Raw genomic sequence first — 115,343 nt, 5'->3', positions numbered from 1 at the left:
CAAGTTAATCTCTTTTAAAATAAGATTTTTACGTTCTTCCTTGCTATAATTTACCACTTCATTATCGTTATTCATGCGAATTCTTTTTTTGAACAAATGTAAACAATAAATGCAATATTCTTGCGAATCAAATTATAACACAACGTAATAAAAAAGTTAACACACCTAATTTAAAGACTTTTATAACAAATTAAGTATTGCAAAAAAAATGCAACTTTATGTGACAAAACCTAAATTTGTTTAACAAACCAAAAAAGCAACCATGCAAAAAAGTATATTTCTCTTTTTGATATTCTGTTATTCGTTCGGAAATGCTCAAATTGCTTCTAATAACAATTCGATAATTCCTGCTCCAAATTTCTATAAAGCAACCGGAGATAGTATTTTTTTAAACGGACAAATAAAAGTTGTTTTTGAAAAGAATAAGTTTAGTGCGAAAGAATTAAAAACAGCACAGATTTTTGAATCGGCCATCAACAAAAATGTGTCCTCGAAAAAGAGCAATATTGACGTTTTGTTTATTACTCAAAATCCGTCTTCATCTTTAAAAAAAGAGGCTTATAAAATCAATATTTCGGCTAAAAAGATCATCGTTACCGGAAGTGAAGAAGGATTATTTTATGCTGTTCAGAGTTTAATGCAGCTTTTGCCCAACAAATTTAAAAATCAGGAAATAAAATTGCCTTGCATTACTATCGAAGACGAGCCGAGATACAGCTACCGCGGGCTTCATCTTGATGTTTGCCGTCATTTTTTTACTACTGATGTTATAAAAGATTTTATTGCACAAATGTCCAGTTATAAACTAAATAACTTTCATTGGCATTTAACCGACGATCAGGGCTGGCGAATTGAGATCAAAAAGTATCCAAAATTAACCGAAGTCGGATCTAAAAGAGCACAGACTTTAGTTGGAAATAAATTTGAAAGATCACCCTATTTTTTTGACGGAAATCCGTACGGAGGATTTTATACTCAGGAAGAAATTAAGGACGTTGTAAAGTTTGCCGAAGAACATTATGTAAACATTATTCCGGAAATCGAAATGCCCGGTCATGCAACTGCCGCTGTAACGGCTTATCCAAATTTATCATGTTTTCCAGACAGAAATTATAAAGTTGTAGAATATTGGGGTGTTTTTGAAGATATTTTCTGTGCGGGAAAAGAGGAAACTTTTATTTTTCTGGAAGATGTTTTGACAGAAGTTATGGCTTTGTTTCCGAGTAAATATATTCATATCGGTGGAGACGAATGTCCAAAAACAAGATGGAAAGAATGTCCGAATTGCCAAAAGCGAATCAAAGATTTAGGTTTGAAAAACGAACATGAATTACAAAGCTATTTAACCACACGAATTGAAAAATTCCTAAACGCAAACGGAAGACAAATTCTGGGTTGGGATGAAATGCTCGAAGGCGGACTCACTCCAAACGCGGCCGTAATGTCCTGGCGAGGAGAAGCGGGCGGAATTAGCGCCGCAAGACAAAAACACAACGTAATTATGAATCCGGAACAGGTTTTATATCTGGATTATAATCAAGGATATTCACCTAACGAACCTTTAACAATTGGAAGATTAACGACTGTTGAAAAAATATACAATTACAATCCAACTCCGATTGATAGTTTAACTGTTGAGGAACAAAAATATATTATGGGCGTTCAGTCTAATCTTTGGTCGGAATATTTGACGAGTCCGGCGAAATTAAATTATATGCTTTATCCGAGAATGTTTGCTTTATCAGAAATTGCGTGGACTGAACCTCAAAACAAAAACTATAATAATTTTGTTTTAGATAGAATTCCGCATCATTTAGAAAAATTAGATGCGCAAAAAAGATTGTATAAAGTTCCAACGCCTTTTGGAGCTAATGAAACGGCATTAATTGCATCAGAATATGTTTTAGACCTGAAACCAACCATCAAAAATGGACAGATTTTCTATACAATCGACGGTTATAATCCGGATGAAACCGCAGAACTTTACACAAAACCCTTAACGATAAATATTCCGAAAGGAGAATATCGAATTATAAAAATTGTTCAGATTAATTCGGGTGGACGAAGAAGTTCTATCAATAAAATAGTAGTTCGAAATCCGGATCTGAAATCGGCTTTAAAAATAAAACCAACGAAGAAGGGTTTAAAATACGATTATTTTACCGGAACTTTATTTCAGCAGGTTCAGGATTTAGAATTGGCAAAACCTGTTAATTCAGGCATTTTTGAAGGCGCAATAAGCAGCGAAAAATGGAAGTCAAAAACAGAGCGTTATATCGGCTTAAAATTCGACGGATATATCTATATTCCGGAAACGGCAAATTATACAATTTCAACGCTTTCAGATGACGGATCGAAGCTTTTTGTCGACAATGAATTAGTTGTCAATAATGATGGCATTCATTGGTTGAATGAAGCTTACGGAGCAGTGAAACTCGAAAAAGGGTTTCACAAAATTAATATCAGCTATTTTGATCAAATTGGAGGAACTACTTTAAGCTGTTTTATGCAGCAGGAAGGAAAAGAAAAACAGGAAATTAGTGCTTCGCAATTGTATTATGAATAAGAGTATAAAAAAACGCATTCAACTTAATGAATGCGTTTTTTATTATTTAAAAACTATTTCTTAAAATTATCCTTTTAAGCTTGCAGATAAATATTCACGGTTCATACGTGCGATATTTTCAAGAGAAATTCCTTTCGGACATTCTACTTCGCAAGCTCCGGTGTTGGTACAGTTACCAAAACCTTCGTGATCCATTTGGTGTACCATGTTTAATACACGATCAACAGCTTCAATTTTACCTTGTGGTAATAAAGCATATTGAGATACTTTTGCAGCAACAAACAACATTGCCGATGAGTTTTTACAAGTTGCAACACAAGCTCCACAACCAATACAAGCAGCAGCATCAAATGATTTATCTGCATCATGTTTGTTAATCGGAATTGTATTTGCATCGATTGTATTTCCTGAAGTGTTTACCGAGATAAATCCACCAGCGTGCTGAATTCTGTCGAAAGAACTTCTGTCAACAACTAAATCTTTAATTACCGGAAAAGCTTTTGCTCTAAATGGCTCGATAAAAATCGTGTCGCCATCTTTAAACATACGCATGTGCAATTGACAAGTTGTAACTCCTCTGTCTGGTCCGTGTGCTTCTCCATTGATGAATAAAGAACACATTCCGCAAATTCCTTCACGACAATCGTGGTCAAATGCTACTGGCTCTTCTCCTTTGTTGATTAATTGTTCGTTAAGAACGTCAAGCATTTCAAGGAAAGACATATCTGGTTCGATTCCGTCGATTGGATATTCAACGATTCCTCCTTTATCCTGGGCGTTTTTCTGACGCCATATTTTTAATGTAAGTTTCATTTTCTATAAGTATTAAGTATTAAGAAATAAGTATTTAGACTTTTTCAGAATACTATTTATAACTACGCTGTACTAATTTAATATTTTCGTAAACCAGAGGTTCTTTGTGTAATACGGCATCGCTTGGTTTTCCTTTGTATTCCCAGGCTGCAACGTATGCAAAGTTTTCGTCATCACGAAGTGCTTCTCCTTCTTCTGTTTGGTATTCTTCACGGAAGTGACCTCCACAAGATTCATTACGGTGCAATGCATCTTTTGCGAACAATTCTCCTAACTCTAAGAAATCGGCAACACGTGTTGCTTTCTCTAATTCCTGATTAAATTCGTTAGCGCTTCCAGGAACTTTTACATCTTTATAAAACTCTTCACGTAAAGCGGCAATTTCTTCGATAGCTTCGGCTAAACCTTTAGCATTACGAGCCATACCTACTTTATCCCACATGATTTTTCCTAATTTCTTGTGGAAATAATCTACAGAATGAGTTCCTTTATTATTGATAAATCTGTCGATTTGATCTTTTACTTCTTTTTCTGCTGCTACGAATTCTGGTAAATCTGTAGAAATTTCTCCCATTTTAATATCCGGAGCTAAATAATCTCCAATAGTATAAGGAAGAACAAAATATCCATCAGCTAAACCTTGCATCAAAGCAGAGGCTCCAAGTCTGTTTGCTCCGTGATCAGAGAAGTTAGATTCTCCAATTGAGAAACATCCCGGAATTGTAGTCATTAAGTTATAATCAACCCAAGTTCCACCCATTGTGTAGTGAACCGCAGGGTAAATCATCATTGGCGTTGTATAAGGATCTTCGTCAACGATTTTGTAATACATCTGGAACAAGTTTCCGTATTTACTTTTTACGATTTCAGCTCCTAATTTAGTTACCAATGTAGCATCATTAGCATCTAAACCTTTTACAAAAGCTTCTTCAGTTCCGTAACGTTTGATCGCCGCAGCGAAGTCTAAGTAAACAGCTTCTCCTGTTTTGTTAACTCCAAAACCGGCATCACATCTTTCTTTTGCAGCACGAGATGCCACATCACGAGGTACTAAGTTACCAAAAGCAGGATATCTTCTTTCTAAGAAATAATCTCTTTCAGCTTCAGATAAATCAGTTGCTTTTTTCTTTCCTTCACGGATAGCTTTTGCATCTTCTAGTTTTGCAGGAACCCAAATACGACCGTCATTACGTAACGATTCAGACATCAAAGTCAATTTTGACTGGTGATCTCCCGAAACCGGAATACATGTTGGGTGAATTTGTGTGTAACAAGGATTTGCGAAAAACGCTCCTTTTTTATGAATTTTCCAAGCTGCTGTTGCGTTACTTCCCATAGCATTTGTTGACAAGAAAAATACGTTTCCGTATCCTCCAGAACCAACTACTACTGCGTGAGCAGAATGTCTTTCTATTTCTCCTGTAATTAAGTTACGAGCGATAATACCTCTCGCTTTTCCGTTCACGATTACTATGTCCAGCATTTCGTGACGGTTGTACATTTTTATTTTTCCACGACCAATCTGACGGTTCATTGCAGAATAAGCTCCTAACAATAATTGTTGTCCGGTTTGTCCTTGTGCATAAAAAGTACGGGAAACCAAAGTTCCTCCAAAAGAACGGTTATCTAAAAGTCCGCCATATTCACGAGCCAATGGAACTCCTTGAGCCACACACTGGTCAATAATATTAGCAGAAACTTCAGCCAAACGGTGAACATTTGCTTCACGCGCACGGTAGTCACCCCCTTTTACAGTATCGTAGAACAATCTGTAAACAGAGTCACCATCCCCTTTATAATTTTTTGCTGCATTGATTCCCCCTTGTGCTGCAATAGAGTGCGCACGTCTTGGTGAATCCTGAAAGCAGAAAGCTTTTACGTTATATCCCTGCTCAGCCAAAGTAGCCGCAGCCGAACCTCCAGCCAAACCTGTACCAACAATGATAATATCTAAATTACGTTTGTTAGCAGGATTTACTAAATTAATATGATCTTTATAATCTGTCCATTTGTCCGATATTGGGCCGTGTGGAATTTTTGAATCTAATGCCATTATAATTTATATTAATTATTGAAATGATGAAATAATGCGATAATTACGAAAGCAGCCGGTACTACAACAGCGAACCAGTAACCTACTTTTGCTAAAAATCTTGAGTATTTGTTGTGCATTCCCACTGATTGAAGAGAAGATGCAAATCCATGCCAAAGGTGAAAACCTAATAACACAAAAGAAATACAATACAATCCTGTGCGAATTGGATCGTGAAATTTATGAACTAACTCCCCATAATATCTTGTAGCATCAGGTGCCGTTCCGTTTACATATTTATAAGCAACTTCAGGAAACCAAAAATCATAAAAGTGCAATCCTAAGAAAGCTAAAATAACCAATCCGGAAATAATCATATTTCTAGAACTCCATGAAGCATTTGCAGCTCCGTTGTAATTTGCGTAAGCAATTGGTCTAGCAGCTCTATTTTGAGCAGTAAGTACAAATCCCATAACAAAATGGAAAATTACTCCGAATGCCAAAACAGGTTGCATTACATATTGAATTAGCGGATTGTAACCCATAAAATGAGAAGCTTCGTTAAAAACATCTTCACTAAGAATAGAAATGAAATTTAAGGTAACATGCAGCGCTAAAAACGTGATTAAGAATATTCCCGAAAGAGCCATAGCCACTTTCTTTAAGATGGAAGCATTCAATAGTGCAGATTGTGCCATAAGTGTTTAAGTAGTTTGTTTTAAAAAATTAGACAAAAATAAGTCAATTAACAAAGAACTACAACCATTTCGTTGTTATTTATAATGATTTTAAAATAGACTACGTAATACGTATTTTTACGTATATAAAATACTTAATATCAAATAATTTTATTATAAAAATCTAAAAACGCACGCTTTACAGAAATTATTTAACAGTAATAGCCGCTATCTGACTCTCACAAAACTTTATGAAATTACTATTTTAATCAAACATTTAATTTATTTTCTTCAAAAGTGCTCGCTCATCGCAATTTTATAGCCGAAAAAAATGGTCATTCCATTACATAATTTTACCTTTATCAGCTTCAAAAAAAATCAGAATGAAAACAGGAATAGACGCTATATCATTTGATGTAGCCAACATACATTTACCCATAAAAACTTTGGCTGTTGCCAGAAATATTGAACCCGAAAAACTAGAAAAAGGTCTTGGATTAATTAAAATGACTTTACCGGACGTCCATCAGGATGCGGTTGTTTTTGGAGCAAATGCTTTAACTAAACTTATTTTTGAACACAAAATAAACCTTAACGAGATTAGCCGGATTTATGTTGGTACCGAAAGCGCCATCGATAGTTCAAAACCTATCAGTTCTTATTTAATTAATTTAATGGAACAAAAATTTGGCGAAGATTCTCTTGCAGAATGTGATGTTGTCGATTTTACTTTTGCCTGCATTGGCGGTGTTGACGCTTTGCAAAACTGCATTGATTTTGTAAAACTGAATCCGACAAAAAAAGCAATTGTAGTTACGACTGATTTTGCAAAATACGATTTAAACTCAACCGGAGAATATACTCAAGGCGCCGGAGCATTGGCAATGCTAGTAACTTCGAACCCAAGGATTATTGCTTTTGATGAAAATTGGGCAACAAGTACAAAAGGAGTTTTTGACTTTTTTAAACCTTACAGAACTATATCAAAGGAAACGATTACAAAAAACAGAAATAACGATCCGTGGTTTGATAATTTAGAAGCTGAAATTGAAGTTCATAAAGACCAGCCTGTTTTTGATGGTCAATATTCGAATCAATGTTATATGGACCGTACGCGAAATGCTTACTTCTCTTTCAAGAAATTAAAAAACACAACCGAAACTTTATACAATACCTGGAATAGTATTATCATGCACTTGCCATATTCATTTCAGGGACGCAGAATGTTGTCTGAAATTTACGCTTTAGACAGTGCAGATAAAATCATTGCAGAAAATATTGATCCCGCAGATTATCAGAATAAAATTAAAGAAGTGGGAAAATCGGATGAATACAAAAAATTTGTAACCGAGAAATTACAACCTGCAGAATTGGCTTCATCGCTAATTGGCAATCTTTATACTGGTTCCATTTTCATGGGATTATTATCGACTCTGGCACATTATTATGACACTAAAAAAGAAGTTGCCGGAACAAAATTCGGATTTCTGGCTTATGGAAGCGGATCAAAATCAAAAGTTTTTGAAGGAACAATTCAGCCAAATTGGCAATCAGCTTTAGCCAAAACCAAACTTTTTGAAAACTTAGAAGAAAGCACCGAAATTGGTTTTGAAACTTATGAAAGTCTTCATAAAAAAGAACAAAAACAAAGTGTTCGAATTCCTAAAAACGAATGGGTTTTGGATCGTATCGAAAAAGAAATTCCTAATTTAATTGGGGCGAGATATTATAAATGGGTTGATTAAGAAATTTCAATTTTTTAATCCCGATAGCTATCGGGACCAAATTCCAATTTAATAAATGCGCAAAACCTTTGTCAAAGTTTAAAACTTTGACAAAGGTTTTTTTATGCGCAATATAATTACGCACAAGCTTGTCATTTCGACCGAAGGGAGAAATCACACAAGTAATTCCGCAAACAAAGTCGCCAATCTTTATCGAGTTTCTAGTGCGATTTCTCCCTTCGGTCGAAATGACAGAAATGCGTTAGAACCTCAAAGAAGACTAATCCTTCTTATGCTGTTCGGTATAATTTTGATTTCCTTTAGTTGCCTCTTCATGAACATTCATTCCGTTTGACATTCCGAGCATAAAAGCGGTTATTATAACAATAAATTTTCTTTTTATCCAATGAAGCGGTCGCTTAGATTGCTCTAAACGTGTTTTATTTTTGTGTTTATACATTTTGAAAATGATAAATGATTAGACATTATTTTATCATCACATGCTTTGAAGCGCATGAATACTTAGAAAACTAAGCGCTGTATAAACTTTTATATAAATTATTGCAAGTAATAAGTTCGTTTACAAAAACGGATTGTCTTATAAATGAACTTATATTTTGATGAAGAAGACTTTGAGTTTTTTGGATAATCCCAACTTGAAAACTACTAAGTTGTTTGAATTCCAGATACGTTACAGGAATCGAAAACGCGATTTTTATTCGGGAAACAAATTTATTGAATACGTATAAACGAGATTTTTTACAATCTAATTCTTCTCTTAAAACAACAAACGAAGATTGATAATAATCCGCCGATTTTGACTGAGAAATTAAAGTACCATCGCTCACAGTCACGACGAAAGCCAGAAAGATTGAGATTAGGTATTTTAGATATTTATTCAATTTATTTAAATTCAGTTATTCCCTTCAAACAAAAATACAAATTAAAAATAGAGATTCTGTTTTGAGTTTATTATTTATCAAATTGTTCGTTTTGGTTTTCTTTTCTATTAAGTAAAAAAGCCAATCCTAAAACAAAAACCACACAACCCGAAAACATATAAACTCCATTTTTTAATATAAAAAAAGAGAAACCTATTGCTAACGAAGAAAGAAAAACCATTAAAAAACTTATCACATTAGTTTTTATAAAGTTCAACGCGTGAAGAGACAGACCAATAAAAAGCAAAGATGGACCAACAATTACAAAAGGGTACAAAATTGATGGTACATTACTAATATGCCGGCTTAATTCTTCTTTCGCGAGATCATTTGTTCCATAACTCGACATTATGAAATCGATTGTACAAAGTCCGATATGCGCAACAACTCCTAAAGTTGTTACAAAAGAAGCAAAAGAATTTAATCTGTTTTTAGGAAATACATCATTAAAGGAGAACAAAAAACAGGCCCCAATTAAATTGAACCAATGTGCAAAATCAATTGGACTTTGAAAATCAGGCAAAACTTTAGAAAATAGCAAATAACTTATTACAAAAAATAGTAATCCTAGCATACAAAAGTGTTTTGTTTTCATAATTTATTTTAAAATTGATGAAACAAAACTAGGATGAAAAACTTCTTCAAATACCAACATCATTGACTTTGGTACAAAACGTATTGTTTTAGGTACGAAATTACAAAGTCAACAAACTTTCTTTATAATTTTTAGAAACCGGAAGTTCCATTTGAGTCAGAATAACAGTATTTGAATTTCTCCAGGACTTAAAATGAATCGGATTTATTAAATGAGAACGATGGATTTGGATTAAAAAAGTAAAATCTTCGAGAATTTTTTTGAGTGAAGAACGAATTAGTTTTGAATGCAGCTTCCCATTTTCCAGATAAAAAATCTCCACATAATTTTGGGCATTAGAAATACAAACCAAATCAACTTTTTGGACTTTTAAAATGTCTAATTTGTTTTCCCCAATAAAAGTGAGGACATCATCTTTTACAGGAATGAGTTTGATTAGATATCTTCTTGCCAGAATAACTACGGGAGTTAAAATCAAAGCAACTTTAATAAAAATGATAGAGAAAAAATCATAAAAACTATAACCTCCTTTTAAAATCGGGCTTTTGTAAAAGGCATAAATTCCAAACAGATAAATAAGAAAAAACAAAACAATACTTCCAATTTCTAAACTAAGATTCCATTTTGAGATTTTCTTGTAAATCCCATTTTGAAGAACAGCAAGAATACCATAACATAAAAACGCCATTATACTAAAACCAAAACTTATTAGAAACCAAGCTCTTAGATTTATAGTTCCATCGTCAAAAGGTTTTATGATGAAAGCAAAAACAAATAACCAGAGACCAATTAGCGAACCAACTATTAAATGATGTTTTATTTTCGGATTTAATTCTTTCATCTTTTCCTGAAGCAATTATTAGTTTACAATATTAAACTTTAATCCAATTTGCTTCAAGTAAGATTCACAAGTTTTTTTACTTATTTTCAAAATCAACAATTGCATTAAAAACACAAAAAAGAAAGAATTTACTGTTATTTTAAGTTAAAAAAAGAAAAATATTAAAGATTTTTGAAAAATCAATCAGAATCTACATGTTTCTTTTTGTAAGTATTTATTTAGAAAAAATAATTAGTATTTTTATCAAGTAGTATCCAAAAACTTACAGAACAGAAAAATCCAAAAAACCTTATTTATGAAAAACTTACAAAAATTGTCGACACAAAAATTATCAAAAGAAGAATTGAAATCAATTAACGCCGGTAATAATGCACCTTGTATACCATGGCCACTATGTAACGGTCAGGAAGCCACTTTTTATGTAATAAACTCATGTGGCTGGTATTTATACAAAACATCAACAGGTAGTACGTGTATGGAATATGGAGCAGTATAACAACATAATTATCCATTTTCATCCAAATAATATCTAGAACAGAAAAATCCAAAAAACCTTGTTTATGAAAAACTTACAAAAATTGTCGACACAAAAATTATCAAAAGAAGAACTGAAATCAATTAATGGCGGAGTTGTAAACTGCGTGCCATATCCGTTATGCAACGGTGACGAAGTTTCTTATTATGGAAGAAACATATGTGGCTGGTATTTGTACAGAACAGCAACAAATAGTATCTGTATGGAATACCTACCATGATAACAACATAATTATCTATTTATTAAAACTGCTACCAACAAAATAGCAGTTTTTTTTATGTTCAAACTTTCATAGCTGGAAAGCTATTTATAAATCGTAAACTTATTATGCGATAAGGTAAAACCAAGATTTTCATAAATCAACACGTTCTCAACTCTTCGGCGATTTGTGGTAACTTCGATACTTTTCAGGTTATTTTGATTTGCATATTGCATGATCTTCTCTATCAATTGTCTTCCAATTCCTTTTCCACGATGGTTTTGATCAATAAAAAATTCCTGGATTTCTCCTACTCGCCCGCCGTGATGCAAAAGATTTTGTGTATGAAAACTAATAAAACCCAAACCTTCATTCTCATTTTCTGCTATCAAATAGAGATTTTTTGAATTTGAAATATTTTCATTGAATATTTCTTTGAAGACTTTGAAATCTAATTCTTCATTTTCAAGTTCGCAGATTGCTTTGTAAATAAAATCCAGATCTTGTTTTTCGACTTTTCTGATTTCAACTTTTTGTTTCATAATTTAGTACTGGACAATTAATTGCAAATCTTGCGTGTCATTTTCTACAAGTTACCGTAAACAACTATATAATCAGCATACGTTAATTTATCTTCTAGCCAGTTTGTTACTTCTTTCAAGAAAAACTGAACTTTTTCATCATTATTTTTTATATGAGATATCTTTTCTACGATAATTCTACAGGTTTTATTATCGAAAAAATTATTACCAACAGGATCAAATTCATCCTCAATATCATTATTCCAAGGATTTTTTAATGGAAAAACAGATTGAAACTCTTTTAGGATAATGTCAAAATCTTTTGTACGAATAAAGACATCATTTCTTTTGGCTGTTTTATAGAATTCTCCTGCAGCGTTTTCGGGCCATAAAACAAACCCAATTTTAGAATCTGTTGTATATCCGGTTGTAATTATTACTTGTTTTTGATTAATCCTTTCAATCGCTTTTACTATATCGTAATTGCACAACGCATAACTTTCGTTCGCCGTTTTGTAATCACATTCTGCTTTCTGAGAAATTGTTTGGATATTAATATCATGAAATTCCTGCTCACATAATAAAACATCATTATTATTCTTTTTAAGAAGCTCAACAGCGACATTTAAAGGAACTGCAATTTTACTTCTTAGTATTTTTATCTTTTCGTTATCCATTTTTCAAATAATATCATTACAAACCAATGCGTTCAAGCTTATGTTTGTACTTTTCAACATATTTATTCCACTCTGCTTCATTTTGAACATTATCATAAACAGATGCCGCGTATTCAAAAACTTCTTTGCTAAAATGATTTCCAAAAACCGCGTCAAGATTTATTATTTCAGAGTCAATAACACGTTTTAAAATCGATATTTTATCTTTTCCATTTTCTTTGCAAGCTTTATCGAGCCATAATCCTTTTCCAATTTTTACATATTCTTCCAGCAAACTTTCAGTAATAAATTCAGAAGGAACATCGTTAATATCAGGTTGGTGTTTACCATTTTTGAAAGTCGTCAGAATTAGTTCTTCCGAATAAAAATCATGCGGAATCAACGAAATCAATGTTCCGCTTTCTGCCGCTTTCAAACAAAGTTCCTGGGTTATAAACTGACTTGGTATTTTCTGAATTGCAAAACCATCTTTCTCTACTAATTTTTCACAAACTTCAGCCGTAATAAATTCCTCATTTACAAATGGTAAAGCATGAAATGTATTATTCAAAGCCAACTCACATAATTCTTTAGTTTTAAATTGAGGCGGAACCACTTTTAAATCTCTGTAATTTGACTTTACTCTATTTTGCCAATATTCATAAGTTTTCGGCTGCGGATTACTTTGCCTTAAAACCAATTCACCTCTTTCTAATTCCCGCTTTAATTCTTCAAAAGTTGCGATTAAAGGATTTTCAAGATGTTTGCGCAATTCAATTGAGATACTATCTTCATCAAATTCTTCATCGTATTCACAATCGTTTTTAGAATCATAATCATTTGCTTTGTCGTTGTAATAAAACAAATCATTTTTTCGTTCTCCGAAAGTTGTATAATGATCTTCGACTATAAAAACCGGAGCTTCAATAATACCCGAACATTTAAAATTACCATGATTATACGAAGTCATTACCATTTCTTTGGCCTTGACATTGCCCATTATTTCAACATACGAACCTCCTAACAGCAAACTTTGACAAGTAACATTTCCATTAATAAAAATGTATGGCCCATAATCGCCTTCAGCATTTATGATTGTTCCGTTTACAGAGAAATTTCCGTTTATTAAAACACCTTCAATTCGTGTTTTTTCAATTTCTTTTAATGGAAGATTTAACAAATTCGAAAGCCATTTTTTCTCTTTGTCTTCATAAAGATCTAAATAGAAATCACCTTCATAAATCACATCTTCATTTGAAACTAAAAAGAAATCCTGATCTTCCCATTCTTCAAAATAATCAAAACCTTCATGATCCAATAAAAATGGATATTGCGATTTGACTTCTTTAATTGTTATTAATTTAAAAGCTGAATTATGCATTTTCTATTTCTCCTATTCTATTAATTTTTAACTCCATTATCGGCAAATATCGATCTTTAATGGAAGTTTCCATTTCCCCTACTTTTACAAATCCGAATTTAATATAAAAATCCTCAGCGTTTGGTTCTGAATTTAAAATTACTTTCTGAGCATTGCTGTTTTTCATTCGATCAAGAAAATCATTCATTAAAATTTTTCCAAATCCTTTACCAATAAAATCAGGCAAAACAAATAAGTTATCCAGTTTTATAGTGTTTTCACTTTCGTGGAAGAATGAATAATAACCAATAATCTTGCCCTCAACAATTAAATTATATACCGATTTAGTTTCGATATATTCTTTTGAAACTGTTAAGAATTGAGACCAGATTTCGATTTGCTCATCAGAATATCCCCAATGTGCTTTTGATTTTTTGGTTATTTCTGTGAGGATTTTGTGATCGTTGGGGATTGCTTTTTTTATGGTCATTTTTTTGTGTAATAATTTACTAAACCAGACAGGTTTTTAAAACCTGTCTGGTTTATCGAATAGTCAGAAAAATTGTATTTTTACGATTCGCAAAACAATTTACAAAATGTATCGCACAAACACGTACTTGTTTTCTACCGAAACCGAAAATGTAAAAGAATTTTAAATATCTTTGAACTATGAGCACAGCACCAAAACCTAGACACATCGGGCGAAACATAAGCCGAATCAGAGAGCTTAGAGATATGAAACAAGAAGCACTTGCGATTGCGATTGGCACGACGCAACAATCTATTTCTATTATTGAAGGAAGCGAAAGCGTTGACGACGAAAAACTAAAAGCAATTGCCGAAGCTTTGGGTGTTCCTGCTGATGTAATAAAGAATTTTTCTGAAGAAGCTGTTTTTAATATTATTGGGAATACTATTGATATAGAAAACAACAACGGCTCTTCTGTAATAAGTTATGGATGTACATTTAATCCTTTTGACAAACTTCTTGAAGCTACTGAACAGAATACAAAACTTTATGAAAGATTACTTCAAGCTGAAAAAGATAAAGTTGTTTTTTTAGAGAAGTTGTTGAGCGAGAAAAAATAATTTCTACGAAAGATATATCTATAGAAAAACCGAAGTTTTAATTGCTTCGGTTTTTTTATGGATTTGATTTTGTTGCAGACACAGATTATAAATCCGCTCTATATGGATTCATCAATCTCTTGTCCAATGACTTAACAATACCTCTCCTTCTACTAAATTTGAATTATATTTCATAATTAATTTATCTAATATGCCTTGATCCATCTCAAAATTCTTTTTTGTAAAGTCATTTGTGTCTACTCCAATATGAACTATGAGATTTATTTTAAATTTTTTATTTATTTTATTTATACAGTCCATTACAAACATTTGTTCTCCCTCAGTGCAAAATATAAATGGATGATACCTCATATTTGCAAAATCTTCTATTACTAAATTCATTTTTTATTTATTTGTTTTCAAATTACTAAAATTTGATATTGGTTTTGCTTTTATTTCAATAAATTATTTAAAGAAGGTTTAATTAAACTTATTAAATCTTTAGAAACTGTTTCACTAATTACACCACCAACGGTCATCTCAACAACTTTTCCTGTTAGTAGTTGGTGCCATTTCTTTTTCCCTAAAAAATACAAACTCTTCAATTCTTCAAATTCTTTTAAAAGATCATCATAAATGATCTGATTACCCAGTTTGACATCTTCTAGTTTCTCTAGAATTTCTTGAAGCTGATAGTTTGTATCAATTTTTTCTTCATTTGTAAAAGTATCTCCATTTAATTCAACACCTAAACTTTTTAATTCTTGTTGTAGATAGAAAATTAACGTTTCAGCATCCTCATTTATTTGACAGCTATTAGGATTTGAACAAGTCTTCAAATGTTTTTGATACTCTTCATTAACCCAATCGATATGAAAGTTAAGAAACTTTATTTTATCCAGTTTAGAATCTAAATCATAAACTAATAACTTAATATTATTTACAGAATCTCTATTATTACCTCTACTAAATTCTATATTGTCCCGATAAGATCTCTTTGCCAATTTCTCAACTATATCCATACATTTAATTTTATCCTTGCTAAAATAAAGATTTAATTAATATGCCTAACATTTAAATATTTTATGAAACCAAGTTCGCGTGAGGGATAGAGGCGGTATCCTTTTATACAGCGGAGCGAAATAAAAGATATAGCCGAAAGCCCGACCCGGAGGGACACGCCCATATTAAGATTATAAGGTTCTGAGAGGCTAAGTTGCTGAGTTTTTTTTCACTCGCGAATCGGCAAAGATTGGCTATATTGTTTGCGGAGTTTCTAGTGTGATTTCTCCTCCGTCGAAATGACAAGACTTTGCGCTTATAAATTTTTGTTTAAAAAATTATTAAAAACTTTGTGCCTTAGCGCCTTAGTGGCAAAACCAAAAACAAATAAGAAAACTTTAATAATTCAATTTTGCTATACATCTTCAAAAATCACTAATTTTGAAAATCGAAGTTCAAAAATCAATTTTTATGAAATATCATCAAATAAACAGCGCTCTTTTTGTAAAAAATCGCAGAAAATTCACGGCAGAAATGAAACCTAACAGTGTTGCCGTTTTCAATTCAAATGACATTTATCCAATTAGTGCAGATAGTACTTTGCCATTTGCACAACACAGAGATATTTTTTATCTGAGCGGTGTAGATCAGGAAGAAAGTATTTTGCTTTTGTTTCCGGATGCGCCGTATGAAAATCAAAAAGAGATTCTTTTCCTGAAAGAAACCAGCGAACATATCGCAATTTGGGAAGGTGAAAAACTGACTAAGGAACGTGCTTTTCAGGTTTCTGGAATCAGAACTGTTTATTGGTTACAGGATTTTCATAAAGTTTTGAACGAAATGATGACGTATGCCGACACAATGTACATTAACACAAACGAACATTACCGCGCAACTGTTGAAACAGAAACACGCGAAGCTCGTTTTGTAAAATGGTGGAAAGAACGTTATCCTGCACATAATGTTGCAAAAAGCAACCCAATTTTGCAGCGTATTCGTTCTGTAAAAGAAAGCGAGGAAATCGATTTGATTCAGCAAGCTTGTGATATTACCGAGAAAGGTTTCCGCAGATTGCTTTCGTTTGTGAAACCAAATGTTACAGAATATGAAATTGAAGCTGAATTGGCTCACGAATTCATCCGCAACCGTTCTAAAGGTTTTGCTTATACGCCAATTATTGCTTCAGGAAACAATGCAAATGTTTTGCATTACATCGAAAACAATCAGCAATGCAAAGCTGGGGATTTAATTTTATTGGATGTTGCTGCAGAATATGCAAATTATTCTAGCGACATGACGAGAACAATTCCGGTTTCGGGAAGATTTTCTGATCGTCAAAAAGCAGTTTACAATGCGGTTTTGAGAGTTAAAAATGAAGCTACAAAAATGCTGGCTCCAGGAACACTTTGGAAACAATATCATATTGAAGTGGGTAAAATCATGACTTCAGAATTATTAGGTTTAGGTTTAATTGACAAAGCCGATGTTCAGAACGAAAACCCTGATTGGCCAGCTTACAAAAAATATTTCATGCACGGAACTTCTCATCACATGGGTCTTGACACGCACGATTACGGATTACTTCATGAACCAATGAAAGCAAATATGGTTTTTACAGTTGAACCGGGAATTTATATTCCGGCTGAAGGTTTCGGAATTCGTTTGGAAGATAATCTTGTGGTTCAGGAAAAAGGAGAACCTTTTAACCTTATGCGTAATATTCCGATTGAAGTGGATGAAATCGAGAGCTTGATGAATTCTTAATTCACAATGAAAAAGATTTTTTTACTTGGTTTTTTATTCTTTTTGGGAAACATTTTTTCTCAAACAGAAGGCTATGCAGTTAACGCTGATGGAACCAAAACCTTTTACAAAACTTTCGGGAAAGGCGAACCGCTTTTAATTATAAACGGCGGTCCGGGAATGAACAGCAATGGTTTTGAAGATATGGCGAAAACTTTGGGCGAAAATCAGCAAACAATTATTTACGATCAAAGGGGTACCGGAAAATCGAAACTTTCAAAATTAGATTCTAAAAGTATTTCGATGAAAATAATGGCTGATGATGTTGAGTCGTTAAGAAAGCATCTTAAAATTAAAAAATGGAATATTCTGGGGCATTCTTTCGGCGGAATGTTAGGTTCTTATTATGCTACTGTTTACCCAAATAGTATCGATAAATTGATTTTATCATCATCTGGTGGCGTAGATTTGACTTTATTAAAAAGTCCGAATTTAATTGAAGCCGGTTTAAGTAAAGCTGAAAAGGATTCTCTGGATTACTGGAATGATAAAATCGAAAAAGGCGACACATCTTACAAAGCAAGACTCGGCCGCGGAAAAGCGATGGCTCCGGCTTATGTTTACGATCGGAAATTTGTTCCCATAATTGCCGAAAGGTTAACACAAGGAAATTCTACAATAAATGGCTTGTTATGGTCTGATATGCAGAAAATGAATTTTGACTGCAAAGACAAGCTAAAAAGCTTCAAAAATCCGGTTTTAATTATTCAGGGAAAAGAAGATATCATTAGCAATGAAATTGGAGAAATTGGTCATAAAGCGTATCCAAATTCGAAACTTATTTTATTGGAGCATTCTAAACATTACGGATGGCTCGATGCAAGAGATAAATATTTCTCGGATATTAATTCATTTTTAAAATCATAAAAATCAAAAAGCCCTTAATAAATATTAAGGGCTTTTTGATTTTATAACTGTTTATTTATCCGATTTTTGAAATTTGAAGATCCAATTGAAATTTGCCGTCAGCTTCGTTTCCGTTGATCAATTCAAAAAGCTCTAAAGCTCTTCTTGCGTTCTTCTCTTCTTCTCTTTGTTCAGCTACATACCACATCATAAAATCTTCTGTAGCATAATCATTCTCAGCTCTACATTTTGCAATTACTTTATTGATTGCCTGAGTAACTGCAATTTCGTTTTGCAAAGCAATTTCAAATACTTCCCTAAAAGAAGCAAATTCTTGCTGTACTTCTGGAACAGATGGTGTAATTGCAATCCCTCCCATATCTGTAATGAATTTAAAAATTTTTAGAAAATGTTCTCTCTCTTCTTCAGCCTGCTTATACAAGTACGATGCTGTATTGGCATAACCATTTCTATCCAGCCATGCAGCCATAGCTAAATATTTATTAGAAGCGTCACTTTCTATTTTTGCTTGTAAATTCAATATATTTTCTATTCCTTCAACTAATGAAGTACTTGTTCTTAGTAAATCTTTCATAATCTTCAATTTTTATAAATGTAAAATTACAAAATTAAAGACGACAACTGTAAATACCTGAAAATTTGGATTTAATCTAAGTAAGAATCTAAATAAGCTCGACGTTGACAGTATTACAAAGCAACGAATGTAAAGTAAGGGTAAATTTAGTTCCGTTTAATAAATCTCTTAACTGCACTATTTCGCAGATCGTAAGATTTCTGGAAAAATTTCTTTTAGTAGTTTCAATCAATTGTGCATCTGACTGATCAGACAAGTCATAAAGCATATTGAGAATGTCAACGCTATTAACCTTTCTTTGAAAAATCAAAAAATCATGAATTTTATAGCTTGACACTGTATCAACAAAATTGATAATTATACTATTAGTCAAATCACATTGATAACTGTATCCTTTTTCGGTTTCAAATAATACTTTGGTGGTCAAATCACTAACTAATGCCATTCTGATAAAATATAATAATGGTGCAAAAATATAGAATTTAAAGCAATAAAAAATATAATTAAGACTAATTTAAAATAACAAAATCATTTATTGTACTTAAAAACAGCTGAAGTCTCTCAAATATTGTAACATTCTACAGTATTATTAGTCTAATTTTAAAAACAAAAAATTAGAAATTATGCAAGCGCACGAAATAGATTATCAGATTTTTGGAGAAGAAATGCAGTACGTTGAAATTGAACTAGACCCGCAGGAAATTGTAATTGCCGAGGCTGGGAGCTTTATGATGATGGAAAACAACATCCAGATGGAAACTATATTTGGAGACGGTTCTCAACAACAAGGTTCAGGTTTGTTTGGCAAACTTTTAAACGCAGGTAAAAGAGTTCTTACTGGTGAAAGTTTGTTTATGACGGCTTTTTTAAATCAAGGAAATAGCAAAAGCAAAGTTTCGTTTGCATCCCCATATCCCGGAAAAATCCTTCCGATTGATTTAACTCAATTTCAAGGTAAATTTATCTGTCAAAAAAGTTCCTTTTTATGTGCTGCCAAAGGTGTTTCTGTCGGAATAGAATTCTCTCAGAAATTAGGACGCGGATTATTTGGTGGAGAAGGTTTCATTATGCAAAAAATAGAAGGAGATGGAATGGCTTTTGTCCATTCTGGCGGAACAATGGCAAAAAAAGAACTAGCGGCAGGTGAGGTCTTAAAAGTGGATACGGGTTGTATTATTGGTTTTACCAAAGATGTCGATTATGACATTGAATTTATAGGCGGAATCAAAAACTCTATCTTTGGAGGAGAAGGTTTGTTTTATGCAACCTTAAAAGGCCCTGGTGTTGTTTACATCCAATCTTTACCATTTAGCAGATTAGCTGACAGAATCATTGCATCGGCACCGAGATCAGGTGGAAATGACCGTGACGAAGGAAGCTTGCTAGGCGGACTCGGAAATCTTTTGGATGGCGATAATCGCTTTTAAATTAATACGATTTACAAACGGCTTTCATTTCTGAAAGCCGTTTTTTTATTTCAAACAATTTATACTATGATAAAAATGATATCACTATCGAATAAATATTAACTCAATAGCATATATGTTTCTTACACAGCCTGTGCTTTCTTATATTTGTACTTTAAAATTTAAATTATCATTTTGAAAAATATCCTATATAAAAATACCAAAATATCCTTTACTGATTCTGGCGAAGGGACAGCAATTATATTTCTTCATGGCTTTTTGGAAAACAAAAAAATGTGGAAGGATTATGTTGCACTTTTCTCAAAAAAATATCGTGTAATTACCATCGATTTATTAGGTCACGGCGAAACAGAGTGTCTGGGTTATGTACATGAAATGGAAGAAAATGCAAATGCTGTTAACCAGGTATTAGAACATTTAAATCTTGAAAAAGCTATTATTGTTGGTCATTCTATGGGCGGCTATGTTGGTTTGGCTTTCGCCGAATTATACCCGGAAAAGATCCAGAAATTGGTTTTATTGAATTCTACTTCGAAAGAAGACAGCGCCGAGAAAAAATTAAACAGAACCCGGGCCATTAAGGCGGTAAAACAGAATTATGTAAATTTTGTTAGCCTTGCAATTGCAAATTTATTCAGTGAAAACAACAGAACGCGTTTTGCTTCTGAAATTGAAAAAGTAAAAGTACAAGCTTTAAAAACACCTTTGCAAGGAATTGTAGCTTCGCTTGAAGGAATGAAAGTAAGAAAAGACAGAGAGACACTTTTACAAAAAAATCTTTTTCCGGTTTTACTTGTTTTAGGCAAGAAAGATCCCGTTTTAAATTATGAAGAAAGCCTTGCCCAAATCGAGGATACAACCGTAGAACTTGTTTCATTTGAAGACGGACACATGAGTCATATTGAAAACAAAGAAGAACTGGAAATTAAATTGACTGAGTTTTTTCAATAATTCTAAACAATTAATAATCAAAAAAGGCTGTTCAAATACTATTGAAACAGCCTTTTTCTATTGTTGGGGGCAAAAAATTACACTTTAATAATAGTTTTTTTTGAACTTAGCAATGCAAATTAATTACTGAAAACGGTATCCATTTTGCGTAATAAAAGTCCCATTTTGCTTATATCTTTAGAAAGTAATGCAACACAATTATCATCCTGATCTTTATTTGCAACGACAATTCCGTCATTGTTTTTAATCATGATTTGTTTAAGATCTCCATTATTAAGATCTTCCGACATTTCCAAACTCATTTTCAATATCATACCGATCATTGCTGCTACATTTCCATCATATTCTAAATTAACAGACTTAAGCAAAATCCCATCTATGTTAAAAATTAATCCAGATTCAGCGCCAGTCTCTTCTACAAGTGTATTTATATCAACCATGTTGTTTATTATATTGTTTATCAATTACCAAAGATATTTCAACTAAACCTAATTTTTCGATAAACACTTGTTAAAAAAAACACCTTCTATAATATTCAAACTTAGTTTTATTTATCCCTTAGTTTTTAGCTTTTTTTTAAATAAGATGCGCAAAAAAAATTAACAGAAAAAAGGAATTCATTCATAAATATAACATTTTGTTCAGTAAAATTTAATTATAAAATTAAGCTGTATTCTAAAGAATGATTGAGAGAAGTTTTTCATAAATTTGCAAAAATTTTATAAAGATGAAAACTGTAGAAGAATTAAGATTTGATCTGAATGTGAAACTAATGAAGTTCAGAAGATTTCGCTTTGAAAACGGAAGTATAAATAACATTACCGCAGAAGAAACCACAAAAAAAGGGTTCTTTAAAAAAATATTCAGCTAAAAACTACTTACAAAAAAGCTGAAATTTTTAATGATCATTTTTACTAAAATTTCAGCTTTATCTTTTTAAATCAACAATTGTATTCGGATCTTAAAATTAGATTTAAAAATTTAGGATTACATTTTGGATTGATAACTTCTCTGTTTAAGCTTCCTGTTTTAAATCATAATTTCGATTTACCAAATTATTATTTAGTATAGAAGAATTCAATAAAAAATTATTCAGCAAAACATCTTTTCCAAAAATTAGACAACTTTTATTTTTATTCAGAAATAATAAATTTCACACTCCTCAATTTTTCTTTATTACATTCAAAATAAAACAAATACCACAATAATTTTAAATATTGTTTATACTTCCATTTTCCGCATTGGCAAAAACCGTCTCACTTTGAACTGTTTAAAGAATTTTTTCTTCGAAAGGAATATCAATATCAAAAATCTCGTTTAAAAGCAAAGCTATTTCTTCTAAATAATTATTGAGAATTTCCGGAGTTATTGTAATAGTAAGTTCCTTATCTTCCTTAAAACCAAAAGGAAGAAAACCCGATCTTAGATTTTTAAACGAAATAATTCCAACTTCAATCGGAATATCTTTCATTTCATTTTCAAACATAAACGCATAAGCCAAAACCTGAATAATTTTGTCGTTTTTAAGCTCCTGTGTCAATCCATTCCATGATTTCAGTATAACGTTTGTTTTTTCTACTTTTCCGGTCTTATAATCAATAATCCGTATTTTTCCGTTACGCAATTCAATTCTATCGACATTTCCTTTAATTAAAACCGGGAAAGGCAAACTCGGATGATTGAATTCACGACCAAAAGTTTGTTCTAAAGCAATAATCTGAACTGCATCTCCATTTTGAATTGATTCTAATTCCATTCTCAGAAAATTTGAAACATTTCGTTTTGCAACTTCAAAAGCCAGAAGATTACGACCTTTTTTAATTTCACCTTCTTTATAAACTAATTTGAACTGCTTTAAAACTTCATTATCCAATAATTTAAAGCAATTTGAAATATCTGTCTCTGAAATAAATTTACCAATAAATGGCTCATACAATGTTTTTAAAGTCTCGTGAATTATAGTTCCAAGGGTATTTAGCGCAATATTTTCTTCAACTTCTTCGACTTCCCGAATCCGCAGAATTTTTTGAAAGTAAAAATCAATCGGATTTCGAATATAACTTGTTAAAGCCGAAGGAGAAAAACCCGTCAAAGCAATTTCTTTTAAACGCTCCATCACTGCCTCAGACTTCGGAACCACCATCGGTTGATATGCCGTTGTAGGCAAAGCCGGATTATAAATATCAAAAGTAAGATTGTGCTTCGATTGTTTTTCAACCTCTAGTTGCGTGATAAAACGACTGCGCTCACCGGCATCCAAACCATCATTTTCGGTATTATATATAAGATAAATATTTTTGGCTCTTTGCAATAAATGGTAAAAATGATAGGTATAAATAGCGTCTTTTTCTTTAAATGTTGGCAGACCTAACTCTTTCTTGACATCATAAGGAATAAATGAATTCTGGGATTTCCCGGCAGGAAATTTCCCTTCGTTCATAGAAGTTACGATAACTGTATCGAAATCTAAAACACGACTTTCCAGAACCCCCATAATCTGCAGTCCTCGAAGCGGTTCGCCTTCAAAAGAAACTTCGGCAACGTCTATAACTTGTTTGTAAATCGCATACAAAGTGTCAATATTATCAATATGCTGATGTTTAGAATAATAATTAATCAATTTGTTAATTACCTTAAAGATTGCATAAACAAAAGCTTTAGCAATTTTTTCTTCTTCATTATCGTTGCTAAAATTTTCTTTTATCAAAAGCAAAAGTGCCGAAATATTCTCCAGAACTGCAACTGCACCACTTTCCCATTTTTGAAACAATAGCTGAAATAAAGTTGTAGAATTAGATCCAAGCTCAATAAGTCTGTTATGGGTAATAAAAGTATAATTATTTTCTTTAATAATCTTTACTAAATTGTTTGCATTCGCATAAGGCTCAACTAATGGATGTGTTAAAACATCAAGCACATCCTTATAATAAAACACATAGCTCTCCCCTTTTCTGGAAAGCGCATTAGTATGCATCTTAAACAATTTTGCAATTAATATTTGTGATGGATTATTTTTACCCGAATAACCCATTGTTATATTTAATGCTCCAACCGAAGATGGCAAAGCATACAAAACCGGCATTAATAAATTTTCTTCACCTAAAACAATTGCAACTTTATCCAGAGATGTTTCCGGCATCTCCTTTATTATAGTATCTATAATATTACCCGCCAATTTAGCCTGCCCAATAGTCTTGGGAGTTCCAATTACCTGAATGTTTTTAGATTGAGAAAAATCATCTACAATCCACTCAAAAAGATTTGATTTATAATGCTTCCAGTTCTCTTTAAAACGTCTTACAAATAAACCCGCATCATGGTATGGATCATTTAAAAAAGTTTGATCCGCATCCCAATAAATTTTAGCCTGATCAAGAGCCAAAAGGTGCTGCACAATTTTTTCTTCAGCTGCATTTAAAGCATTAAAACCTGCAAATACAAAAATACGATTTGAAATAGTATTCGAAAAATGATTTAGGTTATTAACCGCTTCTCGGTAAATTAAACCTTGATAACCAATTGCTTTATTTAATAAATGATCATAAAGTGAATTATAATAAAGTGGAAGAAGTTTCCAGAAATCAATATAATTTTCAAGAAGTTTTGTTTTGTTTTCCACTTCGATTCCCCATTTTTTAATGTCTTCAATGTCTTTCAAATAAGACAGAACATGAGAGGGCTCTAATAAATAGCGATCGATTTCATTAAAATCCTGCAAAAGAGTTTTTGCCCAATTAGCAAACAATTCAAACGACTGTTGATTTTGTTTTTCTGTTACCGAAAGATAAACTTCATAAAACTCAAACAAAAGCTCAATAGAGTCAACAGATCTGATTGATGCCACATCCTGAACAAATTCTTCAATACTAATAATTTCAGGAGAAAGAATGGTGTGTTTAGTTTCTTTTTTGAGAGCTTCTATTAAAAAAACTTTTGCTCTTTTATTTGGGAGAATAACAGTAGTTTCCGCCAATTTAGCCGAATAATTCTGAATTATAACATTAGCTATTTTTTCGAGAAAAGAAGAATTTATCATTTGATAAAAATAAAAAAAGCCATTCAATTAAGAATGGCTTTTCTGCATTATTTACAAAGTAAATTATAGTTTACCTTGGTATTTAGAACCAATGTGTCTAATTTCAGTTCTTCTGTTTTGTGCTTTACCTGCAGCAGTTTTGTTACTTGCAACTGGTTGAGACTCACCGAAACCTTTAGATACTAAGTTATCAACATTTACTCCTCTTTCGATCAAAGCGTTCATAACAGCAGCAGCTCTCTCTTCAGAAAGTTTTTGGTTCAATTTATCAGAACCATCGCTATCTGTGTGACCTTCAATAGAGAATTTCGCGTTTGGATAGTTTTTAAGGATTTCTTTGATAGCATCTAATCTAGCTGGAGTTTCTTTGTCTCCTGTTTTGAAAGTAGCTTTACCTGAGTTGAAGTAGATTGCTCTAGCTTGAACTTTAAGATCTTCTAAAGCTTCAGAAGTAACTTCTGGACAACCTCTGTTAGAAGCAGGACCGTAAACTGTAGGACAATCATCATCTTTGTCTAAAACACCATCTTTATCAGCGTCTAAGAAAGGACAACCACCATTTTCTTTAGGACCAGCAACTGTAGGACATTTGTCATCTTTGTCAGCGATACCATCACCGTCAGCATCTGGACAACCTTTTAAAGCAGCTAAACCAGCAACATCTGGACAAGCATCATCTTTATCAGCAATTCCGTCTCCGTCAGTATCAGGACATCCGTTTAATGCAGCTAAACCAAATACATCTGGACAAGCATCACTAGCGTCAACGATTCCGTCTCCATCAGTATCAGGACATCCGTTGAATTGTTTTAAACCTGCAACATCTGGACAAGCATCATCTTTATCGTAGATTCCGTCTCCGTCAGTATCTTTACCTCCGAATTTGAAGATAAGACCTGCAGTGTGTTGGAAATGAGATGGAGTGTCAATTTCTCCATTATAGTCATTTCTTCCTGGAGGATCACTTGGAGAAACTGCCCATTTATATTTAGTAGCAAGCTCTAAACCAATAGCGTCAGTAAACCAAAAAGTAATTCCAGCACCTGGATTTACAGTTCCAAAACTATCATCTCCTAAGAAAGTATAACCTCCACCAATAGATAACGAAGGATCGATTACTTTAGATTTGATTAATTCCTGGAAGCTATATTTGATAGTAGCATCAATTCCATAATACATTAAATCACCAGGATTAGTAACAACATTACCTCTTCCATCATGCCCAGGAGCAGTTGGTCTAAAGTAAACTGCTTTATCAATTTTGTTTACTGATCCTTGTAAACCTACAGAGAAACCACTTCCTACGTATCTAGACACACCAATGTAAGATAAAGAAGGAAGGATATTCCAGTTGTCTTTTACAGCAAATGGCTGCGAAAAATGTTGATCAAAGAATCCACTTCCACCACCAGCACTGGTTCTAGTGTCTACGGCATTAACTCCAAAAGAGATAGCCCATGGATTGTTACTGTCTTGCGCGTGAGAAGCTAGCCCCATCACCATCATCACAGCAACTAAAAGTTTGTTAAGATGTTTCATACTTAATTTTTTTAATTACAATTTAGTTAATTACAGACAAAAGTAACACCAAATTTTTTAAATACAAAATGAAATGTTAAAAAAAACCTACAAAAATTATTTAAAATGGGAATTATATAACTTTTAACATTTTTCCTACTGATATAAAAGCATTTATTGCTTTATCCAAATGTTCTTTAGTATGAGCGGCCGATAATTGAACTCTAATTCTCGCTTTATCTTTAGGAACAACCGGAAAGAAAAACCCAATTACATAAATTCCTTCCTTCAAAAGCTCATTAGCCATTGTCTGTGACAACTTTGCATCATATAACATAACAGGTACTATGGCAGAATCACCATCTATAATATCAAAACCGGCTTTCTTCATACCTTCTTTGAAATAATTGGTATTCCATTCTAATTTATCTCTTAAGGAAGTATCTTTCTCTAGTAACTCAAAAACTTTAATGGAAGCTCCAACAATTGCCGGAGCAAGTGAATTTGAAAACAAATAAGGACGTGAGCGCTGACGTAGCAATTCGATAATTTCTTTTTTCGCAGTAGTGTATCCTCCCATCGCACCACCTAATGCTTTACCCAGAGTTCCTGTGATAATATCGACTCTGCCCATTACACCTTTTGCTTCAAGAGTTCCTTTTCCTGTTGCTCCGATAAATCCGGCAGCGTGGCATTCGTCAACCATTACCATTGCATCATATTTATCTGCCAAATCGCAAATTTTATCCAAAGGCGCCACAAGACCATCCATTGAGAAAACACCGTCGGTAACAATTAATTTAAAACGGGCACCAGCTTCATTGGCTTTAATTAATTGTTGTTCCAAATCTTCCATATTGCTATTTTCATAACGATATCGGGCTGCTTTACACAAGCGTACACCATCTATAATAGAAGCATGATTTAAACTATCTGAAATAATGGCGTCATTTTCTCCCAATAAAGGTTCAAAAACCCCACCGTTAGCATCAAATGCTGCTGCATAAAGAATCGTATCTTCGGTACCATAAAATTCTGCAATCTTTTTTTCCAATGTTTTATGAATATCCTGTGTACCGCATATAAAACGTACAGACGACATTCCGAAACCATGTGTATCCATCGCGTCTTTTGCAGCCTGAACAACATCCGGATGCGAAGAAAGTCCTAAATAATTATTGGCACAAAAATTCAAAACTTTTTCTCCTGTCGAAATTGTAATTTCTGCATCTTGTGCAGATGTTATAATTCTTTCTTTTTTGAAAATCCCGTTTTCTTCAATTGTCTGCAGCTCACTTTGCAGATACTCTTTAATTTTACCGTACATTTTAATATATTTAATATGTTAAAAATTAACAAGTTAACCTCATTAACCTCTTAACACCTGATTAATTTTATCACAAATTTACCACATCGATTTCGGTTCCGATGTACACTAATGCCCTTTTTAACACTTTGTATCCTAAATCCTCAATTGCATCCTGATATTCTTGAATTTGCTGTGTGTATTTTGAATTTATTGCTCCGGTTTTATAATCCAACAAATATGCTTCTTTGTTTTGGGTTAAAACGATTCGGTCCGGCTTTAAAATCTTCCCTTCTTTTTGTACGATTGTCTGTTCGTTCAGAATGTTATTTTTTCCATCAAAACAAATATTCAATTCAGGGTGATTTACTATTTCCAGAAGTGTCTGCAAAACCTTTTCGGCCTGATCAAAATTTATCAAACCATTCTCTAATGCTTTTGTCACTGCCAAATCAACATCTGATTTATCTTTTATAAAAGCTAAAATCTCATGAACTATATTTCCATAAGATATAGCTTCCTGCTGATGCGTTCCCCACATTAACGATTCTCTTTGCGCAATTTTTATATTTTTCGGATTTAAAACTTCTGAAACAACAGGAATAGTTTTAACCAAATTCAATACTTCACCTGAAATAGAAAGTCTTTTTCTATCTCCAAATTTGTATTCTAATTTTTCTGAGTCATAAATTCCTTTATGCATCAAATATTTAATAAAGAAAGAAGCCATATTATTTGGAAATTCTCCATCTTTTTTCTCGTTTAAGGATTGGGATATTACATATAGTTGCTCCTCGGCACGAGTTAATGCTACATACAAGACATTAATATTATCCAGTAATTCTTCTTGTTTTTTTAGATTAAAAACTGCCGAAGCACTTTCGCCAAAACCTTCAACCGCACTGCTATTGTCGATCAAAGCTTTTGGAACGCCTAAATCAGCATCTTCGGCATCAAGCCATAATTTATCTTTGGGTTTTCTACTATAATCTTCTTCTGCAAAGGGCATAATTACGACAGGAAACTCCAAACCTTTTGATTTATGGATAGTCATAATTCGAACAGCGTTATTTCCTTCCGGAGATGGGATACTGAATTTATGCGCATTTTTATCCCAATAACTCAGAAAATCAGCAATTCCGGCTTGGTTTCGAATATCACGTTCCAAAACAATATCCAGAAAATATTGCACATAAGCATTTCCTTCTGAAGGAAGAACAAATTTAGAAATGATAATCTCTACAGCTTCGTACAGTGATTTTTTTCGAATATCTTCAAATGAAAGCGAAACATCAAATGACAAAAGCCATTTTTCGAAATCATTTTCAAATCTTTGAGCCATTCCCTGTGCGATAAAATCATGAATTGGCATTTCAATTTCTTTTGTATTTCCTAAAAAATGCAGGAAGTTAGCTTTTGCCTCCAGATCGATACTATTGTTAAGATATTTTAGCAGATGAACAATCAAACGAACTTCTGTCGCATTTTGAATCATCAACGTTTCTGATGACAAAAGCGGAATATTTTGTTCTGTTAAATAATTTGCAATCGCAATTCCCTGATCTCTTTTTCGGGTCAAAATCACAATATCCCGATATTCAAAACCTTCACGAAGAACATTCTGAATTGTGTTTAAAGTTGCCAGAACATACAGATCTGATTTTTCAACAACATCTTCCTCATCTGCAAAATCACTTTTTTCAATTATTGGAAGGAAAGAAATATTCACATAACCGCCTTTTTTAGAATTTGAATTCTGAAAACTATGATTCTCGTACAAATCCTTATAATCTTCATTAGAAAATTCAGTCGAAATCAATTTAAAAAAAGCATTATTAAAATCAATTACTTCACTATAACTTCGGTAATTTGTATCTAAATGCTTGATTAACTTATCCGGGTTATTGAAGGGATTTACATCTTTACTTAATTCAATAAACTGCTCTGCTTTTCCTCCGCGCCAGCGATAAATGGATTGTTTAGGGTCTCCAACAATCATTAGCGTTCCCTTATTTCCTAAATCATCCTGGCCAGAAAGTGCATTGTCAATTAACGGAATTAAATTTTGCCATTGCATCTCTGAAGTATCCTGAAATTCATCTATAAAAAAATGACGATAACGCTCCCCCAAACGCTCATAAATAAAAGGCGCTGGCTGATTTTGGATTTCGCGATGAATTATGGCATTGAATTCTGAAATTGATAAAATATTTTGTTCTGATTGTATTTTGGCCAGTTCATTACTAACGGTATTTAGCAATGAAAGTGGCGTAATATTTTTTAAGAATGCTTTATAAAAATCTCTTTTTTCAAAGTTTTTATAAACCTTATCCAGAGATTGAAGCAACTCAGGAATTATATTTTCAATTAATGTTCTGTCTTTAGCTGTTTTATTAATGGCAATATCATCAAACTCATGAAATGTTTTATTTCTCGGATTGAATTTTCCATCGCGAATACTTTCTAAATGATTTGGAAAAGTTCCTCTCGAAAATGATTTCAAATCAATTCCGTTTTTTTCAATTAACAAAAGAAGTTCTAAAGCATAATCAGCATTTTCTTTTTCTAAATCGCCACATAAAATCGACATTTTCTTTTTGATGGCAACAAATTCTTCAATTGAAGTATCATGAAAATGCGAAATTTCATTTCGATTATTTTCATTGAGAACTAATCTTCCTGTTTCAAGAATTTCACGCGAAACATCCCAACTTTTATCATCATCGGTTTTTTCCATCGTAAAATCGATCAATAATTTTGTCAGTGTTTCATCCTGGCCGGCTTGAGCAATAATTGCATCTACAGCTTCAACCAATAAATTTTCGGTATCCAAAGTGACCTCAAATGTCATTGGCAAATTAAGATCATGCGCAAAAGCACGAATTACTTTGTGCGTAAATTTATCTATGGTAGAAATATCAAAAGCAGCATAATTATGAATTAAGTGCTTTATAATATTTTGAGATTTTGTTTTGATTTTAATTATAGAAAGTCCTGTTTCACGAGACAAATCTTCCATTAAATCCATGGCTTTCGCCGAAGGTGTATCTTTTGTAAATTCAGACAAACTGCCAACAATACGGCTTTTCATTTCGTGAACCGCCTTATTCGTAAAAGTTATTGCCAGAATATTACGATAAGCGTCATTTTTTGGGGATGAAAGGATAATTTTCAGATATTCTCTAACCAAAGTATAGGTCTTTCCCGAACCGGCAGATGCATCATATATAGAGAAAGACGGACTTTGCATAAGTTTGGTTTTAATATTGTAAAAATAGGATATTAATATTAAAAACAAATCCCAAAAAAATCAAATTCCAACAACTATGTAGTAAACACAAAATCCAATAATAAAAATTCCAAATCCCAATATCTGTATGTAATTAATACTTCAAATTTTGGAATTTGGAATTTGATTTTTTTGAAATTTAATTTTTTGGAAATGCTCTTTTATTGAAAACAAGCAAAATACCTACTCCTGTAGAAATCGCCATATCGGCAACATTAAAAATAGCATTAAAAAACATAAAGTGTTTACCTCCAAAAAATGGCAGCCAGGCTGGAAGATTTCCTTCCCAGATAGGAAAATAAAACATGTCGACTACTAAACCATGAAACCATGTTCCATATGGTTCTGGTGAAAAAAGTGTTGCTAAATTATTTGTGCTGTCATCAAAAATAACTCCGTAAAAAACAGAATCTAAAATGTTTCCGGCAGCTCCGGCAAAAATCAATGCGATGGAAACGATCAAATAAGTTGAGTGACGTTTTTTAATAGAATCTGCCAGCCAATACCCGATTCCAAAAACTGCAAAAATTCTGAAAACAGTTAAAATTAGTTTTCCGTATTCGCCAGGAATTTTTGTTCCCCATGCCATTCCTTCGTTTTCAATGAAATGGATTCTAAACCAATTAAAAACTTCAACTTCTTCGCCTAAAATAAAATTGGTTTTTACATAGATTTTCGAGATCTGATCAACAAGTAAAACTAAAAATATGAGGAAATACGCTTTTCGTAATGACATTTTATGATTTTTTGATGCGCAAAAGTAACAATTTAATCAAAAAAAACCCTCATTACGAAACGTTAATTCTTTCATATTAAAACGAATTAAACAAAGTCTGATCTCTTTTTTCAAGGCAGACTTCTCCCAAAAGCAATTTTACTTTATATAATAACAAAAAACGCCCCTAAAAGGAGCGTTCTTATATATTATCGTTGTAGATTTTTTGCTTCGATACTCATTGTTGCATGAGGTACGATTTTCAGCCTTTCTTTGCTGATCAGTTTACCTGTTACTTTACAAATACCGTATGTTTTATTTTCTACACGGAATAAAGCATTTTTAAGGTCACGGATGAATTTTTCCTGTCTGATAGCCAACTGCGAGTTCGCTTCTTTGGACATTGTTTCACTTCCTTCTTCAAATGCTTTAAAAGTTGGTGAAGTATCATCTGTTCCGTTATTCAAATCATTCATGTAAGCACTTTTTATTAAATCCAGATCGGCTTGTGCTTTTTGTATTTTATTTTGAATTATTTCTTTGAACTCTGCTAAATCAGCGTCAGAGTATCTTGTAATTTCATCTATCATGGTATTTCTATTATTTTGAAATTAATATCACTGTTTTAATATCATCAAACTCAATTTCTGTGCCGTTTTCTAAAGCGTCTACAAAAACCAAATCGTCTGTTAATGTCTCAGACTTAATATAGTCTTCATTTTTCAAAATTGCTTCTTCTAAAAGACCGCTTCTTTGTATTTGAACTTTAATTTTATCAGTAACTTCAAATCCTGAATCTTTACGGATATTCTGAATTCTGTTTACTAATTCTCTCGCGATTCCTTCATTTTTCAATTCTTCAGAGATTGTAATATCAAGCGCAACTGTAATTCCGTTTGAATTTGCAACCAGCCAACCTTCAATATCCTGAGATGTTATTTCGACATCTTCTAATGATAAAGTTACGTTATTTCCAGCAATAACAATATCTAGCGTTCCCTGCTTGTCCAATTCATTGATCTGATCTGCAGAAAAAGCCTGTATCTCCTTAGAAATCAATCCCATATCTTTTCCAAAACGGGGTCCTAAAGCTTTAAAATTAGGTTTAATCTGTTTTACTAAAATTCCTGAATCATCATCTAAAAGCAGGATTTCTTTTACATTTACCTCTGCCTTGACTAAGTCAGAAATAGCTAGAATTTCAGCTCTTTGATTCTCGTCAAGTACCGGAATCATTACCTTTTGCAAAGGTTGACGCACTTTTATCATTTCCTTTTTACGCAGTGAAAGAACCAAAGATGAGATAGTTTGCGCTTTCTGCATTTTGCTTTCCAACGTTTTATTAACAAAGTTTTCGACAAATTTTGGGAATTCAGCCAAGTGAACACTGCTATATTGCTCAGTTTGTGTCGAACTTGTTAAATCGCGGTACAATTTATCCATGAAAAAAGGAGCGATTGGAGCGCTTAATTTACTGATCGTTAACAAACAAGTATAAAGCGTTTGATAAGCTGCAATTTTATCGTGAGCATATTCGCCTTTCCAGAAGCGACGACGACATAAACGAACGTACCAGTTACTTAAGTTTTCCTGAACAAAGTCAGAAATCGCTCTTGCTGCTTTTGTTGGCTCATAATCTTCATAACATTCGTCAACAAATTTTATTAACGTGTGTAATTCAGATATAATCCATTGATCGATTTCAGGTCTTTCGTTTAACGGAATTTCCGCCTCTGCGTATTTAAAACCATCGATATTGGCATATAACGAAAAGAATGAATAAGTGTTGTATAATGTTCCGAAGAATTTACGACGCACCTCAGCAATTCCCTCAATATCAAATTTTAAGTTATCCCACGGATTTGCGTTTGAGATCATGTACCAACGTGTGGCATCAGGACCATATTCTGCAATTGTTTCAAAAGGATCTGTCGCGTTTCCTAAACGTTTCGACATTTTTTGTCCGTTTTTATCCAGAACCAAACCATTCGAAACTACATTTTTATAAGCTACTTTATCAAAAACTAAAGTTCCGATTGCGTGCAGCGTGTAAAACCATCCACGAGTCTGATCGACACCTTCTGCAATGAAATTTGCAGGAAAATCTTTGTTCTCGTCGATTTTGTCTTTGTTTTCAAAAGGATAATGCCATTGTGCATACGGCATTGCTCCAGAATCGAACCAAACATCAATTAAATCACTTTCGCGTTTCATTGGTTTTCCTGAAGCCGAAACTAACGTAATTTCATCAACTACATTTTTATGTAAATCGATTAAATCATAGTTTGACTCAGACATGTTTCCGATTTCAAAACCTTTAAACGGATTTTCTGTTTGAAAACCTGCTTCGATAGATTTCTCGATCGCATTGTATAATTCTTCAACAGAACCAATAAGAACTTCTTCTTTTTTATCTTCAGTTCTCCAAATTGGCAACGGAATTCCCCAATATCTAGAACGAGATAAGTTCCAGTCATTGGCATTTTTCAGCCAATTTCCAAAACGTCCTTCACCAGTAGACTTAGGTTTCCAGTTGATAGTTTCGTTCAGGTCGAACATTCTATCTTTTACATCGGTTACTTTAATAAACCATGAATCTAGTGGATAATATAACAACGGTTCATCAGTTCTCCAACTGTGTGGATAACTATGTACGTATTTTTCAACCTTAAAGGCTTTATTTTCTTCTTTTAATCGAATCGCAATTTCAACATCAACAGAACGCTCTGGCGCCTGACCTGCATCATAATATTCGTTTTTCACATATTTACCGGCCAATTCTCCTAAATGCGAAGTAAATTTTCCTTGTAAATCTACTAGAGGAACTGCTGTTCCGTTTTCGTCTAAAACCAACATTGGCGGCACTTCAGGAGTTGCTTCTTTAGCAACTTTAGCATCATCAGCACCAAAAGTTGGAGCGGTATGTACAATTCCTGTTCCGTCTTCTGTAGTTACGAAATCACCTGCAATTACTCTAAAAGCATTTTCAGCATTTTGATAAGGTAATACGTATGGCAACAATTGCTCGTAACGAATTTCAACTAAATCAATTCCTTTCGCTTCCGCTAAAATCTTATACGGAAGTTGTTTGTCGCCATTTTTTACTTTTTCGAAATCAGCATCGTCTTCGCTTGCAAAAAATCCTTTCGCAAATTGTTTTCCAACTAAGTTTTTAGCTAGAACAACGTTTATTGGCTCAAAAGTATATTGATTGAAAGTTTTTACTAAAACATAATCGATTTTTGGACCAACTGTTAAAGCGGTATTCGAAGGCAATGTCCATGGAGTTGTCGTCCAGGCCAAGATGTGAATATCTCCAAAACCTTGTAAAAAGCTCGGAAGTGTTTCCTGTAAAGTTTTAAATTGCGCTACAATCGTAGTGTCTGTAACGTCTCTGTAAGCTCCCGGCTGGTTTACTTCGTGAGAAGACAATCCTGTTCCTGCTTTTGGAGAATATGGCTGAATAGTATAACCTTTGTACAACAAACCTTTATCGTAGATTTGTTTTAAAAGCCACCAAACCGATTCCATGTATTTTGGTTTATAAGTAACATATGGATCTTCCATATCAACCCAATATCCCATTTTTTCGGTCAAATCATTCCATACGTCGGTATAACGCATTACGGTTTTTTTACACGCTTCGTTATATTCTTCGATAGAAATTGTTTTACCAATATCTTCTTTTGTAATTCCTAATTCTTTCTCGGTACCCAATTCTACAGGTAATCCGTGTGTATCCCAACCTGCTTTTCTTTTTACCTGAAAACCTTTTTGAGTTTTATATCTGCAAAAAATATCCTTAATTGCACGTGCCATCACGTGGTGAATTCCCGGTAATCCGTTTGCTGAAGGTGGACCTTCAAAAAACACATAAGGCTCTGCGCCTTCGCGGGTTGTTACACTTTTTTCAAATATATTTTCTTTCTTCCAAAAATCAAGAACTTCTGACGCCACTGTTGGCAAGTCAAGTCCTTTGTATTCAGTAAATTTTGTACTCATTTTATCCTTTTCTTAAACGAGGTGCGAAAGTAAGAAATTTTGAATTATTGACCGCCAATTTCTCGAAATTTCACAAACTTTTGTTGAGATAACAGGTGCAAAAACAAAAAAATCGATTAGTTTCCGGTATTATTCTCAAAACGCTGAGCAAATAAACCAAAAACTAATCGATTCTAAATATCCGTAACAGGATGGTAACAATTATTTAAATCCGCCGAAATATACTTCTTTCATAAAGATTCTATTTCCAAAAACAGGATTAATTTCAATTTTCTCCCTTTGTTCCTGAAAAATGGTTTCTCCGTTAAAATCTTCAATTTCATAATTGATTTTGTATGGTATTTTCCCAGAATTTAATGCTGCAACCGGACGATAATCTCCAAAAAGTTTTTTCTCGAAAAAGCTCTTGTTTCCATTATCAAATTCTGTTTTTTCAGTAGAAACGATATTGAAATTTTCTTTATCAATAAAAACGTGATAATCTGTTTTAGGAATTGTTCTGTTACCTGTGCTTAACGTTTTCTCAAAATAATTAAGATGGTAACACATTTTTCCTTCGTACATTTCATCTGGTAAAACTTCAAAATTATTCCATAAATCAAGTCTTAAATCGGTAAGAAAGTTGATTAAATCTACATTTTTAGACAAATTACCAAAATCATAAGCTGTTAATTTTGTCCATTTTGCATTCAAGCCGCTTTCGCGATCGTCGTGGCTCCATGCTTCGGCTCCGTTTACAATCTCATAATAGCTTTCAGGCATTTTTTTTCTAAGAAGATAATTAGAGTTAGTTGCCCATTTTTCTTCTGTTTGAGACACATTATTTCCTTCAATTTTAAGTTTAGAAAACAAATGTGCTTTTTCGACTTTCTTTAGTGCATCGCTTCCTCCTAAATTAGCAACCACTTTGGCCAATAAATTAGCGTTTAACTGGTAAGGTATTGAATCGAGCATATTAAATCTTTGCATTCTTGCTTTCTCAACGTTTGCCTCTCTGGCTGCTTTTTCAACTTCCCACTCTGCATCCTGTTGCGCTATTTTTTCAAAGAAAGCTAATCTTCTTTCCTCTTTTTCTTCGGCAATTTGAACACCTAATTTTTTAAGATCGGCAAAACGGGTGGTATGGCTTCTTATTTTTTTATCGGCAAAATAACCATTATTTACTTTTTTAATAATCGAAGATCCTCTTGAATCCTGTTTATCATTCTCGACTAATAAATTAGCATATAGTAATGCTTTTTCTTTGTTTTCAAGTAAAAAATAGGTCTCTGCCAAATTGTTGGTTACGATAAAGCGTATATTTTCGTTTGCAGGCGAAGGAGGATATTTAACCAGCAAGCTTTCCAGATATTGCAAATGTGGTGTCAGCAACTTTTCATCTAAACCTTTTTCCAGGGTCACTTTTTCCATCTGAGCCGTTATTTCGTTCTCAAATGCCAACATCTGGTTGTATTCAGAATGCCCTTTAGAAGTTACAAATTCAAATTTTATTTTGGCCTCGTCTACATAATAAGCCAATTTATAATTTAGAAAATTCTGAATTCTGTCGACAGAACTAAAAATGATATGATCTATCCCTAATTCTTCTGCTGTATAATCACCGTCTTTTTCAGCTTGTGCACTTCTTTTATTACTTAGCTCAACAGCAAGTTTCACCTTACCTTTTTCGTACATACCTCCAACTATATGTGATTCCGTACTATTAAAATCCTGAGTAAATAAAATTTTATCTCCACACTTAGCATCCACTTTTATTCTTACATCATAATTAGAATAAACCTGAAATTCCCAGCTATTTCTTTTTTTATCAAATGTACTATCTACTTTCGTTGCATTGAACTTAGGCAACGAAACGGTCAAGAAAATTTTTAGTTTTCCGTTTGCAGGATCTTTTATAAAACCATCTATGTGAAAATATTTTTTCTTTAAAATAATCTCCTCTTGAATCAACTCTTTATCCATTTGATAAAAAGTGGTTTGCGTTAGAGCATTATCAAGAACAGGAAATTCTGAATATTTAATTACGGGTATATAAAATTTCTTCTTTTTTGAATTTATTTTTTCTTGTGCCTGAATTGAGGTAATTACAAGCAGAATAATAAAGAGTAAAGTTTTTTTCATAGGCAAAAAAAAAGCCATCAGAAGTAAATCCTGATGGCTTTTATATGTTTATTATTATTTTTTGTTGAAGATTTGAATAGACTTGTCCGAAACATAAAAAATGTTTTGTGTCGCAGGATCTATTTCATAAAGTGGTTTGTTGTTGTTGAAGATAATTTTGTCAACTTCAACTCCGTCAGCTTTATTCACTTTAACTAATATTTTTTCTCCTGTATCTGCTTTTGCAAAAATATAAGAGTAATCTCTGTTTTGTTTCATTGCGTTGAAACGTTTGTCAAATTTAGCCGCTACCAATCCCAAAGCTGCTGAACCAGCTGCCATATCTCTTGATTGTTTCATTTTTGATGAATTCTCTTCTCTAACAACAGTAGATCTCATGTTTCCGTTAGAATCACGATATGTCATTGTTAATTCAGAACCTTGTATAGCACTTACTCCAGAACCAATTCCTAAACCAATACTTCCTGCAATGGCAGCACTTTTAAGTAAACGTCTTGTTCCTTCGCCTGGTTGTGTGTATACGTGGTGGTATTTTACAGTTCCGTCCAGATTAACTCCCATTACTTCAACTGGGCCGGAAAGAACAACTCCCCAAGGGAATAATTCGATACTGTTTAATTCTTTTTCTTTTTTGATGTTTACTTTAGCAAACGGCTCTGGTTTATCGCTGATGCTTGGATCAAATTTGTATAATTTTTCGTCGTTGTAAACTAAATACGAATTTGTTGCTTCGTCGTAAGTTGGTAAAACCGGACGGCTTTTATCAAAATTGATGTTACGTTTCCAAAGTTTAATTCCGGTTTTGTAATCAACCATGTTTCCGTAAGTACCAGTTAAGTACATTACTTTTTCACCTACTTTACCTAAGTAATAAATTGGATCTTCTTTGTCATCAGAAATTTCGATGAATTTTTTCCAAAGTTTTTCTCCGTCTTTATTGATTAGCATCATTTCATTTTCTGCAACATACAAGAAATCCTGATCGATAGGAATTACTCTTTTCAAACCATCTCCACGTGCATCTTTTTTCCAGATTTTTTCTCCTGTTTTTAAATCAAAAAAGTTAAATCCACTGTTGTGAGCCACCAATAATTTTGTTCCCCAATCTTCTAAATAAACAACTTGTTTTGTTTTGATAGATTCTTTCCAGATACTTTTTCCGTCATCTGTACTTAAAACATTTAAATATTGTTTGTTAGAAAATAAACCTGCAGCGTTCACTACAACAATATTTTTGTCATTTTGAGTTTCATAGAATTTTGTATATTCTTCAGCTGCTTTCCAGTTTAATTTTCCAGTTTCTTTATCAAAAGAATATAAATTACCGTAAAGTAAATAATAAACAGTATTTCCGTGAATTTTTGCTTTGTTGGTATTAGCAGATAATTTCAAAGAAAAACTAATCATTGCTTTTGCTTTGTCAACAGTTGTAGTCCATTTAAGTTCTCCTGTAGCCATATCCAATAAAGCAATTGCCATATCTCCGTCTTTTTTCAAAGTAAGAAGATATTCATTAGTTTCAGGAATAAAATCTGATTGAAATACCCAGAAAGATTCTTTAGAAGAATTGTAAACAACTTTTCCTGTATCTGTATTGATAATTAAATACTTTGAATTGATATAAGCTTCAACATAAGGACTTCCCGAAACGGTTGTTAAGTCTCTTTTGTCTTTGAACATGTTTCCAAAATCTGGATCAGTTAATATATCTTTAGACGTAATTGTTCCAAAATCTTCTTTCGTTAAAGTCCAGACAACTTTTTTTGTTTCAGGATCTAAACCTTTTACAGTTCCACCTTCTTTAAAAACAACAATTCCTGTTATTTCGTTTTGAACAATATCCTGTACACTGTTCTCTGTTGTGATTATTTCATCGTATTTTCTTTGAGCAGTCGCCGAAAAGGCAACTAAGAAAAGCAAAATAATCGAAAAAGTAATTTTCTTCATAGTTGTTAGCTTATAAAATTAATAAATTAAGTATGGGCAAATTTTTGATCTCACTAATCGTTTGCGAATATATATAAATTATACTTTAATTAAGAAAAAATTTCCCTCAAAACATCTAGTGATTTTGGCCTCTTAAATCCCTCTAAATGAAAACTATAATACTCAATTAGAACTTTTAGTAAGACTTGTCTTTCAACCACATGAAATACCCTTTGATCGTTGTCAAATTTTAGGTCAATTAATTTTTTAAACAGATTTGTTTCATGCTCCGTTAAGGCATTTATTCCATGAAAAAGTGTAAAAACGCCATCGTTCATTTCAAAAAAAGGCAAATCAATTTCGGAAACATCCGGATAAAAACCCAAATATTTTGTTGCCTCTAAAAGTAGGATTAAATGAAAATTGGAAACTTCGTCGTGATGGTCAAACCAGATTAAGGCGCTTTCTAAAAATTCAAAAAGTGATTCGTTTTTTTCTTCTTCCTGAATAGAATGATGCAGCATTTCTGAAAGAAACATTACAATAGTGCTTTTTACAATGTCGGTATGAATGGTTTGAAAAGGAACTGCCGTTTTTATTTCTTTTAAATTTTCAAGCGTGCCTTTGTTCTTATGAACAGCTTCAATTTCTAAAATCGAAAATGGCTGGAAATAAGCAATCTTCTGACTGGTTTTTCGATTTGAAAAAGCGTCACGCACAAAATAAGATTTCAGTCCGCTTGAAAGAGTAAAACATTTTACGATCAAACTTTTTTCCTGAAATTTTAATGCTGAAATAACAATTGCTTTGGTTTTGACTAACAATTTAGATTTTAGATTTTAGATTATTAGACTTCTTAATATATTAGACTTTTGATTGTAGTCATTAATTAGATTATTTAGTCCAAATAATTATCTAATTATCTCCATTTCCACATTATCTAATTATCATTACTTTCTTCACTTTAGTTTCGCCACCGTCCTGAGCAGAAATAAAAATCATATACACGCCAGAAGCCACTTTATATCTTCCAAAAGCTGTTGTATCCCACTCAATTGTTCCTCCTGCCGAAGTTGCTTCGTAAACTAAACTTCCGGTAATATCGGTAATTTTTACATTGGCTTTATCCAGCAAACCTGCAATTTTTACAGTTCCCGTAAACTCCGGACGTACCGGATTTGGGTATACATATACACTATTCAGATCTTCGTTGGCACCTGTTGCAATACCGCCAAAAGAAATTAATCCTTTATTGGTTGCAATAAGAACTTCTCCGGTTGTACTGTTGATTTTTATATCGTTGATGGTATTACTTGGTAAAGGTGAATTATTTATAGTAAAATGATATTTCGTTTCCTGGCCGTTTGGTGAGACCATAAAAACTCCCGAATCTGAAGTTCCAATCCATTTATTATTGGCTCCGTCGACCACAATCGAAGTAATGAATTGCTCATACAATAATTCCTGAGCCAGATTATCATCTATAATAATGATTGCATTTGCCGTTAACTGACTTTCTGTTTGAAAACTACTCACGTTTGACAAAACCCTTAATCCTTTTGTGGTTCCAATCCACAACTGGTTTTTAGTATCAACAGCCAATGCACGAACATCTACAGAAGGTAAATTCCCAACATCGGTACCAAAAGTCATTTTTTTAAAGGTATTGGTAGTTTCGTTAAAACCGACTATTCCTTCTCTGTAAGTAGCGATCCATTTTGTATTATTTTTATCTACAACAAGCTCGCCGTAAGAATTGTTTTCAACATTATTAAGAATCGTTGCCAGCGAGTAACTGCCCCATTGTCCGTTTGTTTTTAAAACTTTCAAACCATTTTTAACCCGGCTATTTGTTATCCATAAATTTCCTGATTTATCAAAAGCTGTTGCGTTGGCACGAATGTCTACAACATTATAATTATCAACTTTTAAACTTTCCAGACTGCTGTTTTTTTCATTATATAAAATAGTCGGAGTATCGTTTTCTAATTTTAATAGACCTGAAAAAAAGGAACTTGCATAAACCTGATTGTCATTATTCGGATTAATAATAACACGAGACATTGATTTTGCATCAAAAACATCTTCGTAAGGAATATTTAACCAGCCTGAAGTATTGTATTTACTAATACCGTAACTATCTAAAGGATAAGGATTATAACTCAAATCATAATCTCCATAAACAGCCCAAACACTGTTTGGACTAACATCTAATGAGAAAATATTGTTTCGTACCGGCCCAATTGGTGTTATATTTTCGAAAGCTGAATTCCCGGAAAGAGTTGAAGAAAATAATCCGTTTTCTTTTGTCCCGATGTAAATCACATCTCCAACAGCAGTTGCACAACTAAAACTTAAGGTATTATCTAAAACCTGAGTATTGGTTATTTGACGATTTAAAACCATTTTGTTATTATAAACATAAACCGTATTTGCGGTTGTAATAAACAAATTATGATTTTCTGCTTTCATATCCGCAGAAGGCTGCGAAAGCTGTAAAAACCCAATAAATGTATTTGAATTAAATCGATGAATATATCCAACTGAATTAATTGCAATAAGTTCTGTATCCAGCGCTTCAACGCTTGACCAGTCGCCGGAATTTACAATGCCCCATTGATTAAAGTCAATTAAGTTAGGACTTGTACTATTTGCTCTTCGAATACCGCTGGAAGTTGCTGCGTAAATAAATCCGTTAAAAAATGCGGTTTGTTTTACACTAATTTCGGCTCCGTTATCGCCTATAAAATAAGTATCACCAAACTGAGAAGTAGTTAAATTAAATTGTACAATACCAAAATCACATGAAACATAAATCAAGCCATTATATTCCATAAAATGATTGACTTTTTTAATATTGGCGGCCAATTGTTTATTAATGATATCGACTTTTTTTATTATACTTCCGTCAGTTTCATTGATTACAATGATCATCCCGTTTTCGTAACCTATAATTGTCTTTTTGAAAGTTTCACTATGATATATTGCCGAAATTGTTTGTCCCGAAAGTCCATCAATTGTAGTGGTTGTTTTAACAGTATTTGAAATATTGCTTTTAGAGAACAAAGCATTTTCTGAAGCAGCAAAAACAGTTGTTGAACTTTCTGAAATATCTTTTATTTCATTAAATGAAAAATAACCTTGCCACGATAAAGTATTCTGTGCAAAACTTAATTGCATAAAAATAAAAAACAAAATATACAGAAACCTTCTCATCATATTAAATATATTCGGATAGGCAAATATACTACAAACCAAAGTATTTGAATTTTGTTCTGTATAAAATGATTTTCCTTATAATTATCCACCACGATTTCACGAATTATTTCATTATTTGAAAAAAAACAAATTCGTGAATTGGTGGTGAAAATAAAAAAGCCCTCATCTTACTTTACGAAAAATGAAGGCTTTTGAAAATTGTATTTAAAAATTATACTACACCTTGCGCAAGCATAGCATCGGCAACTTTAACAAATCCGGCAATGTTTGCTCCTTTTACGTAGTTTACATAGCCATCTTCGCCCATTCCGTATTTTTTACATTGGTTATGAATTCCAACCATAATATCTTTTAATCTCAAATCTACTTCTTCGCTTGTCCAGTTTAAACGAATTGAGTTTTGTGTCATTTCAAGACCAGATGCAGCAACTCCACCAGCATTTGCAGCTTTTCCTGGTGCGAATAAAACTTTATTATCCAGGAATAATTTTATAGCGTCTAATGTTGAAGGCATATTTGCAGCTTCGGTTACGCATAAAACACCATTATCGATCAATTTTTTAGCATCTTCGCCTGTCAATTCGTTTTGAGTAGCACACGGAATAGCGATATCAACTTTTACTTCCCATGGACTTTTTCCTTTATGAAAAACAGCTTTTGGATATTTCTTAGTATAAACTTCGGCTCTGTTATCACCGGTTGCTCTCATCTCTACCATATGCTCGATTTTTTCTCCAGAGATTCCTTCTTCATCATAAATGTATCCATCAGGTCCGGAAATAGTAACTACTTTCCCGCCTAATTCATTTATTTTTAAAGCAACTCCCCAAGCCACATTTCCAAATCCTGAAATTGCTACTCTTTTACCTTTAATCTCATGTCCGATAGTGCGCAACATTTGATCTGTAAAATAAACAACTCCGTATCCTGTAGCCTCAGGACGTATTAATGAACCACCATATGCAAGTCCTTTACCGGTTAAAACCCCTGTAAATTCATTTCTTATTCTTTTATATTGACCAAATAAATAGCCAATTTCTCTTGCACCAACACCAATATCTCCGGCAGGTACATCTAAATCAGGACCAATATGGCGACATAATTCTGTCATAAACGATTGACAGAAACGCATGATTTCGCCATCAGATTTCCCTTCAGGATCAAAATCAGAACCACCTTTTCCACCACCCATTGGAAGTGTCGTCAAACTATTTTTGAAAACTTGTTCGAAAGCAAGGAATTTCAAAACTGATAGGTTTACAGTGTGATGAAATCTGATTCCGCCTTTGTATGGCCCAATTGCAGAGTTCATTTGAATTCTAAAACCTCTGTTTACAATTATTTCCCCTTTGTCATCTACCCATGGAACTCTAAAAATTATAGAACGTTCTGGCTCAGCAATTCTAAGAAGTAAGTTTTTTCCATCATATTTTTTTCGCTCTGCAATAAATGGAATTACCGTTTCTGCAAATTCTCTAACGGCTTGAAGAAATTCTGGCTCGTTTGGATTTTTTGACTCGACTAGAGCCATAAACTCATTAATTTTTTGTTCCATTTTGAAATAAATTATTCAAGTAAATATTTAAATTTTAGCGCAATAAACAAGAAAATACGTTTAAGAAAACGTTTTCGTTTTAACAAACAAAGATATAACAAAATGCTAACCGAATGTTATTTTTTTTAATTCTAAAGAGTGAATTATATAATTTTCAAACATTCCTAAATATAGCATTTACCACATCTCTATTTAATTCAAATCATCACAATTAAAGTTAACAAATTAAGTATTTTGTTACTTATTTTTTAATACGTTAATTTTATATTTTGAATCGTACATGTTTTTTATATATTTGCCAAGATTTGAAAGCCCAAACAACATGCTTAAACCAATAGTACTCACATTATTCGCCTTTTTAGGAATCACTACAACTGCCTTTGCTCAATCTGATTTAGCACAAGAAGTAGGAATAATATTCGGACCTGTATCTTTTCAATCTGATTTTGGAGAACGCCACGATATGAAAACCAATGTTGGTAACTCAGGTTTTGGTGTAGGATTAGTTCACTTTATTAACTTTTCTGCAAATAATAACAGAGAAAGTTTCTTTACAGAACATTTTAAAGTTAGATCTGAATTATCTTTTAACAAAACCAATCTTGAGCATTATGGTCAATGGGTGGATAGAGAAGAACAAAAGGGACTTGTCCAACATCTAAGAGCGATGAAAGGAAGTACAACTTTAGTAAACCTTGGATCTCAATTAGAATTTTCTTTTATAAAAATTCATGACTTCGAAAACTCAGTTGGCAGCTTTAGTCCTTATTTAAGTTTAGGATTTCAGGCAAGTTATTATTCTACAAAAGTAGGATCAAGATTGGGTCAATTAGGACTTCCTTCAACAACTTTTGCAAAATACCTTACTCCTTCGGATGGCCGCCCTTATGGTTTTTCTAGCGAAAATGGCGTTGTATTATCTGTAGTTACCGGGGTTGGAGTTCATTACAAACTAACTGAAATGAGCGATTTAATGTTTGATATTCGTTATCAAGGATTCAATTCTGACTGGGTTGATGGTTTAAATCCAAACAAAGATATTTATAAAGAAAATAAATCAAACGATTCTCAGGTTTGGTTCAACGTAGGATACATTATGTATTTAGAATTTTAAAGAAATCTCAAAATAAAAAAAATCCCAAATTCCAAAATATGATTAACATTGGAATTTGGGATTTTTTATTTGTGATAATTTTTATGCTAAAGCCTGCTCTATATCAGCAATTAAATCTTCTGCATCTTCAATACCAACACTCAATCGAACCAAATCGTCGGTAATACCAACTTCGGCTCTCTTATCAGCAGGAATAGAAGCGTGCGTCATTAAAGCCGGGTGATTGGCCAAAGATTCAACTCCACCTAAAGATTCTGCCAGAGTAAACACTTTCAATTTCTCTAAAAACGCAATCGAATCTTCTTTTTTACCCGAAACAAATGTAAAAGAAACCATTCCGCCAAAAGCTTTCATTTGCTTCTTTGCAATTTCATGAAACGGATGACTCGGTAATCCAGGATAATAAACTGTTTTGATTTTTGGATGGTTACTTAAAAATTCAACCACTTTTTCTCCATTTTCACAATGTCTTTGAACTCTTAATGAAAGCGTTTTAATTCCTCTTAAAACCAAAAAACTATCCATTGGACCAAGTGTTGCACCGGTTGCAAATTGCTGAAAATGCAATTGTTCTCCTAAAGCTTCATCTTTTACAATTAAAGCTCCCGCTATTACATCAGAGTGTCCTCCTAAATACTTTGTAGCAGAGTGCATTACAATATCGGCTCCCAAATCCAGAGGCTTTTGTAAATAAGGCGTTGCAAAAGTATTATCAACAGCAAGCCAAATTTTCTTCTCTTTGGTGATTTTTGAAATTTCTTCAATATCAGCCAGTTTCATTAAAGGATTTGTTGGTGTTTCAACCCAAATCAATTTTGTATTCTCATTGATTAATGATTTCAATTTTGCAATATCAGTCATATCAACAAAATGAAATTTAATACCTGAATCTTTATAAATTCTCGAAAACATTCTATAAGTTCCACCATATAAATCATCCATTGCGATGACTTCATCTCCAGCTTTAAATCCTCTTAAAATACAGTCTGTTGCCGCCAATCCAGATGAAAAAGCCAATCCGCGAGAACCATTTTCAATACTTGCCAAAGCATTCTCTAATGCTGTACGAGTTGGGTTCGATGCACGGCTATATTCATAATCGCCCAAGGGTTGTCCCGGACTTGTTTGAATATAAGTTGAAGTTTGATATACCGGAGGCATAACAGCTCCTGTACTTGGATCATGATGTTGACCACCATGTATTACTTTAGTATTGAATTTCATATAGTTACGTATTTTAAACTCTGTTTTAGATTACAAATTTACCGTTTAATTTATTTTAATCCTGATACAACTTCTTACCTTTGTATATAATTAACACTTTTAGATATGAAACAGTATAGTTTTTTAGTCTTCTTGTTTCTATTATTCACTAGTTGTAACAAGGGGCTTTCATTTGAAAATGAAACATTTGAAAAAAAATCTACCATACCATGTAAAATCGATTTCCCTCAAATTACGATTGATATTCCTATTGCAAAAAATATTCCTGTCGTTGCAGACAGCATAAATAAAAAACTCTTTTTAGTAATAAAAGAAATTGTTTATTTTGGAGAAGAACCTCTAAAACTAAATGATTACAACACATTGGCTACTTCATTTATTGCTTCTTACGAAGAAATGCATGAAAAATTCCCCAACGAAACATTTGGATGGGAAGGAAAAATTAAAGGAAACATAGAATTTGAATCCGACCAGATTATAAATATTAAACTAGATCATTACACTTTTACCGGAGGCGCTCACGGATATCAGGGATATCGCTCTTTATTATTTAATCCGAAAACTGGAAAAACCATTTTTAATGATCAGATTTTTAAAAATGAAAAGGAATTTAAGGCTTTCGCCGAAAAGGAATTCCGCAAGAAATATAAAATTCCATCAAAATCAAATATTAATGCAACTGGCTTAATGTTCGAAAATGATAAATTTCACCTGCCACAAAATATTTTTTATACCGAAGAAGGTTTGCTTTTATATTACAACTCTTATGAAGCTGCTTCGTATGCTGATGGCCCAAAAGAAATACTTTTCCCTTATGACAAAGTCAGTAAATATTTGAAATATCTATAATTGAAGAAAACAAATTTGGCTAAATCTGGATGTAATTCAAAAAATAATCACTTTGAGTTAGACGCACTGCTGTGCGTCTCTACGAGAAAACCTTTGTAACTTTGCACCTCTGAACCTTTATTTCGAACCTTCCTGAAAATCATATTTCATCTTTCTCAAAATTCTTAGTGCTTCTTTAAAAGATAAATAAACTTGCGAAAAAGGTTTTAAAAGCAATTTTGAATCAATTAATTTTTGTTTTGCATCATCAAAACCATTCAAATAACAAATCATAAAAGTCGAAGGAAGATTTTCTAAATCTTTAAGTTCCCGTTCAGATAAAACAGAACCTTTTTGCAGTTTTTGAAGCAAAGCCATATTCGAATTATAAATATGAAAAAGCATTGGTCTGTTGAATTCAGGAGGCTGGAAAAGCATTTTACGATCGATTTTATAATAACCGTTGTCAAAAAACCGAATCGTTTGCTCTTCCAGAGGATAATAACTCGTTTTGTCATTTAATCCTAACGGAACATATTCGGTTATTGTAAAACTATCATCATCAAAAACAATTGTAACAACATCCTGAGCGGAATAAAAAAGTTTAATTTGTTCGTTGATTAATTCGATATCAACGCGGGAAAGAAAGGTTTTATCACGGGACTTTTTAGGAACTCCCGCCCAGCAAATTACAAATAATTCCTTAAAAACATAATATTTGGGCGACATATCCTTATGTCTGAAATTCATAAAATCGATGACGCCATCAAGAGTATATTGAATACTGTTGCGCGAACTATTTTCGATTCCAATAACAGTTTCTGTATTTTGGTAATTCTTCTCTACTTCACCTTCAAACGGAATAGAATTACTGCCTCGCCTAATAAAAACACTATTGGGGAGAATGGTATGAATTCCTTTTTTGAAATAAGAAACTTTGTTTTTAGGTTTAATAGTTACCAATCCAATTACTCTGTCTTTTGGAAGATTTGGGAATGGGACGTTTTCGTATTGAATTTTTGGTGGATTTTCTAAAAAGGCATTAACGAGATTCTGAATTCGGCTATCGTCAAAGAAATCGTCGCCAACTATTTCATTATCCTGATCCTCAACACCAACCACGATATAAGAATTATTGGTTGGGTTTGAATTTGATAACGCACAAATGTGTTTCAAAAATTTCCCTTTTCCTTCTCGTGTATGCAAATTCAACTGTCTTTTTTTATCATAAAAACTGCTCTCGTCATTATGAGCGAGTAAGTTTTTGATTAAAAGACGTTTGTTGATCATTCTTTTAGATTGTTAGACTGGCTTAGATTTTTAGACTTCTTAGAATATTGACTTTCAGATTTCTAAATTAATCTAATTTTCTAAGAAGTCTAAAATTCCAGATTATTTTATTGACAATAATAATGCTCTAGCGGAGCATTATATTTATAGCTAATTAACATACCTCTATAAAAAAACTCCAGAGGAGCGATATTAGACTTTCTATATAATCATATTCAAATATTTCACCTCGCTGGGGGTTCTATCGAATAAATTTACAAACATCTATAAATATAATGTCCCTCTGGGACTTGATATTATGAGCTTCTTTAAGAATTTTAAATCTATAAATTAGATATTTTTTTTCACAATTGTCGACGATGCCTGCGCCGTACTCATTACCATCAAATCGGCAATATTTACGTGATACGGTCTTGAAACCACAAAATGAATAATATCTGCAATATCTTCAGCTTGCAACGGATCAAATCCTTTGTATACATTCGAAGCTCTTTCTGCATCACCTTTAAAACGTACTTCGCTAAACTCTGTTGCGACCATTCCGGGGTGAATTGCGCCTACGCGAATGCCAAACGGATTCAAATCTATTCGCATTCCGGCAGTAATAGCATCAACAGCATGTTTTGTTCCACAATATACATTTCCGTTAGGGTAAACTTCTTTTGCGGCAGTTGAACCAATATTGATGATATGCCCCGATTTTCTTGCTGTCATTTGCGGAATCACAGCTTTTGAAATATACAAAAGACCTTTTACATTAATATCAATCATCGCGTCCCAATCGTCCAAATCTCCCGTTTGAATAGGATCTAAACCATGCGCATTTCCCGCATTATTTATTAAAACATCAATTTCTGAAAATTCTGCCGGCAATGAATTGATGTTTTTCAAAACCGCCTCTTTATCCCGAACATCAAAACTTAAGGAATGTATTTCTGTAAAAGCCGAAAGTTCTTTTTCAAGTTCTTCTAAGCGTTCTTTACGTCTTCCGCAAAGGATAATTTTATAGTTATTTTTTGCCATTATTTGTGCGGTGGCTTTTCCAATTCCGCTTGTGGCACCAGTAATTAAAACTGTTTTTTTCATTTTATTTATTGTTTTTTGCCACAGATGAAAAGATTCTCACAGATGAAAAAATCATTTTTATCTTGTAATCTGTGGCAAATATTTCTTAGTTCTCAATTTTTATTATTCCATTCCTCTAAATTCAACACCATATTCACCGCCGTCCAGGTTTCACCATCAACCTCTCTTAATAGTTTTTTATCAGGATTCATTTTGAAACCGACTTTTTCATAACACTTTATTGCGCCAATATTAAAATCAAAAACGTTCAATTCAATGTGTGTTTCTTTTCTATTTTCAAGAATGAATTTCACTAATAAGATTATCATTTGCTCTCCAATTCCTTTTCCCCTTTGGTTTTGATCAATAATCAGGATTCGACCCAGCTTTGCAGAATCGTTATTAAAATAAATTTGACCATGTCCAATAGTACTTCCATCCGAAGAATTGGCAACTCTAAAAGCAATTCTGTTTTTATCAGAAAGTGTTTTATTAATTTGCTCTTCCGTTAAGGGAAAAGTAAATTCCGGGCCGCCAAACTGCATTAAATCCTTTGCATTTTTTACCGAATCTATCAATTCAGTATAGTGTTTTTTATCAAATTTTTCTAAGTGTATCATTTTTCAGAAATGCATTATTTAAGGCACATCGTCGCCCATACTTTCTGTCCAGATTGCAAACCAGTCTTCTTTATCCATTTCTAATTCAACTGCTTTCATCAAAGATTGAATTCTGGCAACATTAACAGTTCCTGCAATTGGAACAACTTTAGCAGGATGTTTTAAAATCCAGGCCAATAAAAGTGTATCAGAACCAAAACTATATTTTTGAACCAATTCTGAAAGTAATTTTTTTAAACGACGTGTTTTCTTGGTGTCTTCTCTAAAAACAGTTCCAAGCGGATTCCACGACAACGGACAAATCTTGTGCGTTTGCATATAATCTAAACTTCCGTCAGTCATTGCTTCATAATGAGTTGCAGAAAACTGCACCTGATTATAGCTCACTTCTGTTTTCTGGCGAATTAATTCGGTTTGAGAACTCGTAAAATTTGAAAGTCCAAAATCAATAATTTTTCCTTCCGATTTTAATTTCTCAACAGCCTCTGCAATTTCATCTGCCTGCATTAACGGACTTGGCCTATGTAATAAAAATACATCAATAAAATCTGTTTTTAATTTCTTCAGAGATTCTTCAACAGACCAAATAATATACTCTTTCGAATATTCATAATGTTTGATTTTGTTCTCCGGACGTTTTTCAGCAATCATCTGAATTCCGCACTTGGTAATTAACTGTAATTTTTCGCGCGAAATCTTGCTGGCGTGAAATGCTTTTCCAAAATCTGCTTCGGTGGTATAATCTCCGTAAATATCGGCGTGATCAAAAGTAGTAATTTTGTTTTCGATACAAATTTGTATCATGTTTTCCATTTCTTTAGTTGTAAGGTTTTTATCCCATACTCCCCAATTCATAGTACCCGAAATTATGGGCGATAATGCTGTTTTGCTCATGGTTTTATTGCGTTATTTTTGGTAATAAATATGCTTTTATAAAACATATTGACCAAAGTTCTTAAAAATATAAAAATAGATTCCCAATTCGTCCTTAAAATTAGGTCTTTGGTCGAAGTTTTAACCATTCTTTAACATCTTACTTCTCAAAAAATATTCAATTTGCACTCTCAAAAGTTAGACATAAAAATCAGCGTTTTAAAAAAGGTTTTAAAAATATTTATATGGAAGAAAATACAACGACTTTAGACATTAGAGCGATAAATGAAAAAATTGAAAGAGAAAGTGCTTTTATAGACCTTCTTACAATGGAAATGAACAAAGTTATTGTGGGCCAGAAACATATGGTCGAGCGTCTATTAATCGGACTTTTAGGACAAGGGCATATTTTATTAGAAGGTGTTCCCGGACTAGCCAAAACTTTAGCGATAAATACATTGTCTCAAGCGGTACAAGGTTCTTTCAGCCGTATCCAGTTTACTCCCGATTTATTACCTGCCGACGTTGTCGGAACGATGATTTACAACATCAAGGCAAATGAATTTTCTATTAAAAAAGGACCAATTTTTGCCAATTTCGTACTTGCAGATGAGATTAACCGTGCTCCGGCAAAGGTTCAATCTGCCCTATTAGAGGCGATGCAGGAAAAACAAGTTACTATTGGCGACACAACTTTCAAACTAGACCGTCCGTTTTTAGTACTTGCAACTCAAAACCCTGTTGAGCAAGAAGGAACATACCAACTTCCGGAAGCGCAAGTTGACCGTTTTATGTTGAAAACCGTAATTGATTACCCAAAAATTGACGAAGAGCGTTTTGTAATTCGCCAAAACTTAAAAGGATCTTACGAAAAAGTAAATCCGGTAGTTTCTGTAGAACAAATTTTGCGTGCGCAAGAAGCGGTTCGTGAAGTTTACATGGACGAAAAAATCGAAAAATATATCTTAGATATCATCTTTGCTACTCGTTACCCAGAGAAATACAAATTAGCCGACTTAAAACCTCTTATTAGTTTTGGAGCATCGCCACGTGGAAGTATCAACCTTGCCAATGCGGCAAAATGTTACGCTTTCATCAAACGTCGTGGATATGTAATTCCAGAAGACGTTCGTGCTGTTGTACATGATGTTCTACGTCACAGAGTTGGTATAACTTATGAGGCTGAAGCCGAGAACATTACTTCTGTAGACATTATCAACAAAATCGTAAACGAGATTGAAGTACCTTAAAAATTTGTTTAATGTTTCAAGTTTCAGGTTGTTGTAAAGCAAACTTGAAACTTGAAACTTTTAAACTTTAAACAAATCAAATGGATACAAAAGAGCTTTTAAAAAAAGTACGGAAAATAGAAATCAAAACCAAAAGACTGAGCAATCATATCTTTTCGGGAGAATACCACTCATCATTTAAAGGGCGCGGGATGACTTTTAGCGAAGTGCGTCAATACCAATATGGCGATGATATTCGTAACATCGATTGGAATGTAACCGCACGCTATAACGAAGCACACGTAAAAGTTTTTGAAGAAGAACGCGAATTAACCATGATGTTAATGGTTGATATCTCGGGTTCTGAAGGGTTTGGTTCAAAAAGTCAGTTTAAAAAAGACATCGTCACCGAAATTGCGGCAACGATGGCTTTTTCGGCTACACAAAACAATGACAAAATTGGTTTAATATTATTTTCTGATAATGTTGAATTGTACATTCCGCCAAAAAAAGGACGTTCGCATGTTTTGAGAATCATTCGTGAATTGATCGAATTTGAACCAAAAAGTAACAAAACCGATGTTGGCGCTGCTTTAAAGTTTTTATCAGGAACCCAGAAAAAGAAAGCGATCGTTTTTGTCATTTCCGATTTCATGTCTGAAAATTATGAGCAAACATTAAAAATTGCTTCAAAAAAACACGATATTACAGGAGTTCGCGTTTATGATATCCGCGAAGAAAAAATCCCAAATTTAGGAATGGTAAGTATGCTTGACGCTGAAACGGGAAAAATTCAACTGGTTGATACTGGTTCGAAATCAGTGCGAATGAATTACGAAAAACACTATCAGGAAAGAGTCAATTATTTCAAAGATATTTTTAGTAAATCCGGAGCCGGTGTTGTAAACACAAGAGTCGACGAAAATTACGTAACAAAATTATTGGGTTATTTTAAGTCAAGATAAATATAATTTTAGATTGCAGTCCCGATAGCTATCGGGATAGATTTTATAAAATTCATAATATTATACACATAAAAAATCCGCTTAAATCAGCGTCATCCGTGTTCCATATTTAAGCAATACGTTTTAGACTAAAATCTGAAAACAAAATCAAATGAAATTAAAGTTTTACATATTTTTATTTTTACTTTCCTCCTCTATTTTTGCGCAGCAAAAGCAGATTGAGACAAGCATTGATACTACAAAAAATAAAATTGGAGCTGAATTTAAGTTAACCCTTAAAACAGTTGTGAGTTCAAAATCGAAAGTTGTTTTTCCTAAACTAAAAAACATTGGTCCGCTTGAAGTGATTCAATCCTATCCAATTGATACGGTTAAGAAAAATGATACTTATGAATTGATCAAAAAATATGGTTTAACGCAATTTGATTCGGGAAAATATACCATTCCGAGCATTAAAATTTTAATTGATAAAAAACCTTTTTCGACCGATTCAATTCGAGTTGAAGTTAATAACATTAAAGTAGATACATTACAACAAAAAATGTACGACATCAAAGACATTACCGCTGTTGATAACGGTATTGGCGATTGGTGGATTTATGTTTTACTTGTAGTTGTTATTATCGGAATTGGTGTTTTTGTGTACTGGTTCGTCAAAAAACGTCAACAGAAAAAAATCGAAGAAGAAGTTTATAAAACACCAATTGAAAAAGCGACAAGTTTATTGAACAACTTAGAGCAAAAAGAACTGGTTCAAAAAGGTGAAATCAAAGAATATTATAGTGAATTAACGGATATTGCCCGTAATTATATTGAAGAAGCAATTCATATTCCGGCAATGGAAAGTACAACTTCTGAATTGATTCAGGCAATAAGACTTGCTTCTACCAAGAAGAAAATGACCTTAACGCCAGAAACAGTTGAGAATCTGGAACGTGTTTTACGTCAGGCCGATTTAGTGAAATTTGCTAAATCTAAACCGCTTGATTTTGAAATTACAGATGACAGAAACAAAATCCAGAAAGTAATTTTAACGCTGGATAACGCAATTCCGACTGAAGTTCCTGAGGAAATAGAAGATCAGTTATTGAATGAAGCACAAAGACAAAAGCAAATTAAACTGCAATTACAGAAAAAGCGCAACAAACGTATTGCAATTGCCGTTGGTACAGTTGTCTTTTTATTGGCTGCAACAACAACTTTTTTCATTGCTACAAAAGGTTTCAAATATGTAAAAGATAATGTAATCGGTCATAAAACCAAAGAATTATTAGAAGGAGAATGGGTAAAAAGTGAATACGGAAATCCAGGTGTTTTAATCGAAACTCCAAAAGTTTTAAAACGTATGGATACTCAAAAAGTACTTCCAAAAGAGGCAATGGCCCTGATTAAGGAAATGCAGCTTTTTGCATACGGAAGCATGATTGATAATTTTTACATCACGGTTTCAACAAGTAAATTTAAAACTCCAACTGATATTGATTTAGCAAAAGCGCTGGAAGGAAGTTTAAAAATAATTGAAGCTCAGGGCGGTCATAATATCATTGTAAAACAAGAAGATTTTCAGACTAATGAAGGTGTTCAGGGAGTAAAAGGATATGGAACAATGACGCTTTTAAATCCAGTTGATAAAACAAGTGCAAAAGCATATTACGAGATTTTATTATTCAAGCAAGATCAGGGATTACAACAAATCATGATTTTGCACGAGGAAGGCGATACGTATGCAAACGATATTACAACCCGAATTTTAAATTCTGTTGAACTTAGAAAAGCTAGTAACTAATGAATAAAATAACTTTTTTAAATCCGGAATTTTTTTGGTTGTTTCTTTTAATTCCAATTGCAATTGCTTGGTTTTTCTGGAAACGCAATCAGCAATCGGCTACGTTAAAAATGAGTTCAACTCAGGGTTTTAAAAACAGTGAGTCATTTTGGACAAAACTAAAGCCTTGTCTATACGTTTTTAGAATTATTGCTTTATGTTCTTTGATAATTGCATTAGCAAGACCAAGAACAGTAGACATCAGCAATCAAACTAAAACAACAAAAGGAATTGATATTGTAATAGCAATTGACGTTTCAGGAAGTATGCTTGCCAAAGATTTAAAGCCAAACCGCATGGAAGCTTTAAAAAGAGTGGCTGCAGATTTTGTTGAAGAAAGACCAAATGACAGGATCGGGTTGGTTTTATACGCTTCTGAAGCCTATACAAAAACTCCGGTAACGAGCGATAAACCAATTATTCTGGAGGCGATAAAAGAAATCAAATACGATAATCTGTTACAAGACGGTACAGGAATTGGAATGGGATTGGCAACTGCAGTAAATCGCCTTAAAGACAGTAAAGCAAAAAGCAGAGTGGTCATTTTAATGACCGATGGTGTTAATAATGCCGGTTTTATTGAGCCGGAAACAGCTGCAGATATTGCTAAACAATATGGGATAAAAGTATATACAATTGGCTTGGGAAGTAACGGAATGGCTTTGTCTCCGTATGCATATGCACCAAACGGCGGATTTTTATTCAAAAATCAAAAAGTAGAAATCGACGAACAATTGATGAAAAGTATTGCCCGTAAAACCGACGGAACTTATTTTAGAGCAACAAGCAACGACAGGTTAGCACAGATTTACAGCGCAATTAATAAATTAGAAACAACTGAAATCCAGGAATTAAAATTCTACGATTACGACGAAAAATACAGACCTTTTGTTTTACTCGCAGCATTTTTATTATTATTAGAAGTTGGTTTAAGAAATACAGTTTACAGAAGTTTTATTTAATTTTTTCAAAATTAAAAAATTACAATTTTTAAAATTCCAAATTCCAAATTGAATTGGGTTTTAAAAAAATGAAGTAGGCAAAAATTTGGAATTTGGAATTTATTCCCACAATAATTGGGATTGGAATTTAAAAATTATATGGAATTAGACGAAAAAAAATATTTATACCTTTTATTCTTACTGCCAATTGTGGTGTGTATTTTCTTTTTCAATTTGTATTGGAAAAGAAAAAAACAACGTGAATTTGGTGACATTGAAATGGTTAAAAAACTAAGCCCTGAAAGTTCTGTTTTTAAACCTGTATTGAAATTATCCGTTTTACTTTTGGCACTTGCGTGTATCATTATCGGATTAGTAAATCCGAAGATTGGAACTAAAATGGAAACCGTAAAACGTGAAGGTATTGATATTGTTTTTGCAGTCGACGTTTCTAAAAGTATGCTTGCAGAAGATGTTGCACCAAGCCGTTTAGAGAAAAGTAAACAATTGGTTTCGCAAATTATTAATAATCTTGGAAGCGACAGAATTGGAATCGTGGCTTATGCAGGAAGTGCGTTCCCCGTTTTACCAATTACATCAGATTATAGCGTTGCCAAAATGTTCCTGCAAAGTATGACTCCGGATATGGTTTCATCGCAAGGAACTTCGCTTGACGAGGCCATCAGATTATCATCTACTTATTTCGATGAAAAAAGCAAAACCAGTAAATTATTGATTTTGATTTCTGATGGAGAAGATCATTCTGAAGGCGCTTCTGCTGCTGCGGAAGAAGCCAATAAATTAGGAATGAAAATTATTACGATTGGTATTGGAACTGAAAAAGGAGGAACAATTCCGTTAAGAGAAAATGGGATAATAAGAAATTACCAGAAAGATCAAAACGGACAAACTGTTATTACAAAACTGAATCAGGAAGGCTTAAAATCAATTGCTAAAGCAACAAAAGGCGGTTATGTCTATGGCGGAAATACAAAAGAGGTTTTAGAATACATTAAAAATGCATTGAATAACATCCAGAAAACAGAATTTGAAGCTACGCAAATGGCCGATTTTCAATCGCAGTTTCAGTGGTTTCTTGGTTTAGGATTCTTATTGTTATTTGTAGACATTTTCCTTTTGGAAAGAAAAACAAACTGGATTAAAGAGTTGAATTTATTTAACGAAAAGAAATAATTGTTTCTAATAAAATTGAAACAAAAAAATAAAAACATTAGAATGAAAAATTTACTTCTTTATATTTTACTAACGGTTTCCTTGGCGGTTTCGGCTCAGGAAAAAGATAAAACATTGCCTGAAGGTAATGAAGAATATAAGCAGAATAAATTTGTTGATGCTGAGGCAAATTATAGAATTTCGGAATCAAAATTCGCAAAACGCGGTGTTGCTTCTTATAACTTAGGAAATACAATTTACAGACAAAATCAGGCGTCTGAAGCTAAATTGGCTTACGCGAAAGCAATTAAAAATTCCAAATCAAAATCGGACAAACATAAAGCCTATCATAACTTAGGAAATGTTTTCATGAAAGAGAAAGATTATACGCAGGCAGTGGAAGCTTACAAACAAGCATTGCGTAATGATCCGACGGATGATGAAACGCGTTACAACTATGCGTACGCCAAACAAAAACTAAAAGAAAATCCTCCGAAAAACGATAAAAACAAAGACAAGAATAAGGATAAGGACAAAGACAAGGATAAAAATAAAGATAAGGATAAGGACAAAGACAAAAATAAAGACAAGGATAAGGATAAAGACAAAAAAGACGACAAAGGAGATAAAGACAAGGACAAAAAAGATGGTAAAAATGATCCGAAAAAAGATGATAAATCAGACAACAACGGAGAACCAAAACCACAACCTGGCGGAATTTCAAAAGAGCGTGTTCAGAATTTATTAGATGCCGTAAACAACGAAGAAAAGAAAATTCAGGATAAAGTAAATGCTCAAAAAGTAAAAGGCAGTCCTAGAAAAACAGAAAAAGACTGGTAAAATTAAGTTGAATCGTTTAATCGTTGATTTGTTTAACTGTTAATTCGATTAAACAATAAAACGGTAAAAAAAACGATTAAACATATTAACAATTAAACGATTAAACCCCAAAACGATTAAACAATTTTAATGAAAAGATATTTAATTCTATTACTATTCACTTTTCAGGGGCTTATGGCTCAAGTTCAATTTGAAGCCAAAGTAAGCAAAAACACGCTTGGACTTAACGAAAGACTTCGTATTGACTTTATTATGAATGTTGATGGAGATAACTTTGACCAGCCAAATTTTGAAGGATTTAGAGTGGTTGCAGGTCCGAGTCAGCAAGTGAGTCAATCGTGGATAAACGGCCGAAGTTCTTTTCAAAAAATTTACTCTTATATTTTACAGCCTGCACAAAAAGGCACAGTAACTATTAAACAGGCCACAATTGAGTTTAATGGTCAAATCTACAAAACAGCACCTATAAAAATTGTGGTTACCAATGCTGTTGCCGAGGAAAGAGATCCGAATGACAGACCACAAGGTTCCGGAAGTGAAACCTTAAATCTTGTTGCCGAAATTTCGAAAACAAGTCCATATTTGAACGAACCTATTACGGTAGTTTATAAATTGTACTTTAATAATATTGGTGTTACCGGTTTTAAAGAGCTGGCAAAACCAAAATACAATGATTTCTGGAATCAAAATATTGACATCAAACAATTAAAGATCGAAGAAGGAACTTATCAAGGTCAGAGATGTTATTTTGTGGTCTTGAAAAAAACGATCTTATACCCTCAAAAATCGGGGAGATTAACAATAGAACCGCTTTCATTAGATATTGGTGTTCAATTGCCAACAAATCGCCGCGATATGTTTGGGCAAATGATTTTATCTGATGATAATAAAATAGTTTCGGCCGGAGCAAAAACTATTAATGTAAGACCTCTTCCTGAAGCTACTAAACCGGAAGGATTTAGCGGAGCAGTTGGTAAATTTAATTTTACGGTTACACCTTCAAGAACAACTTTAAAAAGTGGCGAAAGTCTTGATTTATATGTAAGTGCCAGTGGAAGCGGAAACATGAAACTGTTTACTTTGCCAAAACCGGTGGTGCCAAATGCACTTGAAATGTATGATCCTGTTCATGACGAAAAAGTAACCACAACATTGTCTGGAATGTCTGGAAAAATCTCAGACAAGTACACCATTATTCCGCAATACAAAGGGAAATATGCCATAAAAGCAATGCAGTTTTCTTATTTTGATTTGAATTCGGGTTCTTATAAAACCATAAATTCTCCGGAAATTATGATTGATGTTCTCGACGGACCAATGCAGGCAGAAGCCAACGCAACAGCAAGCGCGTCTAAAAATGTGATTTCGAAAACAGAACAATTTAAATACATAAAATCAAAAACCAATCTGGTTTCGATTGCTAAAGATGATTTTTACGGTTCGAATTTATATTATACACTATTGTTCCTGCCTTTCGTGATTTTACCGATTATTATCTTAGCTAAGAAGAAAAAAGAAGCTATTGATAGTGACGTTACCGGAAACAGAATCAAAATGAATAATAAACTGGCGAAGAAATATTTATCTGAAGCCAAGAAACAGCTTAACAATAAAGAGCCGTTTTATATCGCATTGGAAAAAGCAATGCACAATTTCCTGAAAGCGAAATTACATATTGAAACCTCAGAAATGAGCAAAGACAATATTCGCGAATTATTATTGTCAAGAAATGCAAATCCGGAAACGGTTCAAAGTTTTATTGTTTTGACAGAAAACTGCGAATTTGCGCGTTATGCTCCGGCTTCGAGCGCTTCAATTCAGCAGGATTATGATAAGGCTGTTTTGATTATTTCGGAATTGGAAAAGCAAATCGTTTAGGTTTTTAACCGCAAATTTAGTTTTTACCGCGAAGTTAATTTTACCGCAAAGTGCGCTAAGAAAAGTGATTTTGATTGCGTTGATTTTAAGTTCGCAAAGTTTAAAATCTTTTACATATTTAGAAAATGAAAAATATATTATATCTCTTTTTATTAATCTCTCAGGTTTTCTTTGCTCAAAACGGCTTTGAAAAAGGGAATGCTTTTTACCAAAAAGCGCAATATAAGGAAGCGGTTCAGGAGTACGAAAGCGTTATTAAAGAAGACAAACAGCAATCTGCAGAGTTGTATTTTAATTTGGCCAATTCTTATTATAAACTGAACAAAGTAGCACCTTCTATTTACAATTATGAGAAAGCTTTGGTTTTAAAACCAAATGATGCTGAAATTTTAAACAACTTAAAATTTGCAAAAAAACTAACTATTGACGAAATAAAAGAAGTTCCAAAAGTAGGTTTCGCAAAACTGATTCAGAATTTTACCGGTATTTTTACCTATAATACCTGGGCGGTAATTTCGGTTGGAATTGCTTTTGCTTTCTTGCTAAGTTTTATTGGTTATTATTTTTCTCAGCTTACGGTTTCAAAAAGAATTTATTTCATCGGAATGTTTGTCCTTTTGGTTGCTTTACTATTAAGCATAGCATCTGGAATATCTGAAAAAGACCATTATGATAATGATCGCCCCGCAATTGTTTTTGCTGAAGTTAGCGAAGTAAGAAGCGAACCTCAAAAAGCAGGATCAGCTATTTTCTTATTACACGAAGGAGCAAAAGTTTACGTTACAGAAACTTTAGGCCAATGGAAAAAAATAGAATTAACAGACGGAACTGAAGGCTGGATTGATTCTTTGACAATTAAAGAAGTAAAATAAAAAAATTTAAAATTCAATAAAAAAAATCCCAAATTCCAAGTTAGTAACAATTGGAATTTGGGATTTTTTTATTTTTTGATTCTTTATTAGACCATCTATATCGTAGAGACGCACAGCAGTGCGTCTACGCAAGGTTTGTCGATATGCTGGATGTTAGACGCACTGCTGTGCGTCTCTACAAAACAATATGGTGAAAATTTAAAATGTATATATTTTCTCAGGCGTAACACAATAATCCAATTTTACATCAGATTCAAAAACATCATCGATTTGGTTTACGGCTTCAAAAAATGAAAGACCAATTTTGATGGTTTCAGGTTTGCATTCTGCTAAAAATTTATCGTAAAAACCTTTTCCGTAACCAATTCGGTTTCCAAAAATATCAAAAGCTAAAAGTGGTACAAAAACTACTTCAATAGTTTCAGACGGAACCGGCAAACCATTTACAGGTTCGGGAATATTGTATTCGTTTTTTTTAATTTTGGTATTATCTGTCAATAAAAAGTGAGACATTTTTCTGGTTTCAAAATCACTTTTTGAGATAACGATTTCTTTATCTTTTCCGGAAAGCAAATGCAAAATATATTCTGTATTGACTTCTTTTTGTTCTTCTATCGGTAAAAAAACGTGATAATAGGTTTTATCCCAAATTGGCAATTGCAGTAATTCATTGGCTACAGCCAGACTTTTTTCTTCAATTTCGTCAAGCGAAAGTGCTGCCCGAAGACTTTTATAATGTAATCGTAGTTCTTTTTTATTCGTCGGCATCTTCTTCTCCTGGATTATTTTTAGAAATATGATAAATCGCATCGCCTTCATACACAATTGGCGAATGATTGGCGTTGATTACATAACCTTCATGCGGCGCTTTTACTTTTTGTTCAAATTTGCCAAACGGATCTGTGATTATCGCTAAAATTGTTCCTTTGGTGACAAACTTGCCAATCAAATTATAATCGTGTAATAAACCGGAACATTTGGCACGAAGCCAAACTGAATTTTTAATAAAAATTGAAGGGCTTTCTGGTTCTTCTACAATCTGAATTGGATCAAGCATGCCCAAATAATTCAGCAAACGCTTCACTCCCATCACACCTTCGTTGGCAATAACATTATTGATGTCTAATGATTTTCCACCTTCAAAAAGCAACATTTTCACATTGGCTTTTTCTGATGTATTCCTGAAAGAACCACCAATATTTTTAGAATAAAGAGTAAAAGGCGCATTAAAAACATCTGCCAAAAGTTTTAATTCCTTGTTGTTTTCTGTAATTCTGATTTGTGGAGCGTTAAATCTGCTTGCGCCTCCGGCATGAAAATCGACTGCGTAATCTATAATCGGTAAAATTTCGGCTACGATATGAAACGCAAAACGACTTGCTAACGAACCTTTTTTACTTCCCGGAAAAACACGATTTAAATCACGCCCGTCAGGAAACTCTCGCGATTTATTTACAAAACCATAAATATTGATAATCGGAATACAAATTATGGTACCCCGAATTGGTCGATTTATTTTCTTGCTAATAATCTGGCGTACAATTTCGACACCATTTATTTCGTCGCCGTGAATTCCTGCAGAGAATAAAACCACAGGGCCATCAAGCTTTGAGCGACGTACAATAATAGGAATATTCAGTTTTGTAGTCGTGTGTAATCGGGCAATTTCAACGTTGATTGTTTTATGTTCTCCTGGCAAAACCGGTTCGCCAAAAATAATCATGGGCTTGTTATTTTTCATATGAATTATAAAATCTAAATATAGAAATTATTCTTTTGATTTCGTAAATTTGGAACTAAATCAATGTTAAGCTTCAAATGAAAATCGGAATGGTTTTTGGAACGCTTTTCAGACATCTTCAGAAACAAAAAACAGAATGCAAAAACCGTCTTTAGAACTTCAAATACAAACCTTGCCGGACAATCCCGGCGTGTATCAATATTACGATAAAGACGATAAAATATTGTATGTTGGCAAAGCCAAAAATCTAAAAAAAAGGGTTTCTTCTTATTTTAATAAAATTCATGATACCCGAAAGACAAATGTTCTGGTTAAAAAAATTGTAACCATAAAACATATTGTTGTTCCTACCGAAACCGATGCACTTTTATTAGAAAACAACCTGATCAAAACATTGCAGCCACGCTATAATGTGTTGTTGCGTGATGACAAAAGTTACCCGTGGATTTGCATTAAAAAAGAACCTTTTTCGAGAATATTTTTAACCCGAAGAATGGTCAAAGACGGGTCTGAATATTTTGGACCCTACACAAATTTCAAAATGGTGCATACAATTCTGGATTTGATCAAAGAATTGTATCCGTTAAGAACCTGCAATTACGATTTAAGTCAATCGAATATCAATTCGGGTAAATTTAAAGTTTGTCTCGAATATCATATTGGCAATTGCAAAGGTCCTTGCGAAGGTCATGAATCGTTTGAAGATTATCAAAGACAAATTGACGCTATTCGCGAAATTCTGAAAGGAAATTTTAAAGAAAGCATGAAAGATTTTAAGCGTTTGATGAACGATTATGCGCAGAATCTACATTTTGAAGAAGCACAGAAAATCAAAGAAAAAATAGAAATTCTTGAGAATTACCAATCGAGGTCGACAATTGTAAATCCGAAAATTACCAATATTGACGTATTTTCGATTGTATCAGATGAAAGTGCGGCTTATGTGAACTTTTTACAGATTTCGCACGGATCAATCATTCGTTCGCATACCATGGAAATCAAGAAAAAACTGGACGAAACCGATGAAGAATTATTAGAACTGGCGATTATAGAAATGCGCGAACGTTTTAATTTATTATCAAAAGAAGTAATTGTTCCGTTTGAAATTGATTTGGGAGAAAAAATAAAAACAACGGTTCCACAGCTTGGCGATAAAAAACAAATTCTGGATTTATCAATCAGAAATGCTAAGTTTTACAGGATTGAACAACTCAAACAATTGCAAATTGTAGATCCTGACCGACATGTAAATCGTATTATGGCACAAATGCAAAAAGATTTGCGTTTGCCTGTAGAACCAAGACATATTGAATGTTTTGATAACTCAAATATTCAAGGGACAAATCCCGTTGCGGCCTGCGTAGTTTTTAAAGATGGAAAAGCCAGCAAAAAAGATTATCGCCATTTTAACGTAAAAACCGTTGAAGGCCCTGACGATTTTGCGTCGATGACCGAAATTGTTTATCGTCGTTACAAAAGATTACTGGATGAAAATGAACCGCTCCCGCAATTGATTATTATCGATGGAGGAAAAGGACAATTATCTGCTGCTTTAAAAAGTATTGACGATTTAGGATTAAGAGGAAAAATTGCCATTATCGGAATTGCAAAACGTCTCGAAGAATTATTTTACCCGGGAGATTCCATTCCGTTATATTTGGATAAAAAGTCTGAAACGTTAAAAGTAATTCAGCAGTTAAGAAACGAAGCGCACCGTTTCGGAATCACGTTTCATCGTGACAAACGAAGCAAAGCCGCGCTCAATTCTTCTGTAGAAAGCATACCGGGCATTGGCGAAAAAACTATGCTTACGTTAATACAACATTTCAAAAGTGTTAAAAGATTAAAATTGGCTACCGAAAAAGAAATATCTGACGTTGTAGGAGTATCAAAAGCCAAAAAAATTGTCGACTTTTACAAAACCAACTAGTTATTTCTTATGCGCCCAATTCAGCTGTACATTACGAATACTTGTTCAAAACAATTTTTTTCCATTTCCAACTGGTTTGTTCAGTTGGTAGTTCTCGCATTTTTATTTTTTAATTCGCAACAAATATTTTCGCAGGAACAACAAGACAGCGTAAAAAGACCCAAAATAGGTTTGGTTTTAAGTGGTGGAGGTGCCAAAGGATTTGCACATATTGGAGTTTTAAAAGTTTTGGAAGAAGCCGGAATCAAAATCGATTATATTGGCGGAACCAGTATGGGGTCTATAATTGGCGGACTTTATGCTTCTGGCTACAACGCCTCTCAAATTGATTCTATTTTCAAAAAAACGAATTTTGACGAATTGATAAACGATTATATTCCGCGCTCGTCTAAAAACTTTTATGGCAAAAAAAATGATGAATTGTATGCCATTGTTTTGCCTTTCAGTAATTTCAGAGTCGGTATTCCCGAAGCACTCTCAAAGGGAATGTACAATTATAATTTATTAAGCAGTTTAACCCGCAATGTTAGGCATGTTCGCGATTTTAACAAATTACCAACTCCGTTTTTATGTATTGGTACAAACATCGAAACGGGTGAAGAAGTTTTATTAAACAAAGGAAATCTTGTTCAGGCAATGATGGCAAGTGCGGCTTTTCCTTCCCTTTTTACTCCGGTAGAAATCGACGGAAAATTATTGGTTGATGGTGGCGTGGTTAATAATTATCCTATAAAAGAAGTTCGTAATCTTGGTGCAGACATTATAATTGGTGTTGATGTTCAGGATGATTTACTGAACCGAAAAAGCCTGAAAAATGCAACCAGAATTTTGGTACAAATCACCAATCTTCAGTCGATTGACAAAATGAAAAAGAAAATCAAAGACACAGATGTTTACATAAAACCCGACATTCGTGATTATGGCGTAATTTCATTTGATAAAGGTGAAGAAATAATAAGAAAAGGTGAAGAAGCTGCTTTTGCTGTTTACGAAAAAATCAAAGCCCTGACAAACGAAACTACTTTTTATAAAAAACCAAAGCTAAAAATAAGCTCTGATACTATTCAAATTAAAAAAATAAACAGCGATAAATTAGATAATTATACTAAAGAATATATTCGCGGGAAACTTCGTTTTAAACCCGAAAGTACTATTACTTATGATGATTTAAAAGCCGGAATGAATAATCTGGATGCAACACAAAACTTTAGTGCGATTTCTTATTGTTTACAACCAAATGGAAATGAGGATGATTTAGATTTAGTATTAAGAGAAAATCCAACGCAAACGTATTTGAAATTGGGCTTGCATTATGATGGACTTTATAAAAGCGGAATTTTATTAAATCTTACACATAAAAAAACATTCTTAAAAAATGATGTAACTTCTTTAGACATTATTTTAGGGGATAATTTTAGATATGATCTTAATTATTATGTTGAAAATGGTTTTAATATAAGTTTTGGATTTCGTTCGAGATTAAATCAATTTAATCGAAATGTGACCAATAGTTTCAGCAGCTTAATTACAGAAAGTCCAGGAAATTTAATTAACGTTGACTTTATGGACGTTACGAATCAGGCTTATTTTCAAACTATTTTTGTACAAAAATTTTTAATGGGCGGCGGGTTTGAATATAAATACTTGAAAATAAATTCGCCAACACTTTCTAATGAAGATAACATCATCGAAAAAAGCAGTTATTTTAGTGTTTTTGGATATTTAAAATATGACTCTTTAGATAATAAAAGTTTCCCTCACTCGGGAATATATTTTTCTACAGATGTGCAAACCTATTTGGCATCTTCAGATTATACACGAAAATTCAAACCTTTTTCTACAGCAAAGGCAGAAATTGCTTTTGTTGACAGATTATTTAAAAAAGCTACTTTTAAAATCGAAGCCGATGCCGGATTTAATATTGGCAGTGACAGCGTTCCTTTTTTTGATTATATTTTGGGTGGATATGGATATAATAAGATCAACAATTTTAATTATTTCTACGGATATGATTTTTTAAGTATTGCCGGAAACAGTTATATAAAAACAGCATTGACGCTTGATTATGAAATATTGAAAAAAAATCACGTTAATATTTCTGCTAATTATGCTAATCTTGGTGATGATATTTTTACGACTGTTGATTGGGTTTCTATGCCAAAATATTCTGGTTATGCTATAGGCTACGGACTTGAAACAATTATAGGACCAATCGAAATTAAGCATTCGTGGTCGCCGGAAATGTCAAAAAGTTTTACCTGGTTTAGTATCGGATTTTTGTTCTAATCTCAATTCTTTAAATGTTGTGGAAAAACGTAATTATTTAACCGCAAAGTCCGCAAAGTTTTTTAAAATATTTTAAGTTTTGTCAAAATGCAAAGCTCGCAAAGCTAAATCAATACAAAGCTTTGCGAGCTTTCCCTTCTTTATAAAATCTAATAGTAAAAAACTTTGCGGACTTTGCGGTTAAATTTTTTGCTTTTCAAATTTGCTTTAATTGAGAAAAAATTGAATTATTTTACAACTATATCGTTGTAATGTCAAAAATTTTAGATTAATTTGCGGTTATTAAATGATATGATTTATAATTTAAATCAATAAAAATTACGACATTTGTTATAATGAAAACAAAATGGACAGGTTTATTAGAATATCTTCAATTCCTCATCAAGAGAAATCCTGAGTGAAACCAACGAATTGAGATGATTAGTCAATAATAAATTGATCTGATTATCTGTTCACACAATTCACCTTTTTCGAATTATCTAATTTACAAATTATCTAATTGAAAAGCCATGCCATTATATCATAAACTTGGAGATTTCCCTCAAAAAAGACACACACAATTCGAAAAACCTAACGGAGGTTTTTATTACGAACAACTGTTTGGAACCGAAGGTTTTCACGGACATTCGTCATTATCATATCATGTTCACAGACCAACTCAGGTTAAAGAAATTTTAAACTCTTATTCGGTTGAACCAAAAATTGCAATCGGAAAAAATATAAAATCATTACTATTTAAAGGTTTTGAATTGAAACCGGAGAATGATTTTCTCGACAGCCGAAAAGCCATGATGGTCAATAAAGATTGTATTATTGGATTGGCCGCTCCAAAAGAATCGCTTCGAAATTATTTCTACAAAAATGCCGATGCCGACGAAATGCTTTTCATCCATAAAGGGAAAGGAAAATTAAGAACCATGTTAGGAAATATTCCTTTTGAATATGGCGATTATCTTATTATTCCGAGAGGCATCATTTACCAAATAGAATTTGAAACGGAAGAAAACCGACTTTTTTATGTCGAATCTTATTCTCCTTTTTATACTCCAAAACGTTATAAAAACCAATCGGGTCAGCATTTAGAGCATTCGCCATTTTGCGAACGTGATTTTATTTTACCAAACGAATTGGAAACACATGACGAAAAAGGTGATTTTTTAATTAAAATCAAAAAAGAAGGCATGATTCACGAAGTGGTGTATGCCACTCATCCTTTTGACGTTGTGGGTTGGGACGGTTACAATTTCCCATACGGATTTTCAATTCATAATTTTGAACCTATAACGGGACGTGTTCACCAACCGCCTCCGGTACATCAAACATTTGAAACGGCCACTTTTGTCGTTTGTTCATTCTGCCCTAGACTTTACGATTATCATCCGAAAGCAATTCCGGCACCTTATAATCACAGCAATATAGATTCTGACGAAGTTTTGTATTATGTTGATGGCGATTTTATGAGCCGTAATAATATCGAGCAGGGCCATATCACTTTACATCCAAAAGGAATTCCGCATGGACCGGCACCAGGCGCAATGGAACGCAGCATTGGTCACAAAGAAACCCAGGAATTGGCCGTTATGGTTGATACTTTCAGACCATTAATGGTTACTGAAGAAGCAATGGGGCTTGATGATGGCAAGTATTATAAGTCCTGGACGGAGTAAGATAATTAGATAATGTGCTAATTAGAAAATTAGATAATGTTCTTGAAAACGCAAAAATTAGAAAATGCGGCAATTAGAAAATTAGATAATTATAAAAAATGATTTAATTTGTAAATTTAAACTTACATAAAATAATTATCTCATTATCAAATTTTCTAATTTATCATATTACAACATGACTTTCAACGAAAAATACAAGGACAACGCTCTTTTAATAAAAACTTTCAATTTTGCACTAAACATAATTGACTATACAACTGAATTACAAGACCAGAAGAAGTTTGTAATTGCAAATCAGTTACTAAAAAGCGGAACATCAATTGGGGCAAATTCAAAAGAGTCACAAAACGCAGAAAGCAAAGCAGATTTTATTCATAAATTAAAAATTGCAATTAAGGAAGCTGACGAAACAGAATATTGGTTGTTTTTGTGTGATGCGCACAGAGAATATCCAAATTGCAAACGTTTATTAAATGATCTATCAGAAATTTTAAAAATTTTAAATAAAATAATATCAACATCAAAAATGAAATAATAATTAGATAATTTGTCAATGTGCCAATTAGAAAATTAATCTAATTAAGTTCATTTTAGGAATTATCTCATTATCTCATTCTCAAATTATCTCATTATGAAAGAAGTAAAATCAGTAGAATACGGTTTAGAAAAAATCTTTGAAGGAGCACAGGATTTCCTTCCGTTATTAGGAACCGATTATGTAGAATTCTACGTAGGAAACGCAAAACAATCTGCACATTATTATAAAACTGCTTTTGGATATCAGTCATTAGCATATGCAGGATTAGAAACAGGAGTTAGAGACAGAGCGTCTTATGTTTTGAAACAAGACAAAATCAGAATTGTTTTAACAACGCCATTAACGCAAGATTCACCAATTCACGAACATCTTAAAAAACACGGGGACGGAGTAAAAGTTGCCGCACTTTGGGTTGAAGATGCGAGAAGTGCTTATGAAGAAACCATAAAACGAGGTGCCCGCTCTTTTATGGAACCAACGGTTGAATCTGATGAGTTTGGTGAAGTTGTTCGTTCAGGAATTTATACATATGGAGAAACAGTTCACATTTTTGTAGAAAGAAAAAACTATAATGGTGTTTTCTTACCAGGTTACAAAGAATGGAAATCTGACTATAATCCGGAACCAACGGGATTAAAATATATTGATCACATGGTTGGAAATGTAGGTTGGAATGAAATGAATACCTGGGTAAAATTCTATGAAGAAGTTATGGGATTTGTAAATTTCCTTTCTTTTGATGATAAACAAATTACCACAGAATATTCTGCATTGATGAGTAAGGTAATGTCGAATGGAAACGGAAGAATTAAATTTCCAATTAACGAACCTGCCGAAGGAAAGAAAAAATCGCAAATCGAAGAGTATTTAGATTTTTACGGCGGACCAGGAATTCAGCATATTGCTATTGCTACAGATGATATTATAAAAACAGTTTCGCAGTTAAAAGCACGCGGAGTTGAATTTTTATCTGCTCCTCCTCATACTTATTATGAAGCAATTCCTGAAAGATTGGGTGTACATATGGGTATGATGAAAGAAGATATAAACGAAATTGAAAAATTAGCCATAATGGTCGATGCCGATGAAGATGGGTATTTATTACAAATATTTACGAAGCCGGTTCAGGACAGACCAACGCTATTTTTTGAAATTATTCAAAGAATGGGGGCAAAAGGATTTGGCGCAGGAAACTTTAAAGCCCTTTTTGAGTCGATTGAAAGAGAACAAGAATTAAGAGGAACTTTGTAAAACCGCAATATTTTTACATTAAATCGAAGAATTCTCGGTAAAACGATGCTTTTTATGCAAATGTTATGTTAAACTTGCTTTTTGCTATTTGTTTTTTGAACTTTATATCTACCTTTGCACTCGCAAATCAGAAAGGGGTGGTTTCCTTTCGAATTGATATAAATTTCATAATTTATAGTTTTTTGGTTAGTTAATAGCATAAAAACTCAGTCATTTTTGACTGAGTTTTTTTGTTTTGGTACATTTGGAATAGAATTTGCATTTAATTACCTTTATAATGAAATGTAAAAATTGTACTATGAAAAAGTTATTTCTCATCATATTAGCCCTTACCGTTCTCAGTTTCGACGCCCAAAAAGAAGATGCTTTTGATACTGGTGAATATTTTAAATTCAGAATCCATTATGGAATTGTAAATGCCGGTTATGCCACACTCGAAGTTAAAGACGCAACCATAAATAATAAAAAGGTTTTTCATGCCGTGGGTAAAGGATATACCACCGGAATGTCAAAATTTTTCTTTAAGGTTGAAGATTTATACGAAAGTTATTTCGACAGACAAACGGGTGAACCATATCGCTATGTTAGAAAAATTGACGAAGGCGGTTACACCAAAAATCAGGAAGGTATTTTTAACCACGGAGAAAATAGAGTTTTAGTAAAAGATTACAAACGAAAAACCGAAAAAACAATTCTTCTTACTGATAATGTGCAGGATATTGTTTCGTCTTTTTATTACCTGCGAAATCATCCCAACATTGATAAACTAAAATCTGGAGAGTCAATTACAATCGACATGTTTTTTGATGAAGAAATCACAAAATTTAAGTTAAAATATGTAGGTCGTCAGGATATTACAACTAAATTTGGAACCGTTTCTACTATGGTCTTTAAACCATTGGTACAAACAGGAAGAGTTTTCAAGGAAAAAGAAAGCTTAACACTTTGGATATCAGACGACAATAACAAAGTTCCGGTTAGAATAAAAGCAGATCTTGCAGTAGGATCACTCAAAGCAGATCTTGATGAATATAAAGGATTAAAAAATCCATTTAAAGTAAAAAAATAATGAACACCACAGATAATTCTGAATCACTTTTAAAAGAAATTGACCTTAAATTTCAAGCTATAAATCAGAAAACAGATGTACAACTTGAAGGTTTACTTTGGTCAAAACCAATTACATATTGGGATTACATTCAGACTGATGCACTTTTAAATTTACAGATTCAGCGTACTACGCTTCCTGACGAAATGGTTTTTATCATGTATCATCAGGTAAACGAATTGATTTTTAAAATGATCTTGTGGGAAATTGATCAAATTGCTGATACAGAAAATATTCAGGTAGATTTTTTTAGTGAAAGATTGTCCAGAATCACACGTTATTTTGACATGCTTACGAATTCGTTTAGTATTATGGAAAACGGAATGGAAGTGGATCAATACATGAAATTCAGAAATACTTTGACTCCTGCCAGTGGTTTTCAAAGTGCACAATACAGATTAATCGAATTTGCATCTACGGATGTTATCAATTTGACAGATCGCAGATACAAGGAAAGTTTTGATGAAAATACAGATCCAGAAACCAGTTTCGAACATTTGTATTGGCAGGCCGCAGGAAAAGATTATCAAACCGGAAAAAAATCTTATTTGCTTCAGGAATTTGAAAACAAATATAAAGATCAGTTTTTGCGTCAAATGTCATCTTTCAAAACAAAAAACATTTGGCAAAAATTTACACAGTTACCCCAAGCAGATCAGCAAAATGAGGAATTAATTAAGGCAATGCGTCATTACGATCAAACGGTAAATATTACGTGGGTAATGCAACATCTTAATACTGCAAGAAAATACATACTAGAAAGCGGAAAAGGCAATGGCGAGGCAACTGGCGGAAGCGATTGGCAAAAATATATGCATCCAAAATTTCAAAGACGCATCTTTTTTCCTAAATTGTGGACCGAAGAAGAATTGTCCAATTGGGGAAATGAAACCACTGTTTAATTTCTCAAAAATTTTAAAAGTTTGAAAAAAGCATTCGTAATTATAATAGTATTATTTTCCATATTTTCATGTAATAAAACTGCTGAAAAGGTAGAAACTAAAATTAGCAAACCAAAATCTAAAAAAATAGAATTTGGTTTTAATTACGCTGACTTTAATGTACTTCACGATACTATAAAAAAAGGAGATTCGTTTGGATCTATTTTCCAAAGCCAAAATATTGGCGACAAAAAAGTGTATGATATTGTCGAGCAGGTAAAAGATTCTTTTGATGTAAGAACGATTCGATACAACAAACCGTACACCATTCTTCGATCTAAAAATAAAACCAACAATTTAGAAGTTTTTATTTATCAGCCTGATGCTTTAACTTATTATGTAATTGATGTTAGGGATAGTATTGCAAAAGCTTATAAAAAAATAAAACCTGTAACTTTTAAACGTAAAATAATTGGCGGTGTTTTAAAAAGCTCATTATCTGAAACTTTAGGAAACGAAAGCGTAGAAACAGCGCTTGCCAGCAGAATCACTAAAGTATTCTCCTGGTCTATTGATTTCTTTAAATTAAAAAAAGGAGATCGTTACGGATTAATTTTTACTGAACGTTTTATAAACGGAAAAGTTTATGATGGCGTGGAAGAACTTGAAGCGGCATTTTTTGAATATAAAGGAAAAATTATTTATGCTTTTCCGTTTGAAAAAGATACGATTTCAGGAAAAGTAGAATATTATGACGATGAAGGAAAAACACTGAAAAACTTCTTCTTAAAAACTCCAATTAAATTTAGCCGAATCACTTCACGTTTTACGATGAACAGATTTCATCCGGTACAACATACCTGGAAAGCACACAAAGGAACTGATTATGCAGCTCCAACAGGAACACCAATTTCTACAACTGCATCCGGAGTTGTTGAAGCGACTGGTTATACGGCCGGAAACGGAAACTTTGTAAAAGTAAAACACAACGGCACCTACTCTACTCAATATCTGCACATGTCCAGAATTCTAGTAAAACGCGGACAAAGAGTTACACAGGGACAAAAAATAGGATTAGTTGGAAGCACAGGACTAGCTTCTGGCCCACACGTTTGTTATCGTTTCTGGAAAAACGGAATTCAGGTTGATGCACTTCGATTAAATCTTCCAACGGGAGAATCTTTAACAGGAAATGACAGAAACCGTTTCTTAAAGCAAATGGAACCTTTAAAAAGAGAATTGGATAGTATTGGGAATTTGTAATATTCTTTTTTATTCAAAAAAATCAGGAAGGAACACGAAAAATGTTTCACAAAACAAACCTATTTCGAAAATGTTTTCCTAAACTCCGACGGATTCATTCCTTTATATTTTCTAAAAACCTTATTCAAATGACTTTCGTCTGAAAAATGAAGTTCATCGGCAATTTCGTTTATTCTCATATCAGTATTTAAAAGTCTCGCTTCGATTAATCTTAATTTATAATTTGAAATATATTCCTGTAATGTTTCTCCGGTTTGTTTCTTAAAATACTTTCCGAAATAATTCAGCGAAATATTAAAATGCTCACTTATTATATTTGCTTTTAATTGTTTCGGATTATAAATATTTTCCTGAATATAATGCAGTATTTCAAGCACAACTTCACCTGTCGCTTCTTTAATATTCTTTGGTAATTTTAAGGCAATATTTCTCGCTACAATTGTGATTATTGCATTTACAATTTGCTCTGTTATCTTTTGATGATAAATTTGCTGATTTGTTTGTTCGTTGATAATACTTTGAATAAGCGAAGCAATCAAAGGTTTGTCAACTGTGTTTTTTAAGATACATCCCGGACGATGACTTGCGTTTTGCAAAATATATTCCATACGCCGCACTGTTTCCTGCAATCCGTTTTGAGAATTTGTTTTAATATAATATTCATTAAAACGAAGAAAGAAAAATTTGGTTGGCGTTAAAATTTCAAACGAATGTATGTCCTGAGGCGTAACAAGAAATAAATTTCCTGCACGATATTGAAATTGATTATTATTAATAATCTGAATTCCGGTTCCGCCCACAACATATATCAACTCAAAAAAATTATTCTTCCGCGTTGTTTTCGGAAACTGCTCAAGTTCTTTTACATCGACTTCAAAAGGGAGATATAAATTTGTGTTTGTCATCATGCTAAAATACAATTTTAGTACCAATAAGTACAATTTTGATTGAAAGCTAACCCGCTAATTTTGTATCTGATAACAAACAAAATTCGTAAAAAATGAAAATACTTTTAATTGGAGCAAATGGTGAAATTGGTAAAATACTAAAACCTGAGTTTGCTAAAAAACACGAAATTATTTCTGCCGGAAGAACAAGTGGAGATTTTAATGTAAATATTACTGATGTAAATTCGATTGAGAAATTATTTCAGCAAATCGGAAAAATTGATGCCTGCATTTGTGTTGCCGGCGATTGTTACACGGGAGAATTACTTTCGCTTGACGAAGAAAAATTAAACATTGGCATTCAGAATAAATTATTGGGACAAATAAATCTTGTCTTAATCGGACAGAAATATCTAAATGACAACGGCTCTTTTACTTTGACTTCTGGAAAAATGGGAGATAAACCGGTAAAAAACAATTCGGCAAAAGCAATTGTTAATGGCGGAATAAACAGTTTCATTCTCGCCGCTTCTTTAGAACTTGAAAGAGGAATTCGCATCAATGCTATAAGTCCGGCAAAAGTTGCAGATATTCCAATTCATGAATTAACAAATGCTTATTTTAAAAGCGTCGAAAGTACTGTAAACGGAGAAATTATTAAAGTAAACTATTAATCATTTTAAGATGAAAAAACTAAAAAAGGTTGCAATAGTATTATTTATCGCCAATATTACTTTTGCCCAAAAAATCGAAAAAACATTAATTGGCACGTGGAAATTGATTTCTGTTGAAAATACAAATGCTGATGGAACTAAAACATTTCCGTATGAAACAAATCCAAAAGGTTTATTATTTCTTGACGACAAAGGAAACTATGCTATTCAAATTTACAAAAATGAAAGGCTTAAAATAATCTCGGGAGATAAAAACAAATGTACTCCTGAAGAAAATGTGGCGATCGTGCAGGGAAGCAATTCGCATTTTGGCAAATATGAAATTGATGATTCTTCGGAAACTATTATTTTTAAAATTGAAACTGCTTCTTTCCCGAATTGGGAACAAACAGAGCAAAAACGATCTTACAAATACAATAATGGTGAATTAGAATATATTGTTGTTAATACAACACAAGGCGGAAAATCGGTTACGGCAAAAGTCGTCTGGAAAAAACTTTAAGAGCAATTAACAAAAAACGTTTTCGTAACTAATTGTTATATAATTATGAAGCTTTAAGCTATTAAAAGTAATTTCAGTATTTTTGTGTTTCAATAAACAAACTTTCAATACAAACAAAAATGGCTTTAAACACAACAAACCCAACCGGGACTGAAGCGTGGAAAAATCTGCAAAACCACTATAATGCGATTCAAGCAACTACGATACAAGAATTGTTTCAACAGGATAATGCCCGCGTTGAAAAATTCAATTTACAATGGAATGACTTTTTAGTTGATTATTCTAAAAACAATATCAATCAGGAAACCATTTCGCTTTTGTTAGAATTGGCCAATTCAATTGGATTAAAAAATGCGATTGCTGATTATTTTGGCGGAGAAATCATCAATCAAACCGAAAACAGAGCGGTTTTACACACAGCTTTACGCGCGCCGGAATCGGCAACGATTAAAGTTGATGGCGAAAATGTAATTCCTGAAGTTTACGAAGTAAAAAATAAAATCAAGAAATTTACAAACGAAGTTATTTCGGGAGAAAGAAAAGGTTTTACCGGAAAAGCTTTTACTGACATAGTAAATATCGGTATTGGAGGTTCTGATCTTGGTCCGGTTATGGCTGTTGAAGCTTTACAGTTTTACAAAAACCATTTGAATGTTCATTTTGTTTCGAATGTTGATGGTGATCACGTAAATGAAGTAATCAAAAAACTGAACCCGGAAACAACTCTTTTTCTGATTGTATCGAAAACTTTTACAACTCAGGAAACTTTATCAAATTCTGAAACTATAAAAGAATGGTTTTTGAAATCGGCTAAGAACGAAGATATTGCAAAACATTTTGTGGCTGTTTCTACAAACATTCAAAAAGTAACAGAATTTGGAATTAATCCTGATAATGTTTTCCCGATGTGGGACTGGGTTGGAGGAAGATTCTCTTTGTGGAGTGCTGTAGGTTTAAGCATAGCTTTGGCAATTGGTTTTGACAATTACAATGATTTATTGAAGGGAGCCAATGAAATGGACGAACATTTCAGGACTGCAGAATTTGATAAAAACATTCCGGTAACTTTAGCTTTATTGAGCGTTTGGTACAACAATTTTTTTGGTGCTGAAAGCGAAGCTTTGATTCCGTACACACAATATTTACAAAAATTAGCTCCATACCTGCAACAAGCAACAATGGAAAGTAATGGAAAAAGTGTTGGGCGTGACGGAAAACCTGTAAACTACCAAACTGGAACAATTATTTGGGGAGAGCCAGGAACTAATTCTCAACATGCTTTTTTCCAATTGATTCATCAGGGAACAAAATTAATCCCAACTGATTTTATTGGATTCGTAAAACCATTATACGGAAACGAAGATCATCACGACAAGTTAATGTCAAACTTTTTTGCTCAAACCGAAGCTTTGATGAACGGAAAAACGGCAGAGCAAGTTCAGGCAGAATTTGACAAACAAGGACTTTCTGCAGAAAAAGCTTCTTATTTATTGCCTTTTAAAGTTTTTACCGGAAACAAACCAACGAATACGATCTTAATTCAAAAACTAACGCCAAAATCTTTAGGTTCGTTAATTGCTCTTTACGAACACAAAATTTTTGTTCAGGGGGTTATTTGGAATATCTTTAGTTTTGATCAATGGGGAGTAGAATTAGGAAAACAATTAGCCAATTCTATTTTAGAAGAAATAAATACTAAAACAGTAAAAAATCACGATAGCTCAACTACGTTTTTACTAAATCATTTTTTAAGTAATAAATTAACTTAAAAATTACATAGCAGATTTGAAACGCCTTAATTTAACAAAATTAAGGCGTTTTTTCGTATAAATCATGTCATTTAACAAAGAAAACAGATATTTTTGAAAGTTAAACACTACAAGCTAGAGTGTATTATTATCATTTTAACAAAAAACACGGCATTAAATTCAAAAAAAACTGATTTTAAGTAATACAAAAAGAAAAAATCATTTTAATGTGCAACAGATTAAACAAATCTACCCTTTCTTAACATTTTGATAACATTATCTGATTTTAATGTTATAATTTTGCCAAAAACAATAAACTAAATAAACAAATGAAGACAATGAAAAATTGGTTACTCACGGGACTATTGTTCATGATAGTTTCAACCGCATTTTCTCAAAACAAAATTACGGGTACTATTACCGATGGTGCTCTTTCTTTACCTGGTGCAAATGCAGCAGTTAAAGGATCTTCAGACGCTGGTTCAAGTGATTTTGATGGTAAATTTACGATTACAACTTCAGCTACATCTGGACAAGTTGTTGTTTCTTATCTTGGATATGAATCAAAAACAATTTCTTTTACTGTTGCAAATGGAGGAACTGCTAACTTAGGTGTTATTACTTTAAGCGCAAATTCAAATGAATTAAGCGAGATTGTTGTTAAAAGTAGCACAGTAGATATCGCAAAAGACAGAAAAACTCCTGTTGCGGTTTCAACTATTAAAGCAGCTGAAATTCAAGAGAAATTAGGTTCTCAGGAATTTCCTGAAATTCTTAAAAACACTCCTTCTGTATATACTACAAAAGCAGGTGGTGGATTTGGAGACTCAAGAATAAGCATTCGTGGTTTTGACCAAAAAAATATTGCGGTTATGATTAACGGTATGCCAGTTAATGACATGGAAGGTGGAACTGTATACTGGAGTAACTGGGCAGGTTTATCTGATGTAACTTCTGCAATGCAGGTTCAAAGAGGTTTAGGATCTTCAAAATTAGCAATTGCTTCTGTTGGAGGAACAATTAACATTTTGACAAAAGCTTCTGATTTAAAAGAAGGAGGATCAGTTTCAACTTCATTTGGAAATGATAACTATATTAAATCACAAGTTTCTTATTCTACAGGAAAATTAAGCAGTGGTCTTTCTGCATCTGTTTTATACAGCCATACTCAAGGTGACGGTTATGTAGACGGAACAAAATTTAATGGAGATAATTACTACATTGGTCTTGGTTATGCTACTAAAGATAACAAACACGACTTTCAATTTACTTTTACTGGTGCACCACAATGGCACAACCAAAGAACAAGTAATATTACTTTAGAAACATACCAAAAATACGGAACTGCTACTGATCCAAATATTAAATACAACTCTGACTGGGGTCTTTTAAACGGAAAAGAATTTAACATTAGAAGAAATTACTACCACAAACCGGTAGCTTCTCTTAACTGGGATTACAAAATTAACGAAACTACTAAATTATCAACTATCGCATACGCTTCTTTCGGACGTGGTGGTGGAACTAATGGTACTGGTGGAATTCAAGGAAGTAACTATGCTAACGCTAAATTAAGAACTGCAGACGGATTAGTTGATTATGACAAAATCGTAGCATACAACTCTGGTCAACCGGTAACTCTTGCTGGTGCAACAACACCAATTACACGTACACCAAATGCTGCTGGTCAGTATCAAAATACGTCAAGTTCAGCAGGAACTGGAGCTGGTATTTCTCAAATTTCATCAATCAACTCTCATAACTGGTATGGTGCAATTATCAATTTAGATAAAAAACTAGGACAATACTTTACTTTAGATGCTGGTATTGATGTTAGAGGATACAAAGGTCTTCACTACCAAAACATCAACAACCTTTTAGGAGCTGACAATTATTTAGATAATTTTAATGTTAACAGCCCTAACAGAGTTTTAACTCAAACAAATTCTGTTTATCCTTCTTGGAATCCTTTCAAAAGTACAAGTGGAGAGGAAAAAATTAACTTCAACAATGATGGTGATGTAAACTGGTATGGTGCATTTACACAATTAGAATATTCTAATGATAATTTGACTGCATTTATTCAGGGAGCTATTTCTCAACAAGGTTTCAAAAGAGTAGATTATTTTAAATATGCATCTTCTGATCCATTATCTAGTACAGATTACGAAAACATCCTGGGAGGAAACGTAAAAGGAGGAGCTAACTACAACATTAACGAACACCACAATGTATTCGTTAACGCAGGTTACTATTCTAAACAACCTTTCTTTAACGCAGTTTATCCAGGAAATGCGTCAATTGTGAATCCACTTTTGACAAATGAAAAAATATTAGGTCTTGAGGCAGGATACGGATTCCGTTCAGGTATCTTTAACGCAAATGTTAACGTTTACCGTACTTCTTGGAAAGATAGAAACTTAAGAATCACCGATACAAGAACAACAAATACTGGAGGTTATTTTGACTATACTGGAATTACAGAAGTACATACAGGTATTGAACTTGAAGGTACTGCAAGAGTTATGGACAAGTTAAAAATTAACGCAATGTTCTCTATGGGAGATTGGGAATATGAAGGAGAAGCAAACGCTACTACTTATGACAACCAAAATAATGTAGTTGAAAGCGCATTATTATATCTTGACAAAGTAAAAGTTGGTGATGCTGCACAATTAACAGCTTCTTTAGGAGCTACTTATGAAGTACTTACAAGATTGAACGTTGATGCAACTTACAACTATAATGAAAAATTATATGCTTTCTTAAATCCAAACAGTTTTACGGCTGCTGATAATAAAGGAGCTTTAGAGTTACCTTCTTATGGATTAGTAGATGCAGGTATTTCATACAAATGGTTAGTTGGAAGAACAAAAGCAAACTCTGTTAACTTTAGACTAAACGTAAACAACTTGTTTGACACAGTTTATATTGCTGAATCAAAAACAAACAACTTTGCTAGTGATAATCTTCCTGTTGCAGCTGGTCAACCAGCCGGATCAAATGGAACTTACGCTTCAAATGGTTTAGTTTACAGAGGAATTGCAACTAATAACGCAGTATTCTTCGGTTTCGGTAGAACTTGGAACTTTAGCTTACGTTACGATTTCTAATATTTAGAATCTAAATAAATATCAAAAACGGCATTGACTTTTAAGTTCAATGCCGTTTTTTTATACCCTTTTTTGTTATATTTGTTTCAATCAAAAAAACAATTTATGTATTATTTTCTACAAAAATTTCACTCTGGCTGGGCATATTTAGCTTTGCTTCTTTTATTAATTGCCGTTGTAAATGCTATCATCGGATTAACTTCAAAAAAAGAATTTACTGGTAAAGATCGTAAAATTGCCTTATTTGCTTTAATCGGAACTCATACTCAATTATTAATCGGTTTGATCCTTTATTTTGTTTCTCCTTTGGGAAAAGCTGCTTTCGGACAAATGTCTAACGCAGAACTTCGATTAACTTCATTAGAACATCCTCTAATTAATATTATAGCTATCATTCTAATCACAATTGGATGGTCTAAACATAAAAAACTAATTAATAGCGAAGCAAAATTTAAAACATTTGCTATTTTTTACGGTTTAGGATTATTGCTTATTTTAAGTAGAATCCCCTGGAATCTGTGGTTTTAAAAACCATCAACTAAAGCCCTAAAATTAGGGCTTTTTTTATCTCGGCATATTATTTGTACAAAGTCCCCAAGTCTGAAAAACAATAACCCATGAGAATTAAAAAAAACATTACCCTCTCTCTATTTGCAGTTACATTTTTAAGTTGTTTTACTACTATAACGAGTCAAAACAAAACAGCGGTAGAGCCTCCTAAAATTATTCAGGACACAGTAAAAATTGGAAAATTATCAGTCCCGCCGTTGGAAAGTGATTCTATATTTACTGACAATGGTTTAAAATTAAAACCTTACAAAAAAAATGCACACGCTTCTTATTACGCTGATAAATTTACCGGAAGAAAAACAGCAAACGGAAGCAGGTTTGACAATAACAAATACACTGCAGCCCACAAAAAGCTCCCATTTGGTACCAGAATAAAAGTAACCAATGAAGCAAACGGGAAATTTGTAATTGTAAAAATTACCGATCGTGGTCCGTTTGTAAAAACGCGTGAATTAGACCTCTCGAAAAGAGCTTTTATGGAAATAACAAAAAGCAAAGGTGCAGGTGCAATGAAAGTAACAATAGAAAGAATAATAGAATAATAAAAAAGTCCCAATTATGGGACTTTTTTTATTTAAACAAACTTTCGAATACTCATTATGATTCCGGTATGAATTCCTTCATGATAATTTACAAAGTCTAACGCATCCTGAACATTTGTGAGTTCAAACCCCATACTTGTCATATAAGTCGTATAGTTTTGAAAAATGCCATCCTTAACATCTTTTTCAGTTTTATCCAAAGTTGAAAAAAGTAATGCTCTGATTTCATCAAGTTCTGATTGTGAAACATCGCCTTCCGGTTTTGTTCCTTTTTTATATTTATCAATAAATTGATCAGAAACCAACGTTGGCAAACCTGATAGTTTATATACTAAAACTTGTTGTGAGGAAATGCAATGCGCCACATTCCAAATCAAATTATTACTATATCCTGCCGGAATTTTATTTAATTGTTCCAATGAATGATTATCCAAAATCTTCAGGAGAATTTCGCGAATGGTTTTCTGTACTTTAAAAACTGAACTCATATTTATATTTTTTTTATAAAATTAGTCATTTTTATATTTCAAATGGATTTTCTTTGTATTCTAATAAATCAGAAATCATGAACAAAATATATTACTTAGCTTCTTGCGATACGTGCCGAAAAATCATTAAAAGTTTACCAAAAGACAACAATCTGGTTTTTCATGATATCAAACAAAACCCAATCACGGAAGAAGAACTGGAAGAAATGTATCAGCTTGCCGGAAGTTATGAAGCTTTATTCAGCAAAAAAGCACAATTATACAAATCGATGGATTTGAAAAACAAGAATCTGACCGAAGCTGATTTTAAAAAATACATTCTGGAACATTATACTTTTATCAGCCGTCCGGTTTTTATTATTGATGAAAAAATTTATATTGGCAATACACAACCTGTGACATTACAGGTAATGAAGGCTTTAGAAAAATAATAACCCTAAAATTCTAAGAATTCGGGGTTGCGTTAGGGATAGAAGCGGAAATCCTTTTTTTGAGCTTTTTCTGCTCAAAAAAAGATTGGGAGCGGATAGCCCGACCGAAGGGAACGCCCAAAAAACAATCTTAGCTCTAAAAAGTTAGCCACTAATTGGACAAATTTGGACGAATTAAAATTTTTAATTAATCGAAAAAATCAATAAATTCATTTTTGCTAATTCGCAAAGATTTAAACAATAGTAATTAGTGAAAATTCGTGAGATTCGTGGCAAACAAACTGTTTTAACAGATTAACGAATTAAAACCCAACACTGCAAAGTTTTATTTATCTTTGCGCCTTTATACTCAATTATATGATACAATCTATGACAGGGTTTGGCAAAGCTTCTTTGCAATTGCCTACAAAAAAAATTACCGTCGAAGTAAAATCCTTAAATAGTAAAGGTTTAGATTTAAACGTAAGAATGCCGTCGCTTTATCGCGAAATGGAACTAGGTTTAAGAACTCAGATTTCTACCAAACTTGAAAGAGGAAAAATTGATTTTGCAATCTATATCGAAAGTACTGCTGAACAAACTTCGACAAAAGTAAACGTTCCTGTTGTTAAAAATTATATCGCTCAACTAAGAGAAGTATATCCTGCTGCAGATGAAACGGAATTAATGAAAATGGCGATTCGTATGCCGGACACCTTAAAAACCGAGCGCGAAGAAATCGACGAAAACGACTGGGAACAAATTCAGGTTATTATCGAAGAAGCGCTGCAAAATATCCTAACTTTTAGAAAAGACGAAGGTGAATCTCTTGAAAAAGAATTCAACCTAAGAATTGGAAATATTCGTCAATATATGACAGATGCTTTAGAGCTTGATCCGGAACGCGTTCAGGCAATAAAAGACCGTTTGCAAACTGCAATTTCTGAATTGAAAGTTAATGTAGATGAAAATCGTTTTGAACAGGAATTGATCTATTATCTTGAAAAATTGGATATTACCGAAGAAAAAGTCCGTTTAACCAATCACTTAGATTACTTCTTAGAAACCATAAAAGGTAAAGAAGCAAATGGTAGAAAATTAGGCTTTATTACTCAGGAAATGGGTCGTGAGATTAATACAATGGGGTCAAAATCGAATCATGCTCAAATGCAGAAATTGGTTGTGATGATGAAAGATGAATTGGAGAAGATTAAGGAACAGGTTTTGAATGTATTGTAAAAGCTGTAGGCTTTAAGCTATAGGCTATAAGCAAAAAACACAGCAAACTAAAGCTTAAAGCGTACAGCCTAAAGCTTAAAGCATAAATTAAAGCCTAAAGCATAAATAATGAATAAAGGAAAATTAATTGTTTTTTCAGCACCATCTGGATCAGGAAAAACAACTATAGTAAAACATTTACTTGGGAAAGAGGATTTAAATTTAGAATTTTCGATCTCAGCGGCTTCACGCGACCCTCGCGGAGAAGAAGAACACGGAAAAGATTATTATTTTATTTCGCTGGAAGAATTCAAAAAACACATTAAAGCCGAAAATTTCCTGGAATGGGAAGAAGTCTATCGCGATAATTTTTACGGTACTTTAAAAGCCGAAATTGAGCGTATTTGGGCTTTAGGAAAAAATGTGATTTTTGACATTGATGTTGCCGGCGGATTGCGTATTAAACACAAATTCCCAGAACAAACCTTAGCCGTTTTTGTAAAACCTCCAAGTGTTGACGAATTAAAACGTCGATTAAAAGAGCGTTCTACCGAAAGTGACGACAAAATCAATATGCGTATTGCAAAAGCTTCGGTTGAATTGGCGACGGCGCCACAATTTGATACGATTATTAAAAATTACGATTTAGATACAGCTAAAGAAGAAGCTTATCAGTTAGTGAAAGCTTTTGTTTCCAAATAGTAATTAGTCGTTAGTTGTTAGTCCTTAGTCTGTGAGGAAATTAAATTAAGATTTACATGAGTGGTATTAAATCGTACAAAGAGTTATTCATTTGGCAAAAAGGAATCAAAATAGTTGTTCTGGTTTATAAACTCACAAAGAGCTTTCCTAAAGAAGAAATTTACGCCTTAACAAGTCAATTAAAAAGGGCGAGCGTATCCATTCCTTCAAATATAGCAGAAGGTTTTGGACGCCAAACCGATAAATCATTTAACCATTTTTTGAATATTTCCAGAGGGTCTCTGAATGAAATAGAAACACAATTAATTATTGCAAAAGAATTAGAATTTATTTCTGATGATAATCTATTTAACGAGATTATGTTTTTGATTGAAGAAGAAAGCAAAATGATAAATGCCTTTTCTAAAAACCTTAAAGACTAAGGACTAATAACTAAGTACTCTAAAAATGAAAATAGGTCTTTATTTCGGAACATATAATCCCATTCATGTTGGTCATATGATTATTGCCAATCACATGGCTGAGTTTGCCGATTTAGATCAGATTTGGATGGTCGTTACGCCTCATAATCCGTTAAAAAAGAAAGCAACTTTATTAGACGATCATCAACGTTTGCAAATGGTTTTTCTGGCTACAGAAGATTATCCAAAAATCAAACCTTCGGATATTGAATTTAAATTACCTCAGCCGAATTATACGGTAAATACGTTGGTTCATTTACAGGAAAAATATCCAACTCATGAGTTTTCTCTAATAATGGGTGAAGACAATTTAAAAACGCTTCATAAATGGAAAAACTATGAAGTGATTCTGGAACATTATGATATTTATGTTTATCCGAGAATTTCTGAAGAACCTGAAAATACTGAACTAAAATCGCATCCAAAAGTACATGTTATCGATGCGCCAATTGTAGAGATTTCTTCTACTTTTATTCGAAATAGTATTAAGGAAGGAAAAAACATTCAGCCGTTATTGCCTGCAAAGGTTTGGGAATACATTGATCACAATAATTTTTATAAGAAGTAAATGTCTTTTACTGCTTCGATTTTTTATCCTGACAAACCCAAACAATTCGACTTTACTTTATCTGAAAAGCTGAATTGGTATTCTTTAATCTCAATTATTATCTATCCTCTCCTTTTACTATTTGTAGAAAAATCGTTTGGATACGATATTTCAAAATATGTGTATTATTTACTTATAATTCCTGCAATAACATATTTTATTGCTGGAGCTATTCGATTAAATGAATATGAAAACCTGAATGGATCTTTTATAGGAAGTATTTCTTTTAAAGAAGATTTCGTAATTATTGATTCCGTAGAATATCAATACAACAAAATAGAAAATTTAATTTTATACGGAAATTCTTATTCAGGTCAAAGAAATGAAAACACAAGATCTGGTCCAATGTATAGTAATGGAGTCCATAATCTAATCTCTTTTAATTATGATGACAACAAAATAGCCCGAAATTTTAAATTAGATTCTGAAAGACATATTGATGAATTGCAATCTACTCTATTAGATATTATCACAAATGAAAAAATTACGTACCAACGAAAATATTTAAATTTAATAAACGAAGAATATCGCGCATTCATGAAATTTGAATCGTTTATTGCAAAACTGATTAAAGAAAAAAGAATAGAGTGTACAGAAGGATTACTTTTAATTGGATACAACTCTGATAAAGAAGCAAAAGAAATGAGAACAAAATACTGCTGTTAAAACACACAATAAATAAAGAAATAAAAAAGCCTGAATTATAAAATTCAGGCTTTCGTTTTTAATATTAAATTATTTATGAATAGCTTCCAGCGGAGCTTAATATTTATAGCTACCAATAAGCGTTTGTTCCAGAGCTCCATGGGAGCGATATTCTGACCTCCAAGTATATCACCCCGACGGGGTTTCCTTCTCGCAATCTCTAAATCCCTATAAATATGTCGTCCCTTTGGGATTATTCTAAATCATAATTAAACTTTTTTATGCTTCAACATTAACGGCACTTTTTACCCTCGCTCTAATATCACTCAAAGACTGATCTACTAAAAGTTTTCCATCTCTGAAAACTTCTTTCAATTCGCCTTGTTTTTCTTCTTCCCACGAAACATTATCGGTTAATTGGTACACACCATCAACTAAATCAATTTTCATTAATCCTTTAGCCGATTTTTTAGTCCCGTCATCAGTAATTGGATCTTTGAAGATAGCTCTTCCTTCTCCGTCAACTTCACCGTAAGTTGCTTTCATGGCAAAACCGAAAGTATCTCTGGTGTTATATTGATAGGTAAAAGAACCAATTCCTAAAACAACGTTTGTAGAGGCAAATCCTTTTTCTTTTAATCTTTCTGCAATTTGAGTTGCTCTTGCTACCGTAATACTATCGCCGTAAATAGCGCCAATTTGCGGAATAAGCTCTTTATATCCTTTTGCATTGGTTGTTCCTCCAAAAACATCCCAAAGAAGCTCAATTACGCCTTTTTTCTCTTGTTCTGTTTTTCCGTTTGGATTTCCGCAGATAATATCAACCGGATCTCCACTATCAGGACGAATCACGACTTTACCTTCTCTGGCAATAATATCTTCTTTTAAACGAGGCAAATAATCGGTTAAAACTTTCCATAAATCCCAAGTATCAGAAACGATGGAAACAATTCCTTTTGGATAAACTTCTGTCACTAATCTTTTAAACGTTTCGCACTCGCCTTCAGTAGTTCCCATACACATTACAGAATGCTCTGTTGCAGCGACTGAACCTGCGATTAATTCTTTATCTGAATTGGCATTGTAATAATCTTCGAAGAAATCAATTACAGGAATAGTATCTGATCCTGTAAAACTCAATAAGTGACCGGCTGCAGAAGTTATCGCCGCTTCGATTCCGCCCATACCTCTCATAGAGAAATCGTGTGCCTGCCAATCTACAAATTCAGGAACAGAAGAAGTTTCGTCAGCGTATTTGTCTAATACTTTTCTGTATTCTTTGGCAATTGTAGCAGAGTTACAAGGAAGCCAGATTACCGCAGAAAGTAACGTTTCGAAATAATTCGTCAGCCAGAAAAATTCCGGAATCGTATTATACATTGTAAACATTGGTACTCTCAAAGGCACGCTTGCTCCTTCCGGCAAGGCTTTAAAAACCATCGGAATATATCCTAAATCGTGTAAATCTTCGATATGTTTAGTTCCGACTTGGTTCTCTCCCAAATAATTATTGATTCTTCGTGCGTATTTTTTTACTACTTCTTCTTTTGGCTGTTTGAAAAAATCAGCATCAAAATCGTGAATAATATATTTTTTAATGAAATATTGTAATCCAAAAAACACCACCTCATCAAGACCTTCAATTCTTGATTTTCTTGGTGTCCAGTTAGAATATACTAATGTTGTTTTGTCCGGGTATTGTCTTCTGTGGTCAACTTTGTAACCGTCTGTTAATAATAGTGGGTTCATATATTTTAGTTATTTAAATTCTCGTAAATTTTGGGTTTCACAGAGATTCACAAAGTTTATCACAGAGACTCGCAAAGTTTTAATTTTCTTTGTGCTGTTTTGTGTTTTCTCTTCGCGTGTCTTTGTGTAATTATTCTTTGTCCTCAATCCTATTTCAAAACTACTTATTTCTTCCTTTTTCATTTATATAAAATGTCTGCACAACATCGCTTTGCCAAAATACTTTTGTTTCTATATCAATACAACTTAATTTTCCATAAAAACCTGCGCCTGTATCAATATTCCAGACATTACAGCCTTGCATTGGAATTTCGATATTATAATGAAGTGTTGGCGTATGGCCAATGTAAATTTCATTATAAAGCAACAATCTTTTAGGATAAGAAAGCGAATCTTTTTTGATTCTCTTATCCATCGTTAAAGCCATTTCCCAAAGTGTCCTGTCCCAGGAAAAATTGCTTGCATAATGTTCTTTTTCCGGACCGTGCATGGATGAAAAACCAGCGTGAATAAACAAATTATTATGCTCATCTACAAAATAATCTTTCATATTTGCAAAAAATTCAAGATGTTTCTCTTTTTCCAAAGAATCAATGTTCTGATAACTTTCTATAGTTGATTTTCCACCATGCAGATACCAAATATCATTTACAACATCATTCTTCAACCATTCGTGACACCAAACATCATGATTTCCGCGTATAAAAATACATTCTTGTTTTTGAGATAAGTCGATCAAAAAACCAACAACTTGTGCAGATTCACTCCAGCCATCAACATAATCTCCAAGAAAAATAAGTCTGTCATTTTCTTTAACGGCAACTTTTTCAAGTAATTGAATTAAAGCTTTTAAACCACCGTGAATATCGCCAAAGACTAATGTTCTCATTATATTTATTTATGAAGTAGTGTTTTTTGTTACTTAATAATCCCAGATTAATCCTTTTTCGTTTAGTCTATATTGGTACTTTTGGGTATCCCCGAAAGTTTTATATTCTCTGTAATTTCTATTTATAATTTCATCATAAGCCAAAAACATTTGATTAGAAGCAATATGAAAAGGCATTCTTCCGCATCCAGTACATAAACCCGGAATTGTTACTGTTTCTATTTTAGGATTATTTATACAAGCTATCAAAATTGCTTTCATAGCTAGAAATGCATTTACTGAAGTTGCAATATTAAAGCTCATCGGAACTCGCATAGTTGGAGCTGAGATTAAAAAAGGAACTTCACTATCTCCTGTTTCTAATGTGATTGATCTTCCAATTAAGAGTTCTCTTTCATCAAGTTGAGCAATTTTCACTTGTAGTTCATCCTGCAAATGCCATCCAAATCTTTCTGACAAATGCCAATCTAATCCGCCGTCCATGAATCCAAATGAATTTGCAGGACTTACAACTGCGTCAGATTTTATTTTTGTAATATCCCCTTTTATTATACTGAGATTCGCCGGAACTTCATCCGTTAACCAAACATTATTTTCGGATAAATAAAATTTAAATCCATCTTTATGCATGTCGCCGCTTCTAACAGTCAAAATTTGAGCAACTCCTCTTCTACTGCCTACTTTTATCGCCGTTTCACGATCTTTGGAAAGATGCACATGTTGACGGCTCATTTTTTGTAAACCTTCTTTTTTAATGCTTTCCAAAAACTTTGCAACAGTTCCATGATATAAATATTCCGAAGGCTCTGTTTCATTCAGGTTTAATTCAACCGAAATGGAATGTCCTTGACTTGCTCTGATTTTCGATTTATCTTCATTAAAAGCAAAACGCTTTTTATCGTTATTTTCTACTACGTAATCCAGAAGTTCTGAATTTAATGTTTTTCCTTTCTTATTGCATTTTGTAATTAATTCCTCAACATCTGCCCAACCGTTTTCGTCTAATTTTAGTCCGATCTTTTCTGGTGAATGTCTAAGTATCAAACTCAGAAACTTACTTACATCTTTTGTTATTTTCTCATTCATTATTTCCAGAGATTTTTAATTTTTTATTCAGTTCCTCATCTTTAAAAAGGAAAGGTTTTTCAGCAGGAACCATCAGTTTTTCTAATTCTTTATTCTGAACAAATTCGTATTGTTCTTTTACAAATTCAGAAATATCTTCGATCAACACTATGTCTTCTTTTGCAAAAGACTTTATAAAATCTTCTCGTAAACCAATCTGAATTGCTCTTCGCTCCAACTTATTCCCATACGGATCATGATCTGGATCCCATTGTAATCTTACAGAAGATGTTTTTACACTTTCTTTCCATTCTTCCTGACTCATTTCGAGTGAAGGGCTGTAAGACGAATAAACCGCGTTTTCTAAATATTTATTGAATGCCGAAATTTTAAGGTGAATCGCCAAAACGACTTCTTGCCCTTCTTTTGTTCCCCAACCGTTTCTGTACATCATCCACAGAAAATTTGGTTTGATCCACGTCATTCTATCCAGGCTAAATGCTCCGCCAAAATATTGATTTTTTGCAGCAAATTCGCCAATTTCTTTTCGGTACGATTGATACACTATTATTTCTTCCTCGTCATATTGAGCCATAATGTGATAGCCTGATTTTGGCCATTCTACAATTTGCTCATCGTATTTTTTTAATTCTATTTTCATTTTGTATTGTACACAATATCTTCATTGTGTTATTTTTAATTTTAATTATCTGAGTTAGATTGTAAAATGCAAATCCCAGGGGGATGCTATATTTATAGAAAGTTTAATTTATTTCAAACGAACCCCATCGGGGTGACATATTTTTGAATTCAAAATACAAGAGGATATATCGCTCCGCTGGAGCTTTTTTCATAAATACATATCTATTTTGCTATAAAATATTATGCTCCGATGGAGCTTATAATAATCAATATGTATCCATCTTTTTTAAAATTCTAAACCACGATCTAACTCATTTTTTATCTATTTTTTCTAATAAATCATTGTAGATTTTATAACTCTCATCATCAAAGCAAACAAATATTACTTTTTCTATTTCTGAAATTTTATCGAAATTTAGAACTGTTTTTATAGCAATTTCTGCTGCTTTATCTTTTGGAAAATGATAAATTCCTGTGCTAATACCCGGAAAAGCTATCGTTTTAATGTTATTTTCAACAGCCAGTTCTAAACTGTTCTGATAACAAGCTGCAAGCAAATTCTTTTTTTCTTCTTTATCTCCATTCCAAACCGGACCAACAGTATGAATTACATATTTAGAAGGCAAATTACCCGCCGTTGTAATAACCGCTTCTCCAACTTTACATCCGCCTTGTTTGTTTCGAATCTGGATGCATTCGTCTAAAATTACTTTTCCGCCTTTTCTGTGAATGGCACCGTCAACTCCACCTCCGCCAAGCAAAGAAGTATTGGCTGCGTTTACAATTGCATCAACATGGATTTCAGTAATGTCTGCTTTGAGAATTTCTATTTTCATGATTAATTTACTCTAATTCATCCCTAACTTCCATCAAAGCAAAACCCAGCAAATTCAAACCTTTCCACTTCTTCGGAGTCAAAACATCTTTGTGATCACCAGCCATCCCGATTCCCCAAATGGCATCAACGGGACTTGCTTCTACTATAACTCTGTCTTTTGTATTTAGCAAAAAAGTTTTTAACTCCGGATTTTGCCTGAATTTATGATAATTACCTTCTTTGACAATGTCAAATCTGGCGGCTAACCAAAGCGTTTCATTATAATTCTTTACTTCTCTTCCTAACTTTTTGGCTTCGGCAGGAGAATTGGCTTTAATGATTTTTTCTAAAACTACATTGTCCTTAAACAATTCGGCTTTTTTGGCCATCATCCAATGTTCTGCAGTTTTGTAGATCACTTTATCGACTTCAAAAGAGCTTAACCACCATTGACTAAAACAGGTTTTCGAAATACTTCCGTCCTTATTGGGCTGATGTCCCCAGAAAAACAAAAATTTATTTTCCGGATCTATATTTTCTATATTATATTTCATTTTTTCTTTTATTGAAACAAAGAAGTTATCTGTTTGAAATCTTTAGAATCGGGTGAAAATGATCCATAGATTTCCTTAAACTCTGTTGTTAAATGTTCAAACTCATAATCTTGTTCTAGCTGATCCATACAGGTTACAACCAAATTTCTTTTTGCGTTAAAACTGTAAGCTGCATCCAACTTTAAACTATAATTTAAAAGATTATAATCTAAATCGCCTGTTCGAAATTCTCTTTGAAAATCATTGTAAACACAGGTTTCTTCTTCGTTGTTTTTTAATTTTAATTCTCTTTCATTTGCCATCCAGCCGCTTCCATGTCGGGTTGAATAACTTCTCGTAACATAATAAACCTCAACATCCTCTATTTTTAATTTCTGGCAGATTTCAACTGCATTTTTTGAAGTTGTATTCGCATACGTTACATTAGGAAAAACACCATGATCCATGTCGAGTAAAATCCCCTGGCTTCCTTCAAAGATCAGATTCTCATACTTTTCTAAAAAACTGTAATCACTGATATTCCATTTTATTTGATCAATGATTTCCAAGTAATGATCGACTTCTGCATCGATTTCACTTTCATTTAAAAAACCGTAGTAATAAGCGATTTTTTGCAATTTCTCTAAAAGCATTTGTCTTGGCGCGATTAAATCTATGGCGTACAATTTGTACTGACCTTCATTTCTTTTCATTGTGGCCCCAACACCTTTTCCACAAGTTCCGTGATCCAGATTTCTCACGTTATTTCGGTTTTGCCAAACATCAAACGGAGTTGTTATTTTGGCTAATGGATGAATATGAAGTTCAACATTGCCGCCTTTTGCTTCCAGTTCTTCTTTTTCATTGAATAAAAAAACCGGATGAATCGTGCAATGTTCGCCATAATAAGAAGGCAAACCGCGAAGTGCTCCGCTGGCAAAACTCGAATGAACGTGTTTTTTACCGTCAATCATTACGGTATGCGCCGCTTGCTGTCCGCCTGAAAACCGAATAACTATAGATTCAGGATTTTGCTTCGCCAGAAAATCTGTTGTAATTCCTTTTCCTTCATCACCAAATCCTAAACCTATAACTATTTGAGCTGTTTTCATTTTGTAAAATATTTTTAAGTTCTTTAAACTTAAATTTCAGAAAAAACTTTGCGTCTTCGCGACTTTGCGAGCAAATTTCACGCTAGTATTAAAAAAACTTAAAATAATAATCTCGCAAAGACGCAGAGGCGCAAAGTTTTTAAAGCATTTCTATATTATCTAAACCTGTATTGTTTGTATAAGAAACTGGTATTGTTCCTAAACCAGAACTTTTATGTTTATCACAAATGATTTTCTTGATTACATTCGGGATTTCTTTGTGATCTTCGATAGACAAACAGTTTTCTCCCAATAATTCTTTCCAGGCCACATTTGCTCTTACCGCCTGATCAGAATGTAAAACGCTGATATGATACACTTCGTAACGTTTTTGCGCTTCTTTTAATAATTCAAGAGACGTATATGTTTGCTGTCCTGAACCCATAATTTCTTTTATGGCAGATGCCGGAAGTGTTGGTAAATTTGGCTCGTCACCAACAGTAAACAACAATCCTTTTTGACCTCTTTTTTCGAAAGCATCTGTTTTGGTATGAAAAGCGGCAAAATACCACGCCAAAAGATAACTTTCTCCAGCGTTTCCTCCGCCTCCGCCTTCAATATACGTTCTCGTTAACCACATATCCAGTTCTTCATCGCCAGATTCAAATTGTCCAACCTGAAGCGGAAATCTGTCGCATTCGTGATCTCCAATTCCTAAAAACAAAAGTGCCGGATCCGGAACACCACCCTGAATAATTCCACCCATTAATTTTGGAAGTCCATCCTTAATCAATTCATGCGGAATATGCCCCATACTTCCTGTAACATCCAATCCTAAAATAATTGGAACAGTATTGGGGTGAACTTCAGAATCTCTTGCTTCTCTAAACGTAATGCCGTTCGGATTCATAGATTCATGTGCCATATGCAATGAATTTTGCGTAAAAATTTCACTTGCTGATTTTTTTCCGTAACCTGCTGCTTCGGCTCTGCTCAAACGAGCGCCTAAATCGTATCTTGTACCTCCCATGATTAAAATGTTTTACCAAATAAATATTCAAATCTCTTTTTTGTCACTTCAAACTGAATATTTAAATTTCTGATTGTTAATGATAATTCCATATCTTTTTGCACAAACGCTTCCGGTTGAAAGTCGGCAAAAGTCAAACTATTCTTGTCAAGCGGACTAATATCGATAAGGCCTTCCTGCTCTCTTTCGAGTCTTTTTATTTTAAGTTCGATATCTTCAACTCGTCGTCTGTAAATTAATTCAGAATCTTCACCAATGGTTTTGGCTCTGTCTTCTCTAATCTGATCATTGTTTCTTTTTAAAGATTCAATAAATCTTGGTTTTAAATCATCGCTCATAATTTCTAGTTGTTTGGTTATAGTTTTTTGATTGGGGTTTTCTTTGTTTCAGGTTTCAAGTTTCAAGCTGCTTTGGATAACTTGAAACCTGAAACTTGAAACATATTTACATAGTTAATTTAACTACTGTTACACTTTCGCCTTCGAAGTCTTTTACTGAATTCGTTGTAAATATTTTGTCGAAACAATCTAAAACTTCAAATCCTTTATTAAAGATTCCGTGGCTTACGGCTAAGTATAATTTTCCGGCATTTTTGTTTTTTAATTCTTCGGCTAAGCCAACAAAAGTTCCGCCGCCGTCGCAAATGTCATCTACAATTAAACAATCAATTCCGTTTAAGTCGTCTTCGTATACTTTAAAACCAGATAATTTTCCGGTTTTTACATCGCGGCTTTTACTGCATTCTACAACATCAACTCCGCCTAAAAACTCAGACACTTTGTAGATTTTTTTAAGAGCGCCACCATCCGGAGAAATCAATTTTACGTTTTCGCCAATTACGTTTAAAACTTCTTTTATAAAAGTATGATTCGGAATCACTTCGCAATTGTTTACCAATGCCGGAGTAACCTCAGAGTGCGCATCAAAAACAAAAACTTTATTCAGTTGAAGTCCGTTGATGATATCTGCATACACTTTTACAGAAAGAGATTCTCCTTTTATCATAACACGATCTTGTCTTGCAGCCGGGAAATACGGAATAAACAAATCGATAACTTTAACATCCATTCTACGCAAAGCATCTACAGTAATACACAATAAGCCCAAATCGTTGAATGAATTTAATCGGTGTGTGATGGTTACTTTCTGATTATGATCAAAATCCGGATTGATTTTAATATGTGGTTCTCCGCCAGAAAATGTAAAACTTTGAAATTTGATTTCTTCCTGATTAGTTACAGGAGTGAATTTTGGGTCTAAATTTAGTATCATAGTGTTGCAGTTTGCGTTAATTATACGCAAATATAGATTTAATTATTTAATAAACAATTTTATTTTGTGTAAAATTTACGCAAACATGCTTTTTTTGTTCTTTAGCTACAGATTTTCAACGATTAAGATTTTTTTTTTACCATTAAGATATTAAGTTTCATTAAGCAGCATACTTAATTTTCTTAATATCTTAATGGTGAAAAATTTTACACTTTTATGTTAGTTATCGTCAGCAGCTTCTTTAAAATATTCTTTGGCTACTTTTTGGGCGATTAGTTTTCGTTTTTCTTTTAGTGCTTTATCCTCGCTGTCAAAGGCTTTTACCATTTTTTGGCCTTTGGTTCCTACTCTGCCGTATTGAACAATTATAGTATTACCTTCTGTACAAATTTCCCAAAACTTATTACTTCCGTTTGAGGTATTCAGGTATCTTTCAAAATTAGTATTTGCGTTAGTTGCTGATTCAGGATTATTTTCTGAGACGTTGTTTTCGATTTCGATAGTCGTTTCTTCCATTTCTACATCATCAAAAAACGACTGATTGTGCAACGCTGCCCCAATCATTTTTAAAACTCTTGGTTTGTTTTCAATCCAGTCTTTCGAATAAATCTGGCAAACCGTCCAGCCGTTGGCTTTCAGGATTTCCGGTCTCAAAAGATATTGTTCCAAAATATCGTTATTCGCATAATGAAGATCATCGTCAATCATAATTCCTAAAACAAACTCTTCATCTTCTGCCGCTTTCTTGATTCCTAAATGGCATTTAAATTTACTTTGCCCAATATTTTGCGTGGCGAAGTAACCCATTTTTTCCACTTCTGACTGAATCTGATTAGCGATTAAACTCGACGTTTCAATTTTGTTTTTACTATTTATCGAATTCAAAACATTATTTGCCGCTTCCAATTGCCCCAAACTAATCAATTCCGCATATTGAAGGTATTTTCTAAAGTAATTGGCACCTTCGTTGTATTCGTTTTTAATGTCCGTATATTTTATAGAACTCACGACGCACATACTTTTCTTGGCTCTCGAGAAAATTACATTCAAGCGTTTTTCACCGCCGCGTTTGTTGATTGGTCCAAAATTCATCAGCATTTTTCCCGTTGGGTTATAACCGTAACAGGTACTCATAATAATAATGTCACGTTCGTCTCCCTGTACATTTTCGAGATTCTTTACAAAAAGTCCAACAAACTGGTTATTTTCAATACGTTTGTATTCTTCTTCAATCAGGTTTTCAAAAACTTTATCTTCGATACAAATGTTTTCAATTGCCGTTTCGATTTCGTTTTGCTGCTCCATCGAAAAAGCAACAATCCCGATACTTTGTTCTTTATTCTGAATTAAAAGTTCGCGAACCATATTGGCAATATATTGCGCTTCCAGCGTATTAGAACGCGCATTATAAACTCCTTTTTGAATATAATGATAGGATATTGGTTTAGAAAACAAATGATCCAGATTGTTTTTTGCTTCTTTTACATCTTCAACAATTATGGCTTCACCAACTTTGCTGTGATCTTTTAAATCCGGAATCGTTAACAATTTACTATCATAGAATGAAGCATTCGAAAAACCAATCAAAGCTTCGTGTTTGCTTCGGTAATGCCAGCCCAACATGATCGACGGAAATTTGCGCGCACCTTGTGTCAGGAAACTATCGGCATCCAAAGAAAAATAATCATCATCATCCTCCGTGGCGTCTGTCCATAAATCGTCCTGATTTCCGGATGAACTTCCGAAGAAATTACTTGGCGGCATTTGCATTTCGTCCCCAACAATAATGGTTTGTTTGGCTCTGTAAATTGGCACCAATCCTTCTTCGAGCGTAATCTGACTCGCTTCGTCAAAAATAACAACATCAAAATAGTTATCATCAACCGGTAAAGTATCTGAAACGCTCAACGGACTCATTAACCAAACGGGTTTTATTTCGCGGATAATCTGTCCCGAATCTGAAGACGCCAATTCACGAATCGATTTAAATCGGATACTTTTGCTGAATTCATTTTCCAGAATTTTTCTTCCTTCAGTAATAGATCTTTTGCTTTCTTTTTGTTCCGATGTCATTCCGGAAACCGACATTTCAGAAGTTAAAATCAACTCTTTTAGATTGCTTACCTGTTTTGCAATGATGTATTTTCCGTTTAATTCTAATAAATCGGCATACATTCTTTTTACTTTTTCGATAGAAGTATGCAGCAAATCCATATTGAACTTTTTATGCGTATAATTAATCGCATAATATTTCTCTAGTGATCTTTCTGCCAAAGTAATTTTCAAATGATCGAGCGGAATTTTTGTTCCTTTTAATAATTGAATAACCGATGGATTTACATCTTGTATTTCATCAAAAAACGAAGCGTACAAGTCAAAATAAGCTTTCTTGGTATTGATTGCTGTAATTTCGTTTTCAATGGCCGATAAACTTAAATTCTCGTAGTTTTCGATACTATCACACAAAGACGAATTGACTTTTAAGAACAGATTCTTAATTTCCGAAACTTCTTTTCGTTCTTCAGCATTCAGGTTTTTGGCAAAATCCAGAATCGTGGCGTCTAGTTCTTTTTTAAGCGTTTCGGTATGGTATTTTAATTCGAATAAATCACCAAGATTATAATGGCTTTCAAAATCACTTTTTAAAGTATTGAATTTCTCTTCAAGCTCAAATTGAGCAATGTAATTTTCTAAAACAACCGATAAACTTGGTTTTACTGCATGTTTATTGAGATCATAAACGGCAAGAATTTCGTTTTTTGTTTTCTTAAAATCAGAACTTATAAAATTAAAAAAGCTATTTTCATTTTTTCTGATGATTTCCAAAGCCGTTTTTGCTTCGGTTTCAGATATTGTGTTGGTCCAATACGGATATTGTTTTGCCAGTTTTTCGATATCAGATCGTAACTTCAATAAAGTCTGAACATCTTTTTCCAGCGATCTAAAAAGAGCACTGTTTGGTTCTAATAATTCGGCAACATTATTATCAAAATAAATAAAAGTCCCGATTGCTTTTCGAAGGAATTTATGAATCTCAAAAAACGTGTCTATTTTTGGCGGAATCGAAACAAAATCCAGTCGTTCTGAAATGTTTTCCAATAATTCCTGACTGTTTTCTAAGTCCTTTTTTAAATCTGAAATATGTTGGTATTTACGAAAGGCATCCATTTTTAAAAATCGAAACGGATGCACCGAGAAAAACTCAGACTGATTGGTTTCCAGATTTATCGCAAATAATTTCTCGAATAATTCGTGGTTTTTGTTCCAGTCTTCCAGTCCTGCCCTGTCATCGAGCGTGTTTAAATTGTCCAGTAAAGCTTTGTGCGAATTCGAAATCAAAACATCAAAAATCGATTTGATCGTGAGATTGGTTTCAGAATCGATTCTGGCATTCATAAATTCATGAAAAATTGCCACTTTATTGATTTCTGCGTCAATTTTCTCAACGAGTTTATTTCGCGTTTTTGCTATCGCTTCAAAATTATTTTTGGATGCTGTAAAATCGTTAAAAGTTTGTTTCAGATCAAAAATAAACTCTTTTTTATCTGCCTGCGAATCGTGAATTAAACAGCATAAATCATCTAAACCCTGATTCTTAAGTCGGTAAAAAACAACGTCTAATGCAGCGCGTTTTTCGCAAACGAATAAAACCTTTTTGTCATTGGCCACATAATTGGCAATTAAGTTGGCAATGGTTTGTGATTTTCCTGTTCCCGGCGGACCTTGTATAATATAGCTTTCTCCAGATTCTGAATATTTTACGGCATTGTTTTGCGTAGGATCGCTCGCCACAACATTAAACGTTTTGGTAAAACTGTTTCCGGATTCTAGTTCATTCTTAAAATCTTTTTGTGCCAATGAATTAAACAAACTCTTGAAAACATTGTTCTCAACATCATTTTCTATTACCTGATTGTAATCGCGAACCAGAGACATTTTTTTATAATTAAAATTGCCTAAAATTAAATTACAGGTATCAAATTCCCAACGGAAAGGGTTTACGTCGCCTTCATCAAGCTGATAAAATTCTCTTTCGATGGTTTTATTCTCGTTGAAAAAATGAGGATTCTGTTTGATATCGCTGTTGATCAGATATTCCAGAGATGAAGCTTGTTTGAAAACATAATTTCGAAACAACTCTAAACCATACGGCTGATAATTTTCGGGTTTATAAGAATAATTCAGGTTTCTTTGATCCTGAATGGCTTCTCTTTTTTTGGAACGTTTATTAAACTGCGTCAGGATTTGTTTTGCCTGCGAATGAATCAGTTTTATCTTGGGTTTCTCAATATAATCCAGAACAATTCCCGAACCATTTTTCTCGACTTGAATTCTTAATAATTCATAGATTTCTTCAATTTTAGTTTCAGAAAGCTGAATTCTTTCGGGCAAACGAATATCATATAAATCTTTTAGCATATTGGCCAAAACAGGATTTATCTCGACTTCAGAATCCAGGAATTCCAGTGTATAATCGTCTTTTACACCTTTTTTCTTGGTCAGTGTAACCGATGCCAAAAGCAAAGGCGAAACTATTTTCTCTGAACTATCTTCTTTGGTATTGAACCAATTAAGGTTGCACAAAACGAGTTTTAATTGACTAAATCCGTATTCATTAATGTCTTTATTGGCTTCTAAACGAATTTTATCCAGCGTAGGAACGATATACGTATTGTCTTGAAATTCTAAATATTTGTTGAGCGAAATCGTACTGGTATTGCTGATTTTTTTGGAGATTTCGGCATTCCAGTAAAAAATAGCATTTGGATCAATATTTTCATAATTCAATGCCTGCGGAACGGAGGAAACGGTAAGATTCAGGAATTTCAAATTTGGCTGAAAATACAAAAGTCGATTTCGTTTGCTGTTGTCAAATAATCGGTTTCGAAGTTTCTCGTGAATAAACTGATTTTTATTCTGAACTTTAGCGTCGATTAAATGTGATAAATCATATTCGGTTTCAGGATTGTAATCTCTGTAATTCTGGAGTTTTTCTACAATTTCGTTTAAATCCTTCCAGCGATTTTCGCGATTCAATTCCGTCATTCCCAAAATAATATTGGCAATTGCGGGATTTATTTTGCTGTTCAGGAAGTACATTTTCTTTCGATATTCTACGAAACGTTTTACATCTTCGACATCTGTAAAATCAAATTGCAAAGCGATACTCGCCAGAATCATTCCCAAAACAAAAATATCTGTCAACGGATCATGATGGTCAAACTCAAATTCGAAAGAGCTGTAATCTTTTACATAAACCGGTTTTTTAGAATCTTCTAAATCATCTTCAGAAACACTTTTGTCACTGTATTCTCTTTTTACATTTTCTCCAATTTCGGTAGTATTAAAATGTTCACCAGAAATTTCAAACGCTCTGCTTCTACTTTTAAAGAATGCCGAAATTACTTTCGAATTATCTTGTATTTCGAAAGCATTATCCAAAATATGAAAATGTTGATTTTCGATATAAATCGTCGAAATATCCTGCAGCGACGCCACTTTTCCCTGATTATGAATAGTTGCAACTGTTTTTAACAAAGGCATTATTATGGCAATAATATCATCGTTGGCAAATACTCCTTTTTGAAAGTTTTCGGTAATAAATTGATAAAAAGCGGATTCCTTTATTGGTGTAATCATCTTAATAAGTGTTTTCTAAGTCTGATTCTAAAATAGTATTTAAGGTAGTTGTGCAATTTTGAGCAAAAGCTTTATAGGTTTTCTCGGTAAGATTCAGTTCTTTTTTCAGAATCGTTTTCATTTCATCTTCTAAACTTAATTGTTCCGAAATATCCAGAATATGCCCAATAAATGCTTCTTTCAAATCCGAATCGCACAACGCAAAATCGAGCATTACGTAAGCATAATATTCTTTTAGGTTTTTCTTGCTGTTTTCTATTTTCAGTTTGAAGGCATCATCAATAAAAGCGTCTGTTTTTTTATCTGAATTCGAAAAATATTGTTTGTAGAGTGCTGTACAATATTCAGATTGTGTCCATTTTGGTTTTAGAATAATCGAGATTAATTCTTTTGTAGTATCAAAAACCAGTTTTTTATTGAATAAATTGAGTTGATGCAAATCGGTTTTTCCGGAAATAATTTTTTCTACTTTCGAATAAAAATTGGCGTTATCATTTTCGAAAATTTCCAGAGATTTAGCCCTGATAAAATTCTCCGGATGCGTTTCTCCGTCAGAACCTTTTTCTATTCTTTCCAGAATTTCGTTAGCTTGTTTCAAATAACTCTCTGCCGAAACTTTTTCTAAACCTGTGTTTAATTTTACTAATGTCTGAATTGTAGTTTCCAGACTTCCACTGACTTTTAAAGCGCCCAAATCACAATATAATTCGGTATAAAGCTGATACAATCTGGCGGTTTCGTAATAAAACAATTCGCTGTTATTATCACTTGCAATGGTATTGATGATTCTGTTGGTGATTTCAAAATCGCCATTTTCCAGATTAAACAACAAAATATGCGACAATTCGTGTCCGAATAAAACCAGTAATTCGTCTTCGTTAAGCAATTTTAAAATCGTTCCTGATAAAATAATGTGGGCTTCATTTTCAAAAAAAACAACTCCGGCATTATTATCCGTACTCTGCGATTGATAAATCGTAATCGGGACAATGATTCCTAGTTTATCTTTTGCCTTATTTAAAATTTCATAAACTTTCGATTCCGTTTCCGGATCTATTCGATAAGAGTTCTTTAATAAATCGGTTTTAAAGGCTTCTTGCTGTTCTGCTTTTACTTTTTCTTCAGAAAACCAAGACCAGGTTTTGTCTTGCTTTTTAAAATAATCTCTTAAATCAGAATGGAATGGAAATGGTTTGATCATTATAATTTAGTTTAAGCAAATTTTATTTCAAAATGGAAGCCTCTTTCTATCAAATCATTATATTTCAATTTATTGAACTTAAATAATTTTGCCGGACGACCACTTTTTATGGGCGAAAATTTTTCTGTTTCTTCTAAAAATCCATAACTGAGGATTTTTTTTCTGAAGTTTCGTCGGTCAATTTCTTTTTCTAAAATCGTGCAATACAAATTTTCAAGATCAGAAAACAAGAATTCTTCGGGAAGTAAATCAAACCCAACAGGCTCGTAAGTAAGTTTAGCCTTTAATCTTGAAATCGCTTTTTTGATAATTAAATTATGGTCGAATGCCAAAGAAGGAATTTCGTCTATTTTGTACCATTGTACTTTATCGGCATCTGTATCTGCTTTAATTTCGAGATTGGAAGCATCAACCAAAGCATAATAAGCAACAGAAATAACACGGTTTCTGGAATCCCTGAAAATATCATCTCCAAAGGTGTAAAGCTGTTCCATGAACTTTAATTGCACATTGGTTTCTTCATGCAATTCTCTAATTACAGCGTTGCTCAACGATTCATCATTTTTTACCAAACCGCCAGGAAGCGCCCAGTATCTCTCTGCAGAACCAAATTTTTGTTCTATTAAAAGCACATATAAACTGTTGTTTTTATATCCAAAAACAATGGCATCAACTGCGATTCTAATATTTTGAAGATTTTCCATACTATCACACACATTAAAAAGTTCGCCACGAATTCACGAATTAATACTAATTTTTTGAGCGATTAGTTAAAATTAATTCGTGAATTCGTGGCTAAAAAACTATAATCTATTGCCTAAAAACAACTTTAATTCTTTTCCAATACTCTCGAAAAACGTATTCAAATTGTTGTTTTTAGCCGTCAATAAATATACAAACTCTTCAGGAACGTGAAAACTATTCCAGACTAATTGCAATTTATTTTCTTTAATATATTTTCTCGCATTGCAATTCCATGTTATGGCAAGTCCCGAGTTTTTGGACAGCATTTCCAACATTTCAGATTCTGAAGGAATAATATAATTAGGCACCATCGAAGGCCTTTTTTTACTGAAAGCATGCAGCCAGAATAATTTGATATGCGGAATTCTTGCATCATGACTGTACCATTTTTGGTTGTTAAGCCATTTTTCAGTTTCGGTATAATTATCTGCTTTTAGTTTCTGGCGGAATTCTTCGATATTTAAATTCATTGGCGCCACCATGATCAGTTTAATTTTACCTACGATTTCGTAAATGGTATCAAACGTATCATATCTTTTTGTTGTAATGGCAAAATCGAGTTTCTTGGCATCGACAAGTGCAAAAAGGGCATCATCTTCGGCAAAAGTAAAATCAATAAAATCAAATTTGGAGATCAAAATACTTCCGCAGCTATTAAATAAATCTTTTGAAACACCAACAGAAATCAAGCGGACAGAATCTTCTGCTTTTGCCCTGAATCCGTTTTCAACAGTTTCTAACCTATCGAGCGCGTCAATAATTAAATTATTCAGTAACTTAGCGTATTCGGTTGGTTCTACGCCTTTTGATTTTCGGTTAAACAACTTATAACCAACATGTGCCTCTAACATAGCTATTTGCTGACTAACCGCGGGTTGGCTCATAAACAACTCTTTTGAAGCGACAGAAAAATTTCCATTTTTATATACAGACTTAAAAGTTCTGTACCATTCCAAATTTACCATGATATAACTTTATTTATAACAAACATAGTTTATTTTATTTTTACTAATATCACATAAACCGTAAATTTGATCAAAATTTAAACATTGATAATAAGATATGAAAAAAATCGCATTAATCGCAATAATCGTATTAACAGCTGGCTTTTCGGCAACAGCTCAAAAAACAAAAAAGATGAAAAAAGTATTATTTGTTGTGACCAGTAATGATAAACTGGGCAATACGGGAGAAAAAACCGGATTCTGGTCAGAAGAATTTGCTGCTCCTTATTATGAACTATTAGATAAAGGTGTAGAAATTACTATTGCATCACCGCTTGGAGGCCAGCCGCCAATTGACCCTAAAAGTGCAGATCCTTCATCAGCAACCGAAGACACTAAACGCTTTGATGCTGATAAAACATTACAGGAAAAATTAAAAAACACTCATAAGCTTTCAACAATAAATCAAAAAGATTATGATGCCGTTTTTTATCCTGGAGGTCACGGTCCGCTTTGGGATTTAGTTGAAGATAAAAATTCAATCGCCTTAATCGAATCTTTTTACATGCACAATAAACCGGTTGCATTTGTTTGTCACGCACCAGCCGTTTTGAAAAATGTAAAAGTAAAAGGTGATTATTTAGTAAAAGGTAAAAAAGTAACCGGTTTTACAAACGAAGAGGAAGAAGCTGTTGGTTTAACCAAAGTTGTTCCGTTTTTATTAGAAGATGCTTTAACTCAAAATGGAGCAAAATTCTCAAAAGGTCCAAATTGGGCTCCTTATTCTGTAGAAGATGGTCTTTTAATTACAGGACAAAACCCGGCTTCGTCTAAATTGGTCGCTGGTAAATTATTGGAAAAATTAAAATAAAAAGGTTCTAAATTGCTAAGATTTTGGAAATCTTTAAAAAACTTAGACACTTAGTATATCAGAAATTATTAATAAAAGATCTACGTTGCTAAGATTAAAAAACTTAGAACCTTAGCAACTTAGCATCTCAGAAACTCAAAAAAAATGCTAAACTTTGAATTATATAATCCGACAAATCTAATTTTCGGAAAAGGACAAATTGAAAAACTTTCGACTTTAGTTCCAAAAGATGCTAAAATTCTTTTGGCGTACGGCGGTGGAAGTATTTTTAAAAACGGAATTCACGAACAAGTAATCAAGAATTTAAAAGGTTTTGATATTGTTGAATTTGGGGGAATTGAGCCAAATCCGCATTTTGAAACGTTGATGAAAGCGGTTGAAGTTATCAAAGCTGAAAAAATAGATTTTATTCTGGCTGTTGGCGGTGGATCTGTTATTGATGGTGTGAAATTTATTTCGGCAGCTGTAAATTTTGACGGAAACCCACTTGATATTTTACAAAAACGTTTGTTGATTAAAGAAAATGCAGTGCCTTTTGGAACTATTTTGACTTTGCCTGCAACGGGAAGCGAAATGAATTCTGGATATGTCGTAACCATTAAAGCAACTCAGGAAAAATTAGCTTCGGGCGGAAGTGCTTTGTTTCCTAAATTCTCTATTTGTGATCCAACAGTTATTGAATCGTTGCCAAAAAGACAATTGCAAAATGGTGTTGTAGATGCTTATACACACGTAATGGAACAATATTTAACGTATCCGCACGAAGGTTTTTTACAAGACCGAATTGCCGAAGGAATTTTACAAACGTTAATTGAAGTTGGTCCAAAAGTGGTAGAAAACCCAACGGATTATGCTTTGGCTTCGAATTTTATGTGGAGCTGCACGATGGCTTTGAACGGATTGATTCAAAAAGGAGTTCCTTCTGATTGGGCAACACACATGATTGGCCACGAATTAACAGCTTTATACGGAATCGACCATGCACGTACTTTGGCGATTATAGGCCCAAGTTTATACAATGTAATGTTTGACACTAAAAAAGGAAAACTGGCACAATACGGAAGAAGAATTTTCAACTTAACAGGTTCTGATGACGAAGTTGCCAAAGAAGCGATCAATAAAACAGTAGAATTTTTCCACACCATGGGAATGGATACTAAATTATCTCAATATACAGATGATTACACCAACACAGCAAATTTTATTGTAAAACGTTTTGATGAAAGAGGCTGGAAAGGTCTTGGCGAAAACCAATTGGTAACTTTAGATAAAGTAAAATCGATTGTAGAATTAAGCTACTAACAAATAAAATTCCAATTTTTTTAAATTCCAAATTCCAATGCTCTTACCAGTATTATTGGAATTTGGAATTTTTTTATTTGATTTTTTAACATCAACCGTTTGGAATTTGGAATTTATAAATTGGAATTTTTTGTTTTTTTTAAACAAAAAAGGCGTTCTTAAAATATTTAGGAACGCCTTTTTAAAATACTAAAACAAAACTAACTAACTCAATTTTTGCTAAACTCATTAAAATTCTAATTTATAAACAGTTATAACGTAAGGATTGAATTATTATTGTATAAAGCATAAAATATTTTTGATAATTATTTAGAACTAGCTGAAAACCATTGTTTACAGACCTTGTTTTTAAATTTCTTAAATCAGATTTTGTATTATTACTACATTATTAAGTACTTTTGCTTTAAATTATTAAAATAATGAGCGAAAAATTAAAGTTTGCAGTAATTGGAGGAGGGAGTTGGGCAACGGCAATTGCAAAGATGTTATGCGTAAATCTTTCAGAAATAGCTTGGTATATGCGTAATGATGCTGCAATAGAGCACATTCAAAAATACAAACACAACCCAAACTATTTAAGTTCAGTCGAATTTGACACTACTAAACTTAAATTAACCAACAATATAAACGAAGCAGTTGAATATGCAGATTATGTAATTTTTGCTATTCCGTCTGCTTTTTTAGATGCTGAATTAAAAAATCTGACTGTTTCTTTAACAGATAAAATAATCTTCTCCGCTATTAAAGGAATTGTTCCTGAAACGAGTTTAATTGTTGGAGAACATTTTCATATTCAATACGACATTCCTTATTACAATATTGGGGTTATTACAGGTCCTTGTCACGCAGAAGAAGTAGCGTTGGAAAGACTTTCGTACTTAACCATTGCTTGTGGCGATCCGGACAAAGCCAGCATTGTAGCAAAATCTTTATCAGGAAATTATATTAAAGCCAAAATTTCAGACGATATCATCGGAACTGAATATGCGGCGATGTTAAAAAACATTTATGCCATTGCAGCCGGAATTGCACATGGTTTAGGTTATGGTGATAATTTCCAATCGGTTATGATGAGTAACGGAATTCGTGAGATGAAGAAATTCATCAGAAAAGTGCATAAAATGAAACGTAACATTAATGACTCGGCTTATTTAGGCGATTTATTGGTTACAGGATATTCCGTATTCTCCAGAAACAGAATGTTCGGAAACATGATTGGAAAAGGCTACACCGTAAAAAGTGCGATGATGGAAATGAGTATGGTTGCCGAAGGTTATTACGCCACCAAAAGTGCTTATAAACTAAATCAGGGTTACGGTGCCAAAACGCCTATTATCGACGCCGTTTACAGCATTTTATACGAAGGAAAAGATGCAAAATCTGTATTTAAGAAACTGACTGAGTCTTTGGATTAAAGAAAAAAGAGTATAGAGAATAGAATAAAGAAAATAGACTTTTGTTTATGACATAAAAAAAGAGCCAAGATCTAAATAATTAGTCTTGGCTCTTTTTTCTTTTACTATTTTGTAAAGTCTATTTTCTTTATTCTATTCTCTATTTTCTTTACTTCACCATAACTCCTTCAACAAACAAAATCGGCACTTCTTCCGTATTATTTTCGCTAATTAGGTTAGATTTGAAAATGAATTTCTTGTCGTATAGAGTATTTCCGATGAAGAAAGTCACCATGAATTCATTATTTAAAACCAATAGGCTTTTTTCGATCATTTCAATTTTTACTACTGAAACTGCCGGAACTTCAACAAAAGCGTGGCGTAAAACAGATGTTTTTTTCATTTCGCCATCGATAGTTCCAAATGCTTTTGAAACTACCATAACGCTGTCGAGATTAAAGTCGCTGTCATTTACAAGATAAGCGTACCACACTTTTTCCATAAAATCGTCGCTCCATTCCTGAACGGCGGCTAAAAATACGTTTTCTACTTCGGGGATTGTTATATCTTTTTTCATCTTTATTTAAAGCTTTAAAACCTTTGTCAAAGTCTAAACTTCAACAAAGGTTTATTGTATTAATGAGAATTATATCTTCAGAATTAATCTGAAATCTACAATCTAATATCTAAAATTAAATATTGGCTTTGAATTGCTCTAAGAAACGAACGTCGTTTTCGTAAAACATACGAATATCACCAATTTGGTATAATAACATTGCAATACGCTCTACTCCCATTCCGAAAGCAAAACCGTTAAATTCATCCGGATTTATATCGCAATTTTTAAGAACATTCGGGTCAACCATTCCACAACCACCAATTTCTAACCAGCCTGTTCCTTTTGTAATACGGTAATCCGTTTCTGTTTTTAGTCCCCAATAAATATCAATTTCGGCACTTGGTTCCGTAAACGGAAAGTACGACGGACGCAAACGGATTTTTGATTTTCCGAACATTTCTTTGGTGAAATAAAGTAATGTTTGTTTCAAATCTGCAAACGACACATCTTTGTCAATGTACAATCCTTCAACCTGATGGAAAATACAGTGCGAACGTGACGAAATGGCTTCGTTACGAAATACACGCCCCGGAGAAATAGTACGAATTGGCGGTTTATGATTTTCCATATAACGTACCTGAACAGATGATGTATGCGTACGCAACAACACATCAGGATTTGTCTGAATGAAAAATGTATCCTGCATATCACGCGCCGGATGATATTCCGGTAAGTTCAACGCCGTAAAGTTATGCCAGTCGTCTTCGATTTCCGGACCTTCGGAAACATTGAAGCCAATGTTAGCAAAAATATCTATAATTTGATTTTTTACAATAGAAATAGGATGACGAGAACCAATAATAACAGGCTCTGATGATCTTGACAAATCTCCAAAAACCCCTTTTACTTCTTGTTTACTTTCAAGCTCTTCCTGAATAACTCTTACTTTTTCTTCAGCTACGGATTTTAAAGTATTTATTACTTGTCCGAAATCTTTTTTCTGGTCGTTTGGAATATTTTTAAACTCTGTAAAAAGTTCTTTTAATAACCCTTTACTACCTAAATATTTAATTCGGAACTGCTCTAAAGATTCTTTATTTTTATCATTAAAGGCTTTTGCTTCCTCTATATGCTGTTTTATCTTGTCTATCATTTTCCTTCAATAATTGAGAATACAAATTTACATAATTTGTTTCAAGTTTAAAGTCTAAAATTTAAAGTTTCCCTTCACAGGTTACGATATTCATTTATAACTATTTTATTAAACTTATTTTGCTTTCGATTTCCCGGACTCTGCCCAGCCAAAAATCTATTCCATCCTGATTCTTAACAACCTCTTTTTTAAAATTTGATGAAATAGTATTTAACTTTCCCCAATTTCTCTGGTTGTCTTTATCGCGTTCCACTTTTGTAGTCGGTTCTATTCTAGTTCTCCAAAAATCAATATTTTTAAGATAGTTCACTTTTAAATCTTCAAAATATTCTATTAATTTTTCTTTTGAATTAGGGATATATCCCGGACCGTTGCATCCGCAAGAATGAAAAGTAATCCCAACAGAATAGAGACTTTTCAAGTGTTCCCACTTTTTTAAATCATTCTTTTTCGGTGATTCAAAATCAAGCCCCATATTAGCCATTAACTCACCACATTCCGGACATTTAGCTTCAAAAGTTGATTGTTCTCCTTTTTTTATATCTCCCATGAGCCTCCTTTTAAATGTTTTACAACAATTAAAACAAGCATAATGAGGCTTATAAGCTATCATTGCATATCTACACATTTCTTTGTTATAAGTGTTCAGCACAGTTTACAGTCGCAGTCACAGACTGAATACTGTAAACTAAAAACTATTCGATAAGTTCTCTTTCTAAAAAATAACTTACAATCGCTTCTTTCATTAAAACCGATTGTTCTCCTGCTTTTAGCGGTGGTAATTCTTCTTTTACTTTATAATGCGGCCATCCGTCTTCATCAAAATATTCGAATTCATAAAATCCGTAAGGCTCTAATAATCGGCAAATAGCGATGTGCATTAAGTTTAATTTTTCATCTTTTTTGAATTCTCTATGAATCTTTCCAAATTCCTGAACTCCGATTAGGTAAATAATGGCATCTAAATCTAAATCTTCGCCTTGCGAAAATTGATTTGAAAGTATATCGACGAGCTTTTCCCAACGCTCTTTTAATTGTGTATCTCTTGACATATATATTTGTGATTTTAGATTTTAGATTTTAGATTGCTGACTTAAAAATCTAAAATCTGCAATCTGAACTCTAAAATAGATTTGCAAAGATACGGACTTCAAATCCAAAGACCTAAAATTAACGGTTTGCCTTATTGTATAGAGAAATTGCCCACGGATTTAACGGGTTTTACTGGTTTACACAGGTTTTTTCTATTCTTAAAGTGTATTTTGTAAATTCTTAGCATTTAATCAGCCACGTCTTTTTTTAATCAGTGTCAATTCGTTGCATCCGTATAATCTGTGGACTATAAAAATACAAAGGAATTAAAAATGGGCTTTTGTAGAATTGTCCACGGATTTAACGGGTTTCACTGATTAACACAGGTTTAGTTTTTTTTCATCCCGTAAATCCATGGTTTTATTTACGCAAAAACTTTAGCTCTTCACCAGCCAACTAATTTTAATCAGTGTCAATCCGTTAAATCTGTGGGCTATAAAAAAACCTCTGCGCCTTTGCATCTCTGAACCTCTGCATCTTAAAAACTAGATAATTCTTTTATATTTGCGCCTCAATAAAACGACAGAAAATATGAGTGTTTTAGATATGATTTTGGGTGCGCTTTTGGCTTACAGTTTATACAAAGGAATTAAAAATGGCCTTTTTGTAGAAATTGCTTCTTTTATTTCTTTATTGCTCGGAATCTATTTAGCGATTAAATTTTCTTCTTTTATGACAGAAATAATCTCAAAACATGTTTCCTGGAATCCAAATACGATTCAGGTTACAGCTTTTCTGCTAACATTTATTCTGGTTGTAATTGGTGTTTATTTATTGGCCAAAGCCTTAACTGGAATTGCAGATTTTGCTCAATTGGGCTGGCTGAATAAACTGGGCGGCGGATTTTTCAGAATCCTGAAAACGATCCTGATTGTAAGTATTGTAATTGCGCTGTTTGAGAAAATAAATTTCGACAATACCTTTGCCAAACAAGAAACTTTAGACAAATCTATTTTTTATAATCCCATTAAAAAAGTAGCGGGTTTTGTTTATCCTTCTATCGAAAAATGGTACGAGGAATTTAAAGAAAATCATGTTAAAAAATCGCCTGAATCAGAAAAGACTGAAACAGAAAAAGAATAATTGAACTCTTTAGGTGCAATTATTTTAACACATAGAAACATAGGATTATTGAACTTAAATAAGGCGTTTCACTTGCATCAACACACATAGCTATGTGTGAGAAACGAGTTTCTTTTTAACTTGCTTTTTTTAAACAGAAAATCTATGTTTCTATGTGTTTAATCAAATTTTATGAATTACACCCAACAAGTTGATTCATAAAGAAGCTATTCTTTTATTCTTCTTCATTAAGATGTTTCGGAAATAAATTTTTCAGAATAATCAACATCATTCCTATTACATTTACAGACGAAGTTGTCAATAAAGTAATTAATACATTTTCTGAAAGATTCAGATGCAGTAAATTATCATTGAAATATAAAATAGACACTACAGCCGCTAGCCAAAGAAAAATAATGAAGGCAAAAATATAGGTTAAGTGCCTTCTAAGTCTGGTGTCTTCTAAAAAACGACCTACTTTTGCGCTTCCTAATCTGTCTTCAAGAATTTGATTTTGCAGGCGCGCTTTGCTAAGGTCTTCAGGGGTTAATGAAGAACTATTTGCAATTGAAATTTGGTTAAGATTTAGGGAGGACATATAAGCTTAAATTGGTTTTAACTTAGTTTTATAATGTTCAAAAATATCATCATCAGAAATAACAGCATTAGAATCTTTGCGGTAAACTTTTCGCCACGGCGTACCGTCGTTGTGGGTTAATGCACTTAAATAAATACCGTCAAATCTTCCGTAGACTTCCCATATTTTATCTAAAAATTTCTCGTCTTCGCTAGTTATTTTTTCGTCTTTTAAGGCATTCGGAATTTTCTCTGTTATTTTTTCTTTCTTGTATTGCTTGATGCTGTAATACAAAGATGGAAAAACAGGCCCAAAATCCCAGGCAATAGGACTTTCGTCCAGCAATCTTTCTTTTTTATCTGTTAAGGCCAAATACCATCCATAAGCAATATAAGTTAGCTTAATTATTTTCATTGGCGTAAGATTTCCTGTTTTGGAATGTTTATCTATGAAATAATTGGCGACTGTTGTTGGATTGTAAGTCATAATTATAATATTTTAATCAAAGTTAATGAAAATAACTTTGTGACAAAATTTTAAGAACTTATTGTAATGTAAATCAGTTGTTTTGCTTAATAATTAAAAGCAAACCCGACAAATTTTAAAACCTTGTCGGGTTCATTATTTGTCTGGCTGAGCGTCCCGACGCTTCGGGAGAAGCCCACGTCTGCAAATCCAGCCTTCGACTCCGCTCAGGGTGACATTAGTTTTCAAAAGCATGAAACCCGACAGGTTTTAAAAACCTGTCGGGTTTGATAAAGATTATGCTTAGAACTTTCTACCAGTTTATTTCTAAACTTTCCCCTTTTTTCAAAGTGACATTTTGTTTTTTATCCCCACTGATTAGGTTTGTTTTTCCTCCAATTTTAGAGGAAACAGTAACTTTCTTTAAAATTTTATTGTCCCATTCCATTGCAATTTCAAAACCTCCACGGGCACAGATTCCTTTTACAGATCCGGTTTCCCAGACATCCGGCAAAGCGGGTAATAATCTTATTTCGTTTTCATCAGATTGTACTAACATTTCGGCAACCGCTGCAGCGCCGCCAAAATTTCCATCAATTTGAAATGGCGGATGAGCGTCGAATAAATTCGGATACGTTCCTCCGCCTCTTCGTGGAGTTGCTGTTTTCTTTCCGTCGGGATCTACGTATCTCAATAATTCCCTAAACATTTTATAAGCACGGTTTCCATCCCAAAGCCTTGCCCAAAGATTGATTCTCCATCCTTTTGACCAGCCAGTGGTTTCATCGCCTTTTATCTCTAAAGTTTTTCTCGAAGCTTCGGCTAAATCAGGCGTTTTCTCCGGTGTAATATGATCGCCGGGAAAAAGTCCGAATAACTGCGATTGATGACGGTGTTTTGGATCTTTATCTTCCCAGTCAAAATACCATTCCTGCAAATTTCCTTTTTTGCCAATTTGATACGGATATAATTTTGAAAGCGCCGTTTCTAATTTTAGTCTGAAATCAGCATCAATATTTAGAACTTTCGAAGCTTTTATTGTTTTCCCAAAACATTCTCTAATCATGGCCAAATCTGCCGTTCCGCCATACATTGTTGCGCCAACAAAACCATCTGGTGCAATGTATTGATTTTCGGGTGAAGTAGATGGTGACGTAATTAAATTTCCGTTTTTATCGGTTATCATCCATCCTAAAAGAAATTCTGCTGCGCCTTTCATCAAAGGATAGCCTTCTGTTTTCAGGTAATTTTTATCTTGTGTAAAAACGTAATGTTCCCAAATGTGTGTACTCAGCCACGCTCCCGCTATTGGCCAGCAAGCCCACATTGGATCTTCTTTACCAAATTGTCCAACGGGATTTGTCATTGCCCAAATATCCGAATTATGTGCTGCGGCCCAGCCTTTGTTTACGCCATAAAAAGTTTTGGCCGTAACTTTCCCTGTTACCGAAAGGTTTTTTATGAAAGACAAAAGCGGCAAATGCATTTCTGAAAGATTGGTGTTTTCGGCAAGCCAGTAATTTTCTTCCAGATTAATGTTCATCGTATAATTACTGCTCCACGGCGGGTTTAAATGAGGATTCCAAATTCCTTGTAAATTTGCCGGAACACCCAGAGTTCTGGAACTGCTTATTAATAAATAACGCCCGTAATTGAAATAGAGAATTTCAAGGTTTTTATCTTCTTTTCCGTCGGCGTAGCGTAATAAACGTTCGTCTGTTGGTAAATCCGGAGCGGTTGTTTTGCCTAAATTTAAATCAACACGGTTGTAGAATTTTTGATAATCAGTTGTGTGCGATTCTTTTAATTTATCGAATGGTTTTGCAAATGCCTTATTCATATTTTGCACTGCAATTGCTATATCGTCTAAACCTTCACTTGCGGGATTTTTGTCAAAACCATTAAAACTTGTTGCAACAGAAACATAAATAATGGCTTCCGTCGCATCTTTTAAACTTAAAGATTCTCTTGAATTTGTAATTTTTCCGTCGGTTTTTTTGATTTGAATTAAAGTGGTAAATTTTGTTCCTCTTTCTTGTATATCCAGATATTTTGGCAAAACTGTATATCCTGCATTTTCGTGAATAGGTGCAGAACCTGTCATTACCAGAATATTATTTCTCACTTCAACATTTGATTTTAGTAAACTCTTTAAATTAATATCAAAATTTAAAGTGCCTTTGTGATCGCTTGTCAATTTGATGATCATAATTTGATCCGGAGCAGAAACAAAATATTCACGCGTATATTTTACACCGGCCATTTCGTAACTTACTTTTGATATTGCATTCGAAATATCAAGTTCCCGATGGTAATTAACAGCTTTTCCTTTTTCAGAATTATTGATTTCTAATGTTCCCAAAGGCGCAAAAGATTCAGAGTTTTTACCCTGAATTTTTTTGTTTAATTCCTCTGCCAGTTTGTAGTTTTCGTTTTTTAAAGC

103 protein-coding genes and 1 pseudogene (2 of these 104 cut by a window edge) are annotated in these 115,343 nt (G+C 33.2%); 44 read left to right on the top strand and 60 right to left on the bottom strand.

Annotated elements, in window-relative coordinates; translation table 11 throughout:
- Positions 1-75, bottom strand: the 5' end (the start) of a protein-coding gene (locus tag BUE22_RS19445; protein ID WP_073397551.1) for a DeoR/GlpR family DNA-binding transcription regulator. The gene continues 702 nt to the left of window position 1, outside the view; the window shows 75 of its 777 coding nt (coding positions 1-75); the start codon lies at positions 73-75; its stop codon lies beyond the left edge, outside the window.
- A 187-nt stretch (positions 76-262) separates the two neighbouring features.
- Here BUE22_RS19445 and BUE22_RS19440 point away from each other — a divergent pair, with 187 nt between their 5' ends.
- Positions 263-2,566 (top strand): family 20 glycosylhydrolase, encoded by a 2,304-nt coding sequence (locus tag BUE22_RS19440; protein WP_073397550.1) that lies wholly within the window; start codon positions 263-265, stop codon positions 2,564-2,566.
- Between the two features lie 66 nt (positions 2,567-2,632).
- On the opposite strand, the gene BUE22_RS19435 is transcribed toward BUE22_RS19440, so the two are convergent.
- The 3 genes from BUE22_RS19435 to BUE22_RS19425 are packed head-to-tail and all read right to left on the bottom strand — an operon-like array spanning position 2,633 to position 6,109.
- Positions 2,633-3,379, bottom strand: a complete 747-nt coding sequence (locus BUE22_RS19435) for a succinate dehydrogenase/fumarate reductase iron-sulfur subunit (RefSeq protein WP_042565543.1) — start codon at positions 3,377-3,379, stop codon at positions 2,633-2,635.
- Between the two features lie 52 nt (positions 3,380-3,431).
- On the bottom strand, positions 3,432-5,432 hold the full coding sequence (locus BUE22_RS19430) for a fumarate reductase/succinate dehydrogenase flavoprotein subunit (RefSeq protein WP_073397548.1): 2,001 nt from the start codon (positions 5,430-5,432) through the stop codon (positions 3,432-3,434).
- Between the two features lie 11 nt (positions 5,433-5,443).
- On the bottom strand, positions 5,444-6,109 hold the full coding sequence (locus BUE22_RS19425) for a succinate dehydrogenase cytochrome b subunit (RefSeq protein ID WP_073397546.1): 666 nt from the start codon (positions 6,107-6,109) through the stop codon (positions 5,444-5,446).
- Between the two features lie 362 nt (positions 6,110-6,471).
- Here BUE22_RS19425 and BUE22_RS19420 point away from each other — a divergent pair, with 362 nt between their 5' ends.
- Positions 6,472-7,833 (top strand): hydroxymethylglutaryl-CoA synthase family protein, encoded by a 1,362-nt coding sequence (locus BUE22_RS19420; RefSeq protein ID WP_073397544.1) that lies wholly within the window; start codon positions 6,472-6,474, stop codon positions 7,831-7,833.
- A 259-nt stretch (positions 7,834-8,092) separates the two neighbouring features.
- On the opposite strand, the gene BUE22_RS19415 is transcribed toward BUE22_RS19420, so the two are convergent.
- The 4 genes from BUE22_RS19415 to BUE22_RS19400 all read right to left on the bottom strand — a co-directional run bounded on the left by BUE22_RS19415 (position 8,093) and on the right by BUE22_RS19400 (position 10,189).
- Positions 8,093-8,272, bottom strand: a complete 180-nt coding sequence (locus tag BUE22_RS19415; protein WP_073397542.1) for a hypothetical protein — start codon at positions 8,270-8,272, stop codon at positions 8,093-8,095.
- 70 nt (positions 8,273-8,342) lie between these two features.
- Entirely contained in the window at positions 8,343-8,714 is a 372-nt protein-coding gene (locus tag BUE22_RS19410; protein WP_073397540.1) for a hypothetical protein, read from the bottom strand.
- A gap of 70 nt (positions 8,715-8,784) precedes the next feature.
- Positions 8,785-9,327 (bottom strand): hypothetical protein, encoded by a 543-nt coding sequence (locus tag BUE22_RS19405; protein ID WP_243396849.1) that lies wholly within the window; start codon positions 9,325-9,327, stop codon positions 8,785-8,787.
- 121 nt (positions 9,328-9,448) lie between these two features.
- Positions 9,449-10,189 (bottom strand): LytTR family DNA-binding domain-containing protein, encoded by a 741-nt coding sequence (locus tag BUE22_RS19400; RefSeq protein WP_073397536.1) that lies wholly within the window; start codon positions 10,187-10,189, stop codon positions 9,449-9,451.
- A gap of 295 nt (positions 10,190-10,484) precedes the next feature.
- On the opposite strand from BUE22_RS19400, the gene BUE22_RS19395 reads away from it, so the two are divergent.
- A complete protein-coding gene (locus BUE22_RS19395; RefSeq protein WP_073397533.1) occupies positions 10,485-10,685 on the top strand; it encodes a hypothetical protein in 201 nt (66 codons plus the stop codon).
- Positions 10,686-10,749: 64 nt separating this feature from the next.
- Positions 10,750-10,944, top strand: coding sequence for a bacteriocin-like protein (locus BUE22_RS19390; RefSeq protein WP_042565534.1), 195 nt, complete (start codon positions 10,750-10,752; stop codon positions 10,942-10,944).
- A gap of 83 nt (positions 10,945-11,027) precedes the next feature.
- On the opposite strand, the gene BUE22_RS19385 is transcribed toward BUE22_RS19390, so the two are convergent.
- From BUE22_RS19385 to BUE22_RS19370, 4 genes are read right to left on the bottom strand one after another with little or no spacing between them, the layout of a single operon-like run.
- On the bottom strand, positions 11,028-11,465 hold the full coding sequence (locus tag BUE22_RS19385; protein ID WP_073397531.1) for a GNAT family N-acetyltransferase: 438 nt from the start codon (positions 11,463-11,465) through the stop codon (positions 11,028-11,030).
- 44 nt (positions 11,466-11,509) lie between these two features.
- A complete protein-coding gene (locus tag BUE22_RS19380) occupies positions 11,510-12,121 on the bottom strand; it encodes a hypothetical protein (RefSeq protein WP_073397529.1) in 612 nt (203 codons plus the stop codon).
- Between the two features lie 16 nt (positions 12,122-12,137).
- On the bottom strand, positions 12,138-13,481 hold the full coding sequence (locus BUE22_RS19375; protein ID WP_073397527.1) for a polymer-forming cytoskeletal protein: 1,344 nt from the start codon (positions 13,479-13,481) through the stop codon (positions 12,138-12,140).
- Positions 13,474-13,950, bottom strand: a complete 477-nt coding sequence (locus BUE22_RS19370; RefSeq protein WP_073397525.1) for a GNAT family N-acetyltransferase — start codon at positions 13,948-13,950, stop codon at positions 13,474-13,476. The genes BUE22_RS19375 and BUE22_RS19370 overlap by 8 nt, the downstream gene beginning before the upstream one ends.
- A gap of 179 nt (positions 13,951-14,129) precedes the next feature.
- Between BUE22_RS19370 and BUE22_RS19365 the strand changes: the two genes are divergently transcribed.
- Positions 14,130-14,549 (top strand): helix-turn-helix domain-containing protein, encoded by a 420-nt coding sequence (locus tag BUE22_RS19365; RefSeq protein ID WP_073397523.1) that lies wholly within the window; start codon positions 14,130-14,132, stop codon positions 14,547-14,549.
- Positions 14,550-14,660: 111 nt separating this feature from the next.
- On the opposite strand, the gene BUE22_RS19360 is transcribed toward BUE22_RS19365, so the two are convergent.
- Both BUE22_RS19360 and BUE22_RS19355 read right to left on the bottom strand, forming a co-directional pair.
- The gene (locus tag BUE22_RS19360; RefSeq protein WP_073397522.1) at positions 14,661-14,930 is read right to left on the bottom strand and encodes a hypothetical protein; all 270 of its coding nucleotides are present in this window, start codon (positions 14,928-14,930) and stop codon (positions 14,661-14,663) included.
- A 50-nt stretch (positions 14,931-14,980) separates the two neighbouring features.
- On the bottom strand, positions 14,981-15,550 hold the full coding sequence (locus BUE22_RS19355; RefSeq protein WP_073397520.1) for a hypothetical protein: 570 nt from the start codon (positions 15,548-15,550) through the stop codon (positions 14,981-14,983).
- A gap of 451 nt (positions 15,551-16,001) precedes the next feature.
- Between BUE22_RS19355 and BUE22_RS19350 the strand changes: the two genes are divergently transcribed.
- Complete coding sequence (locus BUE22_RS19350; protein ID WP_073397850.1) at positions 16,002-17,294, top strand: aminopeptidase P family protein; 1,293 nt, start codon at positions 16,002-16,004, stop codon at positions 17,292-17,294.
- Positions 17,295-17,300: 6 nt separating this feature from the next.
- Complete coding sequence (locus BUE22_RS19345) at positions 17,301-18,200, top strand: alpha/beta fold hydrolase (RefSeq protein WP_073397518.1); 900 nt, start codon at positions 17,301-17,303, stop codon at positions 18,198-18,200.
- Between the two features lie 55 nt (positions 18,201-18,255).
- Here the strand turns inward: BUE22_RS19345 and BUE22_RS19340 are convergent, their stop codons facing one another.
- Positions 18,256-18,774 (bottom strand): ferritin, encoded by a 519-nt coding sequence (locus tag BUE22_RS19340; protein ID WP_042565527.1) that lies wholly within the window; start codon positions 18,772-18,774, stop codon positions 18,256-18,258.
- Between the two features lie 88 nt (positions 18,775-18,862).
- Positions 18,863-19,219: a hypothetical protein gene (locus BUE22_RS19335; protein ID WP_042565526.1), complete on the bottom strand. Its 357-nt coding sequence runs from the start codon at positions 19,217-19,219 to the stop codon at positions 18,863-18,865.
- 178 nt (positions 19,220-19,397) lie between these two features.
- Here BUE22_RS19335 and BUE22_RS19330 point away from each other — a divergent pair, with 178 nt between their 5' ends.
- Positions 19,398-20,201: a TIGR00266 family protein gene (locus tag BUE22_RS19330; protein ID WP_073397516.1), complete on the top strand. Its 804-nt coding sequence runs from the start codon at positions 19,398-19,400 to the stop codon at positions 20,199-20,201.
- A gap of 174 nt (positions 20,202-20,375) precedes the next feature.
- A complete protein-coding gene (locus tag BUE22_RS19325) occupies positions 20,376-21,152 on the top strand; it encodes an alpha/beta fold hydrolase (RefSeq protein WP_073397514.1) in 777 nt (258 codons plus the stop codon).
- A 119-nt stretch (positions 21,153-21,271) separates the two neighbouring features.
- Here BUE22_RS19325 and BUE22_RS19320 read toward each other — a convergent pair whose 3' ends face one another.
- Positions 21,272-21,592, bottom strand: coding sequence for a roadblock/LC7 domain-containing protein (locus BUE22_RS19320; protein ID WP_073397512.1), 321 nt, complete (start codon positions 21,590-21,592; stop codon positions 21,272-21,274).
- Between the two features lie 287 nt (positions 21,593-21,879).
- On the opposite strand from BUE22_RS19320, the gene BUE22_RS23765 reads away from it, so the two are divergent.
- Positions 21,880-22,023, top strand: coding sequence for a hypothetical protein (locus BUE22_RS23765; RefSeq protein WP_159438488.1), 144 nt, complete (start codon positions 21,880-21,882; stop codon positions 22,021-22,023).
- Between the two features lie 399 nt (positions 22,024-22,422).
- Here BUE22_RS23765 and BUE22_RS19315 read toward each other — a convergent pair whose 3' ends face one another.
- The 12 genes from BUE22_RS19315 to gdhA all read right to left on the bottom strand — a co-directional run bounded on the left by BUE22_RS19315 (position 22,423) and on the right by gdhA (position 44,839).
- Positions 22,423-25,188, bottom strand: coding sequence for a PD-(D/E)XK nuclease family protein (locus tag BUE22_RS19315; protein ID WP_073397848.1), 2,766 nt, complete (start codon positions 25,186-25,188; stop codon positions 22,423-22,425).
- A gap of 63 nt (positions 25,189-25,251) precedes the next feature.
- Positions 25,252-26,727, bottom strand: a complete 1,476-nt coding sequence (locus BUE22_RS19310; protein ID WP_073397511.1) for an OmpA family protein — start codon at positions 26,725-26,727, stop codon at positions 25,252-25,254.
- Between the two features lie 112 nt (positions 26,728-26,839).
- The gene (gene kbl, locus BUE22_RS19305; protein ID WP_073397509.1) at positions 26,840-28,033 is read right to left on the bottom strand and encodes a glycine C-acetyltransferase; all 1,194 of its coding nucleotides are present in this window, start codon (positions 28,031-28,033) and stop codon (positions 26,840-26,842) included.
- Positions 28,034-28,103: 70 nt separating this feature from the next.
- Entirely contained in the window at positions 28,104-31,262 is a 3,159-nt protein-coding gene (locus BUE22_RS19300; RefSeq protein ID WP_073397508.1) for a UvrD-helicase domain-containing protein, read from the bottom strand.
- Between the two features lie 178 nt (positions 31,263-31,440).
- Complete coding sequence (locus BUE22_RS19295; RefSeq protein WP_073397506.1) at positions 31,441-32,037, bottom strand: lipoprotein signal peptidase; 597 nt, start codon at positions 32,035-32,037, stop codon at positions 31,441-31,443.
- 188 nt (positions 32,038-32,225) lie between these two features.
- The gene (locus BUE22_RS19290; protein WP_026983623.1) at positions 32,226-32,606 is read right to left on the bottom strand and encodes a TraR/DksA family transcriptional regulator; all 381 of its coding nucleotides are present in this window, start codon (positions 32,604-32,606) and stop codon (positions 32,226-32,228) included.
- A gap of 10 nt (positions 32,607-32,616) precedes the next feature.
- Positions 32,617-36,018: an isoleucine--tRNA ligase gene (gene ileS / locus BUE22_RS19285; protein ID WP_073397504.1), complete on the bottom strand. Its 3,402-nt coding sequence runs from the start codon at positions 36,016-36,018 to the stop codon at positions 32,617-32,619.
- A gap of 201 nt (positions 36,019-36,219) precedes the next feature.
- Entirely contained in the window at positions 36,220-38,139 is a 1,920-nt protein-coding gene (locus BUE22_RS19280; RefSeq protein WP_073397846.1) for a hypothetical protein, read from the bottom strand.
- 54 nt (positions 38,140-38,193) lie between these two features.
- Complete coding sequence (locus BUE22_RS19275) at positions 38,194-40,086, bottom strand: outer membrane protein assembly factor BamB family protein (RefSeq protein ID WP_042565517.1); 1,893 nt, start codon at positions 40,084-40,086, stop codon at positions 38,194-38,196.
- Positions 40,087-40,175: 89 nt separating this feature from the next.
- Positions 40,176-40,889, bottom strand: coding sequence for a DNA repair protein RecO (gene recO / locus BUE22_RS19270; protein WP_073397502.1), 714 nt, complete (start codon positions 40,887-40,889; stop codon positions 40,176-40,178).
- Positions 40,890-41,001: 112 nt separating this feature from the next.
- Positions 41,002-43,281 (bottom strand): type IX secretion system anionic LPS delivery protein PorZ, encoded by a 2,280-nt coding sequence (gene porZ / locus BUE22_RS19265; protein WP_449404151.1) that lies wholly within the window; start codon positions 43,279-43,281, stop codon positions 41,002-41,004.
- A 214-nt stretch (positions 43,282-43,495) separates the two neighbouring features.
- The gene (gene gdhA / locus BUE22_RS19260) at positions 43,496-44,839 is read right to left on the bottom strand and encodes an NADP-specific glutamate dehydrogenase (protein ID WP_073397498.1); all 1,344 of its coding nucleotides are present in this window, start codon (positions 44,837-44,839) and stop codon (positions 43,496-43,498) included.
- Between the two features lie 322 nt (positions 44,840-45,161).
- Between gdhA and BUE22_RS19255 the strand changes: the two genes are divergently transcribed.
- Positions 45,162-45,953, top strand: a complete 792-nt coding sequence (locus tag BUE22_RS19255) for a THC0290_0291 family protein (RefSeq protein WP_042565574.1) — start codon at positions 45,162-45,164, stop codon at positions 45,951-45,953.
- Between the two features lie 81 nt (positions 45,954-46,034).
- Here the strand turns inward: BUE22_RS19255 and BUE22_RS19250 are convergent, their stop codons facing one another.
- Positions 46,035-47,177 (bottom strand): cystathionine gamma-synthase, encoded by a 1,143-nt coding sequence (locus BUE22_RS19250; RefSeq protein ID WP_073397496.1) that lies wholly within the window; start codon positions 47,175-47,177, stop codon positions 46,035-46,037.
- Positions 47,178-47,282: 105 nt separating this feature from the next.
- On the opposite strand from BUE22_RS19250, the gene BUE22_RS19245 reads away from it, so the two are divergent.
- Positions 47,283-48,026 (top strand): DUF3298 and DUF4163 domain-containing protein, encoded by a 744-nt coding sequence (locus tag BUE22_RS19245; protein ID WP_073397494.1) that lies wholly within the window; start codon positions 47,283-47,285, stop codon positions 48,024-48,026.
- Between the two features lie 117 nt (positions 48,027-48,143).
- Here BUE22_RS19245 and BUE22_RS19240 read toward each other — a convergent pair whose 3' ends face one another.
- The 4 genes from BUE22_RS19240 to BUE22_RS19225 all read right to left on the bottom strand — a co-directional run bounded on the left by BUE22_RS19240 (position 48,144) and on the right by BUE22_RS19225 (position 51,874).
- Positions 48,144-49,295 carry an ATP-binding protein gene (locus BUE22_RS19240; RefSeq protein WP_073397492.1) on the bottom strand — a complete coding sequence of 384 codons (1,152 nt, stop codon included), beginning with the start codon at positions 49,293-49,295 and terminating at the stop codon, positions 48,144-48,146.
- Between the two features lie 330 nt (positions 49,296-49,625).
- On the bottom strand, positions 49,626-50,381 hold the full coding sequence (locus tag BUE22_RS19235) for an SDR family NAD(P)-dependent oxidoreductase (protein ID WP_073397490.1): 756 nt from the start codon (positions 50,379-50,381) through the stop codon (positions 49,626-49,628).
- A gap of 92 nt (positions 50,382-50,473) precedes the next feature.
- On the bottom strand, positions 50,474-50,980 hold the full coding sequence (locus BUE22_RS19230; RefSeq protein WP_073397488.1) for a GNAT family N-acetyltransferase: 507 nt from the start codon (positions 50,978-50,980) through the stop codon (positions 50,474-50,476).
- An 18-nt stretch (positions 50,981-50,998) separates the two neighbouring features.
- Positions 50,999-51,874, bottom strand: a complete 876-nt coding sequence (locus BUE22_RS19225; RefSeq protein ID WP_073397486.1) for an aldo/keto reductase — start codon at positions 51,872-51,874, stop codon at positions 50,999-51,001.
- Positions 51,875-52,098: 224 nt separating this feature from the next.
- Between BUE22_RS19225 and BUE22_RS19220 the strand changes: the two genes are divergently transcribed.
- The 8 genes from BUE22_RS19220 to BUE22_RS19185 all read left to right on the top strand — a co-directional run bounded on the left by BUE22_RS19220 (position 52,099) and on the right by BUE22_RS19185 (position 61,576).
- Positions 52,099-53,103: an AAA family ATPase gene (locus tag BUE22_RS19220; protein ID WP_007807095.1), complete on the top strand. Its 1,005-nt coding sequence runs from the start codon at positions 52,099-52,101 to the stop codon at positions 53,101-53,103.
- Positions 53,104-53,183: 80 nt separating this feature from the next.
- A complete protein-coding gene (locus BUE22_RS19215; RefSeq protein WP_073397484.1) occupies positions 53,184-54,047 on the top strand; it encodes a DUF58 domain-containing protein in 864 nt (287 codons plus the stop codon).
- 151 nt (positions 54,048-54,198) lie between these two features.
- A complete protein-coding gene (locus BUE22_RS19210) occupies positions 54,199-55,833 on the top strand; it encodes a hypothetical protein (protein ID WP_073397482.1) in 1,635 nt (544 codons plus the stop codon).
- The gene (locus tag BUE22_RS19205; RefSeq protein ID WP_042565504.1) at positions 55,833-56,834 is read left to right on the top strand and encodes a vWA domain-containing protein; all 1,002 of its coding nucleotides are present in this window, start codon (positions 55,833-55,835) and stop codon (positions 56,832-56,834) included. The genes BUE22_RS19210 and BUE22_RS19205 overlap by 1 nt, the downstream gene beginning before the upstream one ends.
- A gap of 138 nt (positions 56,835-56,972) precedes the next feature.
- Positions 56,973-58,007, top strand: coding sequence for a VWA domain-containing protein (locus tag BUE22_RS19200; protein WP_042565573.1), 1,035 nt, complete (start codon positions 56,973-56,975; stop codon positions 58,005-58,007).
- 42 nt (positions 58,008-58,049) lie between these two features.
- Positions 58,050-58,826, top strand: coding sequence for a tetratricopeptide repeat protein (locus tag BUE22_RS19195; RefSeq protein WP_042565503.1), 777 nt, complete (start codon positions 58,050-58,052; stop codon positions 58,824-58,826).
- Between the two features lie 129 nt (positions 58,827-58,955).
- Positions 58,956-60,704, top strand: coding sequence for a BatD family protein (locus BUE22_RS19190; protein WP_073397480.1), 1,749 nt, complete (start codon positions 58,956-58,958; stop codon positions 60,702-60,704).
- Between the two features lie 125 nt (positions 60,705-60,829).
- Positions 60,830-61,576, top strand: a complete 747-nt coding sequence (locus BUE22_RS19185; protein WP_073397478.1) for a tetratricopeptide repeat protein — start codon at positions 60,830-60,832, stop codon at positions 61,574-61,576.
- A gap of 198 nt (positions 61,577-61,774) precedes the next feature.
- Here BUE22_RS19185 and BUE22_RS19180 read toward each other — a convergent pair whose 3' ends face one another.
- Both BUE22_RS19180 and BUE22_RS19175 read right to left on the bottom strand, forming a co-directional pair.
- Positions 61,775-62,344 carry a 5-formyltetrahydrofolate cyclo-ligase gene (locus BUE22_RS19180; RefSeq protein WP_073397477.1) on the bottom strand — a complete coding sequence of 190 codons (570 nt, stop codon included), beginning with the start codon at positions 62,342-62,344 and terminating at the stop codon, positions 61,775-61,777.
- On the bottom strand, positions 62,331-63,317 hold the full coding sequence (locus BUE22_RS19175; RefSeq protein ID WP_073397475.1) for a succinylglutamate desuccinylase/aspartoacylase family protein: 987 nt from the start codon (positions 63,315-63,317) through the stop codon (positions 62,331-62,333). The genes BUE22_RS19180 and BUE22_RS19175 overlap by 14 nt, the downstream gene beginning before the upstream one ends.
- Before the next feature lie 136 nt (positions 63,318-63,453).
- Between BUE22_RS19175 and uvrC the strand changes: the two genes are divergently transcribed.
- The 8 genes from uvrC (at position 63,454) to BUE22_RS19135 (ending at position 74,241) form a co-directional block, all read left to right on the top strand.
- Positions 63,454-65,247: an excinuclease ABC subunit UvrC gene (gene uvrC, locus BUE22_RS19170; protein ID WP_073397473.1), complete on the top strand. Its 1,794-nt coding sequence runs from the start codon at positions 63,454-63,456 to the stop codon at positions 65,245-65,247.
- A 9-nt stretch (positions 65,248-65,256) separates the two neighbouring features.
- Complete coding sequence (locus tag BUE22_RS19165) at positions 65,257-67,533, top strand: patatin-like phospholipase family protein (RefSeq protein WP_073397472.1); 2,277 nt, start codon at positions 65,257-65,259, stop codon at positions 67,531-67,533.
- A gap of 509 nt (positions 67,534-68,042) precedes the next feature.
- Positions 68,043-69,200 (top strand): homogentisate 1,2-dioxygenase, encoded by a 1,158-nt coding sequence (locus tag BUE22_RS19160; protein WP_042565496.1) that lies wholly within the window; start codon positions 68,043-68,045, stop codon positions 69,198-69,200.
- Between the two features lie 175 nt (positions 69,201-69,375).
- The gene (locus BUE22_RS19155; RefSeq protein ID WP_073397470.1) at positions 69,376-69,735 is read left to right on the top strand and encodes a four helix bundle protein; all 360 of its coding nucleotides are present in this window, start codon (positions 69,376-69,378) and stop codon (positions 69,733-69,735) included.
- Between the two features lie 93 nt (positions 69,736-69,828).
- Positions 69,829-70,989, top strand: a complete 1,161-nt coding sequence (hppD, locus tag BUE22_RS19150; protein WP_042565494.1) for a 4-hydroxyphenylpyruvate dioxygenase — start codon at positions 69,829-69,831, stop codon at positions 70,987-70,989.
- Between the two features lie 298 nt (positions 70,990-71,287).
- The gene (locus BUE22_RS19145) at positions 71,288-72,058 is read left to right on the top strand and encodes a DUF3108 domain-containing protein (protein ID WP_073397844.1); all 771 of its coding nucleotides are present in this window, start codon (positions 71,288-71,290) and stop codon (positions 72,056-72,058) included.
- Positions 72,058-72,999 carry a tryptophan 2,3-dioxygenase family protein gene (locus BUE22_RS19140; protein WP_042565493.1) on the top strand — a complete coding sequence of 314 codons (942 nt, stop codon included), beginning with the start codon at positions 72,058-72,060 and terminating at the stop codon, positions 72,997-72,999. Before BUE22_RS19145 ends, BUE22_RS19140 begins: the two co-directional genes overlap by 1 nt.
- Positions 73,000-73,020: 21 nt before the next feature.
- Positions 73,021-74,241, top strand: coding sequence for a peptidoglycan DD-metalloendopeptidase family protein (locus BUE22_RS19135; protein WP_073397468.1), 1,221 nt, complete (start codon positions 73,021-73,023; stop codon positions 74,239-74,241).
- Between the two features lie 59 nt (positions 74,242-74,300).
- Here the strand turns inward: BUE22_RS19135 and BUE22_RS19130 are convergent, their stop codons facing one another.
- Positions 74,301-75,149, bottom strand: coding sequence for an AraC family transcriptional regulator (locus BUE22_RS19130; protein WP_243396842.1), 849 nt, complete (start codon positions 75,147-75,149; stop codon positions 74,301-74,303).
- 92 nt (positions 75,150-75,241) lie between these two features.
- Between BUE22_RS19130 and BUE22_RS19125 the strand changes: the two genes are divergently transcribed.
- From BUE22_RS19125 to BUE22_RS19100, 6 genes are all read left to right on the top strand, one after another.
- Positions 75,242-75,802 carry a short chain dehydrogenase gene (locus tag BUE22_RS19125; RefSeq protein WP_073397464.1) on the top strand — a complete coding sequence of 187 codons (561 nt, stop codon included), beginning with the start codon at positions 75,242-75,244 and terminating at the stop codon, positions 75,800-75,802.
- Between the two features lie 10 nt (positions 75,803-75,812).
- The gene (locus BUE22_RS19120; RefSeq protein WP_073397462.1) at positions 75,813-76,304 is read left to right on the top strand and encodes a lipocalin-like domain-containing protein; all 492 of its coding nucleotides are present in this window, start codon (positions 75,813-75,815) and stop codon (positions 76,302-76,304) included.
- A gap of 119 nt (positions 76,305-76,423) precedes the next feature.
- Positions 76,424-78,073, top strand: a complete 1,650-nt coding sequence (pgi, locus tag BUE22_RS19115; protein ID WP_073397461.1) for a glucose-6-phosphate isomerase — start codon at positions 76,424-76,426, stop codon at positions 78,071-78,073.
- 308 nt (positions 78,074-78,381) lie between these two features.
- Entirely contained in the window at positions 78,382-81,165 is a 2,784-nt protein-coding gene (locus BUE22_RS19110) for a TonB-dependent receptor (RefSeq protein WP_073397459.1), read from the top strand.
- A gap of 105 nt (positions 81,166-81,270) precedes the next feature.
- Positions 81,271-81,693 (top strand): hypothetical protein, encoded by a 423-nt coding sequence (locus BUE22_RS19105; protein ID WP_042565485.1) that lies wholly within the window; start codon positions 81,271-81,273, stop codon positions 81,691-81,693.
- Between the two features lie 89 nt (positions 81,694-81,782).
- On the top strand, positions 81,783-82,277 hold the full coding sequence (locus BUE22_RS19100; RefSeq protein ID WP_073397457.1) for a septal ring lytic transglycosylase RlpA family protein: 495 nt from the start codon (positions 81,783-81,785) through the stop codon (positions 82,275-82,277).
- Positions 82,278-82,309: 32 nt separating this feature from the next.
- Here BUE22_RS19100 and BUE22_RS19095 read toward each other — a convergent pair whose 3' ends face one another.
- The gene (locus BUE22_RS19095; RefSeq protein ID WP_073397455.1) at positions 82,310-82,765 is read right to left on the bottom strand and encodes a DinB family protein; all 456 of its coding nucleotides are present in this window, start codon (positions 82,763-82,765) and stop codon (positions 82,310-82,312) included.
- A 77-nt stretch (positions 82,766-82,842) separates the two neighbouring features.
- On the opposite strand from BUE22_RS19095, the gene BUE22_RS19090 reads away from it, so the two are divergent.
- From BUE22_RS19090 to BUE22_RS19065, 6 genes are all read left to right on the top strand, one after another.
- A complete protein-coding gene (locus BUE22_RS19090) occupies positions 82,843-83,196 on the top strand; it encodes an arsenate reductase family protein (protein WP_073397453.1) in 354 nt (117 codons plus the stop codon).
- A gap of 357 nt (positions 83,197-83,553) precedes the next feature.
- Complete coding sequence (locus BUE22_RS19085) at positions 83,554-84,414, top strand: YicC/YloC family endoribonuclease (RefSeq protein WP_042562914.1); 861 nt, start codon at positions 83,554-83,556, stop codon at positions 84,412-84,414.
- A gap of 108 nt (positions 84,415-84,522) precedes the next feature.
- The gene (gene gmk, locus BUE22_RS19080) at positions 84,523-85,095 is read left to right on the top strand and encodes a guanylate kinase (RefSeq protein ID WP_073397451.1); all 573 of its coding nucleotides are present in this window, start codon (positions 84,523-84,525) and stop codon (positions 85,093-85,095) included.
- Positions 85,096-85,151: 56 nt separating this feature from the next.
- Entirely contained in the window at positions 85,152-85,517 is a 366-nt protein-coding gene (locus tag BUE22_RS19075; RefSeq protein ID WP_052483496.1) for a four helix bundle protein, read from the top strand.
- A gap of 25 nt (positions 85,518-85,542) precedes the next feature.
- Positions 85,543-86,124 (top strand): nicotinate (nicotinamide) nucleotide adenylyltransferase, encoded by a 582-nt coding sequence (nadD, locus tag BUE22_RS19070; RefSeq protein ID WP_073397449.1) that lies wholly within the window; start codon positions 85,543-85,545, stop codon positions 86,122-86,124.
- On the top strand, positions 86,125-86,829 hold the full coding sequence (locus tag BUE22_RS19065) for a hypothetical protein (RefSeq protein WP_073397447.1): 705 nt from the start codon (positions 86,125-86,127) through the stop codon (positions 86,827-86,829).
- Between the two features lie 258 nt (positions 86,830-87,087).
- On the opposite strand, the gene BUE22_RS19060 is transcribed toward BUE22_RS19065, so the two are convergent.
- The 15 genes and pseudogenes from BUE22_RS19060 to BUE22_RS18990 all read right to left on the bottom strand — a co-directional run bounded on the left by BUE22_RS19060 (position 87,088) and on the right by BUE22_RS18990 (position 104,446).
- On the bottom strand, positions 87,088-88,557 hold the full coding sequence (locus tag BUE22_RS19060) for a nicotinate phosphoribosyltransferase (protein WP_073397446.1): 1,470 nt from the start codon (positions 88,555-88,557) through the stop codon (positions 87,088-87,090).
- Positions 88,558-88,717: 160 nt separating this feature from the next.
- The gene (locus BUE22_RS19055; protein ID WP_073397444.1) at positions 88,718-89,449 is read right to left on the bottom strand and encodes a metallophosphoesterase family protein; all 732 of its coding nucleotides are present in this window, start codon (positions 89,447-89,449) and stop codon (positions 88,718-88,720) included.
- A 30-nt stretch (positions 89,450-89,479) separates the two neighbouring features.
- Positions 89,480-89,974, bottom strand: a complete 495-nt coding sequence (locus BUE22_RS23955; RefSeq protein WP_262489604.1) for a macro domain-containing protein — start codon at positions 89,972-89,974, stop codon at positions 89,480-89,482.
- A 36-nt stretch (positions 89,975-90,010) separates the two neighbouring features.
- Positions 90,011-90,532 (bottom strand): annotated as a pseudogene (locus BUE22_RS23950) (RNA 2'-phosphotransferase); the annotation flags it as partial.
- Positions 90,525-91,172, bottom strand: coding sequence for a DUF4291 domain-containing protein (locus tag BUE22_RS19040; protein WP_073397442.1), 648 nt, complete (start codon positions 91,170-91,172; stop codon positions 90,525-90,527). The pseudogene BUE22_RS23950 and the gene BUE22_RS19040, both read right to left, overlap by 8 nt.
- 292 nt (positions 91,173-91,464) lie before the next feature.
- Positions 91,465-91,989, bottom strand: a complete 525-nt coding sequence (locus BUE22_RS19035; RefSeq protein ID WP_073397440.1) for an O-acetyl-ADP-ribose deacetylase — start codon at positions 91,987-91,989, stop codon at positions 91,465-91,467.
- A gap of 7 nt (positions 91,990-91,996) precedes the next feature.
- The gene (locus tag BUE22_RS19030; RefSeq protein WP_073397438.1) at positions 91,997-92,524 is read right to left on the bottom strand and encodes an NADAR family protein; all 528 of its coding nucleotides are present in this window, start codon (positions 92,522-92,524) and stop codon (positions 91,997-91,999) included.
- An 8-nt stretch (positions 92,525-92,532) separates the two neighbouring features.
- Complete coding sequence (locus tag BUE22_RS19025) at positions 92,533-93,615, bottom strand: adenylosuccinate synthetase (RefSeq protein ID WP_073397436.1); 1,083 nt, start codon at positions 93,613-93,615, stop codon at positions 92,533-92,535.
- A 139-nt stretch (positions 93,616-93,754) separates the two neighbouring features.
- On the bottom strand, positions 93,755-94,624 hold the full coding sequence (locus tag BUE22_RS19020) for a hypothetical protein (protein ID WP_073397435.1): 870 nt from the start codon (positions 94,622-94,624) through the stop codon (positions 93,755-93,757).
- Between the two features lie 2 nt (positions 94,625-94,626).
- Positions 94,627-94,962 carry a hypothetical protein gene (locus tag BUE22_RS19015; RefSeq protein ID WP_031455095.1) on the bottom strand — a complete coding sequence of 112 codons (336 nt, stop codon included), beginning with the start codon at positions 94,960-94,962 and terminating at the stop codon, positions 94,627-94,629.
- 106 nt (positions 94,963-95,068) lie between these two features.
- Positions 95,069-95,896 carry a ribose-phosphate diphosphokinase gene (gene prs, locus BUE22_RS19010; RefSeq protein ID WP_073397433.1) on the bottom strand — a complete coding sequence of 276 codons (828 nt, stop codon included), beginning with the start codon at positions 95,894-95,896 and terminating at the stop codon, positions 95,069-95,071.
- A gap of 219 nt (positions 95,897-96,115) precedes the next feature.
- Positions 96,116-101,536: an AAA domain-containing protein gene (locus tag BUE22_RS19005; RefSeq protein WP_073397432.1), complete on the bottom strand. Its 5,421-nt coding sequence runs from the start codon at positions 101,534-101,536 to the stop codon at positions 96,116-96,118.
- A 1-nt stretch (position 101,537) separates the two neighbouring features.
- Positions 101,538-102,737: a M48 family metalloprotease gene (locus tag BUE22_RS19000; RefSeq protein ID WP_073397430.1), complete on the bottom strand. Its 1,200-nt coding sequence runs from the start codon at positions 102,735-102,737 to the stop codon at positions 101,538-101,540.
- Positions 102,738-102,748: 11 nt separating this feature from the next.
- The gene (locus BUE22_RS18995) at positions 102,749-103,441 is read right to left on the bottom strand and encodes an NUDIX hydrolase (RefSeq protein ID WP_073397429.1); all 693 of its coding nucleotides are present in this window, start codon (positions 103,439-103,441) and stop codon (positions 102,749-102,751) included.
- A gap of 99 nt (positions 103,442-103,540) precedes the next feature.
- Complete coding sequence (locus BUE22_RS18990; RefSeq protein WP_073397428.1) at positions 103,541-104,446, bottom strand: LysR family transcriptional regulator; 906 nt, start codon at positions 104,444-104,446, stop codon at positions 103,541-103,543.
- Positions 104,447-104,543: 97 nt separating this feature from the next.
- On the opposite strand from BUE22_RS18990, the gene BUE22_RS18985 reads away from it, so the two are divergent.
- From BUE22_RS18985 to BUE22_RS18975, 3 genes are all read left to right on the top strand, one after another.
- On the top strand, positions 104,544-105,296 hold the full coding sequence (locus tag BUE22_RS18985; protein ID WP_073397426.1) for a type 1 glutamine amidotransferase domain-containing protein: 753 nt from the start codon (positions 104,544-104,546) through the stop codon (positions 105,294-105,296).
- 144 nt (positions 105,297-105,440) lie between these two features.
- Positions 105,441-106,598, top strand: a complete 1,158-nt coding sequence (locus BUE22_RS18980) for an iron-containing alcohol dehydrogenase (protein ID WP_073397425.1) — start codon at positions 105,441-105,443, stop codon at positions 106,596-106,598.
- Positions 106,599-107,017: 419 nt separating this feature from the next.
- Positions 107,018-108,013, top strand: coding sequence for an NAD(P)H-dependent glycerol-3-phosphate dehydrogenase (locus BUE22_RS18975; RefSeq protein ID WP_042562933.1), 996 nt, complete (start codon positions 107,018-107,020; stop codon positions 108,011-108,013).
- A gap of 148 nt (positions 108,014-108,161) precedes the next feature.
- Here BUE22_RS18975 and BUE22_RS18970 read toward each other — a convergent pair whose 3' ends face one another.
- The 4 genes from BUE22_RS18970 to BUE22_RS18955 form a co-directional block, all read right to left on the bottom strand.
- Positions 108,162-108,569 (bottom strand): hypothetical protein, encoded by a 408-nt coding sequence (locus BUE22_RS18970; protein WP_042562934.1) that lies wholly within the window; start codon positions 108,567-108,569, stop codon positions 108,162-108,164.
- Between the two features lie 115 nt (positions 108,570-108,684).
- Entirely contained in the window at positions 108,685-109,704 is a 1,020-nt protein-coding gene (locus BUE22_RS18965; RefSeq protein WP_042562935.1) for a phenylalanine--tRNA ligase subunit alpha, read from the bottom strand.
- Between the two features lie 100 nt (positions 109,705-109,804).
- Positions 109,805-110,254: a hypothetical protein gene (locus BUE22_RS18960; RefSeq protein WP_243396843.1), complete on the bottom strand. Its 450-nt coding sequence runs from the start codon at positions 110,252-110,254 to the stop codon at positions 109,805-109,807.
- Between the two features lie 145 nt (positions 110,255-110,399).
- Positions 110,400-110,756: a hypothetical protein gene (locus tag BUE22_RS18955; RefSeq protein ID WP_073397424.1), complete on the bottom strand. Its 357-nt coding sequence runs from the start codon at positions 110,754-110,756 to the stop codon at positions 110,400-110,402.
- Between the two features lie 571 nt (positions 110,757-111,327).
- On the opposite strand from BUE22_RS18955, the gene BUE22_RS18950 reads away from it, so the two are divergent.
- Positions 111,328-111,879: a CvpA family protein gene (locus tag BUE22_RS18950; protein ID WP_073397422.1), complete on the top strand. Its 552-nt coding sequence runs from the start codon at positions 111,328-111,330 to the stop codon at positions 111,877-111,879.
- Positions 111,880-112,093: 214 nt separating this feature from the next.
- Here the strand turns inward: BUE22_RS18950 and BUE22_RS18945 are convergent, their stop codons facing one another.
- The 3 genes from BUE22_RS18945 to BUE22_RS18935 all read right to left on the bottom strand — a co-directional run.
- Positions 112,094-112,456 (bottom strand): hypothetical protein, encoded by a 363-nt coding sequence (locus BUE22_RS18945; protein WP_073397421.1) that lies wholly within the window; start codon positions 112,454-112,456, stop codon positions 112,094-112,096.
- Between the two features lie 6 nt (positions 112,457-112,462).
- Positions 112,463-112,921: a Panacea domain-containing protein gene (locus BUE22_RS18940; protein ID WP_073397420.1), complete on the bottom strand. Its 459-nt coding sequence runs from the start codon at positions 112,919-112,921 to the stop codon at positions 112,463-112,465.
- Between the two features lie 292 nt (positions 112,922-113,213).
- Positions 113,214-115,343, bottom strand: the 3' portion of a protein-coding gene (locus BUE22_RS18935) for a glycoside hydrolase family 95 protein (RefSeq protein ID WP_073397418.1). The gene runs 276 nt beyond the window's last position; the window shows 2,130 of its 2,406 coding nt (coding positions 277-2,406); the start codon falls outside the window, past its right edge; the stop codon is at positions 113,214-113,216.

Source organism: Flavobacterium pectinovorum, from assembly GCF_900142715.1.
GTDB lineage: Bacteria > Bacteroidota > Bacteroidia > Flavobacteriales > Flavobacteriaceae > Flavobacterium > Flavobacterium pectinovorum.
This window is presented reverse-complemented; position numbering and strand designations above follow the sequence as displayed.

Coding starts and splice junctions, on each gene's coding strand:
- BUE22_RS19300 (WP_073397508.1), bottom strand. CDS start 31,262: ATGCAAAGTCCGTCTTTCTCTATATATGATGCATCTGCCGGTTCGGGA.
- BUE22_RS19330 (WP_073397516.1), top strand. CDS start 19,398: ATGCAAGCGCACGAAATAGATTATCAGATTTTTGGAGAAGAAATGCAG.
- BUE22_RS19030 (WP_073397438.1), bottom strand. CDS start 92,524: ATGAAATATAATATAGAAAATATAGATCCGGAAAATAAATTTTTGTTT.
- BUE22_RS19280 (WP_073397846.1), bottom strand. CDS start 38,139: ATGAAAAAAACTTTACTCTTTATTATTCTGCTTGTAATTACCTCAATT.
- BUE22_RS18975 (WP_042562933.1), top strand. CDS start 107,018: ATGAGCGAAAAATTAAAGTTTGCAGTAATTGGAGGAGGGAGTTGGGCA.
- BUE22_RS19105 (WP_042565485.1), top strand. CDS start 81,271: ATGTATTATTTTCTACAAAAATTTCACTCTGGCTGGGCATATTTAGCT.
- BUE22_RS19160 (WP_042565496.1), top strand. CDS start 68,043: ATGCCATTATATCATAAACTTGGAGATTTCCCTCAAAAAAGACACACA.
- BUE22_RS19125 (WP_073397464.1), top strand. CDS start 75,242: ATGAAAATACTTTTAATTGGAGCAAATGGTGAAATTGGTAAAATACTA.
- BUE22_RS18940 (WP_073397420.1), bottom strand. CDS start 112,921: ATGACTTACAATCCAACAACAGTCGCCAATTATTTCATAGATAAACAT.
- BUE22_RS19340 (WP_042565527.1), bottom strand. CDS start 18,774: ATGAAAGATTTACTAAGAACAAGTACTTCATTAGTTGAAGGAATAGAA.
- ileS (WP_073397504.1), bottom strand. CDS start 36,018: ATGAGTACAAAATTTACTGAATACAAAGGACTTGACTTGCCAACAGTG.
- nadD (WP_073397449.1), top strand. CDS start 85,543: ATGAAAATAGGTCTTTATTTCGGAACATATAATCCCATTCATGTTGGT.
- BUE22_RS19440 (WP_073397550.1), top strand. CDS start 263: ATGCAAAAAAGTATATTTCTCTTTTTGATATTCTGTTATTCGTTCGGA.
- BUE22_RS19140 (WP_042565493.1), top strand. CDS start 72,058: ATGAACACCACAGATAATTCTGAATCACTTTTAAAAGAAATTGACCTT.
- BUE22_RS19205 (WP_042565504.1), top strand. CDS start 55,833: ATGAATAAAATAACTTTTTTAAATCCGGAATTTTTTTGGTTGTTTCTT.
- BUE22_RS19400 (WP_073397536.1), bottom strand. CDS start 10,189: ATGAAAGAATTAAATCCGAAAATAAAACATCATTTAATAGTTGGTTCG.
- BUE22_RS19310 (WP_073397511.1), bottom strand. CDS start 26,727: ATGAAACATCTTAACAAACTTTTAGTTGCTGTGATGATGGTGATGGGG.
- BUE22_RS19085 (WP_042562914.1), top strand. CDS start 83,554: ATGATACAATCTATGACAGGGTTTGGCAAAGCTTCTTTGCAATTGCCT.
- BUE22_RS19320 (WP_073397512.1), bottom strand. CDS start 21,592: ATGGTTGATATAAATACACTTGTAGAAGAGACTGGCGCTGAATCTGGA.
- BUE22_RS19365 (WP_073397523.1), top strand. CDS start 14,130: ATGAGCACAGCACCAAAACCTAGACACATCGGGCGAAACATAAGCCGA.
- BUE22_RS18960 (WP_243396843.1), bottom strand. CDS start 110,254: ATGGGAGATATAAAAAAAGGAGAACAATCAACTTTTGAAGCTAAATGT.
- BUE22_RS19020 (WP_073397435.1), bottom strand. CDS start 94,624: ATGGGAGGTACAAGATACGATTTAGGCGCTCGTTTGAGCAGAGCCGAA.
- BUE22_RS19065 (WP_073397447.1), top strand. CDS start 86,125: ATGTCTTTTACTGCTTCGATTTTTTATCCTGACAAACCCAAACAATTC.
- BUE22_RS19025 (WP_073397436.1), bottom strand. CDS start 93,615: ATGAAAACAGCTCAAATAGTTATAGGTTTAGGATTTGGTGATGAAGGA.
- BUE22_RS19250 (WP_073397496.1), bottom strand. CDS start 47,177: ATGAAATTCAATACTAAAGTAATACATGGTGGTCAACATCATGATCCA.
- BUE22_RS18990 (WP_073397428.1), bottom strand. CDS start 104,446: ATGGTAAATTTGGAATGGTACAGAACTTTTAAGTCTGTATATAAAAAT.
- BUE22_RS19420 (WP_073397544.1), top strand. CDS start 6,472: ATGAAAACAGGAATAGACGCTATATCATTTGATGTAGCCAACATACAT.
- BUE22_RS19380 (WP_073397529.1), bottom strand. CDS start 12,121: ATGGATAACGAAAAGATAAAAATACTAAGAAGTAAAATTGCAGTTCCT.
- porZ (WP_449404151.1), bottom strand. CDS start 43,281: ATGAGAAGGTTTCTGTATATTTTGTTTTTTATTTTTATGCAATTAAGT.
- BUE22_RS19005 (WP_073397432.1), bottom strand. CDS start 101,536: ATGATTACACCAATAAAGGAATCCGCTTTTTATCAATTTATTACCGAA.
- BUE22_RS19245 (WP_073397494.1), top strand. CDS start 47,283: ATGAAACAGTATAGTTTTTTAGTCTTCTTGTTTCTATTATTCACTAGT.
- BUE22_RS19425 (WP_073397546.1), bottom strand. CDS start 6,109: ATGGCACAATCTGCACTATTGAATGCTTCCATCTTAAAGAAAGTGGCT.
- BUE22_RS19275 (WP_042565517.1), bottom strand. CDS start 40,086: ATGAAGAAAATTACTTTTTCGATTATTTTGCTTTTCTTAGTTGCCTTT.
- BUE22_RS19000 (WP_073397430.1), bottom strand. CDS start 102,737: ATGATCAAACCATTTCCATTCCATTCTGATTTAAGAGATTATTTTAAA.
- BUE22_RS19210 (WP_073397482.1), top strand. CDS start 54,199: ATGAAATTAAAGTTTTACATATTTTTATTTTTACTTTCCTCCTCTATT.
- BUE22_RS19110 (WP_073397459.1), top strand. CDS start 78,382: ATGAAGACAATGAAAAATTGGTTACTCACGGGACTATTGTTCATGATA.
- BUE22_RS19415 (WP_073397542.1), bottom strand. CDS start 8,272: ATGTATAAACACAAAAATAAAACACGTTTAGAGCAATCTAAGCGACCG.
- BUE22_RS19375 (WP_073397527.1), bottom strand. CDS start 13,481: ATGCATAATTCAGCTTTTAAATTAATAACAATTAAAGAAGTCAAATCG.
- BUE22_RS23765 (WP_159438488.1), top strand. CDS start 21,880: ATGAAAACTGTAGAAGAATTAAGATTTGATCTGAATGTGAAACTAATG.
- BUE22_RS19315 (WP_073397848.1), bottom strand. CDS start 25,188: ATGATAAATTCTTCTTTTCTCGAAAAAATAGCTAATGTTATAATTCAG.
- BUE22_RS19355 (WP_073397520.1), bottom strand. CDS start 15,550: ATGGATATAGTTGAGAAATTGGCAAAGAGATCTTATCGGGACAATATA.
- BUE22_RS19220 (WP_007807095.1), top strand. CDS start 52,099: ATGGAAGAAAATACAACGACTTTAGACATTAGAGCGATAAATGAAAAA.
- BUE22_RS19075 (WP_052483496.1), top strand. CDS start 85,152: ATGAGTGGTATTAAATCGTACAAAGAGTTATTCATTTGGCAAAAAGGA.
- BUE22_RS19290 (WP_026983623.1), bottom strand. CDS start 32,606: ATGATAGATGAAATTACAAGATACTCTGACGCTGATTTAGCAGAGTTC.
- BUE22_RS19405 (WP_243396849.1), bottom strand. CDS start 9,327: ATGCTAGGATTACTATTTTTTGTAATAAGTTATTTGCTATTTTCTAAA.
- BUE22_RS19370 (WP_073397525.1), bottom strand. CDS start 13,950: ATGACCATAAAAAAAGCAATCCCCAACGATCACAAAATCCTCACAGAA.
- BUE22_RS19185 (WP_073397478.1), top strand. CDS start 60,830: ATGAAAAATATATTATATCTCTTTTTATTAATCTCTCAGGTTTTCTTT.
- BUE22_RS19130 (WP_243396842.1), bottom strand. CDS start 75,149: ATGATGACAAACACAAATTTATATCTCCCTTTTGAAGTCGATGTAAAA.
- BUE22_RS18945 (WP_073397421.1), bottom strand. CDS start 112,456: ATGTCCTCCCTAAATCTTAACCAAATTTCAATTGCAAATAGTTCTTCA.
- BUE22_RS19430 (WP_073397548.1), bottom strand. CDS start 5,432: ATGGCATTAGATTCAAAAATTCCACACGGCCCAATATCGGACAAATGG.
- BUE22_RS18965 (WP_042562935.1), bottom strand. CDS start 109,704: ATGATAGACAAGATAAAACAGCATATAGAGGAAGCAAAAGCCTTTAAT.
- BUE22_RS19040 (WP_073397442.1), bottom strand. CDS start 91,172: ATGAAAATAGAATTAAAAAAATACGATGAGCAAATTGTAGAATGGCCA.
- BUE22_RS19345 (WP_073397518.1), top strand. CDS start 17,301: ATGAAAAAGATTTTTTTACTTGGTTTTTTATTCTTTTTGGGAAACATT.
- BUE22_RS19145 (WP_073397844.1), top strand. CDS start 71,288: ATGAAAAAGTTATTTCTCATCATATTAGCCCTTACCGTTCTCAGTTTC.
- BUE22_RS18955 (WP_073397424.1), bottom strand. CDS start 110,756: ATGTCAAGAGATACACAATTAAAAGAGCGTTGGGAAAAGCTCGTCGAT.
- BUE22_RS19395 (WP_073397533.1), top strand. CDS start 10,485: ATGAAAAACTTACAAAAATTGTCGACACAAAAATTATCAAAAGAAGAA.
- BUE22_RS18970 (WP_042562934.1), bottom strand. CDS start 108,569: ATGAAAAAAGATATAACAATCCCCGAAGTAGAAAACGTATTTTTAGCC.
- BUE22_RS19230 (WP_073397488.1), bottom strand. CDS start 50,980: ATGATACACTTAGAAAAATTTGATAAAAAACACTATACTGAATTGATA.
- BUE22_RS18985 (WP_073397426.1), top strand. CDS start 104,544: ATGAAAAAAATCGCATTAATCGCAATAATCGTATTAACAGCTGGCTTT.
- BUE22_RS19215 (WP_073397484.1), top strand. CDS start 53,184: ATGGATACAAAAGAGCTTTTAAAAAAAGTACGGAAAATAGAAATCAAA.
- BUE22_RS19200 (WP_042565573.1), top strand. CDS start 56,973: ATGGAATTAGACGAAAAAAAATATTTATACCTTTTATTCTTACTGCCA.
- BUE22_RS19120 (WP_073397462.1), top strand. CDS start 75,813: ATGAAAAAACTAAAAAAGGTTGCAATAGTATTATTTATCGCCAATATT.
- BUE22_RS19360 (WP_073397522.1), bottom strand. CDS start 14,930: ATGAATTTAGTAATAGAAGATTTTGCAAATATGAGGTATCATCCATTT.
- BUE22_RS18995 (WP_073397429.1), bottom strand. CDS start 103,441: ATGGAAAATCTTCAAAATATTAGAATCGCAGTTGATGCCATTGTTTTT.
- uvrC (WP_073397473.1), top strand. CDS start 63,454: ATGCAAAAACCGTCTTTAGAACTTCAAATACAAACCTTGCCGGACAAT.
- BUE22_RS19155 (WP_073397470.1), top strand. CDS start 69,376: ATGACTTTCAACGAAAAATACAAGGACAACGCTCTTTTAATAAAAACT.
- BUE22_RS19175 (WP_073397475.1), bottom strand. CDS start 63,317: ATGAAAAATAACAAGCCCATGATTATTTTTGGCGAACCGGTTTTGCCA.
- gmk (WP_073397451.1), top strand. CDS start 84,523: ATGAATAAAGGAAAATTAATTGTTTTTTCAGCACCATCTGGATCAGGA.
- BUE22_RS18980 (WP_073397425.1), top strand. CDS start 105,441: ATGCTAAACTTTGAATTATATAATCCGACAAATCTAATTTTCGGAAAA.
- BUE22_RS19190 (WP_073397480.1), top strand. CDS start 58,956: ATGAAAAGATATTTAATTCTATTACTATTCACTTTTCAGGGGCTTATG.
- BUE22_RS19090 (WP_073397453.1), top strand. CDS start 82,843: ATGAACAAAATATATTACTTAGCTTCTTGCGATACGTGCCGAAAAATC.
- BUE22_RS19015 (WP_031455095.1), bottom strand. CDS start 94,962: ATGAGCGATGATTTAAAACCAAGATTTATTGAATCTTTAAAAAGAAAC.
- BUE22_RS19225 (WP_073397486.1), bottom strand. CDS start 51,874: ATGAGCAAAACAGCATTATCGCCCATAATTTCGGGTACTATGAATTGG.
- BUE22_RS19350 (WP_073397850.1), top strand. CDS start 16,002: ATGAAATATCATCAAATAAACAGCGCTCTTTTTGTAAAAAATCGCAGA.
- pgi (WP_073397461.1), top strand. CDS start 76,424: ATGGCTTTAAACACAACAAACCCAACCGGGACTGAAGCGTGGAAAAAT.
- BUE22_RS19060 (WP_073397446.1), bottom strand. CDS start 88,557: ATGAACCCACTATTATTAACAGACGGTTACAAAGTTGACCACAGAAGA.
- BUE22_RS19035 (WP_073397440.1), bottom strand. CDS start 91,989: ATGAAAATAGAAATTCTCAAAGCAGACATTACTGAAATCCATGTTGAT.
- BUE22_RS19180 (WP_073397477.1), bottom strand. CDS start 62,344: ATGCCGACGAATAAAAAAGAACTACGATTACATTATAAAAGTCTTCGG.
- BUE22_RS18950 (WP_073397422.1), top strand. CDS start 111,328: ATGAGTGTTTTAGATATGATTTTGGGTGCGCTTTTGGCTTACAGTTTA.
- BUE22_RS19385 (WP_073397531.1), bottom strand. CDS start 11,465: ATGAAACAAAAAGTTGAAATCAGAAAAGTCGAAAAACAAGATCTGGAT.
- BUE22_RS19235 (WP_073397490.1), bottom strand. CDS start 50,381: ATGAAAAAAACAGTTTTAATTACTGGTGCCACAAGCGGAATTGGAAAA.
- prs (WP_073397433.1), bottom strand. CDS start 95,896: ATGATACTAAATTTAGACCCAAAATTCACTCCTGTAACTAATCAGGAA.
- gdhA (WP_073397498.1), bottom strand. CDS start 44,839: ATGGAACAAAAAATTAATGAGTTTATGGCTCTAGTCGAGTCAAAAAAT.
- BUE22_RS19240 (WP_073397492.1), bottom strand. CDS start 49,295: ATGATCAACAAACGTCTTTTAATCAAAAACTTACTCGCTCATAATGAC.
- BUE22_RS19095 (WP_073397455.1), bottom strand. CDS start 82,765: ATGAGTTCAGTTTTTAAAGTACAGAAAACCATTCGCGAAATTCTCCTG.
- BUE22_RS19295 (WP_073397506.1), bottom strand. CDS start 32,037: ATGTCATTACGAAAAGCGTATTTCCTCATATTTTTAGTTTTACTTGTT.
- BUE22_RS19195 (WP_042565503.1), top strand. CDS start 58,050: ATGAAAAATTTACTTCTTTATATTTTACTAACGGTTTCCTTGGCGGTT.
- BUE22_RS19435 (WP_042565543.1), bottom strand. CDS start 3,379: ATGAAACTTACATTAAAAATATGGCGTCAGAAAAACGCCCAGGATAAA.
- BUE22_RS19100 (WP_073397457.1), top strand. CDS start 81,783: ATGAGAATTAAAAAAAACATTACCCTCTCTCTATTTGCAGTTACATTT.
- BUE22_RS19165 (WP_073397472.1), top strand. CDS start 65,257: ATGCGCCCAATTCAGCTGTACATTACGAATACTTGTTCAAAACAATTT.
- BUE22_RS19255 (WP_042565574.1), top strand. CDS start 45,162: ATGCTTAAACCAATAGTACTCACATTATTCGCCTTTTTAGGAATCACT.
- BUE22_RS19390 (WP_042565534.1), top strand. CDS start 10,750: ATGAAAAACTTACAAAAATTGTCGACACAAAAATTATCAAAAGAAGAA.
- BUE22_RS19335 (WP_042565526.1), bottom strand. CDS start 19,219: ATGGCATTAGTTAGTGATTTGACCACCAAAGTATTATTTGAAACCGAA.
- kbl (WP_073397509.1), bottom strand. CDS start 28,033: ATGTACGGTAAAATTAAAGAGTATCTGCAAAGTGAGCTGCAGACAATT.